General features: G+C 37.2%; 90 protein-coding genes. 76 read left to right on the top strand and 14 right to left on the bottom strand.

The window, feature by feature from the left end:
* The 8 genes from C8E03_RS15650 to C8E03_RS15615 form a co-directional block, all read left to right on the top strand.
* Positions 1–1,702: LPXTG cell wall anchor domain-containing protein (locus tag C8E03_RS15650; protein ID WP_207657811.1), on the top strand; the 1,702-nt coding region annotated here is incomplete at its 5' end.
* A gap of 17 nt (positions 1,703–1,719) precedes the next feature.
* Positions 1,720–2,664, top strand: a complete 945-nt coding sequence (locus C8E03_RS15645) for a class B sortase (protein WP_242993589.1) — start codon at positions 1,720–1,722, stop codon at positions 2,662–2,664.
* A 452-nt stretch (positions 2,665–3,116) separates the two neighbouring features.
* Positions 3,117–4,475: an aldehyde dehydrogenase family protein gene (locus C8E03_RS15640; RefSeq protein WP_110291522.1), complete on the top strand. Its 1,359-nt coding sequence runs from the start codon at positions 3,117–3,119 to the stop codon at positions 4,473–4,475.
* 11 nt (positions 4,476–4,486) lie between these two features.
* The gene (locus C8E03_RS15635; protein WP_094376064.1) at positions 4,487–5,602 is read left to right on the top strand and encodes a 4-hydroxybutyrate dehydrogenase; all 1,116 of its coding nucleotides are present in this window, start codon (positions 4,487–4,489) and stop codon (positions 5,600–5,602) included.
* Between the two features lie 66 nt (positions 5,603–5,668).
* On the top strand, positions 5,669–7,123 hold the full coding sequence (locus C8E03_RS15630) for a 4-hydroxyphenylacetate 3-hydroxylase family protein (RefSeq protein WP_094376065.1): 1,455 nt from the start codon (positions 5,669–5,671) through the stop codon (positions 7,121–7,123).
* Between the two features lie 40 nt (positions 7,124–7,163).
* Entirely contained in the window at positions 7,164–8,480 is a 1,317-nt protein-coding gene (locus C8E03_RS15625) for an acetyl-CoA hydrolase/transferase family protein (RefSeq protein ID WP_110291521.1), read from the top strand.
* Between the two features lie 3 nt (positions 8,481–8,483).
* A complete protein-coding gene (locus C8E03_RS15620; RefSeq protein ID WP_094376067.1) occupies positions 8,484–9,791 on the top strand; it encodes an acetyl-CoA hydrolase/transferase family protein in 1,308 nt (435 codons plus the stop codon).
* 21 nt (positions 9,792–9,812) lie between these two features.
* Positions 9,813–10,136, top strand: a complete 324-nt coding sequence (locus C8E03_RS15615) for a hypothetical protein (protein WP_242993587.1) — start codon at positions 9,813–9,815, stop codon at positions 10,134–10,136.
* Positions 10,137–10,203: 67 nt separating this feature from the next.
* On the opposite strand, the gene C8E03_RS15610 is transcribed toward C8E03_RS15615, so the two are convergent.
* Entirely contained in the window at positions 10,204–10,491 is a 288-nt protein-coding gene (locus C8E03_RS15610) for a NifU family protein (RefSeq protein WP_242993585.1), read from the bottom strand.
* 110 nt (positions 10,492–10,601) lie between these two features.
* On the opposite strand from C8E03_RS15610, the gene C8E03_RS15605 reads away from it, so the two are divergent.
* Genes C8E03_RS15605 through C8E03_RS15565 form a run of 9 tightly spaced genes read left to right on the top strand, consistent with a single transcriptional unit; the run spans position 10,602 to position 18,878 of the window.
* On the top strand, positions 10,602–11,492 hold the full coding sequence (locus C8E03_RS15605) for a LysR family transcriptional regulator (RefSeq protein ID WP_110291520.1): 891 nt from the start codon (positions 10,602–10,604) through the stop codon (positions 11,490–11,492).
* A gap of 11 nt (positions 11,493–11,503) precedes the next feature.
* Positions 11,504–11,818 carry a hypothetical protein gene (locus tag C8E03_RS15600; RefSeq protein ID WP_110291519.1) on the top strand — a complete coding sequence of 105 codons (315 nt, stop codon included), beginning with the start codon at positions 11,504–11,506 and terminating at the stop codon, positions 11,816–11,818.
* Between the two features lie 17 nt (positions 11,819–11,835).
* A complete protein-coding gene (locus C8E03_RS15595; protein ID WP_094376070.1) occupies positions 11,836–12,072 on the top strand; it encodes an acyl carrier protein in 237 nt (78 codons plus the stop codon).
* 54 nt (positions 12,073–12,126) lie between these two features.
* Complete coding sequence (locus C8E03_RS15590; protein ID WP_094376071.1) at positions 12,127–13,200, top strand: LuxE/PaaK family acyltransferase; 1,074 nt, start codon at positions 12,127–12,129, stop codon at positions 13,198–13,200.
* On the top strand, positions 13,190–14,407 hold the full coding sequence (locus tag C8E03_RS15585; RefSeq protein ID WP_110291518.1) for an acyl-CoA reductase: 1,218 nt from the start codon (positions 13,190–13,192) through the stop codon (positions 14,405–14,407). Before C8E03_RS15590 ends, C8E03_RS15585 begins: the two co-directional genes overlap by 11 nt.
* Positions 14,394–15,821 (top strand): AMP-binding protein, encoded by a 1,428-nt coding sequence (locus C8E03_RS15580; protein ID WP_110291517.1) that lies wholly within the window; start codon positions 14,394–14,396, stop codon positions 15,819–15,821. The genes C8E03_RS15585 and C8E03_RS15580 overlap by 14 nt, the downstream gene beginning before the upstream one ends.
* Positions 15,822–15,863: 42 nt before the next feature.
* Positions 15,864–17,015: an acyl-CoA dehydrogenase gene (locus C8E03_RS15575; protein ID WP_094376074.1), complete on the top strand. Its 1,152-nt coding sequence runs from the start codon at positions 15,864–15,866 to the stop codon at positions 17,013–17,015.
* A 12-nt stretch (positions 17,016–17,027) separates the two neighbouring features.
* Complete coding sequence (locus tag C8E03_RS15570) at positions 17,028–17,816, top strand: electron transfer flavoprotein subunit beta/FixA family protein (RefSeq protein ID WP_094376075.1); 789 nt, start codon at positions 17,028–17,030, stop codon at positions 17,814–17,816.
* Between the two features lie 18 nt (positions 17,817–17,834).
* The gene (locus tag C8E03_RS15565) at positions 17,835–18,878 is read left to right on the top strand and encodes an electron transfer flavoprotein subunit alpha/FixB family protein (RefSeq protein WP_110291516.1); all 1,044 of its coding nucleotides are present in this window, start codon (positions 17,835–17,837) and stop codon (positions 18,876–18,878) included.
* A 149-nt stretch (positions 18,879–19,027) separates the two neighbouring features.
* Here the strand turns inward: C8E03_RS15565 and C8E03_RS15560 are convergent, their stop codons facing one another.
* The 3 genes from C8E03_RS15560 to C8E03_RS15550 all read right to left on the bottom strand — a co-directional run bounded on the left by C8E03_RS15560 (position 19,028) and on the right by C8E03_RS15550 (position 22,289).
* Positions 19,028–20,068 (bottom strand): carbohydrate-binding domain-containing protein, encoded by a 1,041-nt coding sequence (locus tag C8E03_RS15560; protein ID WP_170123018.1) that lies wholly within the window; start codon positions 20,066–20,068, stop codon positions 19,028–19,030.
* Positions 20,069–20,259: 191 nt separating this feature from the next.
* A complete protein-coding gene (locus tag C8E03_RS15555) occupies positions 20,260–21,618 on the bottom strand; it encodes a sensor histidine kinase (protein WP_110291514.1) in 1,359 nt (452 codons plus the stop codon).
* Complete coding sequence (locus C8E03_RS15550; protein WP_094376079.1) at positions 21,615–22,289, bottom strand: response regulator transcription factor; 675 nt, start codon at positions 22,287–22,289, stop codon at positions 21,615–21,617. Before C8E03_RS15550 ends, C8E03_RS15555 begins: the two co-directional genes overlap by 4 nt.
* A gap of 329 nt (positions 22,290–22,618) precedes the next feature.
* Between C8E03_RS15550 and C8E03_RS15545 the strand changes: the two genes are divergently transcribed.
* The 3 genes from C8E03_RS15545 to C8E03_RS15535 are packed head-to-tail and all read left to right on the top strand — an operon-like array spanning position 22,619 to position 26,877.
* On the top strand, positions 22,619–23,545 hold the full coding sequence (locus C8E03_RS15545; protein WP_110291513.1) for an AraC family transcriptional regulator: 927 nt from the start codon (positions 22,619–22,621) through the stop codon (positions 23,543–23,545).
* A 30-nt stretch (positions 23,546–23,575) separates the two neighbouring features.
* Complete coding sequence (locus C8E03_RS15540) at positions 23,576–25,867, top strand: excinuclease ABC subunit UvrA (RefSeq protein ID WP_110291512.1); 2,292 nt, start codon at positions 23,576–23,578, stop codon at positions 25,865–25,867.
* Complete coding sequence (locus C8E03_RS15535) at positions 25,864–26,877, top strand: serine hydrolase domain-containing protein (protein WP_330410838.1); 1,014 nt, start codon at positions 25,864–25,866, stop codon at positions 26,875–26,877. Before C8E03_RS15540 ends, C8E03_RS15535 begins: the two co-directional genes overlap by 4 nt.
* 41 nt (positions 26,878–26,918) lie before the next feature.
* Here the strand turns inward: C8E03_RS15535 and C8E03_RS15530 are convergent, their stop codons facing one another.
* On the bottom strand, positions 26,919–27,881 hold the full coding sequence (locus C8E03_RS15530; protein WP_110291511.1) for an alpha/beta hydrolase: 963 nt from the start codon (positions 27,879–27,881) through the stop codon (positions 26,919–26,921).
* A 243-nt stretch (positions 27,882–28,124) separates the two neighbouring features.
* On the opposite strand from C8E03_RS15530, the gene C8E03_RS15525 reads away from it, so the two are divergent.
* From C8E03_RS15525 to queF, 7 genes are all read left to right on the top strand, one after another.
* Entirely contained in the window at positions 28,125–28,595 is a 471-nt protein-coding gene (locus C8E03_RS15525; RefSeq protein ID WP_094376083.1) for a MarR family winged helix-turn-helix transcriptional regulator, read from the top strand.
* Between the two features lie 158 nt (positions 28,596–28,753).
* On the top strand, positions 28,754–29,758 hold the full coding sequence (locus tag C8E03_RS15520; RefSeq protein WP_094376084.1) for an amidohydrolase family protein: 1,005 nt from the start codon (positions 28,754–28,756) through the stop codon (positions 29,756–29,758).
* A 118-nt stretch (positions 29,759–29,876) separates the two neighbouring features.
* Positions 29,877–30,629 (top strand): alpha/beta hydrolase family protein, encoded by a 753-nt coding sequence (locus tag C8E03_RS15515; protein ID WP_094376085.1) that lies wholly within the window; start codon positions 29,877–29,879, stop codon positions 30,627–30,629.
* 276 nt (positions 30,630–30,905) lie between these two features.
* Positions 30,906–31,346 (top strand): 6-carboxytetrahydropterin synthase QueD, encoded by a 441-nt coding sequence (gene queD / locus C8E03_RS15510; protein WP_094376086.1) that lies wholly within the window; start codon positions 30,906–30,908, stop codon positions 31,344–31,346.
* Positions 31,328–31,996: a putative 7-carboxy-7-deazaguanine synthase QueE gene (gene queE, locus C8E03_RS15505; protein WP_094376087.1), complete on the top strand. Its 669-nt coding sequence runs from the start codon at positions 31,328–31,330 to the stop codon at positions 31,994–31,996. Before queD ends, queE begins: the two co-directional genes overlap by 19 nt.
* A 47-nt stretch (positions 31,997–32,043) precedes the next feature.
* On the top strand, positions 32,044–32,724 hold the full coding sequence (gene queC / locus C8E03_RS15500) for a 7-cyano-7-deazaguanine synthase QueC (RefSeq protein WP_094376088.1): 681 nt from the start codon (positions 32,044–32,046) through the stop codon (positions 32,722–32,724).
* A gap of 28 nt (positions 32,725–32,752) precedes the next feature.
* The gene (queF, locus tag C8E03_RS15495) at positions 32,753–33,250 is read left to right on the top strand and encodes a preQ(1) synthase (protein WP_094376089.1); all 498 of its coding nucleotides are present in this window, start codon (positions 32,753–32,755) and stop codon (positions 33,248–33,250) included.
* Between the two features lie 46 nt (positions 33,251–33,296).
* On the opposite strand, the gene C8E03_RS15490 is transcribed toward queF, so the two are convergent.
* Positions 33,297–34,097, bottom strand: a complete 801-nt coding sequence (locus tag C8E03_RS15490; RefSeq protein ID WP_094376090.1) for a helix-turn-helix transcriptional regulator — start codon at positions 34,095–34,097, stop codon at positions 33,297–33,299.
* A 227-nt stretch (positions 34,098–34,324) separates the two neighbouring features.
* Between C8E03_RS15490 and C8E03_RS15485 the strand changes: the two genes are divergently transcribed.
* From C8E03_RS15485 to C8E03_RS15435, 11 genes are all read left to right on the top strand, one after another.
* Complete coding sequence (locus C8E03_RS15485; RefSeq protein WP_110291510.1) at positions 34,325–36,415, top strand: TIM-barrel domain-containing protein; 2,091 nt, start codon at positions 34,325–34,327, stop codon at positions 36,413–36,415.
* A gap of 53 nt (positions 36,416–36,468) precedes the next feature.
* A complete protein-coding gene (locus tag C8E03_RS15480) occupies positions 36,469–37,623 on the top strand; it encodes a glycoside hydrolase family 88 protein (RefSeq protein WP_094376092.1) in 1,155 nt (384 codons plus the stop codon).
* 16 nt (positions 37,624–37,639) lie between these two features.
* Entirely contained in the window at positions 37,640–39,259 is a 1,620-nt protein-coding gene (locus C8E03_RS15475) for a glycoside hydrolase family 43 protein (RefSeq protein ID WP_110291509.1), read from the top strand.
* A 96-nt stretch (positions 39,260–39,355) separates the two neighbouring features.
* Positions 39,356–40,636 (top strand): ABC transporter substrate-binding protein, encoded by a 1,281-nt coding sequence (locus C8E03_RS15470; RefSeq protein WP_094376094.1) that lies wholly within the window; start codon positions 39,356–39,358, stop codon positions 40,634–40,636.
* A 43-nt stretch (positions 40,637–40,679) separates the two neighbouring features.
* Complete coding sequence (locus C8E03_RS15465) at positions 40,680–42,482, top strand: sensor histidine kinase (protein WP_110291508.1); 1,803 nt, start codon at positions 40,680–40,682, stop codon at positions 42,480–42,482.
* An 86-nt stretch (positions 42,483–42,568) separates the two neighbouring features.
* The gene (locus tag C8E03_RS15460) at positions 42,569–44,155 is read left to right on the top strand and encodes a response regulator transcription factor (RefSeq protein ID WP_170123017.1); all 1,587 of its coding nucleotides are present in this window, start codon (positions 42,569–42,571) and stop codon (positions 44,153–44,155) included.
* 200 nt (positions 44,156–44,355) lie between these two features.
* On the top strand, positions 44,356–45,303 hold the full coding sequence (locus C8E03_RS15455) for an ABC transporter permease (protein ID WP_094376097.1): 948 nt from the start codon (positions 44,356–44,358) through the stop codon (positions 45,301–45,303).
* Positions 45,304–45,315: 12 nt separating this feature from the next.
* Positions 45,316–46,224: a carbohydrate ABC transporter permease gene (locus C8E03_RS15450; protein WP_094376098.1), complete on the top strand. Its 909-nt coding sequence runs from the start codon at positions 45,316–45,318 to the stop codon at positions 46,222–46,224.
* Positions 46,225–46,297: 73 nt separating this feature from the next.
* A complete protein-coding gene (locus C8E03_RS15445; protein ID WP_094376099.1) occupies positions 46,298–47,938 on the top strand; it encodes an ABC transporter substrate-binding protein in 1,641 nt (546 codons plus the stop codon).
* Between the two features lie 157 nt (positions 47,939–48,095).
* Positions 48,096–51,587 carry a discoidin domain-containing protein gene (locus C8E03_RS15440; RefSeq protein WP_110291505.1) on the top strand — a complete coding sequence of 1,164 codons (3,492 nt, stop codon included), beginning with the start codon at positions 48,096–48,098 and terminating at the stop codon, positions 51,585–51,587.
* A gap of 96 nt (positions 51,588–51,683) precedes the next feature.
* Positions 51,684–52,532 carry a carbon-nitrogen hydrolase family protein gene (locus C8E03_RS15435; protein WP_094376101.1) on the top strand — a complete coding sequence of 283 codons (849 nt, stop codon included), beginning with the start codon at positions 51,684–51,686 and terminating at the stop codon, positions 52,530–52,532.
* Between the two features lie 101 nt (positions 52,533–52,633).
* Here the strand turns inward: C8E03_RS15435 and C8E03_RS15430 are convergent, their stop codons facing one another.
* Entirely contained in the window at positions 52,634–53,629 is a 996-nt protein-coding gene (locus C8E03_RS15430; protein ID WP_094376102.1) for a LacI family DNA-binding transcriptional regulator, read from the bottom strand.
* A 306-nt stretch (positions 53,630–53,935) separates the two neighbouring features.
* Between C8E03_RS15430 and C8E03_RS15425 the strand changes: the two genes are divergently transcribed.
* The 4 genes from C8E03_RS15425 (at position 53,936) to C8E03_RS15410 (ending at position 59,355) form a co-directional block, all read left to right on the top strand.
* Positions 53,936–54,910 carry a dihydrodipicolinate synthase family protein gene (locus C8E03_RS15425; RefSeq protein ID WP_094376103.1) on the top strand — a complete coding sequence of 325 codons (975 nt, stop codon included), beginning with the start codon at positions 53,936–53,938 and terminating at the stop codon, positions 54,908–54,910.
* Positions 54,911–54,958: 48 nt separating this feature from the next.
* Positions 54,959–56,269: an Nramp family divalent metal transporter gene (locus tag C8E03_RS15420; RefSeq protein ID WP_094376104.1), complete on the top strand. Its 1,311-nt coding sequence runs from the start codon at positions 54,959–54,961 to the stop codon at positions 56,267–56,269.
* A gap of 520 nt (positions 56,270–56,789) precedes the next feature.
* Positions 56,790–57,476: a polysaccharide deacetylase family protein gene (locus C8E03_RS15415; RefSeq protein WP_094376105.1), complete on the top strand. Its 687-nt coding sequence runs from the start codon at positions 56,790–56,792 to the stop codon at positions 57,474–57,476.
* Between the two features lie 82 nt (positions 57,477–57,558).
* Positions 57,559–59,355: a beta propeller repeat protein gene (locus C8E03_RS15410; RefSeq protein WP_094376106.1), complete on the top strand. Its 1,797-nt coding sequence runs from the start codon at positions 57,559–57,561 to the stop codon at positions 59,353–59,355.
* A 135-nt stretch (positions 59,356–59,490) separates the two neighbouring features.
* Here the strand turns inward: C8E03_RS15410 and C8E03_RS15405 are convergent, their stop codons facing one another.
* Positions 59,491–60,468: a response regulator transcription factor gene (locus tag C8E03_RS15405; RefSeq protein WP_094376107.1), complete on the bottom strand. Its 978-nt coding sequence runs from the start codon at positions 60,466–60,468 to the stop codon at positions 59,491–59,493.
* Between the two features lie 346 nt (positions 60,469–60,814).
* On the opposite strand from C8E03_RS15405, the gene C8E03_RS15400 reads away from it, so the two are divergent.
* From C8E03_RS15400 to C8E03_RS15365, 8 genes are all read left to right on the top strand, one after another.
* The gene (locus tag C8E03_RS15400) at positions 60,815–62,188 is read left to right on the top strand and encodes an APC family permease (protein ID WP_242993583.1); all 1,374 of its coding nucleotides are present in this window, start codon (positions 60,815–60,817) and stop codon (positions 62,186–62,188) included.
* A gap of 63 nt (positions 62,189–62,251) precedes the next feature.
* Complete coding sequence (ptcA, locus tag C8E03_RS15395) at positions 62,252–63,274, top strand: putrescine carbamoyltransferase (protein WP_094376108.1); 1,023 nt, start codon at positions 62,252–62,254, stop codon at positions 63,272–63,274.
* 58 nt (positions 63,275–63,332) lie between these two features.
* Entirely contained in the window at positions 63,333–64,433 is a 1,101-nt protein-coding gene (gene aguA, locus C8E03_RS15390) for an agmatine deiminase (protein WP_110291504.1), read from the top strand.
* A gap of 57 nt (positions 64,434–64,490) precedes the next feature.
* Positions 64,491–65,429, top strand: coding sequence for a carbamate kinase (gene arcC, locus C8E03_RS15385; RefSeq protein ID WP_110291502.1), 939 nt, complete (start codon positions 64,491–64,493; stop codon positions 65,427–65,429).
* A gap of 282 nt (positions 65,430–65,711) precedes the next feature.
* Positions 65,712–66,341, top strand: a complete 630-nt coding sequence (locus C8E03_RS15380; RefSeq protein WP_110291501.1) for a TetR/AcrR family transcriptional regulator — start codon at positions 65,712–65,714, stop codon at positions 66,339–66,341.
* An 8-nt stretch (positions 66,342–66,349) separates the two neighbouring features.
* A complete protein-coding gene (locus C8E03_RS15375) occupies positions 66,350–67,657 on the top strand; it encodes an MFS transporter (protein WP_110291499.1) in 1,308 nt (435 codons plus the stop codon).
* A complete protein-coding gene (locus C8E03_RS15370) occupies positions 67,632–69,950 on the top strand; it encodes an ABC transporter permease (protein ID WP_110291498.1) in 2,319 nt (772 codons plus the stop codon). Before C8E03_RS15375 ends, C8E03_RS15370 begins: the two co-directional genes overlap by 26 nt.
* A 1-nt stretch (position 69,951) precedes the next feature.
* On the top strand, positions 69,952–70,710 hold the full coding sequence (locus C8E03_RS15365) for an ABC transporter ATP-binding protein (protein WP_094376114.1): 759 nt from the start codon (positions 69,952–69,954) through the stop codon (positions 70,708–70,710).
* Positions 70,711–70,785: 75 nt separating this feature from the next.
* Here the strand turns inward: C8E03_RS15365 and C8E03_RS15360 are convergent, their stop codons facing one another.
* Positions 70,786–71,103, bottom strand: coding sequence for a helix-turn-helix domain-containing protein (locus tag C8E03_RS15360; RefSeq protein WP_094376115.1), 318 nt, complete (start codon positions 71,101–71,103; stop codon positions 70,786–70,788).
* Between the two features lie 258 nt (positions 71,104–71,361).
* On the opposite strand from C8E03_RS15360, the gene C8E03_RS15355 reads away from it, so the two are divergent.
* From C8E03_RS15355 to C8E03_RS15305, 11 genes are all read left to right on the top strand, one after another.
* Positions 71,362–71,817 (top strand): hypothetical protein, encoded by a 456-nt coding sequence (locus C8E03_RS15355; RefSeq protein WP_094376116.1) that lies wholly within the window; start codon positions 71,362–71,364, stop codon positions 71,815–71,817.
* 245 nt (positions 71,818–72,062) lie between these two features.
* Positions 72,063–73,241, top strand: coding sequence for an ABC transporter substrate-binding protein (locus C8E03_RS15350; protein ID WP_110291496.1), 1,179 nt, complete (start codon positions 72,063–72,065; stop codon positions 73,239–73,241).
* Between the two features lie 188 nt (positions 73,242–73,429).
* Positions 73,430–74,311, top strand: a complete 882-nt coding sequence (locus C8E03_RS15345; RefSeq protein WP_094376166.1) for a branched-chain amino acid ABC transporter permease — start codon at positions 73,430–73,432, stop codon at positions 74,309–74,311.
* Positions 74,312–74,328: 17 nt separating this feature from the next.
* A complete protein-coding gene (locus C8E03_RS15340; protein ID WP_110291495.1) occupies positions 74,329–75,300 on the top strand; it encodes a branched-chain amino acid ABC transporter permease in 972 nt (323 codons plus the stop codon).
* Positions 75,301–75,303: 3 nt separating this feature from the next.
* Entirely contained in the window at positions 75,304–76,062 is a 759-nt protein-coding gene (locus tag C8E03_RS15335; RefSeq protein ID WP_094376119.1) for an ABC transporter ATP-binding protein, read from the top strand.
* Positions 76,063–76,074: 12 nt separating this feature from the next.
* Positions 76,075–76,785, top strand: a complete 711-nt coding sequence (locus C8E03_RS15330) for an ABC transporter ATP-binding protein (RefSeq protein WP_094376120.1) — start codon at positions 76,075–76,077, stop codon at positions 76,783–76,785.
* Between the two features lie 14 nt (positions 76,786–76,799).
* The gene (locus C8E03_RS15325; RefSeq protein ID WP_110291493.1) at positions 76,800–77,429 is read left to right on the top strand and encodes a cytidylate kinase-like family protein; all 630 of its coding nucleotides are present in this window, start codon (positions 76,800–76,802) and stop codon (positions 77,427–77,429) included.
* Positions 77,430–77,519: 90 nt separating this feature from the next.
* Positions 77,520–77,795, top strand: a complete 276-nt coding sequence (locus C8E03_RS15320) for a metal-sensing transcriptional repressor (protein WP_094376122.1) — start codon at positions 77,520–77,522, stop codon at positions 77,793–77,795.
* Between the two features lie 174 nt (positions 77,796–77,969).
* Positions 77,970–79,835: a heavy metal translocating P-type ATPase gene (locus tag C8E03_RS15315; RefSeq protein ID WP_110291492.1), complete on the top strand. Its 1,866-nt coding sequence runs from the start codon at positions 77,970–77,972 to the stop codon at positions 79,833–79,835.
* Between the two features lie 283 nt (positions 79,836–80,118).
* Complete coding sequence (locus C8E03_RS15310) at positions 80,119–81,000, top strand: sialate O-acetylesterase (protein ID WP_242993581.1); 882 nt, start codon at positions 80,119–80,121, stop codon at positions 80,998–81,000.
* A gap of 444 nt (positions 81,001–81,444) precedes the next feature.
* Positions 81,445–82,116, top strand: a complete 672-nt coding sequence (locus C8E03_RS15305; protein WP_094376124.1) for an MgtC/SapB family protein — start codon at positions 81,445–81,447, stop codon at positions 82,114–82,116.
* Between the two features lie 97 nt (positions 82,117–82,213).
* Here C8E03_RS15305 and C8E03_RS15300 read toward each other — a convergent pair whose 3' ends face one another.
* Positions 82,214–83,617, bottom strand: a complete 1,404-nt coding sequence (locus C8E03_RS15300) for a glycoside hydrolase family 5 protein (protein ID WP_110291490.1) — start codon at positions 83,615–83,617, stop codon at positions 82,214–82,216.
* A 290-nt stretch (positions 83,618–83,907) separates the two neighbouring features.
* Between C8E03_RS15300 and C8E03_RS15295 the strand changes: the two genes are divergently transcribed.
* From C8E03_RS15295 to C8E03_RS15245, 11 genes are all read left to right on the top strand, one after another.
* Positions 83,908–85,068: an ROK family protein gene (locus C8E03_RS15295; protein WP_094376126.1), complete on the top strand. Its 1,161-nt coding sequence runs from the start codon at positions 83,908–83,910 to the stop codon at positions 85,066–85,068.
* Positions 85,069–85,659: 591 nt separating this feature from the next.
* The gene (locus C8E03_RS15290; RefSeq protein ID WP_094376168.1) at positions 85,660–86,682 is read left to right on the top strand and encodes a zinc-dependent alcohol dehydrogenase family protein; all 1,023 of its coding nucleotides are present in this window, start codon (positions 85,660–85,662) and stop codon (positions 86,680–86,682) included.
* 403 nt (positions 86,683–87,085) lie between these two features.
* Positions 87,086–87,850: an SDR family oxidoreductase gene (locus C8E03_RS15285; RefSeq protein WP_094376127.1), complete on the top strand. Its 765-nt coding sequence runs from the start codon at positions 87,086–87,088 to the stop codon at positions 87,848–87,850.
* A gap of 79 nt (positions 87,851–87,929) precedes the next feature.
* Positions 87,930–88,994: a sugar ABC transporter substrate-binding protein gene (locus C8E03_RS15280; protein ID WP_110291488.1), complete on the top strand. Its 1,065-nt coding sequence runs from the start codon at positions 87,930–87,932 to the stop codon at positions 88,992–88,994.
* 87 nt (positions 88,995–89,081) lie between these two features.
* Positions 89,082–90,593: a sugar ABC transporter ATP-binding protein gene (locus C8E03_RS15275; RefSeq protein WP_094376129.1), complete on the top strand. Its 1,512-nt coding sequence runs from the start codon at positions 89,082–89,084 to the stop codon at positions 90,591–90,593.
* Positions 90,583–91,530, top strand: coding sequence for an ABC transporter permease (locus tag C8E03_RS15270; protein ID WP_094376130.1), 948 nt, complete (start codon positions 90,583–90,585; stop codon positions 91,528–91,530). Before C8E03_RS15275 ends, C8E03_RS15270 begins: the two co-directional genes overlap by 11 nt.
* A 55-nt stretch (positions 91,531–91,585) precedes the next feature.
* Positions 91,586–92,620 (top strand): zinc-dependent alcohol dehydrogenase, encoded by a 1,035-nt coding sequence (locus C8E03_RS15265; protein ID WP_094376169.1) that lies wholly within the window; start codon positions 91,586–91,588, stop codon positions 92,618–92,620.
* 184 nt (positions 92,621–92,804) lie between these two features.
* Positions 92,805–93,578 (top strand): glucose 1-dehydrogenase, encoded by a 774-nt coding sequence (locus C8E03_RS15260; RefSeq protein WP_094376131.1) that lies wholly within the window; start codon positions 92,805–92,807, stop codon positions 93,576–93,578.
* Positions 93,579–93,595: 17 nt separating this feature from the next.
* A complete protein-coding gene (gene araB, locus C8E03_RS15255; protein WP_110291487.1) occupies positions 93,596–95,266 on the top strand; it encodes a ribulokinase in 1,671 nt (556 codons plus the stop codon).
* 172 nt (positions 95,267–95,438) lie between these two features.
* The gene (locus C8E03_RS15250) at positions 95,439–96,506 is read left to right on the top strand and encodes an ROK family protein (protein ID WP_170123016.1); all 1,068 of its coding nucleotides are present in this window, start codon (positions 95,439–95,441) and stop codon (positions 96,504–96,506) included.
* Between the two features lie 61 nt (positions 96,507–96,567).
* The gene (locus tag C8E03_RS15245; RefSeq protein WP_110291484.1) at positions 96,568–97,050 is read left to right on the top strand and encodes an ureidoglycolate lyase; all 483 of its coding nucleotides are present in this window, start codon (positions 96,568–96,570) and stop codon (positions 97,048–97,050) included.
* A gap of 66 nt (positions 97,051–97,116) precedes the next feature.
* Here C8E03_RS15245 and C8E03_RS15240 read toward each other — a convergent pair whose 3' ends face one another.
* The 4 genes from C8E03_RS15240 to C8E03_RS15225 form a co-directional block, all read right to left on the bottom strand.
* Entirely contained in the window at positions 97,117–98,013 is an 897-nt protein-coding gene (locus tag C8E03_RS15240; RefSeq protein WP_110291483.1) for a GGDEF domain-containing response regulator, read from the bottom strand.
* Between the two features lie 306 nt (positions 98,014–98,319).
* Complete coding sequence (locus C8E03_RS15235) at positions 98,320–100,056, bottom strand: NADH-dependent [FeFe] hydrogenase, group A6 (RefSeq protein ID WP_408609921.1); 1,737 nt, start codon at positions 100,054–100,056, stop codon at positions 98,320–98,322.
* A gap of 19 nt (positions 100,057–100,075) precedes the next feature.
* A complete protein-coding gene (locus C8E03_RS15230) occupies positions 100,076–101,905 on the bottom strand; it encodes an NADH-quinone oxidoreductase subunit NuoF (protein WP_334294030.1) in 1,830 nt (609 codons plus the stop codon).
* Positions 101,906–101,983: 78 nt separating this feature from the next.
* Positions 101,984–102,463 carry an NADH-quinone oxidoreductase subunit NuoE family protein gene (locus tag C8E03_RS15225; RefSeq protein WP_094376138.1) on the bottom strand — a complete coding sequence of 160 codons (480 nt, stop codon included), beginning with the start codon at positions 102,461–102,463 and terminating at the stop codon, positions 101,984–101,986.
* Positions 102,464–102,801: 338 nt separating this feature from the next.
* Here C8E03_RS15225 and C8E03_RS15220 point away from each other — a divergent pair, with 338 nt between their 5' ends.
* From C8E03_RS15220 to C8E03_RS15205, 4 genes are all read left to right on the top strand, one after another.
* Positions 102,802–105,456 (top strand): translation factor GTPase family protein, encoded by a 2,655-nt coding sequence (locus C8E03_RS15220; protein WP_110291481.1) that lies wholly within the window; start codon positions 102,802–102,804, stop codon positions 105,454–105,456.
* Between the two features lie 138 nt (positions 105,457–105,594).
* On the top strand, positions 105,595–108,306 hold the full coding sequence (locus C8E03_RS15215) for a calcium-translocating P-type ATPase, PMCA-type (RefSeq protein ID WP_094376140.1): 2,712 nt from the start codon (positions 105,595–105,597) through the stop codon (positions 108,304–108,306).
* Between the two features lie 290 nt (positions 108,307–108,596).
* On the top strand, positions 108,597–109,100 hold the full coding sequence (locus tag C8E03_RS15210) for a nitroreductase family protein (protein ID WP_110291479.1): 504 nt from the start codon (positions 108,597–108,599) through the stop codon (positions 109,098–109,100).
* 19 nt (positions 109,101–109,119) lie between these two features.
* Entirely contained in the window at positions 109,120–109,410 is a 291-nt protein-coding gene (locus tag C8E03_RS15205; protein ID WP_242993580.1) for a putative quinol monooxygenase, read from the top strand.
* The last annotated feature ends 240 nt before the right edge of the window (positions 109,411–109,650 follow it).

Here is a 109,650-nt window from a genome sequence, read left to right as displayed (position 1 = left end):
TTTAAATTCAACATTTGTGAATTCAATAATGAAAACGCCAGTTGCCACAGCAGGGATTGGCTATGTGGATGCAAGTAATGTGTATTCTGGTGCAACCATAACGTTATATACTTTATCAGGTGATACAGTATCCTCAAGCCCAACTGCAAATGGAAATGAAACGTATCGTTTTAGTGGACTGACGGCTGGAAATACATATTATGTTGGTCAGAGTATGAATGGTGTTATAAGTGCTGGATCTAGCAGCGTTACAGTGCTAGCCCCATCAGCCCCATCAGCACCGACAGTGACAGCAGGACTAGAGAGTATAGAAGTAAGCAATTTCACCTCAGGAGCTAATCTCAAACTCTATTTCACAACGGGAGGTACTGCTCTTGCGACAGCGGCAAATGTAACAGATGCAACGTATACCTTTGAAAATGTTGAACCAAACATCACGCAGTACTATGTGACACAGACAGTGGATGGATTAGAAAGTGTAAATTCAACATTTGTGAATTCAATAATGAAAACGCCAGTTGCCACAGCAGGGATTGGCTATGTGGATGTAAGTAATGTGTATTCTGGTGCAACCATAACGTTATATACTTTATCAGGTGATACAGTATCCTCAAGCCCAACTGCAAATGGAAATGAAACGTATCGTTTTAGTGGACTGACGGCTGGAAATACATATTATGTTGGTCAGAGTATGAATGGTGTTGTAAGTGCTGGATCTAGTACCGTTACAGTGCTAGCCCAATCGGCCCCATCAGCGCCGACAGTGACAGCAGGACTAGAGAGTATAGAAGTAAGCAATTTCACCTCAGGAGCTAATCTAAAACTCTATTTTACAACGGGAGGCACTGCTCTTGCGACAGTGACGAATGTAACAGATGCAACGTATACCTTTGAAAATGTTGAACCAAACATCACGCAGTACTATGTGACACAGACAGTAGGCGGATTAGAAAGTGTAAATTCAACATTTGAAAATTCAATATTGAGAACACCTATTGCCACAGCGGGAATCGGCTATGTGGATGTGAGTAATGTGTATCCTGGTGCAACCATAACGTTATATAATTTAGCAGGTGATGCAGTATCCTCAAGTCCAACTGCAAATGGAGATGGAACGTATTGTTTTAGTGGATTGACGGCTGGAGATGCACATTATGTTGGGCAGAGTATAAATGGTGTTGTAAGTAATGGATCTAGTATCGTTACAGTGCTAGATACATCAGAGCAGACAGAGACTTATATAATCACAGCAGGAGCAAATGGTACACATCAAGTTGACAGTGATGGAACTCTTACCATTACCTGCTCAGGGGCACTGTCTGATCTGACAGGCATTTACGTAGATGGCAATTTAGTGGATCCCTCTCATTATACTTTAAAATCTGGAAGTACGATTCTGACATTACATGCAGATTACCTTAATAGTTTAAGCACAGGAACGCATACATTAAGTTTTCAGTATAGTGAAAAATCCGCTTCAACTACATTTATAATTAAAGCGGCAAGTACGACGGACAGCAGTACGACGGACAGCAACACTACAGATACCAGTACAGAAGCTGCAAGTTCAACTGATACCACTTCAACCAAAGATGATGTACCTAAAACAGGAGAAAGTTCATTTACATGGCTATTTATGATTATTATGATAAGTGGGACAGCGTGTATCTATCTTGGAAAAAAACGTAAACTTTTAAAATAGAAAAAGAGGTTGTATAGATGAATCTTACGAGGATTTTAAAGGAGGTTTATAGAGCAAAGCGTGAGATGGGATATCATTTCGATTTTATGCCCTTGTCAGGTATAGGAAGCAGCAAAAGGGTGATACTACAACGAATCTTTATGTGCATATTTGTGATAAGTATAATAGCAATGGTTGGAGTGCTGACAAAGCAGGCAACGGAGGATAGAAGATTGGCAGATCAGCAAAATTTATTGATGCAAGCGAAAGTTTCTGCTGCAAAAGAATTTGAACTTACAACTGCTGGCGTAACGAATGTGTTGGTTACTACTGATTGGAATAAAAGAGGATTGAAACTTGCGCCAGAGATATTGCCGGAGTACCAGTCACTTTATGAACAAAATAAAGATATGGTCGGTTGGCTCAAGATAGAAGATACGATAATTGATTATCCAGTCATGCAGACACCAGAGGATGAAAATTATTACTTGAATTATGATTTCTATGGAGAAGAGAATCAAAACGGCTGCCTGATAATGGATACCGATTCAAACGTTGGTAGTGGGACATCTCTTTATACCTACGCAAATGGTAGTAAACCCTCTACGAATCTCATTATTCATGGGCATACCATGAAGTCAGGAATGATGTTTGGTAACCTGAAATTCTATGAGGATGAAACGTATGGGAGGAAGCATAACCTCATTCAGTTTGACAGCCTCTATGAGAAGAGAGAATATGAAGTAATATCAATATTTTATTCGCAAGTATATATGAATACGGATGAAGTATTCAAATATTATAAGTTTTTTCAGGCCGACACACGAGAAGAGTTTGAAAATTTTTACAAAAACATAAAGAGTATGTCCTTGTATGATACAGGGGTGAGTGCAGAGTATGGAGATGAGTTCATAACCCTGTCCTGCTGTTCCTATCAGGTAGAAGATGGAAGATTTGTGGTGATCGGGAAAAGAATTAGGTAATAAAGTATTGCAAACAATAGATGGACATATAATGCAGGCCAAACGCACGAAAGAGAATTAAAAAGTTGACGATTAGTTGAGTGATGATTTGTAAAATCATCACTCATTTTTTGCATTATATTAAAAAATGAGCAATATTTACACAATATTAATTAAATATTCTAACTTATTTCTATACAAAAAGTGCAAAATGTTATAAAATAGCCTAAACTGGCATTAAAATTTTTAACTTTTAATTGTTAAGCAAATAACAAAATAAAAAACAGAATATTCGTCATTTTGAAACGCATATCATGATATTTGTCCACTATGATTCGTTAAAGTGCAATAAAATACCATAAAAAAATCATATTGTTTATAATAAGTTATTAGTATTTCTCTTCAAATCACAAAAGCGTTAGAATAATTATAGGAAACAATGTTAAAAAAATAACTAATAAGGAGGAGTCAAAATGAGTAATATTATTCAATCTTTGGTAGAACGTTCTAGAAAAGCACAGCAGGTTTTATGTACCTATGACCAGAAAAAAACAGATGAAATTGTAAAGATGTTTGGAAAGGTGATTTCCGAACATGCAGAGTCATTGGCAAAGCTGGCGGTGGAAGAAAGCAGAATGGGTGTTTATGAAGACAAGGTTGCAAAGAACAAAGCAAAATCCAGAATTATTTGGAATGCCTTAAAAGGAAAGAAATCTATAGGTATCATTGGAAGAGACGAAAAAGCAGGGTTAATTGAGGTGGCTAAGCCAATGGGAGTGATTGCAGCAGCAACACCTTGTACCAATCCGATTGTAACACCAATGTGCAATGCCATGTATGCAGTAAAATGTCAGAACAGTATTATTATTGCGCCCCATCCCCGCAGTAAAAAATGTGCCATAGCGGTAGCGGATTTATATTATAAGGAATTAGACCGCATGGGGGTGCCAAGAGATATTTTTCTGGTAGTTGAAGAACCCAGTATTGAATTGACCAATGAGCTGATGGCCGCTTGCGATGCGGTAATTGCTACTGGTGGAATGGGAGTTGTAAAATCAGCTTATTCCAGCGGAAAACCAAGCTATGGTGTAGGTCCTGGAAATGTTCAGGGACTGATAGATGAGGGGATAGATTATAAGGCGGCAGCAGGACGTATGATAGCCAGCCGTATCTTTGATAATGGGATTATCTGTTCCGGTACCCAGAGTATCATAGCTCCTCAAAAAGATTACGACACTGTAATAAAAGAATTTATTTCTCAGGGTGCTTATTATGTAGACGACCAGACCGTGCTTAACAAGCTGGCAGAAGTGGTATTTCCAAACGGTGTGATTAACAAAAAGGTAGTCGGACAGTCAGTGCAGACGATAGCAAAACTGGCTGAGATCACTGTTCCTGAAAATACAAAGGTTTTGGTAGTAAAACCTGAAATGCACGGTGCAAGTGTGGTATGGAGTAAGGAAAAGATGTGCCCAATTATGGCTGCATACAGCTATAAGACATGGGAGGATGCTGTACAGATTGCATATGAAAATCTTATTTATGAAGGGGAAGGACACACGGCAGATATCCAGTCAGATAATCAGGAGCATATTGAATATGCAGGAGTGAAATTACCGGTAAGCCGTGTGGTAGTCAACCAGACCAGTTCAAGTATGGCAGGAGGAGCCTTTGCAAATTCTCTAAATCCTACCACAACCCTTGGATGTGGCAGCTGGGGCAACAACGCAATCAGTGAAAACTTGTTCTACACCCATCTGATGAACAAAAGCCGGATTGCATTTGTTAAGAAAGATTGGAAGCAGCCATCAGATGAAGAAATATTTGCTTAGGAGGATATGGCATGAATGAAATTATCTTAAAGTCTCAGATTTCATATTTTAATACTTGTTCAGAATTTGCAAAAGAATTTAATCTGGGAAGTCAGGACTTAGTGTTGACGAATGAATACATATATCAGCCATATTTCGGTCATTTGGGTCTGAATATTTCTACCATATTTCAAGAGGAATACGGTGCTGGAGAACCCACGGATATCATGGTGGATGCCATTATAAAAAAAGCAGATAAAATGAACTGTAAAAGAATCATTGCAATTGGCGGAGGTACCGTCATTGATATTGCAAAAGTGCTGGCAGTATCGGCAGGAGAGTCTCTGGATTCTCTTTATGCCAATCCAAAGAATATAAAAAAGAAGTATCAACTGGTCATTCTGCCAACGACCTGCGGGACTGGAAGCGAGGTAACAAATATATCTATTATCAACAGAACCAGGCTTGGTACAAAGGTGGGACTTGTATCTCCACATATGTATGCAGACCATGCCGTACTGGTACCTGAACTTTTGACAGGACTTCCATTTTCAGTATTTGCAACCAGTTCCATTGATGCACTGGTTCATGCAGTAGAATCAAGTCTTTCTCCTAAGGCAACGTCTTATACAAAGCTGTTTGGATATCAGGCAATTGAAATGATTCTAAAAGGGTATCAGGTCATTGCTGCCGATGGAAAAGAAGCAAGGTTACCACTGATGAAAGACTTTTTAATTGCCAGCAATTATGCAGGAATCGCATTTGGAACCGCAGGCTGCGCGGCAGTCCATGCCACCAGCTATCCTTTGGGAGGAACCTACCATGTGGCTCATGGAGAAAGCAATTATGCGATGTTTACCGGTGTACTGAAAAATTATATGGAGATTCGTCAGGATGGTGAGATTGCCGTCTTGAACCAGATATTATCCAGATTGCTAGGCTGTGATATCCATGTGGTTTATGACAAACTGGATGAACTGTTAAGTACAATTATTCCCAAAAAACCACTTCATGAATACGGTGTTAAGCCGGAGGATTTACAGATTTTCACAAAGAGTGTTATGGAACAGCAAAGCAGACTCATGGCAAATAATTTTGTACCGTTAAATGAGAAGAGGGTTTTAAAAATTTATCAGGAACTATATTAATATGAATAGATGCTTGTATTCCAAATCAAAGAAACTGATTTGGAGCAAGCAAAAGGAGAGGAAATCATGGCATTAATGACAGGGGAAGAATTTGTAGAAAGCATGCGTAATATGAAGCTGAATATTTATATGTTTGGAGAAAAGATTGAAAACCCAATCGATCATCCAATTTTAAGACCATCCCTTAATTCAGTAAAAGCAACATACGATTTGGCACAGATGCCAGAATATGAGGATTTAATGACAGTAACTTTGGATGATGGGCGTAAAATCAACCGGTTTACTAACATTCACAAAAGCACCGATGATCTGATTAAAAAGGTTAAAATGCAGAGACTGTGTGGTCAGAAAACTGCTTCTTGTTTCCAACGCTGTGTGGGAATGGATGCTTTTAACGCAGAGTGGTCAACAACTTACGAGATTGATCAAAAGTATGGGACTCATTATCATGATAATTTTAAAAAATATCTTAGCATGGTTCAAGATAAGGATTTAACCGTGGATGGAGCTATGACAGATCCAAAGGGTGACAGAGGATTGGCACCCCATGCACAATCTGATCTGGATCTGTATTTAAGGATAGTAGAACGTCGTGACGATGGAATCGTAGTAAGAGGAGCAAAGGCTCATCAGACTGGAATCATCAATTCTCAGGAAGTGATTGTTATGCCTACCGTTGCTATGGGACCGGATGACAAAGACTTTGCAGTATCCTTTGCAGTTCCCACCGATGCAAAAGGAATTACAATGATTATCGGAAGACAGTCCTGTGATACAAGGAAGCTGGAAGGCTCTCAGATGGATGTTGGAAACAGTGAATTTGGTGGAGTGGAAGCGCTTGTGGTATTTGATGATGTATTTGTTCCCAATGACCGCATCTTTATGAATGGAGAGTTTGAGTTTGCAGGAATGCTGGTTGAGCGTTTCGCAGGATACCATAGACAGTCCTATGGCGGATGTAAGGTAGGTGTGGGAGATGTTTTAATTGGTGCAGCCGCATTGGCAGCAGAATATAATGGAGTTCCAAAGGTTTCTCACATTAAAGATAAATTAATCGAAATGACTCATTTAAATGAAACATTATATTGCTGTGGCATTGCCTGTTCAGCCGAAGGAACACCGACAGAATCAGGAAACTATATCATTGATCTTCTACTTGCCAATGTATGTAAACAAAATGTTACCAGATTTCCATATGAGATTGCCCGTCTGGCAGAGGACATTGCCGGAGGTCTTATGGTAACAGCTCCTTCAGAAAAGGATTTAAACGATCCTGAGATTGGCGGCTATGTGAAGAAGTATTTAAAAGGAATTGACGGAGTGTCTACAGAGAACCGCCTTAGAATTTTGCGTTTGATTGAAAATTTGACACTTGGAACTGCAGCAGTAGGTTATCGGACAGAATCTATGCATGGTGCAGGCTCCCCACAGGCACAGCGCATTATGATATCACGTCAGGGCAACATTGGAAGGAAAAAAGAGCTTGCCAAAGCTATTGCTAAAATAAAAGAACAGGAATAAAGGTCTTTGAAACAAGTTATATGTGGGAGGTTACATAAGTATGGATTGGAGAAAAATATATACATCAAAACTGAAAACCATGGAAGAAGCCGTTAAGACAATAAAATCTGGTGATCATGTAGTAATTGGTCATGCAGTGGGAGAACCAGTTAAATTGGTTGATGCAATGGTGGATTATGCGGTTAAGGCTGATTTACAAGCAATTGAAATTTATCAGCAGGTAGATATGGGGCATTCCCTCTATGCACAGCCAGGAATGGAAAAACATTTTAGAGAAAAAAGCTTTTTTCTAGGGGCAAAAACCAGAGACTGTGTCAACAGCGGACGAGGAGATTTCACACCTTGCTACTTTTACCAGACGCCTGATTTTTATCGGAATATAAAACAGCCGGATGTGGTACTGGCAACGTTGTCTTTGCCCGATGAAGACGGATACTGCAGCTTTGGGGTTTCCTGTGACTATACAAAACCGGCAGCAGAGGTAGAGAGTGCAAAACTGATTGCAGTCTTAAATCCAAATATGCCGCGTACCTTGGGGGATAGTTTTATACATGTAAGCGAGATAGATGTAATTGTAGAAGATGATACACCGATACCAGAGCTAGGACTTCCTAAAATTGGCGAGGTAGAGATGGCGATAGGAGAACATATTGCCTCCTTAGTAAACGATGGAGATTGTTTGCAGCTTGGAATTGGAGGCATTCCGGATGCAGTTTTAAAATCCCTTAAAGATAAAAAGGATCTGGGTATTCATTCGGAGATGATTTCGGATGGTGTGATTGATTTGTATGAGAAAGGGGTTATCAATTGCCGGGCAAAGAATTTCAATCGGGATAAAATGGTGGTTTCATTCCTTATGGGAACGAAACGGCTGTATGATTTCGCAGACGACAATCCAGGCATTTATATGGCACCGGTGGATTATGTCAATCATCCGGTAATTATAGGGAAAAACGATCACCTGGTTTCCATCAATTCCTCTGTTGAAGTAAATCTAATGGGTGAGGCATGTTCGGAAGCTATGGGGTTAAAGCAGTTTTCAGGAATCGGCGGTCAGGTAGACTTTATACGAGGTGCTTCATTCTCAAAAGGAGGAAGATCTATATTAGCCTTTCCTTCCAGCGCAAGAAAAGGCACAATTTCAAAGATTGTTCCGTATCTGACTAAAGGAGGTACCGTAACTACCAGTAGGAATGATGTTGACTATATTGTAACAGAATATGGAATCGCTAAGATGAAGGGAAATACCCTCAGAGAGCGGGCAAGCCAGCTAATTCGAATTGCAGCCCCACAGTTTCGGGATGCGCTTGCAGAAGAATTTGAGAAGCGTTTTGCAGAAAGATATCAGGAGGTGTAATTGATGGACTGGAGAAAAACGTATGCTTCAAAGTTAACATCCCCTCAAGAAGCAGTAAAAATAATAAATTCCGGTGATACAGTGTTAATTGGTCATGCGGCAGCAGAACCGGATTTGCTTGTAAGTGCAATGGTAGATTACGTAGTGGAACAAGATTTAAGGGATATCCACATCGTCCAACAGCACGACTTGGGGATATGCAAATATTTTAAGCCCGGGATGGAAAAACATTTCAGGTATTCCTCGTTATTTATAGGAGCCAGAAGCAGAAGCTATATTGCAGAGGGAAAAGGAGATTATGTGCCAGTTTTCTTTCATCAAATTCCTGATTTCGTGACCAATACAGAATCGGCAGATGTATTTCTTGTAACTTTGTCCCAACCAGATGACCATGGTTACTGTAGTTATGGTTTGTCCTGCGATTTTGGAAAGGAAGTTGGAGAAAGACCTGAAACGAAAGTAATTGGAGTTATAAACCCTAATATGCCAAGAGTCATGGGGGATAATTTTATCCATGTAAATAAACTGGACTCTATTGTTGAAAGTGAGGAACCCATTCATGAACACAGCCGTCCGCCTATTGGGGAAGTAGAAGAGAAAATCGGAGCCAATATTGCCGGTCTTGTGCGTGATGGAGACTGTCTGCAGCTTGGAATCGGTGCAATTCCAGATGCAGTTTTAAAGTTTTTGGGAAATAAAAAAGATCTAGGCATCCATTCAGAGATGATTTCCGATGGAATTATGGATCTATATGAGACAGGCGCAATTACCGGAAAGAAGAAAAATATAGACAAAGGCAGGATGGTAATTACATTCATGATGGGGACAAAAGAGCTGTATAATTTTGTAAATGATAATCCAGCTATCTGCATGAAGCCTGTAAGCTATGTAAATGATCCATATGTTATAAGTCAGAATGATAATGTGGTATCGATAAATTCGGCCTTGCAGATTGATTTGATGGGGCAGGTCTGCGCGGAGTCAATCGGACTGAAACAGTATTCTGCTGTTGGGGGACAAATGGATTTTGTCAGAGGGGCTTCTGCCTCAAAAGGAGGAAGATCGGTCATTGCATTTGGAGCTACCACCAAGGGAGGAACCATTTCAAAGATTGTACCTTTTCTGACAAAAGGAGCTGCAGTAACCACAAGTAGAAATGATGTGGATTATATTGTAACGGAATACGGAATCGCCCACTTAAAGGGAAAATCTCTGAGGGAGAGGGGGAGAGAACTGATAAAAATTGCTGCACCACAATTTCGTGATGAGCTGATGGAAGAATTTGAAAAACGTTTTGGGGAAGCATTCTAATAGTGAATAAGGGGGAATTACATGGACATAACAATGATATCAAATTTATTGGAAACACTTATGATCATCGGATTTGGAATATCTTGGCCATTTTCGATATATAAATCTTATGTATCCAAAACTGCAAAAGGAAAGAGTTTGCATTTTGAATTTTTCATATGGCTGGGGTATATTTTTGGAATTGCCAGAAAAGTTATTTTATTTTATGAGCTGCCATCTGCCTGTGACTGGCTGTTCTTTTTATCCTGGTTTTTCTACTTCTTAAATTTTGTAGAAATATCATATGATATGTGGCTTTACAAAAGAAATGTAAAATTAGATAAAGAAAGAGATGGTGGTATATAAATTATTATGTTACAGACCCGGAATATAGATTCCGGGTTCAGAACATAAAATTTGATACAAACAAAGATTATGACTGATGCCCCAGTATCTTGTGTGCCATGTCAAGCAGTTCTGGATTGATTTCTTCTACCAGAACAACGTCTTGAATGGTGGGAAAAGCGGACTGGACCTCATATGTAATCAGTTCTTCATTTGTACTGTGGGCAGCAGGACATCCAAAACATTTACCGGTTAGTCTTACTTTCAGGATCTGATGTTCCAGACTTTGTATCGTTATATTACCACCATGCTCTTCCAGAATGGGACGCACTTTTTCATCAAGTAATGCTTCGATTTGTTTTACCATAGACTCCATATGAAACCTCCTTTGCATAGTAGTTTATCAGTGTGTGGAGCATTTGTCAATTATGACAGAAATATAATAACTATTAACGCAGACAAAAAATAAAAGAAAGAAGTAATGGTATGACTGCTAATTTTGAACATTATAAAGTTTTTTATTATGTGGCTAAATATAAGAATTTCACCAGAGCAGCCAATGCTTTGGTAACCAGCCAGCCATCCGTAACTTATTGTATGCAAAATTTGGAAAACGTGTTAGGTTGTAAGCTTTTTATCCGATCTAGAAAAGGGGTCAAGTTAACAGAAGAAGGAGAATTGCTTTATAGCTACGTTGCTCCAGCATGCAAACAACTGTTTCAGGGAGAAGAAAAACTGGGGGAACTTCTGGGCGAGCAGCATGAATACATAAATGTAGGAGCCACACAGATCGCCATGTTATCTTATCTAGTGGCAAGGCTGAATCTATTTCAGGAACAATATCCACAGGTAAAGCTTAATATTTTTAATCATAACACGCAACAGACATTAAATGAGTTAAAAGCCGGCAAGATCGATTTGGCTATCATAACAACACCTTTTGACCTGGAACAAACATTAAAGGTGGTAAGGGTTAAGCCCTTTAACAGTATATTAGTGGGAGGGACTAAGTATAAGGAGTATGGACTCGATACGGTGTACCTTTCAGAGCTGACAAAACTTCCGCTGATTACTATGTCCAGTTCCACAACCACGTTTTCTTTCTTTCAGGGATTTTACCGATCCTGTGGGTTAACGATGCAGCCTGCAATTAAAGTAGCGACTATGGATTTGATTCTTCCAATTATAACAAAGAATCTTGGTATTGGTTTTGTTCCGGAAGAGTTTGCCCGTCCTTATATAGATCAGGGAGAGATTGTTGAGATCAAGCTTCATGAACCAATTCCGGAAAGAAATATCTGTATCGTAAGCGATACGAACCGTCCTTTGAGTCCGGCCGCCAAAAAACTTCAATATATGCTTGAATTTCAGGAATAAAGGAGGGTCTAATGGTAATTGGAATCAAGTATTGTGGTGGCTGTAATCCGGTATATGACAGAGTTAAGCGAGTAAGAAGATTTATAGAAGAGAATCCTCTTTATGAATACGTAGGAGCATCTAGTAATCAATCCTGTGATTACTGGATGGTAGTATGTGGATGCAGCAGAAGATGTGCCACAACCTCTAAATTAACAGCAGATAAGAAATTATTTGTTTTATGGGATGAAGAGAGTTTTCTTCGTATGGAACAGGAATTAAAAGTAAACGAGAAGGAAAAACAGTCACCAGATGAGGACGAAAGAGTTGTTTTGTATGAATCATGAAAGGAAGGTAACAGACTATGACAAATTTAGAAAGATATAATCAACTGTTTGTCCGGGATTTGAAAATAAAGGAAGAGGCTTTGTCCGGGCTAAAATACAGAGGAACCCAGTTATGGGATTCACTTGGACATATGGAGTTAATATCTGATTTAGAAGAAGTATTTGATATACATATCAGTACCGCAGATGTGATGGATTTTTCCTCCTATGAAAAGGGAAAAGAGATTATGAAAAAATATGGTGTAGCCATATAACCTTTACCGAAGTTCTGACATACATAATTGCTTTGATACCAGGAGGTGAAAAGATTGGATTATGAAAAAATTCTGAGCAGGAAGCCTTACTCACTTAAAAAAGAGGAAAAAAGTAAGTTGTATGGAGAATGGCTGGCAGAACTGACTGCTTATCATAGACAGCATTGTGAGCTATACAACAAATTCCTAATCATGCTGCAGATACCAGAAGAAGTTCAAAGCAAGGAAGAAAAGATTCCTATGCTTCCGGTTGGATTATTTAAAAATATGGAATTGAAAAGTGTACCTTGCCACATGGTAAACAAAACCGTGACTTCCTCAGGAACAAAGGAACAGAAAGTATCTAAAATTTATCTGGATGCAGATACAGCAACCAACCAGCAGAAAGCACTGGCAAATATAGGTGAGGATTTCTTTGGAGCATCGAGATTGCCACTTTTGATCATTGATCGTCTTGATGTACTGAAAAATCGAGAGTTATTTTCAGCAAGAGGTGCTGGGATTCTTGGATTTTCTATCTTTTCATCAAGAATCGGCTATGCACTGAATCAAGATATGAAATTAGATTTAAATGGGATAGAGAAATTTCTTAATGGCTGCCAAGAAAACAAGATACTAATCTTTGGGTTTACCTATATAATCTGGGAGTATTTTTATGAGGTGCTTAGACAATCTGGAAAAAAGCTTAACCTAAAAAATGCCATACTAGTACATGGAGGCGGTTGGAAGAGGCTTTTGGAAAAGTCAGTATCCTCCGGCGAGTTTAAGAAAAAAATCCGGGAGGTGACAGGTATAGAAAACATACACAATTACTACGGAATGGCAGAACAGACAGGCTGCATCTATATGGAATGCTCCTGTGGCAACTTTCATGCCAGTATTTATTCGGATGTAATCATGAGAAGACCAGAAGATTTTAGTCCTTGTAAAATTGGGGAGAAAGGGATCATTCAGGTTTTGTCACCTCTTCCTTATTCGTATCCTGGACATTCAATTTTAACAGAAGATGAAGGAATCCTACTGGGAGAAGATGATTGTCCCTGCGGCCGCCTGGGAAAATATTTTAAAGTAACAGGCAGAATACGGCAGGCACAGATAAGGGGGTGCAGTGATACCTATGAAAGGTGAGGTTAAGGTTATGGCAGGAGTGGAAAATCTGCTGGCAGAGCCATGGGAGCCTTTTTGTGAACCTGTACTGGAATTTTTAAATCAGTTGTCAGTAATCATTCGAAAAGACTATGGGGTGAATGCATATCAAAGGAAAGAGACAAAAGCCTTTGGGTTCTGGTGCAGAAGAACCCATATGGAGGAATTTAAAAAAAGGTATCAAGATAAGGGAGTACGTCTGGGCAGAGGTATTATTTTTCATATTCCGGCATCCAATGTACCAATATTGTTTGCTTACAGTCTGGCTATGGGACTGCTGGCAGGAAATAGCTGTGCAGTACGGATTTCATTAAGAGCACAAAAACAGGACTTAGAGCTGTGTCAAAGAATGGATTCACTTTTGAAACAGCCAGAGCATGAAAAACTAAAAGAACGAATCATCGTATTCACCTGTGACAGAGAACAGGAATTGATTCACAAATGGATAGAACAGTGTGATGGGTGTGTCATATGGGGAGAAAACAAAACCATAATGTCGCTGCGAAGCATGCCCATGAAACCCGATGCAGTGCAGATGATGTTTCCGAACCGTTATTCAATTTGTATTCTGGATACTAGGAGCATGAGTGTCATTTCGGAGGGTGAACTTGAGGAGCTGGCGCACCGTTTTTATAATGACACGTATGCCGTGGATCAGAATGCCTGTTCAAGTCCAAGGTTTGTTTTGTGGAACCAGAAAAAGGAGACAAAAGCAAACCAAAAAGCACGAAGAAAATGGTGGGAAGCAGTAGTTAGGGCAGCAGCCGGATATGAGATAACAGCTCATAAGGCAACTTTAAAATACGAAGCTTTATGCAAGTTTGCGATGGAATTCGAAGAAGCCATAAAAATCGAACGTTATGACAATCTGCTGTATACCATTATGCTGCAGAAGATACCCAATAATCCATTTCAGATTTTGGGAAACTGCGGAATGTTTTTCCAATGTGTGGGAGAGTGGCAGGATTTTATCCAACCATTGGCGGTCAGGCAGCTTCAGACAGTAACCTATTACGGTATCAGAGGAAAGGATTTGACCGATTATGTGTTAAACAATCATCTCTATGGAGTCAACCGGGTGGTACCTATAGGGCGAGCTATGGATATGGATCTGATTTGGGATGGGCAGGATTTTGTTACGACACTGTCTAGGCAGATTAGCCGGGAGGATTGTGATGCAACTGTTTGAAATGGAAAAATCATATAGTGACCGTGTCCTTGCTCTGGATGAAAAGAACAGGGTGGTTACCTATCAGGAATTGGATTCCTTTGCAGAGGAATTTTATCAAAACATTGGTAAAAAAAGTCTGGTTTTCATTCTGTGCAGCAATACGATAGGTTCACTTCTAGGATATCTTAGCTGTCTGAAAACAGGAGTCGTTCCCCTGATGCTTGCAAGCCACATTCATGAGAAATTATTGACGAGACTGTTAAACGAATATCAACCTGACTTTCTATATGTGCCGGTTTCCTGTTTGGATAAAGTAAGTGAGAGCGAAATCGTGTGGAAAACATGGGGATATTGCTTATGCCGCAGAAAAGTGAAACAATCCATACCTCTTTATGAAGAACTGTCCTTGCTTTTGACAACATCAGGCAGTACGGGAAGTCCTAAGCTGGTGAGGCAGAGTGGAGACAATATTGATGCGAATGCTGCGTCTATTTGTAAGTATCTAAATATTGATAAAAACGAAAGACCCGTTACAACACTTCCTATGAATTATACTTACGGTTTGTCCATCATTAACAGTCATGTTTTAAAGGGCGCTACAATTTTACTTACAAATCAGGGAATGGTAGAACGGGATTTCTGGAATTTTGTAAAAGAAAAGAAAGCCACTTCCTTTGGTGGAGTTCCCTACACATACCAAATTCTAAAACGAATTGGTTTTATGGATATGGACTTACCGAAGTTAAAAACCATGACTCAGGCAGGAGGAAAACTTTCCTTGAACCTTCACAGGGAGTTTGCCTTATATGCAGCAAGGACAGGAAAAGAATTTATAGTCATGTATGGACAGACAGAAGCTACGGCGCGCATGGGATATCTTCCGTCTTTTAAGGCAGTAAAACAATGTGGAAGCATAGGGATTGCGATACCGGGAGGCAGATTCTGGTTGAAAGATGAGGAGGGTAAGGAGATTTTAAAAGCGGATACCGAGGGAGAGTTGGTATATGAAGGAAAAAATGTAGCCTTGGGATATGCAGGCTGTGCAAAGGACCTGAAAAAACAGGATAATTGGAAAGGAATTCTATATACAGGTGACATAGCAAAACGGGATATGTCCGGTTACTACTACATAACAGGCAGGAAAAAGCGGTTTATCAAGTTATTTGGAAACAGAATCAATCTGGATGAAGTAGAGCGTATGTTAAAGGATTCCTTTGAAGAAGTTGACTTTGCGTGTATAGGTGTAGATGATCAATTGATTATTTATACAGACATTACCAAAGAAAATGGAAAGGAACTGATTTTGGATTACTTATTTCAAATGACAGGAATCAATGCAAGGTCAGTCATAGTAAGGTATTTGAATCAGATACCGAAAAATGAAGCAGGAAAGACCCTTTATGGAGAGCTGGATTCCAAATCAAATCTATGAAGGCGATTATAAGGATTGTTAGATAAAATGGAGGAGCAGAACATGGATTTTAATTTATCAAAAAAACATCTTCTCGCACAATCCCTCTACAGAAGTTTTACTGAAAATGAAGTAAAGCCTCTGGCGATAGAGGTTGACGAGACTGAAGAATTTCCCAGAGAAACCGTCAATAAAATGGCAAAGTGTGGTCTGATGGGGATTCCCGTCCCCAAAGAATATGGTGGGCAGGGATGCGATGTGCTTTCTTACATTATGTGTGTAGAAGAATTGGCAAAGGAATGTGGCACAACATCGGTAATCTTATCTGCCCACACATCTCTTTGTATCGATCCTATTCTTACTTACGGTACAAAAGAGCAGAAGCTAAAATACATTCCTGAATTGGCTTCAGGAAGAAAACTTGGTGCCTTCGCATTAACGGAAGCAGGAGCGGGAACCGATGCTCAGGGTCAGCAGACAAAAGCAGTTTTACAAGGAACGCAGTGGATACTAAACGGAACAAAATGTTTTATTACCAATGGAAAAGAAGCAGACATTTATATTGTAATAGCAGTAACCGGTATAGTAGAAAAAAGAGGCACGAAAAAGAAAGAAATATCAGCGTTTATTGTTGAAAAAGGAACACCTGGGTTCAGCTTTGGAACAAAGGAAAGGAAAATGGGGATCAATGGATCATCCACATACGAATTAATATTTAATGACTGTTGTATTCCAAATGAAAATATGTTAGGAGCAAAAGGAAAAGGATTTGGTATCGCAATGCATACCCTGGATGGTGGACGAATCGGAATTGCCGCTCAGGCACTTGGTCTGGCGGAAGGTGCATTTGATCATACGGTAAAATATGTGAAAGAAAGAATGCAGTTTGGCCGTTCCATTGGTCAATTTCAGAATACACAGTTTCAACTGGCGGATATGGCGACTAAGATTGAAGCAGCAAAGTTGCTTGTATACAAGGCAGCGAAAGCAAAAGAAAATAAGGATTCTTATAGCGTTGAGGCGGCAATGGCTAAATTGTATGCTGCAGAAACAGCCATGGAAGTAACCAGGAAAGCAGTACAGCTGCATGGTGGGTACGGATATATCAAGGAATATGAGGTAGAGCGGATGATGCGTGATGCCAAGATTACCGAAATCTATGAGGGTACCTCAGAAGTCCAACGTATGGTGATAGCCGGAAACGTTTTGAAATAAGGAGGATTAAAAGTGAAGATAATTGTTTGTGTCAAACAGGTGCCTGATACAAAAGGCGGAGTAAAATTCAATCCAGATGGGACCTTAAACCGGAGTGGAATGCTGGCAATTATGAACCCGGATGATAAGGCAGGTCTTGAGGCAGCTTTGCGGTTAAAAGATCAGTACAAAGCAGAAGTAACGGTGATTACCATGGGACTTCCCAAGGCGGATGAGGTTTTACGGGAAGCACTGGCTATGGGAGCGGATCATGGGATTTTAGTAACGGATAGAGTATTGGGAGGGGCAGATACATGGGCGACATCATCAACTCTGGCCGGAGCGATCAAAAATCTGGAATATGATTTAATTATTACAGGCCGTCAGGCAATTGACGGGGATACAGCACAGGTTGGTCCCCAAATTTCTGAACATCTGAATATTCCTGTGATTTCTTATGCACAGAATTTGAGGATTGAGGATAAAAGTGTGATAGTAAAACGTCAGTTTGATGACAGATATCATGTAGTGAAAGTTCAAATGCCTTGTCTGATTACTGCACTTTCCGAACTGAATCAGCCTCGTTATATGACACCGGGTGGTATCTTTGATGCCTACGATGTTGAACTTACGGTATGGAAAAGAGAAAATTTAAAGGAAGTAGATGACAGTAATTTGGGGTTAAAAGGCTCGCCTACACAGATTGCAAAGGCATCCGATAAGGTGAGAAAAGGAGCAGGAGAAGTAGTAAAACTTGATGTTTCAGATTCCGTTGCTTATCTTATGGATAAGTTGACTGAAAAACACATTATTTCATTATAAGGAAAAGTGGTGAATAAAATGGATTTACAAGAATACAGAGGGGTATCTATTTACGCGCAGCAGGTTGATGGGCAATTAAGTAGAATATCATTGGAACTTTTGGGAAAAGCTAGGGAACTGGCTGACGAATTAGAGACTGATGTGACAGCGGTTTTAATCGGATCAAATGTGAAGAATTTGGTACAGCCGCTTGCACAATACGGAGCAGATAAAGTAATCATTATTGACAATCCCATACTAAAAGATTATAGGACAGAGCCATATGCTCATGCACTTGCTAGTATGATTAAGACATATCATCCGGAGATTATGCTAGTTGGAGCAACAGCCATCGGAAGAGATCTTGGACCATGTGTCTCCGCTCGTGTAGCTACAGGTCTGACTGCAGACTGTACCAAGCTGGAAATTGGAGATTTTCCTATTAATCCGGTAGCTGGCAAAGAACAAAAACATCATCAGCTTTTAATGACACGTCCAGCTTTCGGTGGGAATACAATTGCAACCATTGCATGCCCCAACCACCGTCCACAGATGGCAACAGTAAGACCTGGGGTTATGCAGGCAATGAAACCGATACGAGAAGCAAAGGCCGTTGTGGTGGAATACGATCCGGTATTTGTTTGCAATCATAAATATGTGGAAATTCTGGATATTGTGAAATCAGTGGCAGAAACAGTAGATATTATGGATGCTAAAATTTTAATATCCGGTGGTCGTGGAGTTGGAGGATCAGATAATTTCAAAATATTGGAAGAACTGGCGGCTGCTATACAAGGCGAGGTAAGTTGTTCACGCGCCGTTGTAGATGCAGGGTGGAAGCCAAAAGAGTTACAAGTGGGGCAGACGGGCAAAACGGTACGGCCCAATGTCTATTTTGCCATTGGTATTTCTGGTGCAATTCAACATGTAGCAGGAATGGAAGATTCAGATATAATAATTGCGATTAACAAAGATGAAAATGCGCCAATTTTTGATGTTGCGGACTATGGAATCGTAGGTGATTACAAAAAAATCGTACCCGAATTAACAAAACAGATTCTAAATTTAAAAATGGCCAAATAAGAGAAATCTTAACTATTACCTGTTTCACAGTTTTAAGTGGAGCAGGTAAATTTTATTACATAGGAATGTTCTACGAATATCCTGCTTATAGGTTTACGATTTAAAAAAGACAAGGCAGATCGCCTTGTCCTATCTTCATATATTAGCGTTTATTCGGAAATTGCTACTCCATTCACGTTTACCACTGCAGTATCGCCAATGGTTTTTTCTGTGAATACCAATCCATCATCATCTGTCTGGATTTCTACGGTTCCGCCAAGAATGTCAATCGTTCCATCAGATTTAATTCCATTGTTTAAGGTAGCAATTGAAATTGAGCCATCAGTAATTTTTACACCGGAAATAGCCGAAATGCCTTCATCAGTAGCTGTGATATTCAGTGTTCCGTTGTTTATTTCAATGTAGCCTAAAGACAATTCCATGTCATTTGTGGCCTTAATCCCATCGCCACCAGCATTAACCGTAATGCTGCCGCCGTTTACCATCAGGTAGTCTTTGCCTTCAATGCCGTGATTGGTTGATGTGACAGAGATATTGCCGCTTTCTATCAACAAAGTGTCTTTGCTGGTAATTCCATCGTTGTAATTGGCATTCACGATAAGGCTTCCTGTACCGTTAATTGTCATATCAGATTTGGAAAACAGGGCAGCATCCGGATCAGTCGCAGGGTCAATCAGGTCATATGCAGTGCCGTCAGTAATTGTGTTGGTGGAACCTTCCGCCAACGTGATTGTCACATTCTCAGCCTCCTTAATATAGAGTGGCGAAGATGTGGAACAGGTGATATTCGTGTTATTTAAAACCAGAGTGACCTCGTCAGCCGTGTCCACTATAATTTGTCCATCATCAAGAGTACCTTTGATTTCATAGGTTCCTGCTGTCACTATTGTGGCGGTTGATCCATCCACATTGACATTGGTCCCGGCAGAGATGGAAGAACCATTAAGTGTTATCACGTTGTCGGTGCTGTCGACACTGCTGTTGTTTTCGGTGTAGTCGACACTGCTGTTGTTTTCGGTGCTGTCGACACTGCTGTTGTTGTTGGTACTGGTGTCATTGCTGATGGTAGTGGTGTTGGTACTGGTGTCGTTGCTGCTAGTTTCTGCATCAGTGTTTGCTTGACAGCCTGTAAGACAAATAGAAAGCAGCGCTATAGCTGTTATTGATGTTAAAATATTTTTATGTTTCATTTTCATTCTCCTTTAGTCATACTTAGTTTCTAGATCATATTACGTAATAATTATAAATACTCCTTTCGATGTTCTGTTTATAGAATAGCATTCCTAAATTAGAGAATCATTAGAATGAAACATTCCTTCTTCTTTATCATAATAAAATCCCATTCCATTATTGATATATTAGAAAAAGTTAAATCGTTATTTTATTTTTCAGCCGGTAATTCTACCGTAAAGACACTGCCCAGATCGGGTATGCTCTCCGCTTGTACCTTGCCACCGTGAAGTTCTGCAATCTGTTTGACCATTGCCAGACCTAGTCCAAGTCCTGTTCCTTTTGCAAAGCTGCGAGATTTATCGGCTCGGTAAAAACGGTTCCAGATTTTTGAAAGTTCATCCGGCGCGATACCAATACCATCGTCTGCTACGGACAGAATAACAGCGTTATCGCTTTCTTTCAGACTAACTGTGATCGTTCCGTTGTCTTTGCCATAACGGAATGCGTTTCGAATCAGATTTTCAAGCATTCGGGAAAACAGTGTTCTATCAACCTTATATATAATATCTGGTTGTATAAATTTGGTCAGTGTTATGCCTTTCTCACCGATTTCCTCATACTCTTTGCAAACATAGGACACAAGCTTGCTTAGTTCAACCGTTTCGAAAGAGATTACCTCTGTTTGCTGCTCCATCCGGGTAAATTGTAACAGGGATTCAATCAGGTGTGAAATACGGTAGCCCTGTTTTTGAATTGCACCAATCGCTTCGTACAATTCCTGTTCACCAGAGGCATTTTCAAATGCATATTCACATTGAGCTAAAATAGTAGCCACTGGTGTTCGCAGCTCGTGGGAGGCATCCGAGGTAAAACTTCGCTCTGCCTCAAAGTTTTTTTCAAGCCGGGCAAACATCCGGTTAAAGGTTTGGGCAAGCTGGTATAATTCATCACCATTGTTATCAATGTCAATTCGCTTTGACAGGTCGCCGCTGCTGCCTATATCTTCCGCTGTCTTACTTATTTTTTTGATAGGATGCAAGGAGCGTCCGGCAAACATATAGCCACCAACAGCAGCCAGAATAATTAATATTGGCAGCATGATCAGTACAGCACGGTATACGGCTGATGAAGTTATGGCATTACCACTTTCCAAAACAACACCGCGGACCCAAAGATCGGCGTGTTTTTTCGAGGTAATTAATTGATCGTAGATAAGATAGGTTTCTTTGCCAATGCTCACCGAACGAATGTTTGCATTCTCAAAGGTTTGACTTTCCAATTCGGTGTAGGGGGCATAACCACTGAACTTTTTACCGGTGCTGTCAAATACAAGGCAGTAAACGCCATTACTGAAAGAAACAAAATCATCATCTATATCAACCTCTCCATCGTCATATTCAACTTCTCTGGTATTGTCTTCCACGAGGGAAATCAACATGCCTCTGGTTTCCTGGGATACGGTAGAATTTGAAATTAGCGCGATAAAGACAAAGACTACTGTCGACAAGATAATCATAAAAACGGTAAACCATATTGTGATTTTCATCTTAATTGTTAACTTTTTCATTCTTCCACCTTCATGCAGTAACCAATTCCGCGAACGGTATGGATGAATTTAATGTCATGCCCTTCATCAATTTTCTTTCGTAAATAGGTGATATAGACATCAACCACATTGGTTCCTCCTTCGTAGTCATAATTCCACACATGATCCTCAATTTTTTGGCGTGATAACACCTTATTTTTATTGCGCATCAAATATTCCAAAAGAGTGTACTCTCTCGCTGTCAAAGTAATTTCCTTATCCGCACGTTTCACAATGTGGGATTCTGCATCAAGGGTCAGGTCGGCGAGGGTATAGATATTAGTAGGATTACCTGTGGCAACACGGGTCATAGCTCGAAGTCTGGCAGCCAGTTCGTCAAAGGAAAAGGGCTTCACAAGATAATCATTTGCGCCGGTATCAAGCCCCTTTACTTTATCGTTAATCGTGTCCCGTGCGGTTAGGAAAATGATGGGTGTCAGGTTCCCTTTGGTACGTAATTTCTGCACGACCTCAAGCCCATCCAACTTCGGCATCATGATGTCCAAAACTGCGGCATCATATTGTACGGCTTCCAAATAGTCAAGGGCGTCCTGACCATTAAAACAGCTATCCACTGCATATTCCTCAGCGCGAAGCTTTTTTACTATGATTTCATTTAAATCTATATCATCTTCCGCAATCAGTATTCTCAAAGTTATCACCTTGTATCATGGAGTTTGTAATTGACTCCATTTCCTTTCTCCCCAATTTGGGGTAATCTGAAAAATGTACTGTAAATTAGTAAAATTTGGGGGTGTTTTTAATCTATGTAGTTAATTTTACAATGCCATTATACCAGATGTATTATTAAAAGAATATTAGAAAATACTCATATATTGCGTTGATAGAGCAGTCTTTTCCTGCTATACTATTAGCAGAAATGGGTGCTAAGGTGAGTGTAGAAAGAAGAAAAATTTAAATATTTACAACATCAGATTTGAAAGTTTGGCTGTGTATATAGATATTGTCAGGAGGAAAACATATGTCAGATCAGAAGTGTCAGGAAGAGTATATTCGAAGAATTCATAAAGTACAAGATTATATTGAGCATCATTTAGAAAAGTCGCTATCCATTGAAGAACTTTCTGGTGCTGCCGGGTTTTCCAAGTATCATTTTTGCCGTATTTTTCAGGGTATGCTGCATGAGCCGTTGGCCCATTATGTGAACCGGATTCGAATGGAAAATGCATTGTTTTTACTGGCACATCGAACAGATAAAAATATGACGGATATTGCTTATGAACTTGGTCTTTCAGATTCAGCCGTATTTTCCAGGGCATTTAAAAATTTCTATGGCGTTAGTCCAAGAGAATATAGAAAGGAATATAGCAAGAATTGCAAAGATTCTTTTTTACTGTCTGAGTACAATAAGGATACAGCAAAGAAAGAATGGGCAGATAATCCTTTTCCCGTGACCGGGCAGATAACCATAGTAAACCTGGAGGAGAAACAAGTCGCTTATGTTAGACATACAGGTACTTATGAGACATTGGCAAAAGAGTATGTGCGCCTGATACAAATCTTATTTGAGCATGCGCAGAAACAACACCTTCTTGTTGAGGGTCAGAACTGGGTGCTTGCCATGTACCATGACAATCCGGAATTCACACAAGAGAGCCAGTTTCGTACCAGTCTGTGTCTGACAGTGCCAAAAGACTTTATGTTTCAGGAAGACGGAATTCTTGGAAAAATGAACTTAGAAAGCGGTTTGTATGCGGTCGGACATTTTCAAATTCAGCAGAACCAGTACAGTGACGCCTGGAATTATATGTATCAGGAGTGGATCTCAGGAAGTGGATACGTTCCAAGAAATTCATATCCATTTGAAGTGTATTGTAATGTGCCTGCGGGTGAGAGTCTTATCCATGAGGTGGACATCTACGTTCCGATTGAGCCCATTCATTTCTAACATGCTGCAAATCGATTCCGAGGTGAGCATATGGAAAAAATCAATATTCTAGGAGCACGAATTCATAATCTAAACAATATCAATCTAACGATTCCCAAGCGTAAACTAGTGATTATTACAGGTATCAGTGGCTCTGGTAAATCCAGTCTTGCATTCGATATCTTGTTTGAAGAAGGCAAGAACCAGTATCTTAGATCAATTGGCATTCTGGCTGGACTTGATAATGAGAACCGATTCGATAAGATAGAAGGTATCGGTCCAACGGTAGCGGTACGTCAGAATATAATAAGGCAGAGCAACCCCCGTTCTACAGTTGGAACAAAAACCGGAATTCTAAACCAGTTGGCTCTTATTTATGCCAGCGATGCAAAAACAATAAAAGAGCATAAGAATCAACATCACTCTCCAGGTTCCTTTCTTTATACAACGGCCGATGGTATGTGTATTAGCTGTCAGGGAAGAGGTTCTTACTATGATATTAATCTTTTACAGTTGATTCCAAACAAAACAACATCCCTTTTTAAGGTCTATCAGAGTCTTAAGGTAACAGATGGCTTCTTACGCATTCTAAAAAAGAAATACGGCATGTATTTTGAGACACCATTTTGGGAACTTCCAGAAGCTATTCAAGGCGAAGTGGTTTATGGAACGTATGACAATGGCAAACAAAGCTACTGTCTTGAGCGGATACTAAGAAATGCTTATGAAAAGGGTGAGGATGTGGAGGAAGTCTATGCAAAGACGACTTGCCCTGTTTGTCAGGGGGAACGAATCGGTGAAGAAGCGCGAGAAGTCTTTCTTCATGGAAAGAGTATTGGTGAGCTGGGACAGATGACATTGTCTGGTATTTTCCTTTTCTTAAGTGAAATATCAGAGGAAGAACTATCTTCGTTTGGTAAGAACATGGTAAAAAATGTGAAAGAGAAAATAAAGTATTTAATCGAGTTTAATTTAGGACATCTGACTCTTTACCGAGAGATGGCTTCCTTAAGCGGCGGCGAGGTACAGCGCATTTTTCTCTATCTCCATTTGGAGTCCAGACTGGATTCCCTAATCTATGTCTTTGACGAGCCAATGGCAGGATTACATCCAGCGGAGAAGGAAAGCATGATTAAAGCGGTAAAGGAATTAAGAGATCTTGGCAATACAGTGATTGTGGTGGAGCATGATAAAGAGATGATTCGTCATGCCGACCATATTATTGAGATTGGTCCTAAGGCAGGTACAGAAGGAGGCAGCGTGGTCTACCAAGGTGATTATAAAGAATACGAGAAAGCGGACACTCTACTTAGTCAGTATCTTTTCGGCAAACGTTTGATGCCCAAACGCATGGTCAGAAAACATCTGTTTGTTAAAACGAACTGTATTACTTTGGAACATGCCAATACCCATTATTTAAAGGATTTAACTGTGGCGTTTCCCCTTCATGCCATGGTAGGGATTGCTGGCTTATCCGGTACTGGTAAAAGTTCTCTGATAGAGGAGACACTGTTGAAACGTCTTGTAAGCGCCAGAAAATATGGTCATGCAACGGGTATAGCAGGAGTAGAACAAATTAGTGGTTTTGTAAAGATATCCCAAGAGCCAATTGGAAGAAATGCCAGTTCTACGCCTGCCTCTTATATTGGTATCTGGGATAAGATTCGAGAACTTTTTGCAAAACAGCCGGAAGCTTTAAAAAGAAATATGAGTGCAGGTCATTTTTCGTTTCATTCGAAAGGAGCATGTAAGGATTGCAAAGGTAGTGGTTATGAAAGGATAGTTCTGACCTCTGATTTTTTTGTAGATAAGCTCTGCCAGACGTGTCATGGTAAGCGGTTTGATGAAGAAAGCCTTTTGGTAGAATATAACAAAAAAACCATTGGAGAGGTATTAGAGATGAGCATTACGGAATCTATTTCTTTCTTTTCAGATCAAAACAGCATTGTGAAGCCACTGTGCATCTTAGAGCAGATGGGCATGGGTTACTTAAAACTAGGTCAGCCCACTTCTTCTTTAAGCGGTGGTGAAGCACAGAGAGTGAAGCTTGCCAAAGAACTGGGCCGTCAGTTAAAGGGTAATATGCTCTATGTATTAGATGAGCCAACAACGGGTCTTAGTTTATATGATACGGCATTGCTGCTAAAGCTATTAGACCAGCTCGTTGCCAATGGTAATTCGGTGATTGTCATTGAACACAATGTAGATGTTTTAAAAAACTGTGATTATATCATTGAACTTGGTCCAGAAGGTGGAGACAAGGGTGGTGAGATTATTGCCCAAGGAACACCAAAGAGCCTGAGAGTCAATTCAAATTCCAAGACAGGGAGGTATTTAGCATGAATTATGAAACGCAGATGACTCAAAGAAAAAAAATATGGTTAGAAAAGATAATAAGCAATAGCTATAGCAATACCGCAGGGATTATTGTACAAAAAGAAGGTAAGTCGTTATATGAAAAATACTTTAATGGATATACTGCTGCTAACGCCGTTCATGTAGCGTCGGTAACAAAAAGTATTTTTTCAGCATTAATCGGTATTGCTATAGAGAATGGGTATATCAAAAGTATAGACCAAAAAGTATTGGATTTTTTCCCTGATTATACTGTTAAATTAGGTGAAAAAACAATACAAAGTATCACGATTAAGGATATGATTACTATGACAGCTCCGTATAAATATAAGTCAGAACCATACGAGAAGTTTTTCAAAAGTGATAATTGGATAAACGCTGCTCTCGATTTATTAGGAGGAAAAGGACAGGTGGGACAGTTTACGTATTCTGCCATCATAGGAACGCATATTCTGTCGGGCATACTTGTAAAAGCAACAGGTCAATCAGTGTCAGATTTTGCAAAAGAAAATTTATTCTCGCCATTAGAAATTCATATTGGTGACAATGTGGTATTGAACAATAAAGAAGAACATATTGCCTTTTTTCAAGATAAAAATGCAAGTGGCTGGGTTGTAGACCCACAAGGAGTAAACACAGCAGGCTGGGGTCTTACCTTGACCCCAAAGGATATGGCAAAAATAGGCCAATTGTACTTAGATGGTGGATTATGGAATGATAAACAAATCATACCTGCATGGTGGATCGATGAGAGTACAAAAGAGCATAGTCGATGCAGTCAATGGGGCAATCTGCCATATGGTTATCTATGGTGGATTATTGATGAAAGAGAACATATCTATGCAGCTTTGGGAGATGGAGGAAATGCCATTTACATTAATAAAAAGAAAAAAATGGTAATTTCAATTGCTTCTTTTTTTGTTCCAAATGCTAAGGATAGAATAAAATTAATTAAAGAGTATATTGAACCAACGTTTGAGAATGATAACTCACAATAAGTGCCTGTTAGTAACATTTTCAAATCAATTTATTTTTAGCTCTATTCGTTCTTACGCGGTATATGGACGTCCTCCCAAAAAGCTTCATTCAATTTTGTGCATACCAAATCAAGCGCATCCCGTGCTTCTTTCACTGTTCTTTGCATATTAAAAAAACCGTGAATCATACCGTCATATCGCTTAAGGCATACATCAGCGCCAGCATCTGATAAGTTTTTTGCATAATGCTCTCCCTCATCTCTTAACGGATCATATTCACATGTAATGATACATGCATCCGGCAGATCATTAAAATTTTCTGCAAGTAATGGGGAAGCCAAGGGATTTTTAGCTTCGCATAAATTGTTTAAATAATTAGGAATAAAAAAATTATTATTGGCTTCTGTTGTAAGTCTGTACCCCTTTGCATTTTCCACTCTTGATAAAGGCTTTGTTTGACCTAGCAAGTCAAACATGGTATTAACCTCCACTTGATAAACGATCGGAAATTCGTTTCGGTCTCTTGAAAGCTGAGCAATTACTGCGGCAATTGTTCCGCCTGCACTGTCACCTCCAATGGCAATTTTAGCTGGAAGTATATTCAATTCTTTTGCATTTTCATATACCCATTTTACAACTTGATAACATTCTTCCACAGGCTCTGGGAATTTATGCTCAGGAGCCAAACCATAATTGATTGAGATCACCGTACAATTAACAGTGTTTGTTATTTTACGGCATATAGAGTCGTAAACTTCGATATCTCCAAAAACAAAACCGCCACCATGTATCCAGATAAATACAGGATGAATTTTTCCATTTTTAGGATTATATATTCTGATTGGAGTTTCTCTTTTGGAAGTCTCAACAATATGATTGGATACAGTTCCTATCTTAATAATATCTCCTTTATAATCATCCCAACTTTTTCTATAATATTCTCTGAGTTGATCCATACTAAGGGATGTATACATACTGTCAAAATCTGTTTCTAATAATTTGTTAAATACTGGATCTAATGGCATGAATAAAACCTTCTTTCACATGATAAATTAGTAATATTTAATGAATGACTTAAGTATAACAAAATTAGTTGAAAATATCAACTAATTTTAAAGCTAAATTTTAAAAGTGTTTGAATAATATTAAAAAATTTATATAAATATGACTAAATACATAAAATTTTGACCCTGATATTATAATATTAGTTGACAAGATGAATTTAAAAAAATATAATATAGTTGAACAAATCAACAAAGGAGATTGGAATGAATGTAAAGCACAATGCAAGATTTTTTGGAATCTTAAACAGACAACTTCAAACTTATATTAATCTTGCTTTTAAAAAGATAGGTTTGAATTATTGGGAATGTATATTCTTAGTAAACTTGTATGATAATGAGGGAATGAATCAAGAGAAGCTCGCTTCCATTCTTCTGATAGACAAATCAATAGCTACAAAAAATATAAACTCGTTGGTCAATAAAGGGTTTATAATAAGAAAAATTAATGAACAAGATAAAAGAGCTAAAAACCTTTATCTTACCGATAAGGGTAAGGACTACAAAGAGCAAATTTATAGCCTGATAGAAAAATGGATTGATTATATTTCAGATGGAATAGATAAAGACACTCAGGATTTTGTAATTAATAAGCTTCATATCATGGCTGAGAAAGCCAGAAATGCAGATTTTAATACATTGATAATGACGAATATAGATGATGAGGATGATAATTAAATCAACAAAAAATGAAACATATCTATAGAGTGAGCAATGATATTACCTCAATATAAGTCATCGGGTATTTGCGTTATATGTTACTATTGATCGATTAAAAATGATATATTGTGGGGTTTTACAAATATCCATAACTTATTAAGAAGAGGGGGAGAAATATGGATAGGAACATGAAAAGTATAAAAAGTAATTACAAGGGAAATGGAATACCAAAAATTGACATGCATGTACATTATTTACCACAAGCCTATCGAGAAGCGCTATTGGCTAGAGGAGAAACAAATCCAGATGGTTATCCAACTCCCGAATGGGATCCACAAGTACATTTAGAAGTTATGAAAAAACTAGATATTTCTACTTCTATGCTATCAATGTCTGCTCCCCATATTAATTTTGGAGATAAAAATGCCACTAAAATATTGGCTAGAAAAGTAAATGAAGATGGCGCGGAACTTGTGAAGAAATACCCTGGTCAATTTGGTTTGCTGGCATCGTTACCAGTACCCGATCGAAAGGATAGTATTGAAGAAATTCAATATGCATTGAATGATTTGCATGCCGATGGTTTTGCTTTACCTACAAATACACAGGGGATTTATCTGGGAGATTCGTGTTTTGACCCTATACTTGATGAGTTAAACGGACACAAATCGGTAGTGGTTCTTCATCCAAATAAACCTGGTTGCGTCCCACAAAATGTTCTGGAATATCTGCCACTTCCAATATTGGAATATTTTTTTGATACCACCCGTACCGTAACCAATATGATCTTAAATGGAACATTAAAACGTTTTCCGGATATTAAATTTGTTATTCCTCATGCCGGTGCATTTTTATCAGTGTTTGCTGATAGACTTGCCAGCGCGATTAAATTTACTCCCTCTTTATTTCGTAATTATACGGAAAGAGAGATTGATGTATATACTGCATTAAAGGGGTTATATTATGATGTCGCAGGGGTTTGCCTGCCAGTGCAATTATCTGCTCTTTTACAAATTGCGGAGGTTGATCATTTATTCTATGGAAGTGATTATTCATATACACCAGAGGCTGGATGTATTGTCTTAGCGGAGGCGTTAGATCAAACTAATTTGATTACTGATGAGCAACGTCGTTTTATTTACCGTGAAAACGCATTAAAACTGTTTCCACGTTTAAAGTAATACAAATTTGCCAGACTGGCAGCAAGGCGGTCAATTTGTATCGCTTGTTACTGTTATATGTATTCTACCAAGCAGCTCATAAAAAAGTTAAGCCAATAAACGAAAGGAGAAATGAAATATGGAACTTGTAAAAATAAAACGCGGAGGATTAAATTTAGTAGGAACACTAGAAAAACCGGAATTAAAAGAAAATGAAACATGCCCTCTTGTAATTCTCATGCATGGTTTTACCGGAAATCGTATGGAGCCTCTTCATGTCAATGTAGCAAAGGAACTGCTCAAGAAAGGGATTGCTTCTGTACGTTTTGATTTCAATGGTCATGGCGAAAGTGAAGGCATATTTGAAGATATGACGGTAATGAATGAAATTGAAGATGGCAGAGAGATTTTGCGCTATGCAAAGAGCCTCCCATTCGCTGAAAACATCAGCATTCTGGGGCATTCACAAGGAGGGGTAGTGGCTGGCATGCTTGCTGGATATTATCCGCACGAGTTTACCTGTCTTGTTCAGATGGCACCTGCTGCAACGTTAAAGGATGATGCAATCAAAGGGACATTAATGGGGACAGAATACGATCCGTCCAATATACCAGAATATATTCAGTTTTGGGATAAACGGTTAAGCAGCCTTTATTTTAGAATTGCACAGAAGCTGCCAATTTATGAAGTATCCGCACAATTTCAAGGACCTGTATGCCTGATTCATGGAACGAAAGATCCCATTGTCAGCTACACGGCATCACAGCGTTATTATGATGTGTATGCAGACAGTAAGCTACATCTAATGGATGGACAGGATCATGGATTTACAAACGCATTAGATGAGGCAACTGCAATAGCCGTGAACTTTATTTTGGAAAAAGTAAAGTAGATTCAATAAATTTATGAAATGATAAGTGAAAGCCATTCAAGCTTGACACGATCATCTTTTCAATGCTATACTCATTAGGAAATTAATAGACAGTTCATTTGTACCATCCTGTCTTTAAACAAAACCAGGGCTGATTTTAATAGAGTTAATTAAAAGGTGAATTAGAAGATTCACTCAATTAATTATGATAACGAGTATTAAAAATAGGCATAGTTTTGTATGCCTATTTTTTTGCGGTGTAGGGAATTTTTATTTCATAGGAAAGGATAAATAATTATGTATTATTTAAAATCGGAACAATGCTTTGATTCTGCACATTTTCTGGCAGATTATGAAGGAAAGTGTAAGAATATACATGGGCATAGATGGCGTGTTGTGGTTGAAGTGATGAGTCTGGTATTGCAAGATGAGAAGCAGTTAAAAGGAATGGTTGTTGACTTTGCAAAGCTGAAGCAGGATATAAAAAAAGAAGTAGATTATTTAGACCATGCATTGCTGATTGAGAAGAATTCGTTGAAAATCACCACTCTTCAGGCACTCAGAGAAGAAGGCTTTCGTATTATTGAGTTGGACTTTCGACCAACAGCAGAGCTGTTTGCAAGATATTTTTATAATAAAATGGTGAAAAAAGGCTATCAAATGAAACGTGCCACCATTTATGAAACACCGAATAATTGTGCTTCTTATGAGGAGGATTCATGTCTAAGTATAAGGTAGTAGAGAAATTTGTCAGCATAAATGGAGAAGGAGTATTGGCAGGGCAATTGGCTGTGTTTATTCGATTTAAGGGATGTAATCTGAATTGCTCTTATTGTGATACTGCTTGGGCAAACCAAAAGGATGCCGCCTATACATTAATGTCAGATCAACAAATTTACAATTATATCAAAGAAACAGGCGTAAAAAATGTTACGCTGACAGGAGGCGAACCTTTACAAAATCCAAACATAATACAACTGATTCAAATGCTAACAAAAGATACTGATTTACAAGTAGAAATTGAAACAAACGGAAGCATAGATTTATCAATGTTTGCAGCAATTGACCATGCTCCTTCTTTCACAATGGATTATAAGCTTGCGTCAAGTATGATGGAATCAGAAATGTTAGTAACTAATTTTAAATTGTTGAAAAAGAAAGATACTGTTAAATTCGTGGTAGGTAATTTACAGGATTTAGATCGTGCAAGAGATATCATTACAGCAAATCAATTAATGAATCAATGTCATGTCTATATCAGTACGGTATATAACAAAATCGATTTAGTAGACGTAGTGAATTATATGATAAAACATTCTATGAATGGAGTAACACTACAGCTACAGATGCACAAAATCATATGGGAACCCAATCAGCGAGGGGTTTAATTTATAGAGCAGATAAGAAATAATTAGGTTAGATGAGGAGATTATTTATGAAAGCATTGGTACTATTAAGCGGCGGAGTAGACAGCTCAACCTGTCTGGGATTGGCGATTGAAAAATATGGAAGAAAAAATGTAGTTACACTTACTGTTTCGTATGGACAAAAACATACAAAGGAAATAGAAGCGGCAAGAAAAATTGCAGATTATTATCAAGTCGAATTGATATACTTAGATTTATCAAAAATATTTGAGTACAGTGATTGCTCATTATTGGAACATTCCAAGCAGGAAATTCCCAAGGAGACTTATGTAAAGCAGTTAGAAAAGCGTTACGGAAAACCAGTATCGACCTACGTACCTTTTCGTAACGGCTTGTTTTTGTCTTCTGCTGCGAGTATTGCTTTGTCAAAGGGATGCGGCATCATATACTATGGAGCTCACAGTGATGACGCAGCAGGCAATGCCTATCCAGATTGCAGCAGTGCTTTCCAAGAAGCAATGAATCAGGCCATTTATATAGGAAGTGGAAATCAACTTAAGATAGAGGCGCCTTTTGTTATGTGGACCAAGAAAAAAATAGTACAAGAAGGCCTTGCATTAAAAGTGCCCTATGAATTAACCTGGAGCTGTTACGAAGGGGATGAGAAGCCATGTGGAAAATGTGGAACTTGCATCGACCGAATTAACGCATTTGCAGAAAATGGCGTATGTGATCCGGCGAATGTCTGATCTAATTAATAAGAGAGGAAAACACGTTATGACAGGAAGAATAAAAGAAGAAACAACAGGAATTACACATTTAGGAAATCAAGGAACCAAATATCAAATGGATTATAATCCGTCTGTATTAGAAACCTTTGTCAATAAGCATCAGGAGAATGACTATTTTGTGAAATTCAATTGTCCAGAATTCACCAGTCTTTGTCCTATTACCGGACAACCTGATTTTGCATCAATTGCGATTTCCTATGTACCCAATGTTAGAATGGTAGAAAGCAAGTCTCTAAAACTTTATCTGTTTAGTTTTAGAAATCATGGAGATTTTCATGAAGACTGCATCAATATTATTATGAAAGATTTGATTGCACTTATGGAACCTAAATATATTGAAGTATGGGGAAGATTCACTCCTCGAGGGGGCATTTCCATTGATCCTTATTGTAATTATGGACAAGCCGCTACAAAATGGGAAGAAATTGCATTCAAACGGCTTGCTTATCATGACCTCAATACAAATAAAACGGATATCATATAATTTCATTCATTACTTCCTATCTTCTCAAGATTAGGCAAGGATTGGCTTATAACAAATCAATTTTTATTTGATAAGCAATTCTGTATTGCGTAGGTGTCAATCCTTCCTTTTTTTTAAACTGGCGAATGAAATGCAGATCGTTTTCATACCCACAAAAATCAGACACAGCCTTGACTGACATATCGGTAGTAGTCAGATAAAACTTTGCCCTTTCAATGCGAGCCAGAATCACTTCCTGCATACAGGAGATGTGGTAAAGTTCCTTGTATAAATGCTGAAAATAGAAAGGACTCATATGAACATAGTCAGCCATATAGTCCACGCTCCATTTTTTATGCGGAGTGTTTAGAATATACATGCGAAGCTGATTCATGATCTGATAATGCTTATGATATTTAACAGCGCTTGGCAGCATTGCAATCTGAGAATCCAGACTGTATAAAAATATGCGCATGATAGAATCTTGAATCTGCTTTTGATGTAAGGAGTGAGTATGATTTTCCTGAACCAGTAAGCGTATATAGAGTGATAAATGATTAATCTGGGGCAGATAGATTGGTTGGTTAAAAGGGATGTTTAAGCAATCAAGCAATGAGGGCTCGTCAATAAAATCAAAGTGAATCCAATCATCATTATAAGAATCTTGTTCACAACCATAATGTATATAGGTATTGCGGTCAAAAAGTATCGCCATATTTGGGCTCGTTTTCTCGATGTTACCGTTCAGCTCGAAAAACGCTTCCGTTTTTACTAATAAAAGAATATAGTTTGGTACACCGGCTTTGCGCGTCATATGAAATTTTGTCTTATGTCTTGAATCATGTCCACAATTCGTAACTACAATCATAGAGTTTCCCCCTTAAAATAAAATAACAGAATAAGTCAGTTAATAACATTATAATACATTGTAGCTTAGAAAGAAAAGCATTATTATAAAATATAAGAAAAACTGAATTTATGCGGTTGCTGCAATATGAAAAAGAATATAAATTTTATATTCATAAGATATAAAAGCAGTTTATGTATATAGCTGATTTTTATTATTAATAGAAAGACGAGGGATGAAAAGAAAGGATGAAAGCAATAGCAAATGGTATTTGGAGAATTACAATCGGAGAACCAGAAACATGGAATCCAACCTCTATTCGTAAGTTTCCGGTAAAAAATGAAGCATTAGAAAAACTTAAGAAAAGAAAAATAAAACCAGAAGTTATGGAACAAATGCAATGGGAAACGAGTATAAGAGGAATTACTATAACACTGCCAATGGAGGCATCGGAAGATATCTATGGCTTTGGATTGCAGCTTAAAAGCATAAATCATGCAGGTAGAAAGAGGATAATAAAAGTGAATTCTGATCCGCCTTCCGATACGGGAGAAAGTCACGCTCCCGTTCCATTTTATATTTCAACAGCAGGATATGGATTATTTGTTGATTCTTTTCGCTATATAAGTTTCTACATGGGGACAGTTGCAGAGAAAGGGAGTTCCAAACATATGCAGCAGGAAAATATTGAGCATAAGGAATTTTCCGAGTCTGCATTGTATGCCCTGAAACGAGCGAAAGAAAAAAGAAAAATTATCATTGAAATACCCAGGGTAAAAGGGGTCGATATTTACTTTTTTACAGGAGACATCAAAGAAGTAGTGCAGCGGTACAATTTGTTTTCAGGAGGCGGATGCCTTCCACCAATGTGGGGACTTGGAATGTGGTATCGCACCTATGGAGGCAGCAGTCAGGACACAGTGCTTGAATTGGCAAGATTATTTCGTGAGGAACATATGCCAATGGATGTTTTGGGATTGGAGCCTGGCTGGCACTCTCATAGCTATTCTTGTTCCTATAAATGGTCTTACCTATTTGAAAAACCACAGCAAATGATACAACAATTGGAGCAGAAGGGATACAAATTAAATCTTTGGGAACATAGTTATGTTTATCCAACAGCACCATTTTATGAGCAAATTATGAAATACAGTGGAGAGTGTGAGGTTTGGAATGGATTAGTACCTGATTTCGCAACCAAAGAAGCTTGTAGTATATTTGCACAGTATCACCAAAAAGAATTTGTAAAGTTAGGTATCAAAGGTTTTAAGCTAGATGAGTGTGACAATTCTGATTATAATCCTTCCGATTGGTCATTTCCTGATTCAACAAAATTTCCTTCCAATATGGATGGTGAGCAGATGCATATGGCAATAGGGATCTTATATCAGAATCTTTTGTACCGTGTTTTTAAAAATGAATTGGTGCGAACCTTTTCTCAGGTGCGTTCTTCCGGAGCTTTAGCCGCACCGCTCCCATTTGTCTTATATTCGGATTTGTATGATCACAAGCAGTTTATCAGGGGAATGGTTACATCCGGATTTTCGGGTTTGCTATGGGCACCGGAAGTAAGAGATTGTTTGAATGAAAACGATTTATTGAGAAGACTCCAGACGATTGTTTTTTCTGAGCAGGCTTTAATTAATAGCTGGAGAATACCCAGTCCCCCCTGGAAGCAAGTAGATATTGAAAAAAATCTTGCAGGTGAGTGGATGGAGGAAGCAACCTATTATACAAATGCTTGTCGGAAATATTTTGAGATTCGTATGCAATTATTACCGTATTTATACAGTGCGTTTGTTGAGTATTATCAAAACGGCACTCCGCCAATCAGAGCTTTGGTCATGGATTATTCGAACGATGAACAGGTTAGAAATATTGATGATGAATATATGTTTGGTAAGAGTCTTTTGGTATGCCCATTGACTATTGAAGATAAAATTACGCGCCAGATATATTTACCTGAAGGTGTCTGGTATCATTTCTTTACAGGGGAAGTCATTCAAGGAGGAAAATCCATTACCATAAAAGCAGATTATGACCAAATTCCAGTTTATGTAAGAGAAAATACAATCATTCCAATTGCCAAACCTGTTTTATATGTTTCTAAGGATACGGTGTTTGAGATCAAGGTAAAGGAATTTGGAACAGGTGAAACGCAGTTTACCTTATACGAGGACGATTATGAGACATTTTCTTATGAGAAAGGAAATATGAATGAAGTAATTCTGCAACGAGATGCAAGAGGTAATATTTCATACATTAGAAAAGGATGCCAAAAAGAAAGATATAAAATACAATGCAGTGTTAAAGAGTCAAGTAAGCGACAGGAAATATAAAAAGAAATACATACTAAAAAATAATAAAATTATTATTGAATGGAGGATTTATAATGTTGCAGGAAAAAGATATAAAATGGGTGGAATCAGTAATAGAAAAAATCAATCGTAAGCTTAATTGGGTTAGCGAAAAATCAAAGGATAAAATTCCATATACCACCATGAATGGAATTCACGATAATTATAACAACAGCGAGCGTGAATTTAGGAGAACAGATGGTCTTAATTGGTGGACGAATGGCTTTTGGGGTGGAATGATGTGGTTGATGTATCATGAAACGAAAGAAGAAAAATATGCTGAAATTGCTAAATTTTCTGAGAAAAAGCTGGATTGGTGTTTTGATGATTATTTGGGTTTGCATCATGATGTTGGTTTTATGTGGCTGCTGACTGCTGTGGCAGATTATCGTATTACCCAAAATCCCGAATCAAAAAAAAGAGGACTGCATGCAGCAAATCTTTTGGCAGGACGATTTAATCCAGTAGGAAAATTTATTCGTGCATGGAACAGTATAGGAAGTGATGACACTACAGGATGGGCTATTATTGATTGTATGATGAATATCCCTTTACTATATTGGGCCTTTGAAGTGACAGGTGATCCCAGATTTCAACATATTGCAACCCAACATGCAAATACTGTTATGGAATATTTTATAAGACCTGATGGCTCATCGGAGCATATCGTTGAATTTGATCCATTGCAAGGCGGATTCGTTAAGACTCACGGTGGCCAAGGCTATGAGAATGGATCTTCTTGGACACGGGGGCAGTCATGGGCACTTTATGGGTTTATTCTCAGTTACATTCATACCGGTCATATTGAATACTTAAATACAGCAAAGCGAGTAGCTCATTATTTCATTTCTAATATACCAGAAAGCGGAATTATTCCGGTGGATTTCCGACAGCCTAAAGAGCCTGCATGGGAGGATTCAACGGCGGCTGCAATTGCATCTTGCGGCTTAATTGAGATTGCGAAGCAAGTCAATACAATGGAAAAAGATTTATATTTAAGTGCTGCTTTAAAACTATTACGGGTTTTGGATGATAGAAGATGCAATTGGTCTAAGGATTGCGACTGTATTCTTGAAAATTGTACAGAAGCATACCATTCCAAAGAACATCATATTAATATTATTTATGGTGACTACTTTTTTATGGAAGCTATCTTTAAATTAAAGGAAAACAATATATTATTGTGGTAATGGAGGGAATTTAGAAATGAAGGAAAAAATAAAAAATCCAATTTTGCGTGGTTTTAATCCTGATCCTTCCATTATTCGGGTAAAAGAGGATTATTACATCGCCACTTCAACCTTTGAATGGTGGCCGGGAGTGCAGATTCATCATTCTAAGGATCTCATTCACTGGGAATTGCTGACCCATCCATTAAATCGGATATCACAGCTTGATTTACGAGGTGTAGGCGCTTCTCAAGGTATTTGGGCGCCTTGTTTGACCTATGCTGATCATCGTTATTTTCTGGTATACACGGTAGTCAACTCTTTCTATTGCAATATGTATGATACGAATAATTATTTGGTAACCGCAACGGATATCATGGGACCATGGTCCGATCCAATTCCCTTGAATAATTTTGGGTTCGATCCGTCACTTTTTCATGATGATGATGGCAGAAAGTATATGGTCAGCATGGTTACGGATCATCGGATTCCGGCGAAGTATAGGGGAAGATTGATTCTTCAGGAATATTCTGATAAAGAAAAGAAAATGATTGGAGAGGTAGGCGAAATATATAAGGGTGATAAGATCTTTTTAGAGGGTCCACATATTTTTAAGAGGGGTGAATATTATTATCTGTTTTCAGCGGATTCAGGTACAGGGGAAAGACATGGACAATCCATACAGCGATCCAAATCAGTCTGGGGGCCTTATGAATGGTATGATAAAAATTCTATACTTACTGCAAGGAATGATCCGAACCTGTTATTGCAAAAAGCAGGTCATTGCGACCTTGTAGAAACCCAAAATGGGGAGTGGTATGCGGTTCATCTATGCGCTCGAGCACTGGAAAACAAAAATCCAGCGGGTACAAAATTCGAAGGATGTCGAAGGTATCCTTTAGGACGTGAAACTGCAATTCAGAAAATGAAATGGACAAATGATAATTGGCTTGTGCTTGATAACGGTACCAATTATCCGCAAGAGGAAGTAGAAGCCCCCAATCTGCCTGAATACTTGTTTGCAAGCAAGCCCGACAGAGATGATTTCGATCAGAAAACGCTGGATCTTGAATTTCAATCCTTGCGTATTCCACTTGATGATACCTATTATTCTCTTTCTGCCCGTAAAGGATATTTACGTCTTTATGGCAGATCGGGACTTTCTTCGAGATTCAGCCAAAGTCTGATCGCCAGAAGATGGACAGAATTTCAATTTGAAGCAAGCACCTGCATGGAATATGAGCCTACGGTTTTTAAAAATATGGCAGGATTAATTTGCCTTTATGACTATGATAATTATTTTTATCTTCATGTTACACATGATGAGGAATTGGGAAAATGTATTTCAATATTAACTGCTGAAAATAAAAAATATGAATACCCAATTGGCTTTTATCCAATAGGGAATGCAACTAAAATCTATCTTAAGGCTGAGGTTGATTATGATAAATTGCAATTTTACTATAGTATATCAAATGAAGCTGAATATGTGAAAATAGGCCCGGTTTTAGACGCCAGTATTTTGTCCGATGAGGCATGTAACGAAGGATGGTTTACCGGAGCAATGGTAGGAATTTGCTGTCAGGATTTAACGGGCTTTAAAACGTATGCTGATTTTGATTATTTTGAATATAAAACGGCAAATACAAAATGTTAAACGCTCGAATTACTATTTTGATTTGTTTTATTTTATGCTATAGTAAGAATAGATTGTTTTATTTATAAAATTTGATTCTTGGAGGAAAAAGGCTGTATGAGAAGATCAAAATACATTCTTTGCATTATGCTATTCGTTTTTTTGTTTAGCTCTTGTCAGAAATCAAATAGTAACGAGAAACAGAATATAAGTAAAGAAGCACAAAAAGAGACTACGATTACACTTACCTTTGCAGGAGGAGATTCTTCTTGGAACCAGGCAATTGATACAGTGGCAAGAGAATTTATGGAACAATACCCCCAAATAACAGTTCAATTATCAACGGGAACTGCCAGTTCTGATATTTATGCCGATTTTCTGAAAAAGCAGGACGCAGTAGGAGAATTGGGTGACATTGTTGAAATGACTGACGTAGAGCAATATGCAGCCAATGGAAGAATCGTTCCATTACCAGATAATATCACATCATTGGTAAATTACTCAGTAAAGTATAAGGATCAGATTTATTCCGTTTCAACGACAAGCTCGACACAAGGTATCATTTATAATAAAAAAATATTTAGGCAGATTGGATTAAAAGAACCGGAAACATTTGAAGAATTTTTGACTATCTGTGAAAAGATTAAGAAATACAGGCTTACACCAATTATTGTAGGGGGAAAAGATTTATGGCATATGGGATTTTGGATCAACCACTTCTTTCGCACGGATGTCTTACTCAAAAATGCTGACTGGGAGGAGGATAGAACAGCGGGTGTTGTTTCATGGACAGATGCTGAGCCAAAACAGATGCTAAAGGATATCTTAGAAGTATTTAGTCAGGGATATGTAAATCAAAATTATCGTAGTACACAGGATAGCTCTACAGCCTCTGCTTTAGCTTATGGGCAGGCTGTAATGCTTTATTCCGGACCGTGGATGTTTTCACAGATACTCAATTTAAATCCGGATGCTGAACTGGGGTGGTTTTATTTGCCTGATGAGAACGGAGATATGATAGCGCTAAATGATATTCCGGCAGGATGGTCCATTACAACAGAATGTGCACAGGATGAAGATAAGTATGAAGCTTCTCTTTTGTTCTTGCAATTTTTTTACAGCAAACAGGTTTATTCAAATGTGTGTGAAATTATGAATGCTATGCCGGTCACAAAAGAAAAGATAATATATCAAACGATACCTGTGAGGGAAAAGCTTTTAAGGGATTATGAGGAATGTGAAACGTTTACAAGCGGAGGAATTGGTGATTATGCAACGCCGGAAGGTTTCTTGAATGACATGTATCAACTGATTCAGGATTTTATCGATGGCAAATATACCATAGACGAAACGGCAGATATTTTGGATAAAAAGTGGGATAAATGTATAGCAAAATAGCGATTAATTATAAAGGATAGCTTTTAGTATGTGGTGAGCCAAAATGAAAAAAAGAGCACAAAAAAATAAAAGTATGTTTTTACACTTAACAATTGCTTTCATGTTAATTGGATTGTTGCCTTTAGTGATTATTGGCAGCATATTTGTGAAACGCTATTCAGATAATATAAAGGATTTGATTATAAGCAATGCATCATCACAATCTCTTTATATAAGCAAAAATATAGAGAGCATGTTAAGCGAACTGGATGAAACATTAAGATATCCATATGATTATAATTCGGATGAGTATACTTATTTTTATCAGCTTTTAAAAGATGAATCTCTTACAAGCGCTCAATTGGCAAACAAAATTGAAACAGTTTTAAATACCATGCTGTACATGGATACTTATATTGAAGGGGTAAGATTTATAGATAACAATAATAAGCTTTATTGCATTTATCGAGATCCCACCAAAAGTATTTATGGAAAAGTGATGCTTATGGATAAATTACAAAGTGATAATACCAATATTTATAAAAAACTTCAATTTTTTGCGACATATGCGGAAAGTAAGTACTATTATCCATCCAAACAGTATGATTTTACGGTTGCAAGATTCTATATGGATACATCAACAGTAGCTGCTGCGAATAATACCGTACTAGGAACAGTTTATCTGGATGTCAATATCAATAAAATACTATCTTTCATAAAAGATATACAATTATATGAAGAGAGTAAATTTTATATAGTAGATAAGAACAGTGGTTCTTATATTTATAGCGCCGATTATGAAGACTATGGAACAACCTTTGATGATAGGAAAGAGATCAATACGAAATCGGATCAAAATTACATTCAAAAGCAGGATTGTTTTATCGTATATCAAGATATCAGCAATAGTCCGTGGATGGTAGTAACAAAAATATATAATAAAGATATTTATAAAATTTATAAAGTAAATATAGTATATTTCTCCATTATTTTAATTTGTACCAGCACATTACTTATTATCATTAATCTATTATCATCCAGAAAGATTAGTAAGCCGGCACGTGAATTAAAAAATGTAATGGTAGAAATAGAAAATGGGAATCTGGATATCAGAGCTCAAAACTGTAGTAAAGATGAGATGGGGTTTTTAGCGGATGGATTAAATAATATGATGGATAATCTGCAAAATTATATTAAAAAAGTGTATGTTGCGGAGCTGCGACAAAAAGAAGCACAGTTGAATGCTTTAAAAACTCAGATTAGTCCTCATTATCTTTATAATACGTTAGATGTGATTCGTATGACTGCATTAGCCAACCACGATGAAAAAACAGCACTTATGTTAGACAGTTTATCCAGTCAGCTTCAATATTTGATTGGACAAAGCAGCGATATGGTTTTACTGTCTAAGGAATTAGAAAACATTAGGGAGTATTTAGTTATTGTTAAAATCCGATATGAGAATCATCTGGATTTAGAAATCAATGTCAATAAGGAGGATATGGAATTATATGTAATGAAATTATTGTTACAGCCAATTGTTGAAAACTCTGTAAAGCATGGTTTTGTTAATAAAAGAGATGTTGGTAAAATCAGCATAAAAGCGATAAGGAAAACAGATTATCTTGAGATCACGGTAATGGATGATGGAATTGGTATGTCAGAAGAAAAACTGCAAGAAATTAACGCCTTGTTGGCAAGTGAAAGGATAGGACATAAAACCGAAGATGGTTGGTCAGGTATAGGCCTAAAAAATGTTTATGACCGAATTAAAAACAATTATGGAGATGCATATGGTTTTGAAATAACAAGTTGTGAAAAGCTTGGAACGATTGTAAGGTACAAATTGCCTATTCGATTAACATGACTGCAACACATCAATTAATAGACTATCATAAGCGGCCAATTGGGTTGATCATTTGTTTTAAGAGACAACAGGCAGAAAGGAATAGTATGCTTAAGGTATTAATTGCAGATGATGAGCCGGTTATCATTAACGGCTTAAAAAATATGATAAAATGGAATGAGCTGGATTGTGAGATTGTCGGTACAGCATATGACGGTATGGAGACATTGGATTGTTTAAGAAAAGAAAATCCAGATATTGCAATATTTGATATCTGTATGCCTGGATTGACCGGAATTGAATTGATTAAAAAAATAAATAAAGAAAATTATAAAACAAAAGTAATTTTCATCAGTGGATATCAGGATTTCTTTTATGCGCAGGAAGCATTAAAAGAAGGCGCTGTAGAATACTTACTAAAGCCTGTAAAAAAAGCAAATCTGGAACAGGCTGTTAAGAAAGCACAAATGTTGATTTGGCAGCAAAATCCAGTAACACTTTTGCAGGAAACGAAAAACGAGATTCGGGAAATATTCAGTGATATCAATAAAAATAATGAATATGCGGAAGAAGAGTTATACAATCAATTTCATGCTCTGGGGTTGGATTTTACGGATAAGTTATTTGTGGGAGTCTGCTTTTCCATCAGTAACGAGGATAAGAAGCAGCTTACTTATCACATGTATGAAAAATATGAATTAATTCGATTTTCAATTTTTAATCGCATTCAGACGTATTTTACCGATAATAGAAATGGTTTTGTCATAAAGAGAGATGACAGCAGTTGCAATATTATGATTCTTTTACCTAAGGAGAAAGTGGAAGATATGATCGCCATTTATATTGAGCCTGTGGTAGCAATGATTTTAAAAGACTATCAAATCCACATGTTTGTTGCAATTGGTGATAAGGTAACAAATATTACTAAGTTAAAATATGCTTATAAAACAGCAAAATTCGCATTTGAGCTTAAATATTTTGAAAATAAAAATCTTATTGTTTATCAAAATATAAAAAAAGAATATGAATGTTCTTTTGACGACTTTCAGCAAGTAGTTGATATAATCATCAAAAAAATCATAGCAGGAGATAAAAATATTGAACATGATTTATTGGTTTGTCTGGATATTATAGAAAATTTGCATTATGGAAATCGTTATGCAGCTATCAATCGGTGCTTTTCATTCATCGTGAATTTTTATCAGACATTAGCAGATTATAATCTGATTGATGAATCATATCGTGACAGACAGGATGATTTTATGAACACAATCAGGCTTTTGGATACATTTGAAGAAGTTAAAAATAAATTTATTGAGTATTATAAGGAATTTACAAATTCAATATTTGATGAAGTAGGAAATAAAGATAAATTAATTGTGGCCAGAATAAAAGATTATATTCAGCAAAATTACGTTGAAAATATAACGCTTTCTCATATGGCAAAACAATTTTATATGAATTCTTTTTATTTCAGTTCTTTTTTTAAGAAAGAGACAGGTAAAAATTTCAAAGCCTATTTGACTGATATTCGAATGAAAGAAGCGTTACGCTTGATTTTAAGTACTGATTTAAAGACCTATGAGATTGCTGAAAAAGTAGGGTACAATAATGTCAGACAATTTACAGATAAATTCAAAGAACTATATGATTCCAGTCCCTCCGAATATAAAAAGTCAAAATTAAATGAATGATAAGAAATATCATAAAAAGTATCACATTGTGCTTAAAAAACTGAGTTTATCGGTTGCGCATAATGTGATATTTTTTATGTATACAAAAAATGCTGTATGAAAATGATAATTTAAAATTATTTTCAGGTTTATTAATCTGGATTTTCAATTATTATCAAACTTGCATGAGTAAAGAAAGACTTGTCTTAAGGAGGAAAAGAATGAACAAAACAGCAGTCAGATCGAAGAAGAAAGGTATCAAAGGAGTAGGGCAGGAATTATTTAAGAACAGACTGCTATATACGATGATGTCTATTGGTATCGTTTGGATTTTAATATTTTCCTATCTGCCCATGGCTGGTCTGGTAGTGGCATTTAAAAAGTTCAGCTATGCTGATGGTATTTTAAAAAGTCCGTGGGCAGGTCTTGATAATTTCAAATTTTTATTTTCAAATAAAGATTTATTTAATATAACGTTTAATACCGTTTATCTCAATCTTTTGTTTATTATTTTCGGTACAATCACCTCTGTCTTTTTGGCACTTTTGTTTGTAGAAATAAGGAACAAAACTTTTAAAAAAACATCGCAGTCAATTGTTATCATTCCCTATTTTATTTCATGGGCAGTGGTAGCTATGTTCTTACAGGGCTTCTTGGGGGATCGGGGACTGGTGAATCAATTGCTGGCACATTTTGGTATGGAAAACATCCAGTTTTATAAGAATCCATCTTCATGGAGAGTGATATTAGTACTGCTTCGCATCTGGCAGGGAGCTGGATTTGGAACCATCATTTACATAGCAACGATTACCGGTTTTGATACACAGATATATGAAGCAGCAAAGATAGATGGTGCGAATCGGTTTCAGCTTATTTTAAAATTGACACTTCCAATGCTTAAAACAACAATAGTAATGCTGACACTGATGAGTATAGGAAATATTTTTAAAGGAGACTTTGGAATGATATATGCGTTGATTGGTGATAACAGCCTGATATACAGCAAGACTGATGTAATTGATACTTATGTGTACCGGGCGTTGAGAAATAATTCCAATCTTGGCTTTAGTACTGCAGTCAGTTTCTATCAATCTATGGTTGGTTTTATGATTGTTTTATTTAGTAATTGGTTAACAAGAAGAGTAGATCCGGATTCGGCTTTATTCTAAAGGAGGATGTATATGACTGAAATTGTTTTAAATAAAAGTAAAATCAAAAAGGGTAAGGACGCAGTAATTTTGGATACAATTGTGGTTGTGGTAATTACATTATTCTGCATGTTTTGTATTTTACCATTTATTATGCTAATTGCGACCAGCTTTGAAACAGAAACTAATATTGTAAGAGATGGATATAAGCTGTGGCCTAGTACGTTTACTACGCAGGCGTATGAAACAGTGTTTAAGACCGGGCAGATATTTAAGGCATATGGAGTTACCGTTTTCATTACAGTAGTAGGTACCATATTAAGTATGGCTGTAACGATAATGCTTTCATATCCATTGTCACTGAGTAAAGTAAAGTATAAAACTCCTATTAGTTTTTTTGTTTATTTCACCATGCTGTTTAATGGAGGGCTTGTTCCATCGTATTTATTAATATCAAAATACATGAATTTCAGAGATAACATATGGGTTTTAATTATTCCGGTCTTATTAAATCCATGGAATATGTTCATGTTGAAGAACTTCTTTAGGTCAATACCGGAAGAGCTATCAGAAGCAGCATACATTGATGGAGCAAATGACATTAAGATTTTAACCAAGGTAATATTACCTGTATCAATTCCAGGTATAGCTACAATTAGTTTGTTTTATGCATTGATGTATTGGAACCAGTGGTATAATGCGATGCTTTATATAGATAGTAAAGACTTGTTTCCATTGCAGTATTATATTATGAATTTAACAAGATCCATGGATGCAATAAAGGAAATGGCGCGTATGACAGGACAGTCATTCTCAAATCTTCCGAGTAATTCAATTCGAATGGCTACTGCTGTTGTAACGATTGGTCCTGTTATATTTGTTTATCCGTTTGTTCAGAAGTATTTTACTTCTGGTATTATGGTTGGTTCCATCAAAGGATGATAAGGAATGAAATTTTCTTTGCATATGAATCTTTCATAGCAAAGTGAATGATAAATAAAAGGAGGATATAGGTATGAAAAGAAAGAAAAAAATGAAAGCAACCTTGTCACTTATAATAGTGATGGCCATGCTTTTAGCCGGCTGCTCTAAATCGGAAAGCAGCAGTACTAAGGACACGGATAACAGCTCAACCTCTGAAACGTCGAATCAGGAAGCTTCTGACGCAGAATCAGAGGATATGACAACAATCAACATACGTGTCATGAATCCCGTAACAAATATAGATAAGGTTTTGGATGTATATTATGAAAAGGTAAAGGATGATCCAGTATTAAGTAAAATCAAGGTGAATATATCTTATGTGGAAGGTGCCGATTATGCTGATAAGCTTACTCTGGCAGTAACAGCGCAGGAAGATTATGACTTAATGTTTGTTGGTTCATGGCAGGGACTAAGTGATAAAATCAATGATGGAGTATTTAAAGATTTGTCGAGTTATTTTAACAATGATGCTTATCCGGGTCTGAAAGCAGCTTTTAGCGAGGACTATTTGGAAGCGAATTCCTTTAATGATAAAATAAATGCAATTCCTCTTGCAGAATCTTATGAAGATTTGAAAGGAATCGTTTATCGCGAGGATCTTCGTGAAAAGTATAATTTGCCTGAAATCACTGATTATGACACCTTGAAGCAATACTTTGAGGGAATCTCATCACATTTGGATGAGGAGGGTCTGACATCCGTATGGAATGTAACCGGATCTCAAGGTATGACAGAGTTTCAAAATCCGAATCTCTCAAACAGAAGAAGTAATATTTATATGTACAATTCGGGTGCAAAATTTTATGTAGCATTAAACAGTGACAGCACGAAAGTTCTGGATGCTGCAGTTGTGGGTGACGATGCATCTCACTTTACGAGCTTTCCAGATGGATATAATAAGGATTATATTGGCGAATGGTATGAGAGTCTGAATGACTGGACTAAGTATATCAATAGTGATGCAGTCTCAAATAGTGACGATACTTCATTTGATACAGGTCTTTGTGCAGCAACACTAGGAACAGCTACAGAATGGATGACACATACAAAAAATATTAAGAATGCTGTTTCAGACGCAAAGCTTGGCTTCTTTATCATGGATGATCAGCAAAGAAACTTTACGCCTCAAGCAACCATCAGCAATGAGCAGGCATGGAATTTCTTGTGCGTTCCCACTTGGTCAGAAAAAACTGATGCGGTTATGGCATTTTTAGACTGGATGTGGTTATCAAAGGAAAACCATGATTTGTTCCAATATGGCATAGAAGGAGAAGACTGGGAGTCAATTGGTGATAATGCGTATCGAACACTAGATGCAGAATCTTATGTAATGCCTGGATATTCCTTTACTTGGAACCCATCTTATATCAGATACGATGAAGAAGTAGTCAGTGATGAAACCGCAAATAAGGTTTATGACTACATGTACAATCAAGACTCTTATACGTTAAGTCCATTAGCTGGTTTTAATTTTGATTCATCTAGTGTAGAGAGTGAAGTCGCAACCATTAGCGCATATACCTCAGATTATAAATTTGAGTGGGCGGCATATGGAACAGATACAGCATCTAAAATAAAAGAATATCATGATGCTTGTGAAAATGCCGGACTGGATAAAATCAGAGCAGAATTAATCAGTCAGATTCAAACATTTTTAGATAGCAAAAAATAAATGAAAGAGTAAATGAAGGTATTTTAAATGCCAGATGAGGGTGTACTCTTGCCGTTATGTGAAGAGGGCAGGAGTACACTTTTTGTAATAGAAGCAAAAAATGGGAGAGTATTCTTATCATGCACGAATGATTGAATTAGAAAGGGTGAAATAGATTATGGGTAAATTTAAAAATATAAAACGAATCGTTTTTAATGCTATATTGCTACAAGCTTTACAAATGTGGGCGCTTCCTGTTTCTGCAGCCGATACAACAGTAGTTTTTACAGATTATCTACCTGCTATTACAGAGGAAACCAATGCGGAAAGTGGATTTCAACATCCAGGAATCGGTTTAAATAAGAAACTGCTTGATAATGTCCGAAATAAGGTACGAAATAAGATAGAGCCATGGAATACTTATTTTAATGCAATGCTAGAGTCATCGGCAGCCTCAGTCAGTGTTACTTCAAGTAATCAAAGCAGTTTAGACACATCCAAGCCTGGGACATACGCATTTAATAGTCAGGGGGTTAATTCAAAGTTTATATCAGATGCTTTAAAAGCATATACACAGGCTATTTTATACTATGTAACAGGAAATGAGACATATAGAAGCAATGCAATGCACATAATTCGCATTTGGTCACAAATGGATCCAGACCAATACGAATATTTTGCTGATGCATGCATACATACAGGGATACCACTTAACCGAATGACTATAGCCGCTGAAATATTAAGATATACTAGCTGTAAGACACAAGCTCTTGAATGGACAAGTGACGATACAGACAATTTTATCAATCACCTTATTAATCCTGTCATAGAAACCTTTCAAAGTGATCAGAATCAATTTATGAACCAACACAATTATACAGTTCTTGGGGCAATGTCTGGTTATCTTTTTGCCGACAACCTAGAGGGATACGAAAAGACAGTAGAGTGGTTTACAGTAAATGCAACCGCTAACGATCAAGGATATAGCGGATCAATTAAACAGTTGTTTCGATATATTGATACAGAAGCAGAGATAGGGCAGAAAGTTTCGGATGGAACTTTGGTTGAGGGACATGTACAGCACGTTGAAATGGGAAGAGATCAGGCACATGCAGGAGGAGATTTGACAAACTCTGTTATCTTGTCTCGTATGTTACTTGCGCAGGGAACGAAAGTTGATCCTGTAAATGGAACAGTATCAACTGCAGCAAATGCGGTAGGTCCTTATGAATTTTTAGAAGACAGAATTTTAGCTGCCGCCGATTATTTCTGGCAATATATGCTTGGATATGATACAGCCTGGACGAAAGTGGCATACTCTATTGCTTCCGATGAAACAGTAAAGGATACATATAACTATATTTCTCCTTCTTACCGAGGAAGATTTAATACAGCCAATTTTTGGGACTTATATTCCTATTATACTTATGTAAAAGGAGAAGATGTTGCAAAGAAAGCGCCGTATTATTACGAAGCGTTTACCAAGAAGCTTCCTTCTAACTTCTATTACGAAGGTTCTTTGAATATAAATTGGAATAATGTGGATGGTGGTGGAGATTTTTGGCTGTATTTACCGGATGAAGCCGAGGAAGATGCTGCTTTGTTTCTGGGTAAAGAACAGACAAGTCCATATATAATCGAGATAGAAGACAGATATACGGCATTTGATGAAAATTCTTGTACAAAAAGTGATGAGGATGGGACCTCTTATGTACGTTTAACAGCTACAAAAGGAGGAAGTAAAATTGCACTCCTGAATGCTTCTACCAGTAATAAAACAGTTGGATTTATGATACGGACCAATGGAACAGCTATGCTGGAGATGAGTCCTGGAATCAATGATACTTTGGTAATTCCAGATACCAGCAATGAGTGGCGCTATGTGGCTTATACAATGGATGATAACCAGTCATTGGGTGATATTTTATATCTAAAAGTAATAGGAAATGCCACGACAGTAGATCTGGATTTTCTTAATGTAAATGCAGGAGCATTATTGACACCACCAACTTTTACAGCAGGAGATACTGAGGTGAAATTAATAGCTTATAAAAATAGTTTGATTCGCTTTGATTTTACTGCTACTGATTCTTCATCATCAGATTCTATCATATATGAAGGCTATGATATACCAGACTCATCAGAGTTAAATACTGATTCAGGCTGCTTTACATGGACACCAACGAAGGCAGGAACGTATTCCTTTGTGATTGCTGCCTCAGATAAAACTACAGTTACGGCTAACAATGTTACAATTACGGTTGCAAATGACCGTTCTCTGGCAGTGCAGGAAGCAACCGCTTTATATGATTCGGATAAAATTTATGTGGAAGCTTCCTTGAAAAATTATCAGACTGAATATTCTAACACAATAGCTCTTATGGAAAGTGACTCGGATGAAGAATTTTCGCAACAACTGCAAAAATTATATACAGCGGCAAATAATCTGGAATTAGTAACTCCTTTATTAGAGAGTGATAAAAGTATTGATTACCCTGATATCGTTGAGAGTTCAACCTTTAGTACGTCAATTACTAATATGGTGGATGGAAATCCTGGCACGGGTGTTTCCTATTTATTTGCGCCGAGTAAATATCATATTCTGGATTTTGGACCTGATTATAAAGTTTCTGCAACGGGGTTTGGTTTTCAAAGCAATATTTTTGCCGATAGATTAGCAGGATCTGCAGTATTTGGTTCAAATGACAAAACAACATGGACAAGGCTGACGCCGGAATTAACTGCATTTACTCAAGACTTTCAAACCCTTGATGTGGCGGATGAATATAAAAATTTAAGTTATCGATATATTAAAATACAGTTGTTAAATAATTACCCTGATGTAATTCATAATTCAACACAAAATTTATTTGAATTGTCAGAATTTAGAATATATGGACAACGCTACGAGATTGGGAACAAAATAGAAAGCGTGTCAATTGGTTCAGATCAAAGCGTTAGCAGTAAGGTATCTTTAGGAGATACGATTAAGCTTACCATCAAAGCGACAGAAGCAATCCAAAATCTTTCCGTACAGATTCAGGGGCAAGATGCAATTGTCAGCTCAGAGGATAACATTCATTGGTTGGCAGAAGCAGTTATGGGAGATGTACCAACAGGAGAGGTCAGTTTTTCAATCGATTATGAAAAAGCGGATGGAAGCAAAGGGAATACGGTATACCAGACAACGGATGATTCTTATTTGTTTCTGGTAGACGGTTCAAAATTACTTGATGTTAATTTGCTGGCAAGTGTAACAGCTTCTGATGTTCAGTGGCCAGGCACTGGATTATCGGCAGATAAAGTTGGATATTTGATTTTTGATGGTGATATTACAACTTATGGTGATCTAAATACATCATCAGGATCGTATTATACAATAGATTTCAAAGAGGGCAAAAGCGTTGATTTAAGTGAAATTGTTCTTATGCCTAGAGCTGGCTATGATACAAGGTTAAATGGATTAATCATACAAGGTTCCAATGATAATGAAACTTGGACAAATTTAACAAATAAAGTTACAGATGCACAGGAAGGCATCTGGTACGATATTCAATATGATGATTTACTAAAACATGAGAGTTATCGGTATATTCGAATTTATAATGATGCCTCTTGGAACGGAAATGTTTCAGAAGTGGAATTTTATGGAGATTATAACAAAGAATAAATAATTATAACAGTAATCTTATGACATTATTTCAAAAAAATATAAAAAGCCTGGCAGACGTTACTGCCAGGCTAAAAAAGTAAGGAAGTATGCGGTATGAAGTTAGGTCTGATACAGACAAAACAAAATGAACTATATGATTTTGGCAATCTTGATTTACGGTTAAGCATAGAACAGGTCGTAGAATTACAAAATGAGATGAAAAATCAGACTTTAGAGCTAATCAGGGAAGCTTGTAAGAAGAAATGTGATTTCATAGTGACGTCAGAAGCAATTAATTTTTGTGGTCCTCCAAATAATATTTGCTGCAATTACACAGAGGTGATTCCATCATTGGAGGATTCCTTTTTTCAAGAGGTAGCTGCAATAGCAAAGGAGGAAAAAAAATATATTGTATTAGGAGCCTATAACAAACGAGAAGGAAAGATGTTTAATTCTACATTGGTATATGATACAAAAGGGGAACAAAAATATCAATATGACAAGGTACATCTTGCAGGTTCTGAAAATGATTGTCTGACAGCAGGTAAGGAGTATCTTGTCATGGATACAAAATTCGGGAAAATAGGTATTGCAATCTGTTGGGATATGCAGTTTCCAGAAGTATGCAGGGAATTGGTCCTAGGTGGAGCTGATTTGATCGTTTGCCCTACTTGGGGATGGGAGCAGATTTATGGTCATGCAAGAGCTTATGAAAACGGAATTTATGTAGCGAGTGCTATGTCGGTACCCTTTCAGGATAATATCAAAGGGATACGAAACCCAAGTGAAGTTGTATCCCCAATGGGTGAAATACTTGCAAGCGGTTCTAGAAATAAAGCAGAAGTGGTGACATGTGAACTTGACATCAGAGATTGTCACGAATATAAACAGTTAAGGATTTCTTGCAGACATCCAAATACATATAAACATATCAGTATGAATTATGACAATAATAACGTGTAAGCGAAATATAGATGCCATTGTTTTTCTTAGTCAAAGATACAGCACAGGGTTTTGAAAAAGTCCCCTGTGCTGCTTTGCTGTCTTTCGTGTTTTTTTACATTTTAGCTGCTTTCCCGCTCGACAAGTGAAGAGGTAAATACGAGGTGCTGAGGGGGAGTTTTTGGCTCTGTTGGAGATTCAATATCTCTAATCGTCATAAGTGCAGCTTTTAATCCCATTTCATGTGCAGGCATTTCCATCGAGGTCATTGTTGTTTCAAGCATTCCGCCGATAATATGCCCTGTAAGACTTATTAACCGTATTTGTTCAGGGACTTTTATACCTTGTTCCTTTAGTGCACGCATGGCACCAATACCCTGAACATCAACAGCAGCCATAATAGCATCCAGATTAGGATTTTGTTCTAAGAGATCCAGTGCGCATTGGTAGCCATACTCCAGGCTGTTTACAGGTGATGAAGAGATCGCGCTTGTTTCAGAAAGTCCTAGTTCTTTAAGGGCACGATGATAACCGTTATATCGTTCTTGATAAGGAGCAATCTTCATCGTTCCATTAATAAGACCTATTTCCCGGCAACCCCTGGATTCCAGATATTTCGTAGCTTCATAACCACAATTCTCATAGTTTACAATTACACTGCTTAGTGTTGTGTCTTGTTGGCGCAGGATTTGCGTGATAGTTAAGCCGCTGGAACGTATATCACGAAGCAGACGTCCGTTGTGCCCGGTTCCGGCAATAATAATTCCATCCACGAAACCATTGCGAAGGCGTGTCAGGCATTCTCTCTCCGTTTTAGAGTCATCTTCTGTGTTACAGATCAATGTGGCATATCCTAATCTTCGAGCTTCCTCTTCTATACCCTGCATAATTTCTGCAAATACGGTCATATGCAGACGGGGAACTACAACGCCAATGGTATGGCGTTTGCCCTGTCTCAGACTCTGAGCAATCACATTTGGCTGATAACCAAGTTCTTTTACCGATGCAAGAATGCGGGCTTTTGTATCAGGGTGCACATAGGATGTATTGTTAATTGCGCGAGATACGGTACTTACATCTACATTAGCCATACGCGCAACATCTTTTAAAGTCGCCATAATTCACACTCCTTGTATTACATAATATACAAACGTTAGCATATAAGCAGTATAATAAAATTATTATGAAAATTCAAGGTATAAATAAGTAAAAATAACTAATGAAAAAAAATATTAAACAAATTTATGCAAAAAATTGCATATGATATGCAATTTTTTGCAGGCTATTTGTAAAACATTGACTCCATAATTTAATCATGATATAAAATAATCACAAGATATACAAACGTTTGTATAAAAATAATATAAGCATGTGCACAATGCTGAAACAAACAAATAAATGTTGATATAAAGGAGAATAATATTATGGCAAAAGTAAAAAATTTTAAAACAATTTTTCCAGCAGTTTCTGTTCCGTTAAAGGATGATTATACAATCGACGAAAAAGAGTTTCGCACATATCTTCGTTGGATTAAAAGTTTTTATGATAAAGGTATTGAGGGACTGGTTTGCAATGGACATACAGGCGAGGTTACAGGTCTTACACGCGCTGAACGTAAACGTGTGGTTGAAATTTGCAGCGAGGAGTGCGGAGATGTAATGACTATTATTTCCGGTATTAACTGTGAGAACACTCTGGAGTCTATTGAAATGGCAAAAGAAGCAAAGGAAGTGGGTGCAGATGGAATTTTATTAATGCCTCCTCACATGTGGCTGCGTTTTGGAATGAATGAGGATGCACCATTTCAATACATAAAAGATGTAGCAGAAGGTGCTGATATTGACATTATTATCCACTTATATCCGGCTACAAGCAAAGCAAATTATCCTGTGGAGTCCCTGATTAAAATGTGTAAGGAAATCGATCACGTAAAAAGTATTAAAATGGGAACCCGTGTTACTTCTATTTATGAGCATGATGTACGTTTACTTCGTCAGGAGTGTCCGGATATCTCACTTATTACTTGCCATGATGAGACTTTATGTGTGAGTTGGTTCCCGGGAATGGATGGTGCTTTAATTGGATTTGCAGGTTGTGTTCCGGAATTGATTTGTCCGGCATGGGAAGTATTTAAAAATCCTGACAAGCATACTCTTAAGGAAGCTCAGGAATGGTCTGATCGTATTTATCATATTTCTCAGGGAATTTATGGTGGAGGACAGCCTTCAGGTGAAGCACATGCACGTCTGAAAGAAGCACTTGTACAGCGTGGTGTATTCACTTCTGGATTAATGCGCAAACCAGTATTGCCATTGGGTCAGGAAGAGAAGGATTGGGTAGCACAAGGACTGAAACGTAGTGAACTTCCGAAAGTTGATATGAGCAAATATCAGAAATAATGCCGCAGTGAACTTTGATGAGTTTACAAATTGTGAGAAGGTGGGGCTATGGAAAATTCAAAAACTATAAATTCAATTTCAACGGGTCAGGAAACTTTTGACCCGTCAAAGGTAAAGAAACTAACATTTCTTCAAATATTAAAACGAATTGGGCCTGGAATTATTTTAACGGGTGTTGTAATAGGACCCGGGAATATTACTACCTCTGCGATGCTGGGGGCAGATTATGGATATCGCATGATTTGGCTTATTATTCCTATTTTCTTTATGGGTATTACCTTTATGCTCACTACGTATCGAATTTCGATGTTGACTGGAATGCCAATACTCCATGCAATCCGCCATTATTATGGAAAAGCAGCATCTGGTTTTGTTGGAGTTGCGTTATTTTTAGCTTGTTTATTTTTTACCTTGGGAAATGTGACAGGGACAGGAGCTGGAATGAACCTGATCTTTGGAATTGACTGGAAGATTGGTGCACTTGTTATGCTGGTAATCTTATTTTACTGTTACTTTTCAAAAGGTGTTTATTCGAAAGTAGAAAAAGGTATTCTGGTGTGTATCTTGGGTATGATACTCGCTTTTTATGCAACATTAGTAGCATCAGGAGGACCTGATTTTGGAGAAATTGGTAAAGGCCTTACTCACTGGACATTACCGGAGGGAAGCCTGACTGCGGCACTGGCATATATTAGTACAAATGCAGCCGTAACCGCGGGGATTTATGGAACATATCTTGGTGCTGAGAAAAAGTGGAAAAAGGAAGATCTATTTAATGGTGCTATGTTAGCGGATGCCATTGCACATATAATTACAGTTATTTTAATTTCAGGATCAATTATTCTAGTGGGAGCGATCGTTTTACATCCACAAGGAATCTCAATTAAGGCACCTGCGCAATTAGGTGAGCTGCTTGTTCCGTTTTTGGGAAATGCTGCAAAATATGTAATGGGTGTAGCACTTCTGGGAGCAGGTTTCTCTTCTCTTCTGGGTAATACGCAAAGAGGTATGGTATTGCTGAGTGCCGGCTTTAATAAGGAAGTGGGTCTTGAATCAAAAACTATCCGATGGGGTTGTGTAGTTTGCTTGGTGGCAGCATGTGCAATTTGTTTTTCTTATGGAGGTTCTCCAACACAACTGATTTTTCTGGCCAATGTAGCAACAGCAATTGCAACACCAGTTGCAGGATTATTTATAGTACTTATGATTTGGAAGTCGGAAGTCAATGATGGGATGAAACCCCCAAGACTGTTACAAATTTGCATGACTGTCAGTTATTTATTTGCATTAGTAATGACAGCATCGGCCTTGTCAAATTATGTTCCTAAATTGATAACCTCAATTACTTCTTTGTTCTAAATGTAATGATATATAGTAAAATTTAATCTTATGAAGCAAGCTTATATTCCCACTTTTTAAAGCGGGAATATAGGCTTGCTTTGTTTAGCGTTCATGTTCCTAAAAACACCACGAAGCAGTAATAAGGTTATAAGCAGACAGCAAAATAAATAACGAAATTTTGCTTTAACTGATTCAAAAATTATATTAAAGTCAGTTAGTATAGGAGAAACCATATTTGATTATCTGTTAGATTATGATAATAGTTTGCTATTACAAAAAACCTAATATTATTAAAAATTTATATTAAATTAGGAATTATAGAGTGAAAAATATATAAATTATTAATTAATAATAAAAACTTGTACAAATTATCAATTAATGATACAATATAAACGTGAAAAATCACAAAAAATACATTGATAATGTTAAATGTCAAAATATTCGAGGGGGGACTATCATTAGAAATGCATATTATCGTGATGTAAAAACTCTTAGATACGATGTGTAACGTTATTCAATAAGAAGGGGGGGATATTGAATGAAACGTAAACTGAGTATGATACCAGCTTTTTTATTAGGCTTAACACTTGCAATTTCTGGATTTTCTACTGTCAATGCTCAAGAAGCAACAACGATTGGTGTACAGGAGGCAACAAATATAAGTGCAACTACTGCATCCAGTGGTAATGTTTACCTTACCTTTGATGATGGACCCAATAATGCTACTTCCCAAACTTTGATTAATAATCTAAAAAACGCAGGTTGCTACAAAGCAACGATGTTTGTTTGGGGAAGCAAAATTGCGAGTAATCAGACTGCATGGAAAGCCTATGTAAATTCAGGATTTAGCTTGCAAAATCATAGTTGGTCACATGCGTATATGAGCAGCTGGAGTTATCAGCAAGTCTATAATGACTTTCAACAATGCAATCAGGCAATTCAAAATGCAGGGAAAGCAAGACCTACGAAAGTAAGACTTCCGTATCTTTACAGTAACAATACGATTACGCAGGCTTGTTCTGCGTTGGGATTGTCTATTGTCACACCAACAGCTTACACAAATGACTGGAATGGCGCAAGTACGCAGAATATTATCAATGCCTGCAATAACTTGCAAGCTGGTGGCAATCCTTTGATGCATGATTCATATCAAACGACTGTTTCTGCAGTTCCTAGCATTGTAAATAACTTAAAATATCGTGGCTTTGGATTTGCACAGTATTAATAACACAAAATAATATAAAACGCTGCCTTTTCTATGGCAGCGTTTTTACTGAAATATATATAAACACTAAGGAGGATAAAACATGAGAAAGAAGCTCTGTATGATTGTACTTGTGTCTTTTCTAATGCTTGCTTTTTTATTAATGATTACGAAGAAATCCACATCAGAAGCTTGGGTACAAACAAGTGGTCCCTATGGTGGTTATGTGCATTGTTTTGCAATTGAGGGAACACATATTTATGCGGGAACCGAAGGCGGTGGTATTTTTATGTCTAGCGACAATGGAACAAACTGGAGAGAGGTAAATTTGGGTTTGATTAGCAAAAATGTCTATGCTCTTGCAATAAGCGGCACGACTATCTATGCAGGAACGAATGGCGGTGTTTTTGTCTCTGATATAAACGACATAAGCTGGAATTCAGTTGATTCTGCATTAACCAATACAATTGTGCTCTCACTTGCCGTTAATAATAAAACAATCTATGCGGGCACCAGCAGTGGCATCTTTTGCTCATTAGACAATGGTACAAGTTGGCAAACAGCAAATAGAGGATTGACCTCCATAAACGTTAATTCACTTGCAGTAAGTGGCGAAAATATCTATGCAGGAACTGAAGATGGTGGTGTTTTTTTATCAAATGACAATGGCACAAATTGGAGTCAGATTAATTCAGGATTGACTATGATGCAAATTAATACCATTGCAGTTAGCGGTACGAATATATATGCGGGAACTTATGGTGGTGGCATGTTTTTATCCATCGATGGTGGAGCTAGCTGGGAAGCCATAAATACGGGGTTGACCAGTAAAGAGATTTATTCCCTTGCAATAAGCGGCAGCTATATCTTTGCGGGAACCGAAAAAGGAATATTTCTATCCTCTAACAATGGAGAAAGCTGGAAGTCAGTTAACTCAGGTCTGACCAATCAATTTATTTATGCACTAATTGTTCATGATTCAAAAGTTTATGCAGGAACGAATGGTGGTGGAGTTTTCTTGTCCTCAGACAATGGTGCCAGTTGGAATACAGCTAATACGGGACTTTCCAATACCCATATCAGCTCTTTTGCAATAAATGAAACTACAATTTATGCAGGATCAAACGGCGCAGGTGTATTTATTTCTGATGATAATGGTACAAGCTGGAGAGAAGCTAACACAGGTCTGACAAATCCCTATATATTTTCTCTGGCAATAAGCGGCTCTAATATCTATGCAGGGACAAACGGTGGTGGCATTTTTCTATCGAGCGATAGCGGAGCAAGCTGGAAAGAAGTTAATGCAGGTCTGACAAACCATAATATTTATTCTCTTGCAGTGAGTGGTACAAATCTTTTTGCCGGAACGTTTGGAGGAGGAGTATTTGTATCAGATGATCAAGGGAACAACTGGAGAGAGGTTAATGATGGGCTGAAAAATTTAAATATAGGGTCTTTGGCAGTAAGTGGTACGAATCTCTTTGCCGGAACGTTTGGAGGAGGTGTATTTTTAACATCTGATAATGGGATAAGCTGGGATGCAGTTAACAATGGACTTTCAAACACTCAGATTTTTTCGCTTGCGGCAAGTGACACATTGGTTATAGCTGCTACGCCTGGTGATGGAGTGTTTTTATCAAACAATGATGGGACAGGCTGGCGGTCTGTAAATTCTGGTTTGACCAATACAAATATTGATGTGTTAGCTTTAAGAGAATCAACAATCCTTGCGGGTACTTATGGCGGAGGACTTTTTCTTTCCACAGATAATGCCAAAAGTTGGAATGAGGTCGGTCTAGGTCTAGAAAACCTTGATGTTTACTCCATTTGCATAAGTGATAACAATGTTTTTGCCGGAACTAGCGGCAGGGGTGTTTGGAAATGGAAGTTACCAAAATAGAATAATCCAATCAGTAATTCAAAAGCAAAAAAGGCGTCTTGTATGATTCAAGCGCCTTTTTTGTTCATTTATAATTTTAAAATAAAAAACCGGATCAGATAGTGTATATTTTTAATAACGAACTGATTTATAAGTTTAATTTTTTTCACTCCAGTCCTGATACAAGCGGATTAACTGGTCTTTTTTTGCAACATTGATTTTATGGTAAATATTATGAACATGTGTTTTGACTGTTCCAAGTGAAATATAAAGAATATCACTGATTTCTTGATTATTCTTATCCTCCAAAATATATTTAAGAATATCTTGTTCCCTTGTAGTCAAGCTGTACAATTTTACAAATTGATAGAAATGGCTATTATTTATTGCAGTAGACAGTTGAGCTGACTTTTGATTTTCAGTTGCAATTGGCAACTGTGCAATAGCATTAAGCTGTAAATCCTTAGAAAAATGATAGATAAAAAATATAGAAAAAATGATACTTAAAATGTCCTCAGTTACACTTCTGTTGTTAATCTTAACCAAAAGACTCTTATAACTATCAAAATTAAATATGACAATGGTATCCTCTAATACGATGAGGAAAGAAAACACAAGCGTACACACCAGTATTTTTTTATACTTCTTTAAAAAAGGAATCTCTTGTGTTATTTTTTTGTCCTTTTTTATAACGATGAGCCCCTTCATACTAAAATAAAAAGTAAAAAGCTGATATGGCAAGTAATAAAGCCATACCATAAGGGCGCTGTCTGGCAGTAAAGGTACAAATAAATCCCATAATCCCAAAAGGATCAAAACAAGATTATCGATTCTAGATAAGGATTTTTCAAATATAAGATTATTTGCATTTATCAAACAATAGGAAGTGACAATGATTATAACTGTTTTAAAGGCTGGTACGGACATAAAAGAAGCATCATATTTTACAGAAAAATCATAAAGAAATTCTGTCATATAGATAACAGTATTATCAAAAATATAAAACAAAAAAAGTATAGTCAGATATAGGCAGTAAGAATACTTTTTCATTCGAAAAGCAATGAAACTGTATATCATAGCGATACCATACAATAAAAGCAATGCAATGTTATATAAAAATATTAAAATGTCCATAAAATACAACCCTCACTTTTCATTTTATGAGTCAAGTATAGCTAAAAAAAATAGAGATTGCAAGGTTGTTTTAGTAAAAAAAGCAACAATTTCATGTGGAAAATATACAAAAGATTAGAAAAGATTATATTAAAAACATACAAAAGATATAAAAAAATCATCCTTTTCAACTCCCCTAAACAGAGATATGTTCAAAGTGTCAGATGACAATGATTTGAAATTTCAATGAGGAAATAATAGCGCTTGAAAAATCCAAATCAAATATTATGAAAAAGAAAGGGAGGAAAAAAGATAGAGCAGAACATATCGGAAGATGCTTTAACACATAAAAAGGGAGAGATAACAAATGTCAGAAATGGATGGTAAGAAAAAATTTAAATTATTTGACGCTATATTAGCTGTTATATGTGTTGTATTTGTTGCAGAAGCTGCTGCTCCGGTTGCAGCTATAGGAAATTCGCAATATTTTTGGTGGATATTTTTAATACTTACCTTTCTATTGCCATATGGCCTAATCGCCTCCGAACTTGGAACTACCTATTCAGGTGAAGGTGGATTATATGATTGGATAAGGAAAGCATTTGGAGCAAAATGGGGCTCAAGAGCATCATGGTACTATTGGATTAATTTCCCGCTTTGGATGGCTTCACTCGCAGTTATGTTTCCTGAAATCATAGGAATGTTGTTGGGAAAGGAAATAGGGGTTGTGCCCAGTCTTTTGATTGAGCTTGCCTTTATCTGGATTATTGTATTGATTAGTTTTTTCCCAATTTGCGATAGTGTTTGGATTTTGAATGGTGCAGCCTTGATTAAGGTGCTGTTAGCCTTAGTAGTGGGCGGCCTTGGAATATATGGAGCAATTACCAAAGGAGTTGCAAATGAGTATACACTGACCTCTTTATTGCCCTCTTTCGATATAAACAGCCTATCCTATATTTCAGTCATTTTGTTTAACTGCTTAGGTTTTGAAGTTATATGTACGTTCACTGATACGATGGAAAATCCAAAGAAGCAGATACCGCAATCCATAATAGCAGGCGGAATCATCATAGCTGCAATTTATATTTTTTCAGCTTTTGGAATCGGAGTTGCGATTCCTACGAGTGAAGTAAGTACGAGCAGTGGTTTAATTGACAGTCTACAGATGTTAACTGGCAAAACAACAGGTTTATTTATCAGCATCATGGCAGTTTTGTTTTTGATAACATTGTTTGGAAACATGATTTCCTGGTCTTTGGGAGTAAATAACGTAGCAATGTATGCTGCAGCCAATGGAGATATGCCAGCAGTTTTTGCAAAGAAAAGCAAGAAAAACGGCATGCCTACAGGGGCGGCTATTATGAATGGATGTGCCGCATCCTTTGTAGTAATTATTGCACCGTTTTTACCTAATCAAGATTTGTTTTGGAGCTTTTTTGCACTAAACTTAGTTATGTTTTTAATGGCATATTTACCGATTTTCCCAGCCTTTTTAAAGCTGAGAAAGGTAGATCCGGATACAGAAAGACCCTTTAAGGTTACAGGAGGTAAGACATTTTTAAAACTACTGGCCTATACACCTATGATGTTAATTATCATTTCATTAATCTTTTTGGCAATACCACTAAGCTTTGACAAAGAAACACTGGAAGCAACACTCCCAATCACTATTGGTTCCATAATATTCATAATGATCGGAGAACTAATAATTAAAATTAAAAAAGTTGGAAAAGAGCATTAATTTAAATTCCTAAACACAATTCAATTATTACTTAAAATGCAGATAAAAAAGGAGAGTAAAATTATGAAAGCAAATGGAGTAACACATTTTATCGACACAAATGACTTTACAAAAGGAGAACTACTAGATATTATCGATCTTTCACTCGCTATTAAGAATTGCATTAAGGTAGGATATTATCCTCCATTACTAAAGAATAAAACCTTGGGGATGATTTTTCAACAGTCATCTACTCGTACCCGTGTTTCCTTTGAAACTGCGATGGAGCAGTTGGGAGGACATGCTCAATACCTTGGCCCAGGTATGATACAGTTGGGCGGTCATGAGACAATCAGTGATACAGGTAAGGTTTTATCTCAGCTCATTGATGTTGTAATGGCACGCGTTATTGATCATAAGAGTGTAGTAGAGCTTGCTAATGCATGCAGCATTCCAGTTTTAAACGCTATGTCCGATTATAATCATCCAACGCAGGAAATCGGTGATATGTGCACAATTGTTGAGAATTTGCCAAGAGGAAAGAAACTTGAGGATTGTAAGGTAGTATTTGTAGGTGACGGAACGCAGGTATGTGCATCGTTAGGATTTATAACAACAAAGCTTGGAATGCATTTTGTACACTACGGACCAAAGACGCATCAGCTAGGTGAAGAGCATAAAAAAGTATTGGAAGAAAATTGTAACGTATCGGGTGGAACATGGGATGTGACAGATGACAGAAATGCTGTAAAAGGAGCTGACTTTATCTATACCGACGTATGGTATGGCTTATATGAAAACGAAATGCCAAAAGAAGAAAGAGTTAGGGTGTTTCATGACTATCAAGTGAATCGAGAATTAATGCAGCTTGGTAATATTGGTTGTAAATTTATGCATTGTCTGCCGGCAACCAGAGGAGAAGACGTAACAGATGAAGTAGCTGACAGCGATTCTTCCCTGTGCTGGGAGGAAGCAGGCAACCGTCTGACTGCTATGAGAGGATTACTTGTATACTTTACAAGATATCAGCGGTCAGGATCAGAGCTTGAAAAAGCTGCAGCGAAAGAGATGCTTGATAACTTTATGGATGAAAGATTGCACAAATAATTTGTTATTTGTTCATTTACATTGAATAAATATATTTTTCTAAGGAGGATGATTGATTATGGCAAAACGTATAGAAGGAACAACACCAAAACAAGATGGGTATCGTATGCCTGGAGAATTTGAACCACAGGAGAAAACTTGGATGCTTTGGCCGGTAAGGCCAGACAACTGGAGAAATGGCGCAAAGCCAGCGCAAAAGGCTTTTGCCGAGGTAGCAAAGGCGATAAGTCAGTTTGAGCCTCTGGTTATGTGTGTGAATCAAGAACAATATACAAACTGTCGTGAGCAGCTTCCACCACAAATAAAGGTGGTGGAAATTGCAAGCAATGATGCGTGGATTCGTGATTGTGGACCAACCTTTGTCATCAATGATAAAGGAGGTATCAGAGGATGTGACTGGACTTTTAATGCGTGGGGAGGTCTGGTAGATGGGCTGTATTTCCCTTGGGATCAGGATGATTTGATTGCCAGAAAGGTATGCGAAATAGAAGAAATTGATTCTTACCGTACAAATCAGTTTATCTTGGAAGGTGGCTCTTTTCATGTTGATGGAGAAGGAACCGTCATGACAACAAAGATGTGTTTACTCAGTGAAGGCCGTAATTCTCATATGAGTCAAAAACAAATTGAGGATAAGCTATGTGAATATTTAAATTGCGAGAAAGTAATTTGGATTGAAGATGGAATTGATCCGGACGAAACCAATGGACACGTTGATGATGTAGCTTGTTTTATCAGACCAGGTGAGGTAGCTTGCATTTATACGGAAGAGGAAGAAAATCCTTTTTATCAGGAAGCAAAGGATGCTTATGAAACTCTAATCAATACAACAGATGCAAAAGGACGTAAATTGAAAGTACATAAGCTTTGCTTACCTAAAAATCCGGTTACGATTATGGGTGATTTTGCTATTGATGCTATCGAAGGAACAAAACCACGAGAAGATGGGGATATCTGTATCGCATCTTACATGAATTTTTTGATTGTAAATGATGGCGTTATTGTACCTCAGTATGGGGATGAAAACGATGCATTGGCATTGAAGCAAATCCAGGAGATGTTTCCAAATCGAAAGGCAGTTGGTGTCAATACAAGAGAAATTGTATACGGTGGTGGAAATATTCACTGTATTACACAGCAACAGCCAAAGGTAAAATAAAAATAGAGAATATGTAATTAAGCTAGGAAAAACAATAACTGTAGGAGGAAATCATTCATGTCAAGAATTGTTATTGCATTGGGCGGCAATGCATTAGGAAAAACAGCAGCGCAGCAACAGGAAATGATACAAAATGCAACACCATCCTTAATTGGTTTAATCGAAAATGGAAATGAAATCATTATCAGTCATGGAAACGGACCACAGGTGGGTATGATTAGCCTGGCATTTGCAGTTGCTTCGCAGCATTCTGGTAATGTATCAAATTTTGAATTTCCGGAATGCACAGCAATGAGTCAAGGATACATTGGTTATCATTTGCAGAAAGGAATCCTTAGAGAGCTAAAGCAGAAAGGAATGCCTTGGCATGTGGCTACGGTTATCACACAAATTGAGGTAGAGAAAGATGATCCTGCTTTCCACAATCCGACAAAGCCTGTAGGAGGCTTCTATACAAAGGAACAAGCACAAGAAATTATGAAAGAAAATCCGAATTTATTATTTAAAGAGGACTCAGGACGAGGTTACCGTCAATTGGTAGCATCGCCAAAGCCAATTGATATTGTGGAAAAGGATTCTATATTGAATCTTCTTGATCAGGAATTTATTGTGATTGCTTGCGGCGGGGGCGGAATTCCGGTTATCAGGGATGAAGAGGGTGATTATCACGGGGTATCTGCAGTGATAGATAAAGATTTTGCATCCTCTAAGCTTGCCGAACTGGTAAGTGCAGATTATCTTTTTATTTTAACGGCAGTAGATCAGGTTGCCATTGACTTTGGAAAACCTAATCAGAAAAATTTAACAGATATTACAGTAGAAGAAGCCAGAAAATACATCGAAGAGGGACAATTCGCACCGGGAAGTATGCTTCCTAAGGTAGAAGCCGCGATTACTTTTGCACAATCTAAACAGGGAAGGGTGGCAGTAATAGGTTCCTTGGAAAAGGCAGTACAGGCTATGGATGGAAGCAGCGGAACAAGAATACATTTATAGCAATAAAAAGAGACTAGTGACAGACAAAATTGCCACTAGTCTTTTTTTATGTAATAGGAAATTGCATCCTATTACATAAAAATGCTCCGCAGGATGCGCACGAATGCAAGTGGAACATGTCGCAGCGTGACTGTATTCGGCGCTGGAAAGCGGAAGTCTCTCATGAGTGAGGAAGGTGTAGATAAAATAAGATTGACAATGGAGTAGAAGCATGTTAATATTTTACCGACAGACAGTCGGTCTATAAAACGTTAAAAACAATAGTTAGCTTAGGAGGCAGTAATGCGAATCGTAAAGGATGCAAAGGAAAGAAGAAATGAAATACTAGATGCGGCAGAAGAATTATTTGGACAGAAAGGTTTTGACAAAACCAGTACAAATGATATTTTAGACAAGGTAAAGATTGCAAGAGGTACTCTTTATTATCATTTTAAATCAAAAGAAGAGATTATGGATGCTTTGATTGAGCGATACAACGATCTATTATTAAGTGCTGCCAAAATGGCAGCAGAGGATAAGCAACTTTCGATAAATGAGCGTATCGCAAGAGTTGTTATGTCGCTTAATATAAATGAGGGAAATGGTAGAGAAATTATTGAGCATATCCACAAGCCCCAAAATGCACTTATGCATCAAAAGATACAGCGTGTCATAATAAATGGAGTTCCTGAAATTCTTACAGGCATTATTTTGGAAGGAATTGATAAGGGAGAATTTAATACGCCATATCCTTATGAATGTATGGAGATGCTTGTTATCTATTTAAATACCCTATTAGACCAGGATATGATTGAGCTTAATGAGACTGATAGGAAAAAACGCTTGAAAGCTTTTTTCTTTCACGTCGAGCGTCTGCTTGGGGTAGAGCAAGGCAGTTTAAAATCTATTGTTCAATTATTTGAACACAAATAGGAGGAGCTATGAAACAATCAGATAAGTCATATGATAAATTTTTAGTTCTTTGGCTGGGTGAATTGATATCGGCAATTGGAAGTGGACTTACTTCCTTTGGTCTTGGAGTGTATGTATATGAGCAGACAGGCCGGGCATCCGCTATGACTTTGGTAACCTTACTTGCATTTTTACCTTCTCTTTTATTAAGTGTACCTGCGGGAGTATTGGCGGATCGGTATGATCGGAGAATATTGATGGTACTTGGAGACAGTTTGTCGGTAATCGGTCTTTTGTACATTTTATATTGTATGAGCTATGGAGAAGCTAAGTTATGGCAGATTTACATCGGAGTTACGATCAGTTCGGTTTTTTCCTCCTTACTAGAGCCTGCATTTAAGGCGACAATTACCGATTTACTTACAAAGGAGGAATATAGCAAGGCAAGTGGACTCGTTCAAATTGCAAATTCTGCGAAGTATTTGATTTCTCCGATACTAGCAGGATTTCTTTTAAGCATTTCAGACATTAAGCTTTTACTTGTCGTAGATATCAGTACATTTTTTGTAACAGTTTACGCTACCTTAATGGTACGAAGCTGCATAGCAACAAGAAAAATCAAGAAATCAACTTCTTTTGTTGCTGCTTTTAGAGAGGGGTGGGACGTTTTATCAAGTAAAAAAGGCATTAAGGTACTTATATTTACAGGTTCACTTATTACCTTTTGTATTGCGTTCATTCAAACGCTGTCAGCTCCGATGATACTTGCTTTCTCAAACAGTGCAGCTCTTGGCACAATGGAGACGGTTTCGGCATGTGGCATACTTGTATCCAGCATTATCATAGGATTTCTTACAATACGAGGCGGCTATACAAAGTTTTTGTCGTTTTCACTATTTGGTGCAGGAATTTGTATGGCAGGTTTTGGATTTTGTGAAAATATTATTGTGATTACGTGCTTTGGATTTTTGTTTTTTGCTTCGCTTCCTTTTGCCAACATGAGTCTTGACTATTTGATTCGAAGTAATATTGATAATTCACTTCAAGGAAGAGCATGGGGATTAATCAGCCTTATTTCACAGCTAGGCTACGTGGTCGCTTACGCTACACTGGGACTGCTAGCAGACTATGTTTTTACACCTTTGCTACGGGATGGGGGAGCACTAGCAGGCAGTATAGGTGCTATTATTGGTATAGGAGACGGAAGAGGGTCAGCATTTCTAATTTTGCTTGCAGGAATTCTATTATGTATAATTTCCATTCTACTATATCAGGTAAAAGCAGTTCATAGTTTGGATAAGGAGGATTCTTATGTATTTCAGAATCATACGCAATGATTTAAAAAAGAGCAAATTGATTTCCACCACAATGCTTTTGTTCGTTAGCATTTCAGCTATGTTGTTATCACTTGCAATGATACTGATTGTTAATTTATTTGGTTCCATTAATATGATGATGACAAAGGCAAAGACACCCCATTTTATGCAGATGCATGATGGAAGCATTGACCTTGAACGGCTTAGTACGTTTGCTGAGGGAATTGATTATGTTGAAGATTTTCAGGTCGCTTCTTTTTTGAATATTGACGGCTCTGATATGATATTTGGGGAGAATTTATTGACAGACAGTGCACAAGACAATGGAGTCACGACTCAAAACAGCTCCTTTGATTATCTGCTTGATTTAGATGAAAATGTAATTGAGGTATCGGATGGAGAGGTCTATGTACCAATTTGCTATTGGAAAGATGGAACGATTAAGCTTAATGATGTGGCAGTCATTGCAGGAAAAAGCTTTGTTGTAGCAGGATTTCTCCGTGATTCCCAGATGAATTCTACCTTATCCTCTTCAAAACGCTTTCTAGTCAGTCAGAATGACTATGCGTCCATGCAGACGAATGCAGGCCTGGAATATTTGATTGAGTTTCGCTTAAATGATATATCAAAGCTCTCAGCATTTGAAGAAGCTTATACCACTGCGGGATTGGAAGCAAATGGACCTACGATTACCTACCCATTAATAAGAATTCTAAATGCTATATCAGATGGTATGGTAATCGGAATTCTTTTACTTATCAGCGTATTAACCGTGATTATTTCTCTTCTATGTCTGCGTTTTACACTGCTTGCAAAAATGGAGGAAGATTATCGTGAGATAGGTGTTATGAAAGCAATTGGACTTTCAATCTCGGATATGAAAAGAATTTATCTTGCTAAATATGTGCTTATTACTTTCTTAGGCTGCATGCTAGGTTTTTTGCTTTCTATGGCAGAAAAAGGTTATGTACTTGAAAATATTAGACTTTATATGGGAGGAAGTGGAATAGAAGAGTTAAGTATTTTACTTGGTGCCATAGGAATTTTACTTATATTTGTCATTATGACACTTTATGTGAATCACATACTGTCACGTTTTCGTGAGATATCTGCGGTTAAAGCCATTCGCTTTGAACTTGAAACGCAGCAAACAAATGCAGGGAAACGCTTCATATTAAGCAGATTTTATACTATGCCGTCTTGCCTGTTTTTAGCGATAAAGGATATACTGGCAAAAAAAAAGCTCTATCGTACAATGTTTTTGGTGATAATATTTGCAACGTTTGTTTTCGTTGTACCTCAAAATATATATTACACTATTTCACAAAAAAGCTTTATTTCGTATATGGGAATCGGAGACAGTGATGTGCGCATCGACCTTCAGCAGGTATCTGAAATTTCCAAGAAAGCTTTGGAAATACAAAAAGTAATTGACAAGGATCCAAATATTTCTAACTATGCCGTACTTACAACTAAGAATTTCACAGTAAAGCTTTTAGATCAAACCCAAAAAAGTATAAAGGTAGAGCTAGGCAACCACTTGATTTTCCCAATTCAATATCAAGAAGGAAAAGCACCGGAAAGTGAAAACGAAATAGCACTCTCTGTTTTAAATTCCGATGACCTTGGTGTCAAGCTTGGGGATACAATGAGCTTAATTGTGGATAATAAAGAGAAAAGCATGCAAATATGTGGAATCTATTCAGACATTACAAATGGAGGCAAAACGGCTAAAGCAGCGTTTAGCGATGATAGTGCAAAAACGATGTGGTGTGTCATTGTAACCAAGCTTATTGAAACCTCTCTGATTGATAATAAGGTGGCTGAATTGAAAGAAGCCTTTCCTTATGCTAAGGTTACAGGAATGGAGGCCTATATAAAAGATACTTTTGGTCAAACAAGAAAAGCAATGAAAACAGCCGGTATTGGTTCTGCGCTGATTGCAGTCATAATTATATTTTTCATTACACTCTTATTTATGAAAATGCTGGTTTCTAAGGATCAGTATTCCATAGCACTTAAAAAATCAATTGGATTTACAAATCAAGACATGATAAAGGAGTATTTTATTTGCTCATTCCTTATCGCTATGTTTGGTATTATAGCTGGAATTCTTCTTTCTAACACACTCGGAGAGGAATTAGCCCGCCAAGCAATTTCCGCTTTTGGAGCGTCAACTTTTCGGTTTGCAAGAAATAAAGTGATGACCTATTTGATTTCACCTCTAATTATGCTAATGGCTGCAATGGGAGCATCATGGTTGGGAACATGCAAAGTCAGTGAAATAAAAATAGCAGAAAGGATAAAGGAATAGTATGAAAAAAATAATAGTCGCTCAAAATGTAATAAAAACGTTCGAGGAAGAACAGGAAAAAAACAGAGTGCTAAATGATGTGTCTCTTTTCATAGAAGAGGGTGAATTTGTGTCGGTTATGGGACCATCGGGATCGGGAAAGTCAACACTTTTGTATGCTCTTAGCGGAATGGACAGGGTAGACGAAGGCCAGATTTACTTTGGTGATATGGAACTTTCAAAAATGACTGAAAAGGAGCTTTCAAGGCTTAGATTAACGAAAATGGGATTTGTCTTTCAACAGGCAGCAATGCTAAAAAATTTAAATTTATTGGATAATATCATATTGCCTTCAATTCATGAAAATAAAAAAAATGCAAAGCATATTCTTGAGAAAGCAAGGAGTCTGATGGAACAGTTGGGAATAGGTGAGCTTATTAACCGTGATATTACGAAAGTTTCGGGGGGGCAATTGCAACGAGCAGGGATATGTCGTGCTCTTTTGAATCATCCGCAAATTATTTTCGGTGATGAACCAACGGGTGCTTTAAACTCGCAATCGGCAGAGGAAATTATGAATATTTTCAAAATAATTAACGAAGATGGTACTACGATTATGCTGGTAACACATGATGCAAAGGTAGCAGCAAGGACAAAAAGAGTTCTATATATGCAAGATGGAATGATTGTAGCAGAGCAAAAGCTTTCTAAATATAATGGAAAGAATCTTAAGGAGAGGGTCAGCGCTGTAACAAATAAGTTAAGAGAAATTGGAATCTAGTTATTTCTACAAGAATGGAATACTGCAACGACCTAGAGCAAGTCGTTAAACGGCTCTTTTTGTAGTTATTTTCTTTTATAATACCTTTGCAATCCGAAGAAGCTGTTCTTTTTTCATATTATCAAAATTTTGTATTTCATTTATAATCTCACGCTCAATTGCAGAGGAAGAATTCTTAAGCTCGCTTTCTAGGATGTAGTCAACAGAAACATCTAAAGCATTACAAATAAGAACAAGAGTACTAAGTGATACTTTTGTTTTATTTGTTTCAATATTTGAAACATGACTGGTATTAATGCCGACTTCATCTGCAACATTTTCCTGAGTAAGATTTCTTGCCATTCTGGCTTCTTTAATTTTCAAACCAATTTTATCAAAATGTATTCTTTCCACAATATTTCCCCCTAAAGATCTGATACTTTAATTGTAATATTTGTATAGTTACAGTATAATAAGTTATTGATATATAAATTATAGTTACAGAATATATTCTGTATGATTGGGGGGAATTTATGAGTACAATTGTTAACAAAGTATTTTATATAATGTTAATTCAAGAATTGAACTATATTGACAGTGCATTATATAATATAAAATGAGGCAATCAATCAGCAACGAATAACAATTCATCAAAACTATGGGAGATATAACATGATTATTATTAAAAATAGGGAAGTGGCAAATCATTTTACGAGAACTTTTATGGAGATGAAAGAAAATATTGTATTTGAAGATATATGTTTGATATCAGACAATAAATTTTTCATTTTTGAACATGATATGACAAAAATGGTGGAGATAGATTTAGAAACCTCCAGCGTAAAAATATTACCGGCCATTCAGGACAAGCTTAAAAACTGCGAAAAATACGAAGCTAAGGATGGAGATTTGGCGAGCAGTATGTGTAATGTTGTTAATGTAGCGGTTACTTATTGGAAGAATTTTATCCCATTTAAAAGTAAGCGAGATTGTAAGAACTTGAGCATGGCAGTAACAAGAGCCCTAAGACCATTTGAAATGTCATTTGAATTAACCTTAAACTGTATTCGGATATTTCATAATAAAAAACCCATATCTTTCGAACAAGCTGTGAATATCTTGCTATAGATTACAAATAATATAAATACGTTCTTTAAATGCTTTTAGGTAAAGTTAGAAAGATGAATGCAAAATATAAACGATAATATTCTACATTTTATCCTAGTAATTGACAAAATATACAATTTAATACTTTGTAACTCTAAAGCATTGACATTTTAAAGCATTTAAGGTATATTGATTTATATTATTTTGTGTGTGAAGGGCAAACAAATGTATGCACTCAATACACAGTTAGAAGCAGGAGGATTATTATGAAAAAAGTGAAAAAGATAATGGCATTGGGCTTAGCAGCAACCTTAACGTTTGCATCTATGACAGGCTGCTCAAGCAAATCGGATACTAATTCCGGCTCAAATTCCGATTCTGGCACAGCTTCCGGTACAAGTGACGAGACATTTGTTATCGGCGGAATAGGACCTCTTACCGGTGATGCTGCATCTTATGGTATTTCTGTTAAACAGGGAGCAGAAATTGCTGTAAAGGAAATAAACGAAGCAGGTGGAGTTAAAGTTGGAGATAAGACTATGCAGCTTGAGCTTAAGTTTGAAGATGATCAGGCAACTGCCGATAAGGCTGTAACTGCATACAATACTTTAATGGATGGTGGAATGAATGTTTTATTAGGCTGTGTAACAACGGGTTCTTGTTTAGCTGTTGTTGACTTGGCTAAGGAGGATAATATCTTAATGCTTACACCATCAGGCTCAGCAGCAGAAATTACAAAAAATGACAATGTATTCCGTTTGTGTTTTACTGATCCTCTACAAGGTGAAACTATGGCAGAGCATATGATTACTGATTTACACTATAAGAACATAGCCGTTATTTATAAAAATTCAGATGAGTACAGTACGGGAGTGTATGAAGCTTTTGCTGCAAAGGTAGCAGAACTTGGCGGTACCATTACGACTGCAGAAGCATTTGCAGACGGTGAGGATTTTAATACACAGCTTACTTCAATTAAAGGAACGGATGCGGAAGCAATATTTGCACCAATTTATTATAATGATGCTGCTCACGTTGTAACACAGGCAGCGGATTTATCTATAACGCTTCCTTTCTTTGGAAGTGATGGTTGGGATGGAATACTTGATACCGTAACAGATAAAGCAACAGTAGAAGGTGCAACTTTCTTAAGCCCATTCTTCTCAGGTGAAGAAACAGCAGCTGATTTTGTAGCAAATTATGAAAAGGCATATAATACAACACCGGATCAGTTTGCCGCAGACGGATATGATGGTGTTTATGTATTCAAATCAGCTTTAGAGCAGGCAAAAACCACTGAAAGTGCAGATTTGATCAGTGCAATGACACAGATTAAGGTAGATGGCCTGACAGGAACCGGGATAAGCTTTTCAGCAACCGGTGAACCACAAAAAGCAGCTAAATTCATCAAAATTGAAAATGGAGAATATGCAGCAGCAAAATAAGTGATAAATGAAGAATAGGAAATAGTTAGTAAAAAGATTGATAGATTAGGGGGCAGTGACTCCTGCTATCAATCTTTTACAGATTTCAGTTGATAAATACAACTTTTATCACATAATATTAAAGGTAAAAGCTGTATTTATCAGTTGAGATGATAAGGCTTAAAAAGCAGGAGGGTATCAGAATGGGAATTCTTCAAAATATTTTAGAGCAAGTGATAAATGGGCTTCGAAGCGGAAGCATCTACGCATTAATTGCGCTTGGTTATACAATGGTTTATGGTATTGCAAAAATGATTAACTTTGCTCATGGTGACATAATCATGGTGGGAGCTTATGCGCTTTATGTTGGGCTTGCTATTTTTCATTTACCGGCAGTGGGAGCCGTACTTTTATCCATTGCAATATGTACAATTCTTGGTGTAGGGATTGAACGGATTGCTTATAAGCCACTTCGTTCAGCACAACCATTAGCAGTTTTGATTACTGCAATTGGCGTTAGCTTTTTATTACAAAGCTTATCCTTGCTTATTTTTGGGGCAACTCCGATTCCGCAGGCATCAATTGTAGGTTTTGATGGAATTAAAATTGGCGGAATTTCAATTTCAGGTATTACAATTGTTACATTAATTGTGACAACAATTTGTATGGCATCCCTTACCTGGTTTATCAATAAGACAAAGCTTGGCAGCGCAATGCGCGCCGTTTCAGAGGATAAGGGGGCGGCAGAGCTTATGGGAATAGATGTGAATAAAACAATTTCACTCACCTTTGCAATTGGTTCTGCACTTGCGGCTATTGCAGGTATTCTTTATGTTTGTCAGTATCAGTCCTTAAAACCTACGCTTGGAGCAATGCCTGGAATTAAAGCATTTGTGGCAGCGGTACTTGGTGGTATTGGTAGTGTGCCGGGAGCAATGCTTGGCGGAATTATTCTTGGATTAATTGAAAGTTTATCAAAGGCATATATATCAACTGAACTTTCTGATGCAATTGTATTTGGTATTCTTGTTCTTGTTTTGCTGATTAAGCCGTCGGGACTTCTTGGTAAAATCAGAAAAGAGAAAGTATAATTTGGAGGAAATAAGTGATGAAAAATAGACAAACTGATAAGCAGCTCATCAAAAACATAGCAATTACTATAATTATATTTATCATTGTAGAATCACTTTTATATGGTGGGTTATTAAGCCGCCAATTCAGAAGCCTTTTAATTCCGGTGTGTATCAATGTGATTTTGGCAGTTTCACTTAACTTAACAACGGGGTTTCTTGGAGAATTAACGTTAGGACATGCAGGATTTATGTCAGTAGGAGCTTACACAGGTGCACTGGTAACTTTAAATATGAATCTCCCTATGGCCATAGAATTTCCAGTTGCTTTGTTTGCAGGAGGTATCGCAGCCGCAATATTCGGTGTTATCATTGGTGTGCCGGTACTTCGACTGCGCGGAGATTATTTGGCAATTGTGACACTTGCGTTTGGTGAAATTATCAAATCAATTATTAATTCAATGAAGATAACAAACGGAGCAATGGGATTGTCAGGAATCGAACTTCATGCAAATTATAAACACTTTGCATACGTTTTTGCTTTAACGGTTATTACAATTTTTGCGATAAAAAATATGGTCCACTCAAGACAAGGCAGAGCGGTATGTGCGATTCGAGATAATTATATTGCGGCTGAAGCAGTTGGTATTTCAGTGAGTAGATTTAAAGTTATGGCATTTGTCGTTGCCGCCTTTTTTGCAGGAATTGCTGGTGTTATCTATAGCCATAACGTAGGAACATTAAAGCCGACTACCTTTGACTATAACAAATCAATTGAGATATTAGTTATTGTAGTACTTGGAGGGATGGGAAGTATTCGTGGCTCTGTTATTGCAGCCATAATACTGACTGTTTTGCCGGAATTACTTCGAAGTGCAGATGAATTCAGAATGCTTTTATATGCAATCGTATTAATTGTAATGATGATTTTTAACTCATCGCAAATAAAACAGCGTATTTTATCAAGTGAAATCTTATCTAGGCTTAGAAGAGTGAAAAAGGAGGCGTAAATCATGGCATTATTAGAGGTTAAGAATTTAGGAATTTCGTTTGGTGGTTTACGCGCAGTTGATGATTTTAACATATCAATTGAAAAAGGTTGTCTCTATGGGTTGATTGGCCCAAACGGAGCAGGTAAGACAACGGTTTTTAATATGTTGACTGGAGTATATCTTCCAACCGATGGAAGCATTATATTGGATGGCAATAATGTAGTAGGAAAGAATCCTGCTCAGATTTGCCAGAGCGGAATAGCAAGAACTTTTCAAAATATTCGATTATTCGGGAAAATGTCTGTTCTTGATAATGTTAAGGTTGCTTTGCATAATGAATACAGCTATTCGTTGGGAAGTGGAATACTTCATTTAAACAAATATAAAAAAACAGAAACAGCTATGAACGAGCGTGCACTTGAGATTTTGAAGGTTTTTGATATGAACGAACAGGCACATATTCTATCCTCTAATCTTCCGTATGGTAAGCAAAGAAAGCTGGAAATTGCAAGAGCTCTTGCAACAAATCCAAAGCTGTTGCTGCTAGATGAGCCGGCAGCAGGAATGAATCCAAATGAAACAGCAGAACTTATGGATACAATTAGTCTGATTCGTGATAAATTTGATATTACCATTTTGCTAATTGAACATGATATGAAGCTTGTTTCTGGTATTTGTGAACAGCTTACGGTACTTAATTTCGGTATGGTGCTAACAACGGGCACGCCTGAGGCAGTATTAAATGATCCGGAAGTAGTGACAGCATATCTTGGAGAATAGGAGGGACGAAGTATGGCTATGTTACAGGTAACAGATTTGGAAGTAAGCTATGGAATGATTCAGGCGATTAAGGGAATCAGCTTTGATGTAAAACAAGGTGAAGTAATTGCCTTAATTGGAGCCAATGGAGCTGGAAAAACGACAATACTGCATACAGTCACCGGATTATTGAAAAGCAAATCAGGCAAGATAGAATTTGAGGGAAAAGACATCACCAAATTGGCGGGAAATAAAATTGTCTCACTTGGGATGGCACATGTGCCGGAAGGAAGAAGGGTATTTGCTGATTTATCGGTACTTGAGAACCTGCGACTGGGTGCGTATACAAGAAAGGATAAGCAAGAAATTGAGGATACACTTCAAATGATTTATAAACGTTTTCCAAGACTGGAGGAGAGAAAATCACAGCTTGCTGGCACATTAAGCGGCGGTGAACAGCAAATGTTAGCTATGGGGCGGGCACTCATGTCACATCCTAAGATTATTTTGATGGATGAACCGTCTATGGGACTCTCTCCAATTTTTGTTTCGGAAATTTTTGATATTATCAAAGAAATAAGTGCGGGTGGTACAACCGTACTGGTGGTAGAGCAAAATGCAAAAAAGGCATTATCGATAGCGAATCGTGCCTATGTATTAGAGACAGGCAAAATCGTATTAAACGGAGCCGCAAAGGAGCTGCTTGAAAACGATTCCGTAAAAAAAGCATATTTAGGAGAATAAACTGGAGGGATATTATGAGTAAATATGTAATTACAATCGCCAGAGGGTATGGAAGCGGCGGAAGAACCATAGGAAAAATGCTTTCAGAAGAGCTTGGGATTCACTATTACGATAGAGAATTACTTCGTCTTGCCTCCGATGAAAGTGGAATAAATGAAGAATTGTTTGGAAAAGCAGATGAGAAAATAAAGGATAGCTTTCTTTACAAAATAATGAGAAAATCCTATTCCGGAGAAATTATTACTCCAGATAGTGATGACTTTGTTTCTAATGATAATCTTTTTAATTTCCAGGCTAAAGTAATACGCCAGTTAGCTAAGGAGGAGGACAAGTCCTGTATTGTTGTTGGTAGATGTGCTGACTATATATTAAAGGATTGTAAGAATGTGATTCGTCTGTTTGTTCATGCACCATTAGAACATTGCATTGATAGGATAGAGCCAATGTCCAATGTATCAAGAAGAGAATTGCAGAAGAAAATTGAAAGAATAGATAAGCACAGAGCTGACTATTATGAATATTATACACACAGAGCCTGGGACAATGCGGCAAACTATGATTTGTGTATTAATACGAGTGAGCTGACCCTTCAAGAGGCTGTAATTCTAATTATGGAATATATTAAGCTACGTATAAAAGAATGAAATATCAACTCATTAAAATACTTGACAAAATGTAGCATTCGAACGATAATATACAAATACCCCTTAAGGTATATTTGTGGAGGTGTTTTTATGAAGAAGTGTATGGATGCGGATAACCTGCATCGTCGTTTGAAAAAAATTATCGGACAGGTACAGGCAATTGATCGTATGGTAGATGAAGATGTTCCTTGTGAGGATGTTTTATCCCAAATTAATGCAGCAAAATCAGCTCTTCATAAAGTTGGGCAGGTTGTATTAGAAGGTCACATTCAGCATTGTGTAAAAGATGGCATTGAACATGGAGATGCAGATAAGACGATTGAGAGCTTTACAAAAGCGGTAGAACGTTTTTCAAATATGGTATGAATATGAAAAACCAGCTAATTATTTGGCTGGTTTTTTTGTATCTATAAGCAAATACTACCCCAATTTCAATAGTACAAAAAGTAATGCCGTAGGCACCTGTTAGTAATATACTTGACAGCTAGTACCCCTATTGGTATAATTTACTTATACCCCTATGGGTATAAAGGAGGGATTATGATAGAATTAGAAAAGTTATTAAAATTGGGTGGGACAAAAAGGGATATCATTTTTTTAGCTGTTTCTGCAATTGCCCTAGTGATAAGCATCCTTGATCTTGTTCCGCTTCCAGTTGATGCGGCATGGGTGGCTATTATATTATGTGGGATTCCAATTATTTTTGAAGCTATGATTGGTCTAGTTACTTCTTTTGATATAAAAGCTGATGTGCTGGTTTCTATAGCATTAATTGCGTCTGTTATGATAGGGGAGGACTTTGCAGCAGGTGAAGTAGCGTTTATTATGCAGCTTGGAGCCTTGCTTGAGAATTTAACTGTGTCAAAGGCAAGAGCCGGAATCGATAAACTGATTCATCTAACTCCGCAGACAGCTAGGAGGATAATAGGTGAAACTCAACAAATAATACCTGCTAAAGACGTAAAGGTTGGCAATTTGCTTCGTGTACTTCCGGGTGAGACAATTCCTGTAGACGGAATTATAACGGTGGGACAGACTTCTATTAATCAAGCAGTAATGACAGGAGAATCACTACCGGTTGATAAAGCAGCAGGAGATGAAGTATCAAGCGGTACGGTGAACCAGTTTGGCTCTTTTGATATGAAAGCAGTTAAGGTTGGAGAGGACAGCTCAATACAGCGTATGGTTCGGCTGGTTCAGTCTGCGGATGCAGGAAAAGCCAAAATAGTAGGTGTTGCAGACAGATGGGCTACTTGGATTGTTTTCTTTGCTCTAAGTTCAGCGGCTCTTACTTGGTTGATTAGCGGAGAAATGATTCGTGCCGTTACCATTTTGGTAGTATTCTGCCCTTGTGCATTAGTACTTGCCACACCTACTGCAATTATGGCATCCATAGGTAATGCTACAAAATATGGATTCTTGGTAAAAGAAGGAGATGCGCTAGAACGGCTTAGCAAGGTAAATACGATTACTTTTGACAAGACTGGAACAGTAACCTATGGATCACCTAAGGTAACTGCCATTTATAGCTTCTTGCCGGAAATTTCATTGGATGAAATATATGCCTATACTGCCAGCGCGGAGGCACGTTCTGAGCATCCTCTGGGGAAAGCGGTTGTTCGCTGCTATCGAAGCGAGAAAAAGAGTGAGCCAAAGACAACAGAGAAATTTCAGATGTTGCCGGGACGTGGAGTCAGAGCAGAAACTTACAATAAGGAAATTGTGGCAGGAAATCTGGAATTGATGTCTGATTTAAACATTATAATAGATAAACAGCAGATTGCTAAGGCAACGGATCATATAGAGATAGGTTGTACAATTATATATTTAGCGATAGACCGTAAAATGGCAGGATTCCTTGCCTTGGCAGATACCTTACGCAAAGAAGCACCCGAAATGATTGAGCAGGTTATGAAAGCTGGAGTGAAAACAGTCTTACTGACGGGTGATCACGAAAGTGCAGCAAAGCATATTGCAAGTCAACTTCATATTCAAGAAGTATATGCAAACTGTCTTCCTGAGGATAAACTAAAATTTATTGATAATTGCCAACGCCAGAATGAACCGGTTTGTATGATTGGAGATGGAATCAACGATGCGCCTGCATTAAAAAAGTCTTTTGTCGGCATAGCAATGGGAGGAATTGGAAGCGATGCTGCAGTGAATGCAGCAGATATAGCGTTGGTTAACGATGATATTAAGGAAATACCACATCTACTGAACTTGTCGAAGAAAATGATGGTAACGATTCATTATAATTTGACTTTTTCGATGATATTGAACTTTTTTGCAATTATACTTGCCATGACTGGAATATTAAATCCAGTTGTGGGGGCATTGGTTCATAATGCAGGTTCCGTCTTTGTTATTATCAATTCGGCATTGCTTCTAAAATGGAGGAAATAAAAATTAGTTGCTTTGCAACTCACGTGGGTGTGAGAGTTCTTTCATAGGAAAGACCTTGTTGTGTTGTACTTTTAGGTTAAACATATACACAATTTAAGTTTATTTATTAAAATAATTGAACAATATTGACAATTATCTAATAATTTGATATTCTAGTGATGTCAAAAGATTCTAAAAATATAGTTGAATTATTAGATAAAAGGGGGAAGTGAGTATGTTATTTAGTAATGGGTTATGAAACGATAGCAACTGTTTATGAAAAATTTGAAGGGAACGGTGTTTTATGGAAAATATTAAAAAAATTTACAAATTGAAAACAGTTTTATGTCTTGCAATCTCGCTAGTGCTGTTTTTACTACCTAGTATCAGCACGAATGCGCAGGCGGATACTTCCAAATTAGTAAAGCTTTCTGATCGGATAAGCCAAACAAAAACATTGTCTGCCGACTCTAAGACAACTAATAAATTTCATGTTTTCTTACTGTTAGGTCAATCTAATATGGCTGGATATGCAAAATCGCAAGCTTCTGACAAAGTCACAAATTCTAGGATTCTTGTATTAGGGTACGATAACAATGCTGCTCTGGGAAGGGTAAAGGATCAGTGGAGTGTAGCTTGTCCTCCTTTACATGCAGCTTGGCTAGATGCAATAGGTCCTGGCGACTGGTTTGCTAAAACACTGATAGAGAAGGTGCCAAGCGGTGATACCATTGGTCTTGTACCATGCGCTATTAGCGGCGAGAAGATTGAAACATTTATGAAATCTGGCGGAAGTAAATACAATTGGATTGTCAATCGTGCAAAGATTGCACAACAAAGCGGCGGTGTGATTGACGGAATCATTTTTCTTCAAGGAGAATCCAATAATGGGGATACTAGCTGGCCTGGTAAAGTAAAAACATTGGTAAATGATCTTAAAACAGATTTACAACTTGGCGATGTTCCATTTATTGCAGGAGAGTTGCTTTACAGCAGCAGTTGTGCAGGTCATAATAAGCTTGTAAATCAGCTTCCATCACAGATTAAAAATTGCTATGTGGTTTCTGCAAGTGGTTTGGTGGTAGACCCTTCCGATACCTATTGGAAATTGCATTTTAGTCATGATTCTCAAGTGATTCTTGGTAAAAGATTTGCTGAAAAAATGATCCAGGCTCTTGGTTGGTAAATTTTTAAAATGTGACACAATCGTTAAATAAAATAATTAATTTCAATATTTTTTATAGGAGCTGTTACAAATAACTGATTTTTAGTGATTTGTGACAGTTTCTTTTTGAGTCTATGAAAAATCCACTTATTCAAAACGTTATCATAAGTGTCAAACTAATGATAGAGCAAAAAGTGCAATAAAAAATAATAAATTCATAAAAAATGAGTAGAATTTATGAGTAATTGTTGGTAAACTTTATATATATAATAGAAGTATCAAAAATTCTATCTCAATATTCTATCAGCAATAGTAACTAATCTAGAAAAAGGGCTATATATTAAAATATAGAAAGAGCTGGAATTTTTTATCATACAACATATGAATCAATGGAAGAAAGAGATTCTAAAAGTGGAAAGTAAATAGTTTTTATATTCTTAGTAAAATCAAGAAGAGGGGTAGGGTATGCTACAGGAAATTAATATTGTGTCGGTTTGTATCAGGGTTTTGCTTTCCGTGTTAATTGGTGGATTTCTCGGGATGGAAAGGGGAAGAAAAAACAGACCAGCAGGATTTCGCACATATATATTAGTGTGCTTGGGTTCAACATTGGTAATGATGACTAACCAATATGTTTATCAGAAATACCATATTTCTGATCCGGTTCGTATGGGCGCTCAGGTTGTGAGTGGAATTGGTTTCTTGGGAGCAGGTTCTATTATTGTAACAGGTCGTCATCAGATCAGAGGAATTACTACAGCAGCGGGTCTTTGGTCAGCCGCTTGCTGTGGTCTGGCAATTGGAATAGGATTTTATGAAGGTGCCATTGTTGGTGGTATTGCGATTTTAATTGTTATGGCAGCAATGGAAAGTGTGGACGATATGATACGAAGCCGGTCTACTGTAATGGAGTTATATTTGGAATTTAACAGTAAAAAGCCATTTAGTGTTTTTATTGAATATGCAAGAGACAATAAATTAGAAATTAAAGAGATGGAGATTAGTAAGAGCAAGCTGGCAAAAAACATGGATTTGTGCGCCGTTATTACTATTAACAGTCAGATCCGTAGAAATAGAGAGTCAATTCTAGAAATTATCAGTAGCTTTCCGGGAATCAATTATATAGAGGAACTGTAGATTTTGTAATACTATGATTGAATTATAACTAATACAATACCAAATTCGATACGGCTCTGCCTATGTATAGGAAGAGCCGTAAAATTATAATACAGTACTATTTATTATTATAATACTCATTTAAAGACATTCCGTTTGAACCAAGAGGTATCTGATGGTCAAGACCGATGAATTTTTCACCTGACTGCCATAGAGCTGGTTTTAAAAGTTCGTATTTGGCTTCATCCCAAGTTGACCAGTCATAGCCTAAAAGTCCGCCAGTATCCCCTGAATTAGGATTCAAACACCAGAAAGTGTGGTTAATATGGTTGTCAACAATGTAGTCTCTTAACAAGGTCATCCATTTTTGAGTATCTCCTCCATCCATGAATCCGCCCCATTCTCCGATTAAAAGGGGAGCTATATTTTGGTCATTAATATAGGCCCAAGTATCATACCAATAATCATCCAATAAAGTCTGAGAAGTAAAATCTTTATTAAACCATTCCTGACTGCTGACAGTAGGACCATAATCATGAGGAGAATATACAATCTGGCTATTTAATTGGCCTAAATCAATTGGATAATCTTTTACTCCTCGTAAATTAGCACCCCACCAAGCTCCATACCAAGGAGATTGTTTTGCAGAAGCTCCCCAGATATCTGGTGTTTCATAAGTATATCCCAACTCAGTTTTCGGATACTGTTCCACACCTTCAATCATAATAAGTAAATTCGGATTTGCTTCAAGAACCTTTGCGGCACACATTTGTGAAGCATATTTCCAGTTGTTTTCATCTGTTGAATTATCCCATTTTGCCATATCTGTCGGTACAGTTTCTGAATATCCTCTTTTGCCGTGTGGCTCGTTTTCTAAGTCGAATGCTAAAATGGTATCATCATTTTTATATTTGTCAGCTAACCAGACTATGGTATCCATCCATTTATCGGTCGTAATTTCACCGGCTGTAGATGTGCTCAGTCCATACCATAGCGGATAGACATGCCCTGAATTATTTGAATCAGGACTATGCACATCGATCATTACCTTAATACCAAGTTCCTTACAATATCCCATAATAATGTCAAATATATCCATACTGCTTTTCGTTTTCTTTGTTGCTGCATCATAAAAATCTGGATTGCAAACATAATAAGGTGGATCATTTGCAGCCGTTACACTTGAAACAGCATTAGGTGTACCTGCCATCCAACTGTACAAAAGCTCAGAAGAAATTGGAATTCTTAAAAGTCCGATACCTCGGTTTGCAATTTCAGTCAGTATACTTTCAATATCATACCAGGCACCATGCAGCACATTTTCTCCACAGTTAAAACCAAACCAGTTTGCACCTGTCAGCCACACCTCATTATTGTTGCTGTCGTAAATCTTATTCCCTTCACAATGTAGCCAGTCATCTTGATTCGTATCGGCAGCATATATCGTTTGTGTGTTACTGATACAGCAAGTTGTTAACATTAAAGCACTTAAGAATGAAGCTATTTTTTTTATTTTTCTCATTCAATTTCCCCCTATCATAATGATTGTTTATGTTCATTCAGATGCTTTATCTTATAGATATAAAGATATAGTCTTTATAAGAATTTTAATAAAGTATCCTGAAAGAATTATACTACAAAGTTAGACAAAATAAAATAATTATTTTGATCTATCTAACTTTTTTCCTATATAAAAAATTAATATAAAAAAAATAATAGTTTTTTTGCTTGTATGTTTGATACAGCAAGGTTATACTAACTAATATAAATACTTTAATAAAGAATATTAGAAAAGAGTTAGGAGATTGTAAGATGCCAAGCAAGAGGGCAAGTAACATAGAAGTAAAAAAAATTAACAGGAATCGTATTTTTCGATATGTTAATAAGTATGAACGAGTATCAAGGCCGGATATAGCGTCGGCACTTGGAATAAGTACGCCGACTGTTCTACAAAATATCAATGAACTGTTACTGGAAGGTCTGGTTTTAGAGGTAGGTGAATTTCAGTCAACCGGTGGACGTAAGGCAACAGCCATAGCGCCGGTTCAAGATGTATTTTACGCTATGGGTATTGATATCACACAAAATCACGTTGGACTTGTGCTGACTAATCTATCCGGTGAAATATTAAGACATAAGCGCGTAAGCAAAATCTACCGTAATAAAAGAGATTATTATAAAGAAATGGCAGATATAGCAAAAACCTTTTTAGCGGAAGGGGCTGGGACGGATTTTAATATTGGCGGTGTAGGAATATCAATCCCGGGTATTATTAATTTACTCAGCAACAAAATTATTTACAGTCATGCCTTGAATATTACTAATGTTGATTGCAGTGTGTTTACAGAATTTATTCCTTATCCATGTACTTTTATTAATGATGCAAATGCTGCTGGAATTGCTGAAATATATCATATCGAAGATAAATTTAATGCTGCATATCTATCACTGAGCAATTATGTAGGTGGAGCAATTATACAAGAGCATGATTCATTCGGTGAACACGATATGATTAACAGTCTGCTTTATTTGGGAGATAATCTGCGTGCTGGAGAGTTTGGACATATGACTTTAGTGCCGGGTGGAAATCACTGCTATTGCGGGAAAAATGGTTGCGTTGATACGTATTGCTCTGCTAAGGTTCTTGCCAGACATGCAGATGAAAGCTTGGAGAAATTCTTTGAAGAGCTTAAAGACGGAAATGACTCTTATGCTGCAATATGGGAGGAATATCTGAATTATTTGGCAATTGAAGTAAACAATCTGAGAATGGTATTTGATTGCAGAGTTATCATTGGAGGTTATGTTGGCAGCTTTATTGAGCCGTATATAGCAAGATTGAGAGAAAAGGCAGAAAGCCGTAATACGTTTGAAACTGACGGTACTTATATTTTACCTTGTCGCTATAAGGTAGAGGCATCAGCCTTGGGAGCTGCGCTACAGTGTGTAGAGTCTTTCATCTGTAAAATTTAAAATAAAAAGTATAAAATATAAGCGCACAGGAGCACTAGAGTAAATTACTCTGCTCCTGTGTATTTTTATATAAATAAGAATTTCCTCCCAAATTCTTATTGTATCGATAGTAATCCAAGCGGGATGTGCAAGGAAGATATCACTACGTATATTCGACTTGTGAAGTATCGGTGGTTCTCATAAATGAGTAGTGAGAGTTTTATTTGGAACTGGTTCAAAATTCATAATAAAAGTAAGTTCAATTTAATATTTTTTAAAATTAAAAATATTAATGTTGACAGGAAAAAAAAGAGGTGATAATATGAACTAAATACTTAATTAAATAGTTTAATAAAGAATATAATAAACAGACGGATTATACAGTGAAAAAAGTAAAATATAAAAAACTATAATCAATATATATAAAAATAATAATACAAAAATAGAATTATACAATGATTTATACAAAGATATTGACAATGTAATAGAATATGATAGTATATCGATTAAGTTAATATGTTTTATAAAATGTAATTATAAAATATATTTACCAATGGTGATAAGAAACTGAATATGAACCCAATATAGAAATTAGGAGGTATTAAGGTGAAAATGAAAGCATTGGTGTATAAAGGAGCAAGAGATCTTTGTATTGAGGAGATTGAGATTCCTCAAATCGGCGAAACAGATGTCTTGATTAAGGTAAAGTATTGTGGTGTATGCGGTACAGATATACATATATACAATGGAGATGGAGGTGCATTTGAAGTGATGCCGCCTCTTGTCATGGGACATGAGTTTTCTGGTATTGTAGAAAAAATAGGATCTAAAGTGACAAAAGTTAAGATTGGAGATCTTGTTACAGTAGATCCAAATGATATGTGTGGAGAATGCTATTATTGTAAAAATGCAATGGAGCAATTTTGCGAAAATGTAGTTGGAATTGGAACTACGGTAAACGGAGGATTTGCAGAATATTGCGTGGTATGTGAAAAGCAGGTCTTTCCTTTTAAAGATGGTATGGATGCCTTAACCGCATCTATGACAGAGCCGGTTTCTTGCTGCATTCATGGAATTGATTTGTGTAATATAAAGCTTGGTGACGAGGTTCTTATTATTGGTGGCGGACCAATTGGTCTTATCTTGCTTCAATTGGCCAAAATGGCAGGTGCCAGCAAGGTAATTTTGTCTGAGCCGGTTGCTGTAAAAAGAGAGCTTGCCTTAAAGCTTGGGGCGGATTTAACTATTAATCCGCTAACAGAAGATACAACAGCAATATTAAAGTCTGAATGTAACAATATCAATACTGTAATAGAATGCGTAGGAAATATTAATACAATTAGCAATGCAATTGAGTGGGCGGGTAAGGGTGCAACTGTTATGATGTACGGATTGACAGGTCCAAAAGCACAGCTAACCATAAAGCCCGATGTTGTATTTAAGAAAGAATTAAAGCTGACTTCTTCCTTTATTAATCCTTACACAGCACAAAGAACAATTGCACTTTTGGAATCCGGGAAATTAAATGTAAAAGAGCTAATCAGTGATATTGTTGAGCTTGAGGACTGTGTAAAGGTATTTGAAGATGAGGAATATAGAAGAAAGGGCAAAGTTGTAATTAAAATTGGCAATTAAAGCATTTTAAACATAATGGCTGTAAAATGGGAAAGAATAGTGAAGGAGACATGGAAAGGAAGGAACGCTTGTGATGTCAAAAGAATGTTAAAATGTGCAGATGGGCAAAAGCAGCCTATTTGTTAAAACTTAAACAAAATATGCTGATAAAATATGGAATGAACTAGACGAAATACACAAAAATAGTCATACGATTTCTATAACATTGTTAAAAGTTGGTCAAAGTGCATATGAAAAATAATTTTTTTAAATAAATTATTGACATTATAAACAATGTGTAGTAAAGTAAATTAAAGAGTTAAACAAAGTAATTTTACAAAACTATTTTAAAAAATAATTTCAAGTATATTTAACTATAGGTATACAAGTCTTGCTATTCATAATAAAAAGAGAGGGATAAGATATGAAACATGACATTTTTTCATTGAAAGGAAAAGTATGTATTGTAACTGGTGGAAATCAGGGCATCGGAGAAGTTGTAGCATCTTATATCGCAGATGCAGGAGCTGATATCGCAATATTTGATATGGCAGATGCCACAGCGGTAGCAGAGAAGATAGCAAAAGAATATGGAGTACGCGCAAAAGCGTATATCTGTGATGTAACAAAACCAGACAGTGTTTCGGATTGTATCAATCAGGCGGCCGAGGATATGGGAACACTTGACTTACTATTTAATAATGCAGGAATCTGCGTGCACAAGCCTGCACTGGAATGTGAACCAGGCGACTGGTTAAAGGTAATTGATGTAAATCTTAACGGAGCCTTTTATGTAGCACAAAAGTTTGGTAAGTATTTAGTTGAGAATAACAAGACAGGAAATATTGTAAATACGGCTTCCATGTCAGCAACCATTGTTAATATTCCACAGGGACAAGCGTCTTATAATGCTTCCAAGGCGGCTGTTGCTCATATGACAAAATCTCTTGCAGTAGAGTGGGTTAAGAAAGGAATACGAGTTAACTCAATCAGTCCTGGATATATAAAAACCGCCATTACTGGAAATTCTAATCCTGAATGGCAGAAGCTATGGATTGAATCCATACCGTATAAGAGAATGGGAACGCCAGAAGAATTAGCAGGAGCGGTCATTTATTTACTTTCAGATGCTGCCACCTACACATCCGGTTGTGACATGATTATAGATGGCTGCTTTACCGTAGTGTAACTATAATTTATACAAGCATTCGTATTCGAAATAAATAGCATAGTGCTGTTTATACATAATGAAATAGGAGGATACAATTATGAGAAAGAAAATTATGGCATTATTACTTGCTACCGCAATGGTGGCGACATTATTGGCAGGCTGTAGCTCAAGCAAACAGGAGACTGCCAGTGAAGATACTACAAAAACAGAAGATACAAAAACAACAGACTCCACACAGACAACCACGGATACTGCAAAAGATCAGGACGCAGAAAAGACATTTAAGGTTGGTATTACAATTCAATCTCTGGAAAACAGCTATTGGGCAGGTGTATTTGGAGTGGTTGAGACATTAATGAAAGAAAAAGGCTGGGATTATACAGTTCTTGCTTGTAATGATAGCTCAGCAACTCAGATTCAGCAGATTGAGAATTTCATAACAGATCAAGTAGATTTAATCATGGTTCACCCATCTGATCCAAACGCAATTGAGGATTATTTAAAAGAAGCAAGGGATGCCGGAATCAAGGTTATGTGTTGGGATGATAAGATGACAAATACAGATCTTAACTGGATTCTTGACAATACGAAGTTAGGTTATTCAATTGGTCAGGAAGCTGCAAATTTCATTAACGATCACTATTCAGCAGATAATAAGGCTCAGGTAGCAATTATGAATTATCCTCAAACACCAATTTTGTTAGAAAGAGAAAATGGTATTTTAGCAGCGTTGGAAGAAATCTGTAAGGATAACTATGAAGTAGTTGCACAGCAGCCAGCACTTGATGCGCAGACAGCATTGTCAAATATGGAAACAATTCTTCAAGCTAATCCGGATGTAAAGGTGGTATGCTCTATTGGAGCAGGCGGTGATATTGGAGCAAATGAAGCTTTTATGACAGCTACTGGTGGAAAAATTCCAGAGGATATGGGTATATTCTCAGCAGACGCAACACAGCAACAGTTAGAAGCAATTGTAAACGGCGAAGCAAGCAGAGCTTCCGTTGGATTTGAAGGCTCTAACAAAAAGACTGCAGAAGCAGTTGTAGACTTATATGAGAGATTGTTAAACGGAGAAACCTTTGAAGACCAGAATCTTGTAAGACCGCTTCTTGTTATTGACTCAGAAAATGCAGCAGAATATTTAGCAGATTATAAATAATACGCGGTAATTGACTAAATTGTTAATGTGGAGCTGTCATGATAAACAGCTCCACATTTTATCAAAGAGGAATGGTGTGGTAAAAGTATGAATGATGAATATGTATTAGAGTTGCAGCATATTAGAAAAGAATATCCGGGTGTGATTGCCTTAAAGGATGTTTCACTTGAGGTTAAAAAAGGTGAAATTCTGGCATTAATCGGAGAAAATGGTGCGGGAAAATCAACTTTAATTAAAACTTGCTCCGGTGCTGTTATTCCAACATCAGGCAAAATTGTGATTAATGGAAAAGAATTCACCAGCATGACACCTCAGCTTGCCGCAGAGAACGGAATAGCAATCATTTATCAGGAATTTAATAATGTAAAAGGTCTTTCAGCCGCAGAGAATCTTTTTCTTGGCAATCCGATCAAAAAGGGATTTATTGTCGATACGAAAGCAATGGAAAAGGAAGCAGAAAAGGCGTTTGCACAGTTGAATATTAAAATTAATCCCAAAACCTTAGTAGGTGATTTGACAGTGGGCTATCAGCAAATGATTGAAATTGCAAAAGCTATTAAGCAGGATGCGAAAGTACTGATTATGGATGAACCATCGGCACCACTTACCAGTGCAGAAGTAGAAAGCATGTTTAAGGTCTGTGAATTACTAAGAGCAAAGGGTGTATCGATTATTTACATTTCTCACAGGCTAGAAGAAATTTACCGCTTATCTGATCGTATTGTAGTATTACGTGATGGTGAATATATTAAAACTCTTATTACAAAAGATTCTCATGTGGATGAATTGATTCAATTAATGGTAGGACGTGCATTAACAGAATCTTTTCCCCTCAGAAAAAATTGTATCAAGGATGATGAAATTGTTCTTGAACTTTATAATGTATGTGGAAATGGTGACAGTGATATTAATTTGAAGATTAAAAAGGGAGAAGTTTTGGGGTTAGGCGGTTTAGTTGGAGCAGGGCGTACGGAACTAGCACAGATGGTATTTGGCTCCGTAAGAAAAACTTCAGGAAAGATAATATTTAAAGGAAAAGAGATTGATCCAAAGAGTCCTCGTGAGGCGATCGATTATGGAATCGCTTTGGTGCCGGAAGATCGAAAGCGTCATGGTGCATTGCTTGGAGTTTCGATTAAGAATAACATCAATATGCCAATCTACAAGAAAATATCCAAGGCTTGCGTCATTAGCTCAAAGCAAGAAACAGAGATTGCCAATCAATATAAAGATGAATTAATGATAAAAACTCCGACATTAAATCAGCTGGTAAAGAATTTAAGTGGTGGAAACCAACAAAAGGTAATACTTGGGAAATGGCTTGCTGCAAATTCTGAACTAATTATATTTGACGAACCTACCCGCGGGATTGATGTAGGTGCTAAATTTGAAATTTACAAGTTAATGAATAACTTGGTAGAGAAAGGCAAAACCATTCTGCTGATTTCTTCAGAAATGGAAGAATTAATGGGTATGTCAGATAGAATTTTAGTCTTGGCAGAAGGACATATAACAGGAGAATTAAAAAAAGAAGAATTTAAGCAGGATTCGATAATGAGAATGGCATCTGCCGTTAAGGAGGTACAACATGAAGAATAATGTTCTCAATCAATTAAAAAGTAAAGCAATTTGGGTTGTATTTGCAGTTCTATTTATAGGATTTGCTTTAGCAAATCACAGATTCCTTTCCTCATCCAATCTCTTTACCATAGCCAGACAGGTATCCATGTATGGCATTGCATCAATTGGAATGACCTTTGTTATACTGATAGCAGGCATTGACCTTTCAACCGGTTCTATTATAACGATTGTAAATATTGTATGTGCTTATTTAATGGTAAACAGTGGCTTTAGCATGACAGCAGCCGTAATTTGCGCTTTACTGATGGCTACTATGATAGGTGTGATTAATGGATTTTTAGTATCTTCTATTGGAATGCCGGCATTGATAGCCACCTTTGCAACACAAATAATATTTGAAGGTGCTGCCTATCTTCTCTCCGGCGGAACTCCGGTATATGGTTTTGATGAAAGATTTAAGTTTATTGGCCAAGGATATATTGGACCTATTCCGGTTCCTGTTATTATTATGATAGCCTGTTTTGCAATTGGATCGTTCATTTTGAACAAAACCTATTTTGGACGCTATTTCTACGCAGTGGGAGGAAATGAGGAAGCTGCAAGGCTTTCCGGTATTCGAGTAGGATTTATCAAATATTTAATCTATGCATTATCTGGCCTATTTGCAGGGCTTGCAGGTATTGTAATGCTTTCTCGTACTAATTCTGCGCAGCCAACCGCAGGAAAAGGCTATGAGTTTGACGTAATTACTTGCGTTGTACTTGGTGGTGTTTCTGTATCAGGTGGTTATGGAAAAATGTCAAATGTAGTTGCCGGTGTTTTAATTATTGGCATATTGACAAATGGTATGGTTCTCTTAAACGTAAGTACGTATATGCAAATGGTAGTAAAAGGACTTGTACTAGCACTTGCTGTAGGCTTTGACTGCTTACAAAGAAAACGTGTAGTAGCATAGTAGATAAAGTTACAACTATAAATTGAATCAGAGGAGAAAACTTATGAAAACGACAATGACACAGGAAGTAATGATTGCGCCACATGAGATTACCTTTCAAGAGATTCCGATTCCAACGGTAAGTGCCAAAGAGGTATTGGTAAAAATAAAAAGAATAGGTGTGTGCGGAAGTGATATTCATGTATATCACGGAAGACATCCTTATGTTACCTATCCATTGACTCAGGGGCACGAAGTATCGGCAAGAATAGAGGCATTAGGTGAGGGAGTAACAGAATTTAAAATCGGACAAAAGGTCACTATAGAGCCACAGGTATATTGCAAGAAATGTTATCCATGTACACACGGAAAATACAACTTGTGTGAAAACTTAAAGGTTATGGGATTTCAAACAACCGGAACGGCAAGTGAGTATTTTGTTGTTGATGCATCTAAGGTAACACCACTTTCAGACGGTATGACCTATGATGAAGGTGCTATGATAGAGCCTCTTGCAGTGACAGTTCATGCATGCAAGCGTGCTGGAAATGTAGCAGGAATGAAAGTAGCAGTTCTTGGTGCAGGCCCTATAGGTATTATGCTAAGCCAATCATTGAAAGCTATGGGAGCTGAAATTGTTATGGTAACTGACATTTCTGATTATCGGCTTGAGCTTGCAAAAAAGTGTGGAGCAGATTTTGTTTATAACACTAAAAAGGTTGATTTTGCCAAAGCTTTTGTGGAATGCTTTGGAGAAGACAAAGCAGATATTATTTATGATTGTGCAGGCAATGATATTACAATGGAGCAGGCAATTCAGAATGCCAGAAAGGGCAGTAAGATAATCCTTGTTGCTGTATATGCAGGTATGGCCAATGTTGATCTTGCAAAGCTAAACGATTCCGAATTAGAGCTAAATACATCAATGATGTACAGGCATGAAGACTATGTGGATGCAATTCGCTTGGTTGAGGAAGGTAAGATACAACTAAAACCTCTTATGAGTAAGCATTTCTCGTTTAAGGAGTATCAGTCGGCATATGAATACATAGATAAGAATGCTGAAACCACAATGAAAGTTTTAATTGATGTCGATCCCAGCGACGATTAAGTAATAGTAGAGGTTATCCCAAAAGTCATGAAACGACATTAGGGACAACCTCTTTGTGTTATATATTAGAAAATACGCTAAAACAAATTGACAAGGGTAAATATCAAGTATATAATTAAAGATAGATTTATAAAATAGATTTATAAAATATATTTAAAAAATATTTTAAAAGGAGGAAATCGTAATGGGAATTATTGAGAGAATGAGATTGGATGGAAAAGTGTCCTTTATAACAGGAGGAGCCAGAGGAATTGGAAAAGCAATCGCAACAGCAATTGCTGAGGCAGGCAGTGATGTGGCAATTATTGATTTGGACATGGAAGAGGCTGAAAAAACTGCAAAAGAAATTGAAATGCTTGGTGTAAAGGCTATTGCCATTCAAGCTGATGTAACGAAAGAGGAGGAGGTAGACCATATGATGCAAATCATCTTGGATACCTTTGGTAAATTAGATGTGGCTTTTTGCAATGCAGGTATTTGCATGAATATTCCTGCTGATGAAATGACCTATGAGCAGTGGAAAAAGGTCATTGATATTAATTTAAATGGAATATTTCTTAGCTCACAGGCGGCTGCAAAAGTTATGTTAAAGCAGAAAAAAGGCTCCATTATTAATACTGCATCCATGTCTGGACATATTGTAAATGTCCCACAGCCGCAATGCTCTTATAATGCATCAAAGGCAGGCGTTATTATGCTGACAAAATCAATGGCAGTTGAATTTGCGAAAAAGGGTGTACGCGTCAACTCAATTAGTCCTGGTTATATTGGAACCGAGCTCACATTGCAATCTCCGACTTTGAAGCCTTTAATCGAACAATGGAATGAAATGGCACCACTTGGACGAATGGGAAGACCTGATGAGCTTCAGGCTATTGCAGTATATCTTGCAGGTGATACAAGTGATTTTACAACAGGTTCGGATTTCGTAATTGATGGAGCATTTACCTGCTTCTAAAACATAGGAGGTATGAGATGAAAAAATATACAATAGGGATTGATTATGGCAGCCTTTCAGGGAGAATTTTGCTGGCTGATGTAGAAAATGGTGAAGAAGTTGTTTGCATTGAATCTTTGTATAAACATGCAGTGATGGATGAGGTTTTGCCTGATGGTATTACAAGGCTTGCACCGGAAACAGCTTTACAGCATCCACAGGATTACCTTGATGTATTGATGACAATTCCAGATGCGCTTCGACAAGCTAAAATTACCAAAGAGCAGGTAATTGGAATTGGTGTTGATTTTACCTCATGTACCGTGCTTCCGATTGATAAGGATGGCACCCCTCTATGCTTTCATAAGGAATATGAAAACCGTCCTCACGCATATTCAAAGCTTTGGAAACATCATGCGGCTCAATACGAGGCTGATAGATTTAATCAAGTTGTAAAAGAAAGACAGGAGGAGTTTATCAAACGCTATGGTGGAAAGATGTCTTCAGAGTGGGTAGTTCCAAAGGCGATGCAGATTCTTCATGAAGATGAAGAACTCTATCATGCAATGGATCGTTTTATCGAGGGAGGAGACTGGATCGTACTTTCATTGACCGGTTCTGAGAGAAGAAGTCTTTGTCAAGCGGGTTACAAGGCAGTATGGTCTAAGAGAAATGGATATCCTTCAGATGAATTTTTTAAAGCATTAGATCCTAAGTTAGAGCATTTTGTGGATGATAAATTAAGCCGTGAAATTTATCAAACTACAGACACGGCAGGATATTTGACAAAGGAAGCAGCAAAGCTCACGGGGCTTATGGAAGGAACTGCGGTTGCAGTTGCCAATGTAGATGCCCATGTTGCACTTCCAGCGGTAAAGATTACAGAACCGGGTAAAATGCTTATGATTATGGGAACATCAACTTGTCATATTATGATGGGAATGGAAGAAAAATTTATTCCCGGAGTTGGCGGTGTGGTAGAGGATGGAGTTGTTCCTGGATATTTTGCTTATGAAGCCGGTCAGGCATGCGTAGGAGATCATTTCGATTGGATGGTTCACAATGCGGTACCGACACTCTACGAGCAGGAGGCAAACGAAAGAAAAATAGGAATTCATCAGTTGCTCACAGAAAAAGCTTCCAGATTAAAGCCAGGAGAAAGCGGGTTGCTTGCGCTTGACTGGTGGAATGGTAACCGAAGTATTCTTACTGACGCAGACCTCACAGGAATGCTTCTTGGCTGTACACTTCTGACTAAACCAGAGGAAATATATCGCACGCTAATTGAAGCCACCGCCTTTGGAACCAGAGTGATTATAGAAGCTTTTGAAGAAGGTGGCGTGCCAATTAAGGAGTTATTTGCTGCGGGTGGTATTGCAAGAAAAAATGAGATGTTGATGCAAATTTATGCTGATATTACAAAACGTGAAATTAGAATATCATCCTCTGCACAGGCTCCGGCTTTGGGTGCTGCACTTTTTGGGGCAGTGGCGGCCGGCAGCAGAAACGGTGGCTATGACACGATTGAGGAGGCATCAGAAAAAATGTCTCGTCTTGAGGATCGAATGTATTCGCCGATACAGGAAAATGCAGTAATCTATGATGAATTATATAAGGAATATAAAATGATGCACGATTATTTTGGCAAAGAAAATAATATAATGAAGCGCTTAAAGAAGCTTCGCAACCAAGCCAAAGGCTCAAATTAGCATTTCAATATCGATTGATTGGATATTAAGGCTTTCAGTGGCTTTACAAGCTGGGAGAATTTTTATATAATAATAGACAAATACCTATGAAATGATGGTGAGCTGAATGAATATTTTTGATATTAAACAAAAAAATAGAGATAAAATATATTTTTATATAAGAAAGAAAAAAATGGCCACAAAACAGGACATAGCTTATGATTTACAACTAAGTCTTCCTACTGTTACACAAAATCTGGAATATCTGGTTGAACAGGGGATGATTGGCGCGGAGTGCAAGGTTGCCAATAAAGCAGGTGGTAGAAATCCTGTAGCCTATTCCTATATTTCTGATGCAAAGGTTGCAATTGGTTTGGATATTACAAGACATCATATTAAAAGCATTATTGTGGATTTGGATGGAAATGTTATTAAGTATATTTACAAACGGCAGAACTATCGTCGTGATGATGAATACCTCAAGCTTTTAGGTGAAGCGGTAGAAGAGATTATAGAAAGTGTTAAATTAAACCGCAGCAAAATTTTGGGTGTCAGTATTGCAGTGCCAGGACTTGTAAACCATGAAGAAGGATATGTAATACAAGGTAGAGTAATTGATAATGATGGCATGAGTTGTGAAGAATTTTCTAAGTATATATCATATCCTACAAGACTCATTCATGATTCATATGCTTCCGGTTTTTCGGAAATATGGATGTCTACAGAAATACATAATGCATTTTATTTTAGCTTGTGTGATAGCGTAGGCGGATGTGTATTATTAAATGATAACGTTTATCTGGGCGATGGTCTGTATAGTGGAGAAGTAGGACATCTGAATCTGATCCCGGATGGCGGGCAATGTTACTGTGGACAAAAAGGCTGTTTAGATGTTTACTGCAATGCAGAAGTTCTATCCAGTCATACGGACTGTGACTTGAATCTTTTTTTTAGTAAGCTTGAGCAGGGTGATGAAGAGATGCAAAAGGTGTGGGATCAGTATTTAGAACATCTGGCTATGGCAGTGACGGATATCAGAATGCTATTTGGCTGCACTGTTATTCTTGGAGGCTATGTTGGAGCACACATGAAAGCTTATATGCCATTGCTTTGTGAAAAAGTAGATGCAAGAGGTCCTTTTGGGGAGTCCTCAAAAAGTTTTCTGATTCCTTGCAAAAATGAGATAGAATCAGTGGCTACAGGTGCTGCCTTGTTTTTTGTAGATGAATTTCTAAATGACATAAGTAAAGAAGTACTGTAGTCTAGAGATACATTAGAATTGAAAATAGTGAGAAATTTTTAGAAAGAGAAGGCGAATACTTATGAGAATAATTAAAGCAAATCCGTTGACGAAAGAAAGTTTTGCCCCTTATGGAGAGTATGCCAGCATTCAAAAACCAACGGGCAATCATATAGGCTCGTTTTATCCCGATCAGGTTCACTTGTCTGTTTCAGGAGATTTACCGGTGGCTTTTTCACCGCTCGTTTGTGAGAAGTCTGATAAAATGATTATAACAACTGCTGAATTTCATAACACAACAGCAGAAGGACTTCTTGTACTTGATGATGATGTAGTGTTGCATGTTGCACCACCATCTAAGGATCCGGTGCCGGAATTGACAGAAGCTTTTATTGTACCACAAGGTACCATGATAAAATTAAACATAGGCGTGTGGCATTTTGCAGCAATGCCGATTAATAAGGATAAAGCTCATGTATTAATCGTCTTGCCAGAGAGAATCTATGTAAATGATTGTACGGTAGTTGAATACGATGAAAAAGATCATATGGAAGTTCAGATATAATATTAAAAATGATCAATGCAATAGTAAAGCACAGCTTTCGTTTTAATGTGGAAGCTGTGCTCTTATTTACACCAGCAGTTGACATTCCACTCTGTTTCTTCCGTTTTTTTTGGCTTCATAGAGCTTTTGATCAGCAATTATAATTAATTCATTGTGTGAAATATTCGAAAGTGGTTCTTTATAGGCTACACCAATACTAATCGTAATGTGCATAGAATTGTTTCCCGCTTCAAAAACATAATGATCAATCGTAGCTCGAATTCGTTCGCTTAATTGAAGTACGGATTCAAAGGATTGATTGGATACAATTATGCAAAATTCTTCACCTCCATAACGCCCCACAAAATCACATGTTCTTAAAGAAGCTTTTAAAACATTGGCAATGTTTTTAAGAACACAGTCACCAATTTTATGACCATAGGTGTCATTCACTTTTTTAAAAAGATCAATATCAAACATCATAAAGGCGATTGAATATTGCTGACGTATTGCTTTGTTAAATTCTTTTTCAAAAAGTTCCATGATCATTCTATGATTATAAAGATTAGTTAAGCCATCTTTCATTGCAAGTGATTCAAGCTTTTTTTGCTGATCATAATATCGGATTGCTGATTTTAAGCGAGCTACAATTTCAATTTGGTCATAAGGCTTTTTAATATAATCAAATGCACCAATATCAAAGGCTTGCCTTAGCACCTTGCCTTCTGTAACAGCAGTGACCATTATAACTGGTATACTGCTCGTTTCCTCTGTATTTTTTAATGATGTACACACATCAATTCCATCGATAGATGGCATAATAATATCAAGTAGAATGGCATCAGGCTGAATATTTAATACGGCTTCTATTACGTTTATTCCATCTAAGAGAGTATAAACATCGTAGTCTTCTTCCATCAGTATATCTGAAAGTATTTTTAAATTCATTTTACTGTCATCGATTGCTAAAATTTTTCTTTTCATTGTAATCTTGTATGAGTGCAAATTAGTTGGTTCCCATACGTTCCTTTCACAATTTTTAAAATTTTGCTATATATAGAAATAGAAATGAGAATGTGTAAATGTGTGTATATTAATAATAGTACATTTATATGTTGTTTCGGTCAAGTGTTTTAATAGCCAAAATAGGTAAATATTTAGTATTATAAAAAAATGGATTTATACTGATACCAAAAAAAGAGATAGCTAAAAATTCGCTATCTCCTTTTGGGTTAATCTATAATGAGTGAAACATTTATATCATCAGCTGTTCATTCAAACTTAATATAATTAATCACATTCTCTGCATGTATAGTGTGTATGAAGCAGTTTATGTGCAATTTCACTGTTTGGTTTATCCAGAAACTCATCGTAAAGCTGTATGATTGCCGGATTTTGATGTGACTTACGAAGAGGTTTGTTACGATCCTCTTGATAAAGTGCATTTGCTCTCTTCTCAAGCTTTTCATAATGACCATGTAAATATGGCTGTCCGCCTCCATCAATACATCCGCCTGGGCAAGCCATAATCTCAATAATCTGATAATCTGCTTCACCGGAACGAATCTTTTCCAATAGCTTTCTTGCATTTCCTAAACCGCTTGCAATCGCAGCCTTAACCTGCATATCTTTAATCTGAATGGTAGCCTCACGGATTCCGTCCATACCTCGAAGCATAGAGAACTCCACATCATCTAAGGTTTCATTTGTAATCCATTCGTACGCAGTACGAAGTGCTGCTTCCATAACTCCACCGGTTACACCGAATATAACGCCAGCTCCGGTTGACTCGCCAAGGAAGCTGTCAAATTCTTCGTCATGAAGGGAATTAAAATGAATTCCTGCTTCTTTGACCATCTTAGCAAGTTCTCTTGTACTGATTACGATATCTACGTCATTGCCCATTTCTTCTCTTGCTGCTTCATATTTTTTTGCCAAACAAGGCATTACAGATACAACAATCATATTCTTTGGATCAATGTTCATTTTCTTTGCATAATAGCTTTTTGCAATAGCACCGAACATCTGCTGTGGTGATTTACAACTGGAAGGAACATCTAATAAATCAGTAAACTCACGTTCAAAAAAGTTAATCCATCCAGGGCAACAGCTTGTAAGCATTGGAAGTCTGCCACCGTTTTGAATACGATCCATTAATTCGGTTGCTTCCTCCATAATCGTTAAGTCCGCAGCAAAGTCGGTATCCAATACTCTGTCAAAGCCTAAAGATCTAAGTGCTGCTACCATTTTTCCGGTAACCGGTGTTCCGCATTCGTTGCCGAATTCTTCACCTAATGCAGCACGTACAGCAGGAGCTGTCTGAACAATAACAAATTTACTATCGTCATTTAATGCATTCCATACTTTAGAAGTATTATTTACTTCTGTTAATGCACCTGTCGGACATACAGATACACACTGACCGCAGAAAGTACAATTGGTATCAACCATTGGCATTCCAAAAGCAGGAGATATAACAGTATCAAAACCTCTGTTTACTGCTGATAATACGGATACTGTCTGAACTTCATTACAAACAGTAACACATTTTCTACATAAGATACACTTGTCTAAGTTTCTTACGATAGAAGCACTGGAAACATCCTTTGGAAATGTTGACATTTCACCTTTGTATTTAATTTCTCGAATTCCCATATCTGCTGCAAGTGACTGAAGTTCACAATTTGTACTCTTTTCACATAACAGACAATCCTGGGGATGATCCGATAATAAAAGCTCGACAACGTTTCTTCTTGCTGTAATAGCCTTAATGGAATTAGTCTTAACAACCATTCCCTCAGAAACAGGAGTATTACAAGAAGGTGCAAGATTTCTGCGTCCTTCTACCTCAACCATACAGACACGGCAAGAACCTGGATTGTGTTCTGAACCATCATGAAGGTTCATGTGACATAATGTTGGAATATTTATTTCAAGTAATTTGGCAGCGTTTAAAATCGTAGTACCTTGTTCAACCTGCACTTTTTTACCATTAATAGTAAGTGTAACTAAACTCAAAATGTCCACCTCTTTCTTTAATATGATATTAACCTTTGACTATTGCATTAACAGGACAGCTAGAGAAGCATGCTCCACATTTAATACATTTATCTTGCTGGATTACATGATGCTCCTTAACCTTACCTGAAATACAGGAAACAGGACAATTTCTGGCACATTTGGTACATCCAATACATTTATCCGTAATTTCATAGCGTACCAGATTCTTACAGACACCTGCAGGACAGGTACGATCTTTTACGTGAGCAACATATTCATCCCCAAAATATTTCATCGTACTTAATACTGGATTTGGAGCTGTTTGTCCAAGACCACATAAAGAGGTATCTTTTATTGTTTGAGCAAGTTCTTTTAGGGTTTCAAGATCTTCTTCGCTGCCTTCACCGTTTGTAATCTTGGTTAAGATTTCAAGAAGTCGCTTATTACCAATTCGGCATGGTGTACATTTACCACAAGATTCTTCTACCGTAAATTCAAGGTAGAATTTGGCAATATCTACCATACAGTTATCTTCGTCCATTACGATCATACCGCCTGAGCCCATCATTGAGCCAATTGCAGTTAAGGATTCATAATCAATCGGAAGATCTAAATTATCAGCAGGGATACATCCGCCGGAAGGTCCGCCCGTTTGTACAGCTTTAAACTTTCTGTCATTTTTAATTCCGCCGCCAATATCATAGATAATCTCTCGTAAGGTTGTTCCCATTGGAACCTCTACTAAACCTACGTTATTGATTTTACCAGCAAGCGCAAATACTTTGGTTCCCTTTGAGCCGGCAGTTCCGATTGAGCTGTACCACTCAGCACCATTGTTAATAATGGCAGGAATATTAGCAAGTGTTTCAACATTGTTTACACAGGTTGGCTTATTCCAAAGGCCACTCTCAGCCGGGAAAGGAGGTTTATTAGTAGGTTCTCCACGCTTTCCTTCGATGGAATGAATCAATGCAGTCTCTTCACCGCAAACAAAAGCACCAGCACCGTATTTTATTTCAATATCAAAGCTAAAGTTGGTTCCAAGGATATTATCACCAAGAAGTCCAAGTTCCTTAGCCTGTCTTAATGCGATATAAAGACGATTAACAGCCAATGGATATTCCGCACGGATATAGATAAATCCTTTGGATGCTCCAATTGCGTAGCCGGCGATCGCCATTGCCTCTAAAACGCTGTTTGGATCACCTTCCAGAATAGAACGATCCATAAATGCGCCCGGATCACCTTCGTCTGCGTTACAGATAATATACTTTTGGTCAGCATCATAAGCCTTTGCAAAAGACCATTTCTTACCTGTTGGGAAGCCACCGCCTCCTCGTCCACGAAGACCAGAATCTATCATTAGTTTGATCAAATCATCCGGAGTCATAGTAGAGATGACCTTACCAAGTGCCAGATAACCCTGTGCACCGATTGCCTGAGTAATATCTTCTGGATTAATCAACCCACAGTTTCTTAAAGCAATTCTTTTTTGTTTCTTATAGAAAGACATTTCGTCTTGTCTTTTTACTTTATCTTTGATGGTAGGCTCTTCATAAAGAAGTCTTGCTACCGATCGGCCATTTAACAAATGCTCTGTTACAATTTCTTTCGCATCCTCTGGCGTAACATGAATATAAAAGGTATTATCCGGTTGAATTTTAACAATAGGACCTTTTTCACAGAATCCAAAACATCCGGTAATTGCTACCGTTACTTCATCAGAAAGACCGGCTGCATCTACCTCTTTTTGAAGATTCTCAAGGATTTTTGTACTATCAGCAGATTGACATCCGGTACCTCCACAGATACTAACATAACGATTACATCTTTTATTTTCAGCTGCTAATTCTTCTTCCAGGGAAGGTGATAGCATTTCTAACTGTTTAGAGAAATCTTTTGCTAAATTTTGAAGCTCTTCATAAGAATTAATTCTATTCAATGCTGGTACCCCCTATTCATTATATTCATTTAAGATTTTGCCAACCATATCTTTAGTAAAATGACCATATACTTTGTCATTTACGGTTACAACAGGAGCAAGACCACATGCCCCAACGCATCTTAAAACCTGAAGAGTATATTTATCATCAGATGTGGTTTGTCCTACTTTAATCTTAAGCTGACGCTCAAATTCTTCTAAAACGTCTCCTGAACCTTTAACAAAACAGGCGGTGCCCATACAGACATTAATGACATATTTTCCAGTAGGTTCCTCTGTAAAGTAGGAATAGAAAGTAACAACTCCATTTACTTCTGAAACCGGAATATTTAGTTTTTTTGCTACGAATTTCTGCACGTCTTCTGGTAAGTATCCAAATATTTCCTGAGCTTTGTGAAGGACTGCAATTAATGAGCCTTTTTTATCAGGTAGATCTTCAATAAACTTCTCTAGCTTATTAAAATCCTGTTCAATTTGTGGATTAGAACACATGAAAAAATACCTCCTTTTATTTTTAGTGTATTTGCCACACTAATTATAACAGATTCAAGTAAAAAAAAGTAGTATCATTTGTTAAAAAATTAATTATCTTGTTGAAAATTGTAACTTGACTTTTTTTATTGCTAATAGAATAGATAAATACTTAATTTTATACTTTATAGAAGACAAGTATACATAGCAATGTGAAAAGCTTATAAGCGATAATTAAGGAAAATAGTAAGATAAAATTGTCAAAATGTTAACTTATTGTTATTATATTATAAAGAATTGATTTTTGACTATAGTTGAAATAAGGATATATAAGAAAGAAAAGGAATTTAAGACAAAATATGAATAAAATAGTGATCGGAATATTGGCACACGTAGATGCAGGAAAGACGACTTTATCAGAAAGCATGCTGTATCTAACCGGCAATATCAAAAAATTAGGTAGAGTGGATAATAAGGACGCATATTTAGATAACTATGAACTGGAAAGATCAAGAGGAATTACTATATTTTCTAAGCAGGCGATGCTTGAAATAGGACAAACGCAGATCACTTTGCTGGATACCCCTGGACATGTAGATTTTTCAGCCGAAATGGAAAGAACGCTTCAAGTACTTGATTATGCCATTTTGGTAATAAACGGTGCGGATGGTGTGCAAGGTCATACGATAACTCTATGGCGGCTGCTTGATATGTATGAGATACCAGTTTTTTTGTTTATCAATAAAATGGATCAAAATGGTACTGATCAGAATAAAATAATGAAAGACATAAAAAATCAGTTGGATGACAGTTGTATAGATTTTGGGAGTGAGGGGTCAGAAAAGTTTAATGAGCAGCTCGCTATGTGTGAGGAGGGAATGCTCGAAGATTTTTTGAAAATGGGACATGTTAAAAAAGAAAAGATTCGTGAAGCGATTAAAGAACGTAAATTATTTTCATGTTTTTTCGGTTCGGCTTTAAAACTGATAGGTATTGAGAAATTTATGGAAAGTTTACTTAGGTATATGATAATACCAGACTATCCACCTGAGTTTGGGGCAAAAATATTTAAAATAGCTAGAGATGAGCAAGGTAACCGCCTCACCTATATGAAGATTACAGGTGGAGGGTTGAAAGTAAGAGATGCTTTGACTAATAACGTTTGGGAGGAGAAAGTAAACCAGATACGCATTTACTCTGGTCAGAAATACGATGTTGTAAATGATATTGAGGCAGGCTCTGTGTGCGCAGTCACAGGGCTTTTGCACACAAGACCGGGAGAGGGCTTGGGAATTGAAAAGGATTCAGATACACCGGTGCTGGAACCAGTTTTATCCTATCAAATTCTTTTACCGCAAGGGCAAGATCCCAGGCAGATGCTTCCAAAGCTTCGACAAATTGAAGAAGAAGAACCAGAGCTTCATATTATATGGAATGAGCAGTTGCAGGAAATTCAGGCTCAGTTGATGGGTGAGGTACAGATAGAGATTATTAAAAGTCTGGTTCAAAGCCGTTTTGGAGTAAATGTTTCCTTTGGAGCGGGAAAAATTGTTTATAAGGAAACGATTACTGAAATGACAGAGGGGGTAGGTCACTTTGAGCCACTGCGTCACTATGCGGAGGTTCATCTGCTCTTAGAGCCTGGTGAGCTTGGAAGCGGACTTTTATTCGAAACAAAATGTAGCGAGGATATATTAGGTAAAAGCTGGCAAAAATTGGTTCTGACTCATTTACAGGAGAAGGAGCATAAAGGGGTTTTGACAGGCTCAGCTATTACGGATATGAAAATAACATTGGTATCCGGCCGTGCGCATATGAAGCATACGCAAGGCGGTGATTTTAGAGAAGCGACCTACCGTGCAGTGCGGCAGGGGCTGATGGAGGCCAATTCTATATTGCTTGAGCCTTACTATGATTATGTGCTTGAGGTACCAAAGGACATGGTTGGACGGGCAATGACTGATATTGAAAAAAGGAAAGGAACGAGCGAAATTACACATACCAATGGATTGATGACTGTTCTTTGCGGAAGTGTGCCTGTTAGTACAATGAGAAATTATCAGCAGGAGGTTATAACTTATACGAAAGGAACAGGCAGACTGTTTTGCAGTTTAAAGGGGTATGCACCATGCCATAATGAAGCAGAGATGATAGAGAGCATGGGATATGATGCAAAAAGAGATTTGGAAAATCCAACTGGATCTGTGTTCTGCGCACATGGCACAGGTTTTCTGGCTTCCTGGGATGAAGTAAAAACACATATGCATGTAGAAAGTTATCTTCAAAGCAAGGAGGATATACCACAGGAGGTATACCAGAACCAGATATCAGAGGAGCAGGAACGCTTTGTCAGTCAGGAGGAAATAGAGCAAATTATCAGCAGTACTTACCGTGCCAATCAGGGGAAGAAATCAGTTTGGAAAAGGAGCAAATCAGTTCGTGAAAGCTATTTTGAATCATACTCTAATGTAAGTAAAACAAAAGAATGTAAGGAAGAGTATCTTTTGGTAGACGGATATAATGTTATCTTTGCCTGGCCAGAGCTTAGTATTCTTGCAACTGATAACATGGACGCAGCTCGAACAAAATTACTTGATATACTAAGTAATTATGAAGGAATACGAAAATGTAATATTATTGTGGTATTTGATGCCTATCGTGTTCAGGGACACACAGAGGAAGTCATTACTTATCATAATATTCATATGGTTTTTACAAGAGAGGCTCAAACCGCAGACCAGTATATAGAAAGATTTGCTCATGATAATCAGAATAAATATAGAATAGTGGTTGCAACTTCAGATGGCTTGCAGCAAATCATTATCAGGGGAGCAGGAGCAGAGCTTTTATCAGCAAGAGAGCTAAAGGAAGAGATTGAAAGGGCAAATGAAAAAATAAAACAGGAATACAAAGAAAAGCAAGAGAGGGAACATAACTTTGTATTGGATGCAATGACTTTGGAAACCAGACAGCAGGTGGAGGAAATAAATAATAAAGAAAAAACAAAGCTTTAAAGATATTATGATACCAGAATATTGATTGGTGAGTAATAGAAAATAGATGAGTACGGATTATGTCAGTAAAAAATTCCAAAAATAAATTCTAATCTTGTCCCTATCATCATAAGATATGCCAAGGAGGTTGATACGTATATGGATAATCAATTGGCATTTGAAGAAACTTATTCAGAACAGGATATAAATAAAGAATGGGATGGATTGACCAAGGATGAAGTTAAAAAGTCTAGGGAACAATACGGAGTAAATCGCTTGAGCAAGCAAAAAAGAAAAGGAATTTTATTAAGCTATCTGGAAAGCTTTGGAGATCCGATGATTAAGATTTTGCTAATTGCTTTGGCAATCAACGTAATCTTTTTGTTTCATGAATCAAATTGGTTTGAGTCAGTAGGAATAGCCGTTGCTATTTTATTAGCGACCTGTGTTTCCACACTATCAGAATATGGCAGTGAATCCGCCTTTGAGAAAATGCAGGAGGAGGCTGCTAAGATTAATTGCCGTGTAAAGAGAGTTGAGGGCATCATGCAGCTTCCCATGGATGAAATAGTAGTTGGCGATGTTGTCTTATTACAGGCAGGAGATCGAATTCCGGCAGACGGATATTTAGTGCAAGGTGCTCTTGACGTAGACCAGTCTTCCCTTAATGGGGAGAGTAAGGAAGCAAAAAAGTTCCCTAAGTATTTAAGTAAAGGAGTCTCTCACAAAGAGAGTGATTTTCTGAATCCGACACTGTTGTATTCAGGAACCGTCGTTTGCTTTGGAGAAGGACTTATGAAGATATCAGAGGTAGGGGACAATACCTTTTATGGAAAAATCGGTGCTGAAATTCAAGAAGAAACAAGAGAGAGTCCGTTAAGTGTCCGCTTACATAAGCTTGCAGGTTCAATCGGAAGACTTGGTTATGCTGCTGCAATCTTTTCGGCAGTTGCTTATTTGTTTAATCATATTGTGTTAGACAATCATTTTGAAACGAGGCTTATACTTGAAACAATTACCTCATGGAAGGCAATGTTTTCCTGTCTGCTGCAAGCTTGCACGTTAGCTGTTACAGTAATTGTTATGGCAGTCCCAGAGGGTCTTCCGATGATGATAACAGTTGTACTGTCTTCTAATATGAAACGAATGCTAAAGGATAATGTTTTAGTCAGGAAGTTGGTAGGGATTGAAACTGCAGGAAGCCTTAATATATTATTTTCGGACAAGACTGGTACGCTAACAGGTGGTAAGCTAAAGGTGACTCATTTTATTACAGCTTCCGGTAAAATATATGAAGGAGAGGGCTTCTTTAACAATCATTTTAAATTAGGGGATATTGTAAGAGATTCTATTATTTACAATTGCCAGGCATATTTAAGCGAAGAAGCAGTGGTGGGAGGAAATGCTACGGATCGTGCATTGCTGCAATTTGCAGCAGGCTCCCATGTTCCTAAGAAAAATATTCATAAACGAAGCACGATACCTTTTACCAGTGAGCAAAAATATATGGCTACTACAATTACAGGGGATTGGAATAAAACACTAATAAAGGGTGCTCCTGAGAAAATTCTTTCACATTGCACAAGATTTTATGATGAATCAGGAGCTGTTTTTCCTTTAGCAAGCCGTACTAAAATTGAGAGTCAGCTAAAAAAGATGACTCAAAAAGCAGTTCGCATTCTTGCCATAGCTACCTCTGACAGTACAATGGACAGTATGGAAATCAAGCGAAGAGGTTTTTCTAATCTGACGCTGGTAGGATTTATAGGGATTCGTGATGATATACGCAGTGAGGCCAAGGAGGGAATACGTCGGGTGCAGACTGCCGGTATCCAGACTGTTATGATTACCGGCGATTCTAGAGAGACTGCTTATGCAATAGCAAAGGAAATTGGTCTGATTCAATCTGAAAAGGAGTTGGTTCTGACTTCAAGAGAGTTAGCTTCTCTGTCTGACTCAGTATTAACAGAGCAATTATCTGAGCTTCGAGTGGTGGCACGGGCACTTCCAACAGATAAGAGCAGACTGGTTCGTGTCGCGCAAGCAAAGGGGCTGGTGGTTGGTATGACTGGTGATGGTGTCAATGATGCTCCTGCTTTAAAGCAGGCTGATATTGGATTTTCGATGGGAAGCGGAACGGAAGTGTCAAAAGAAGCAGGAGATATTGTCATACTGGATGATAATTTTTTATCTATTGCTAAAGCCATTTGCTATGGCAGAACGATTTTTAAAAGTATTCGTAAATTTATAATTTATCAGTTAAGCATCTGTATGTGTGCAGTAGGAGTTACGGTAATAGGACCTTTGGTTGGTGTTGATTTTCCGATTACGGTAATACAAATGCTTTGGATTAATATTGTAATGGATACGCTGGCAGGCCTTGCATTCAGTGGAGAAAAGGCTCGTTTAAAATACATGGATGAGCCGCCAAAGTCAAGAGATGAACCTATTATGAATTCTTATATGTTGAATCAGATAACGGTAAACAGTGTTTATGCAACTCTTTTGTGTTTGTTTTTCCTGAAAGGTGATATGATACAAAGAATATTTATGAACCGGGAAGAAATTTATAAGATGACAGCATTCTTTGGTCTGTTTATGTTCTCAGCAATATTTACAAGTTTTTGTGCGCGTACACATGAAGTAAATATTTTTGATTGTTTGTCTGCGAACAAGCCTTTTTTATGGATAATGGGCATGGTAACAGTGATACAGATCACTATATTATATTTTGGTGGTAGTGTATTTCGAACCGTGAAGCTAGAAGCTAAGGATTTAATACTTGTTGTAATATTGGCCTTTACGGTGATACCCGTTGATATTTTAAGAAAATCAATATTAAGCAGATATTCTGACATTCAGGGTACATAAGAGGCTATGATGTGAACTAAAGTAAAAAAGATATTATAAAATGAATTGTTTTACAATAAATGCGGGATAACTAAGAAAAGGTAAAGTACATTTTGCATGCGGCTATGGGTGAAGATGAGTTTATAATAATTTCCAGGATATTAATAGCTTAGAGTAGTGAGTAATAATTAAGAATAGAAAATTGACAATATAAAATAAAAGTGGTATATTTAATTGTCCACAATATAGTAGCATGCTATGTAATCAGAACAAAAAGGATATATTTAACATGGAAAAGGAGGTACATTCTATTGAAAGAGATATTTACAAGAAGAAGTATACGTAAATTTAAGGATCAAATGGTTGAACCGGAAAAGATTGACCGTTTACTGAGAGCGGCTATGCAGGCACCGTCTGCCAATAATCAGCAGCCATGGGAATTTATTGTTATAAAAGAAAAAGAGATGTTAGAGCAGGTTTCACAAACATCTCCTTATGCAAAACCAGCAGCAGATTCGGCGGTTACATTTATTATTCTTGCCAATGAAAAAGAGCTTCACATTCCAACAGCATGGGAGCAAGACTTGAGTTCAGCAGCACAAAATATGCTTTTAGAAGCAGTTCATCTTGGACTTGGCGGGGTATGGTTTGGAGTTGCCACAGCAGATACAGTAGCAGAAAATGTTAAAAACTTATTTCAACTGCCCGACTATATTAGACCATTTGCTATGATTTCAGTGGGCTATCCGGATGGACAAAAAAATGAGTTTGTAGATCGTTATCAGGTAGATAAGGTACATTATGATAAATGGTAATAGAAAAGGAGATTATACAATGATTAAAGTAGTAGCAAAACAAGTGATAAAGGCAGACAAGATAGAAGAATTTCTTCAAGCAGCAAAGCAACTGGTTCAGGATACAAATCAAAAAGATGCAGGTTGCATCAGCTATGATTTATATCAGGATGTGTCAAACTCGCAGGTTCTAACCATAATTGAAGAATGGGAGAATAAAGAGTCTCTTGATCAACATATGAAAGCAGAACATTTCCAGAAAGCGATGGTGGTTTTTAAGGATTTCACAGAAGGAGAAGGCGAGATAAATCTTTACCAAAAGTTGTCTTAAATAGTTGATTTATCATTAATTAGCAAAATTAAATTTTTATATACATGAACGTTCATAAATACTAGATTTTTGTATTTATGAGCGTTTTTTATTTTATAGAGGCGTGTCCAGCGAAGCTGGACCACACCAGTCGGTGCAAGTCCGGTTATGGTAATCGCCAGTGAGCCATATAGTCAAACTCGGTGCGTTGTAGTAATGCAGGGTGCTAAGCGAGTGGGTAATGTAACTTCGAAAGAGGTG

The sequence above is a fragment of the Lachnotalea glycerini genome, from assembly GCF_003201285.1.
GTDB classification, from domain to species: Bacteria; Bacillota; Clostridia; order Lachnospirales; family Lachnospiraceae; genus Lachnotalea; species Lachnotalea glycerini.
The sequence above is the reverse complement of the archived record's forward strand: the minus strand, read 5'-3'. Positions and strand labels throughout refer to the sequence as shown.

Bases quoted from the DNA above. Each gene is read 5' to 3' on its own strand.
- C8E03_RS15645 (WP_242993589.1), top strand. From the start codon at position 1,720: ATGAATCTTACGAGGATTTTAAAGGAGGTTTATAGAGCAAAGCGTGAG.
- C8E03_RS15640 (WP_110291522.1), top strand. From the start codon at position 3,117: ATGAGTAATATTATTCAATCTTTGGTAGAACGTTCTAGAAAAGCACAG.
- C8E03_RS15635 (WP_094376064.1), top strand. From the start codon at position 4,487: ATGAATGAAATTATCTTAAAGTCTCAGATTTCATATTTTAATACTTGT.
- C8E03_RS15630 (WP_094376065.1), top strand. From the start codon at position 5,669: ATGGCATTAATGACAGGGGAAGAATTTGTAGAAAGCATGCGTAATATG.
- C8E03_RS15625 (WP_110291521.1), top strand. From the start codon at position 7,164: ATGGATTGGAGAAAAATATATACATCAAAACTGAAAACCATGGAAGAA.
- C8E03_RS15620 (WP_094376067.1), top strand. From the start codon at position 8,484: ATGGACTGGAGAAAAACGTATGCTTCAAAGTTAACATCCCCTCAAGAA.
- C8E03_RS15615 (WP_242993587.1), top strand. From the start codon at position 9,813: ATGGACATAACAATGATATCAAATTTATTGGAAACACTTATGATCATC.
- C8E03_RS15610 (WP_242993585.1), bottom strand. From the start codon at position 10,491: ATGGAGTCTATGGTAAAACAAATCGAAGCATTACTTGATGAAAAAGTG.
- C8E03_RS15605 (WP_110291520.1), top strand. From the start codon at position 10,602: ATGACTGCTAATTTTGAACATTATAAAGTTTTTTATTATGTGGCTAAA.
- C8E03_RS15600 (WP_110291519.1), top strand. From the start codon at position 11,504: ATGGTAATTGGAATCAAGTATTGTGGTGGCTGTAATCCGGTATATGAC.
- C8E03_RS15595 (WP_094376070.1), top strand. From the start codon at position 11,836: ATGACAAATTTAGAAAGATATAATCAACTGTTTGTCCGGGATTTGAAA.
- C8E03_RS15585 (WP_110291518.1), top strand. From the start codon at position 13,190: ATGAAAGGTGAGGTTAAGGTTATGGCAGGAGTGGAAAATCTGCTGGCA.
- C8E03_RS15580 (WP_110291517.1), top strand. From the start codon at position 14,394: ATGCAACTGTTTGAAATGGAAAAATCATATAGTGACCGTGTCCTTGCT.
- C8E03_RS15575 (WP_094376074.1), top strand. From the start codon at position 15,864: ATGGATTTTAATTTATCAAAAAAACATCTTCTCGCACAATCCCTCTAC.
- C8E03_RS15565 (WP_110291516.1), top strand. From the start codon at position 17,835: ATGGATTTACAAGAATACAGAGGGGTATCTATTTACGCGCAGCAGGTT.
- C8E03_RS15560 (WP_170123018.1), bottom strand. From the start codon at position 20,068: ATGAAACATAAAAATATTTTAACATCAATAACAGCTATAGCGCTGCTT.
- C8E03_RS15555 (WP_110291514.1), bottom strand. From the start codon at position 21,618: ATGAAAAAGTTAACAATTAAGATGAAAATCACAATATGGTTTACCGTT.
- C8E03_RS15545 (WP_110291513.1), top strand. From the start codon at position 22,619: ATGTCAGATCAGAAGTGTCAGGAAGAGTATATTCGAAGAATTCATAAA.
- C8E03_RS15540 (WP_110291512.1), top strand. From the start codon at position 23,576: ATGGAAAAAATCAATATTCTAGGAGCACGAATTCATAATCTAAACAAT.
- C8E03_RS15535 (WP_330410838.1), top strand. From the start codon at position 25,864: ATGAATTATGAAACGCAGATGACTCAAAGAAAAAAAATATGGTTAGAA.
- C8E03_RS15530 (WP_110291511.1), bottom strand. From the start codon at position 27,881: ATGCCATTAGATCCAGTATTTAACAAATTATTAGAAACAGATTTTGAC.
- C8E03_RS15525 (WP_094376083.1), top strand. From the start codon at position 28,125: ATGAATGTAAAGCACAATGCAAGATTTTTTGGAATCTTAAACAGACAA.
- C8E03_RS15520 (WP_094376084.1), top strand. From the start codon at position 28,754: ATGGATAGGAACATGAAAAGTATAAAAAGTAATTACAAGGGAAATGGA.
- C8E03_RS15515 (WP_094376085.1), top strand. From the start codon at position 29,877: ATGGAACTTGTAAAAATAAAACGCGGAGGATTAAATTTAGTAGGAACA.
- queD (WP_094376086.1), top strand. From the start codon at position 30,906: ATGTATTATTTAAAATCGGAACAATGCTTTGATTCTGCACATTTTCTG.
- queE (WP_094376087.1), top strand. From the start codon at position 31,328: ATGTCTAAGTATAAGGTAGTAGAGAAATTTGTCAGCATAAATGGAGAA.
- queC (WP_094376088.1), top strand. From the start codon at position 32,044: ATGAAAGCATTGGTACTATTAAGCGGCGGAGTAGACAGCTCAACCTGT.
- queF (WP_094376089.1), top strand. From the start codon at position 32,753: ATGACAGGAAGAATAAAAGAAGAAACAACAGGAATTACACATTTAGGA.
- C8E03_RS15490 (WP_094376090.1), bottom strand. From the start codon at position 34,097: ATGATTGTAGTTACGAATTGTGGACATGATTCAAGACATAAGACAAAA.
- C8E03_RS15485 (WP_110291510.1), top strand. From the start codon at position 34,325: ATGAAAGCAATAGCAAATGGTATTTGGAGAATTACAATCGGAGAACCA.
- C8E03_RS15480 (WP_094376092.1), top strand. From the start codon at position 36,469: ATGTTGCAGGAAAAAGATATAAAATGGGTGGAATCAGTAATAGAAAAA.
- C8E03_RS15475 (WP_110291509.1), top strand. From the start codon at position 37,640: ATGAAGGAAAAAATAAAAAATCCAATTTTGCGTGGTTTTAATCCTGAT.
- C8E03_RS15470 (WP_094376094.1), top strand. From the start codon at position 39,356: ATGAGAAGATCAAAATACATTCTTTGCATTATGCTATTCGTTTTTTTG.
- C8E03_RS15465 (WP_110291508.1), top strand. From the start codon at position 40,680: ATGAAAAAAAGAGCACAAAAAAATAAAAGTATGTTTTTACACTTAACA.
- C8E03_RS15460 (WP_170123017.1), top strand. From the start codon at position 42,569: ATGCTTAAGGTATTAATTGCAGATGATGAGCCGGTTATCATTAACGGC.
- C8E03_RS15455 (WP_094376097.1), top strand. From the start codon at position 44,356: ATGAACAAAACAGCAGTCAGATCGAAGAAGAAAGGTATCAAAGGAGTA.
- C8E03_RS15450 (WP_094376098.1), top strand. From the start codon at position 45,316: ATGACTGAAATTGTTTTAAATAAAAGTAAAATCAAAAAGGGTAAGGAC.
- C8E03_RS15445 (WP_094376099.1), top strand. From the start codon at position 46,298: ATGAAAAGAAAGAAAAAAATGAAAGCAACCTTGTCACTTATAATAGTG.
- C8E03_RS15440 (WP_110291505.1), top strand. From the start codon at position 48,096: ATGGGTAAATTTAAAAATATAAAACGAATCGTTTTTAATGCTATATTG.
- C8E03_RS15435 (WP_094376101.1), top strand. From the start codon at position 51,684: ATGAAGTTAGGTCTGATACAGACAAAACAAAATGAACTATATGATTTT.
- C8E03_RS15430 (WP_094376102.1), bottom strand. From the start codon at position 53,629: ATGGCGACTTTAAAAGATGTTGCGCGTATGGCTAATGTAGATGTAAGT.
- C8E03_RS15425 (WP_094376103.1), top strand. From the start codon at position 53,936: ATGGCAAAAGTAAAAAATTTTAAAACAATTTTTCCAGCAGTTTCTGTT.
- C8E03_RS15420 (WP_094376104.1), top strand. From the start codon at position 54,959: ATGGAAAATTCAAAAACTATAAATTCAATTTCAACGGGTCAGGAAACT.
- C8E03_RS15415 (WP_094376105.1), top strand. From the start codon at position 56,790: ATGAAACGTAAACTGAGTATGATACCAGCTTTTTTATTAGGCTTAACA.
- C8E03_RS15410 (WP_094376106.1), top strand. From the start codon at position 57,559: ATGAGAAAGAAGCTCTGTATGATTGTACTTGTGTCTTTTCTAATGCTT.
- C8E03_RS15405 (WP_094376107.1), bottom strand. From the start codon at position 60,468: ATGGACATTTTAATATTTTTATATAACATTGCATTGCTTTTATTGTAT.
- C8E03_RS15400 (WP_242993583.1), top strand. From the start codon at position 60,815: ATGTCAGAAATGGATGGTAAGAAAAAATTTAAATTATTTGACGCTATA.
- ptcA (WP_094376108.1), top strand. From the start codon at position 62,252: ATGAAAGCAAATGGAGTAACACATTTTATCGACACAAATGACTTTACA.
- aguA (WP_110291504.1), top strand. From the start codon at position 63,333: ATGGCAAAACGTATAGAAGGAACAACACCAAAACAAGATGGGTATCGT.
- arcC (WP_110291502.1), top strand. From the start codon at position 64,491: ATGTCAAGAATTGTTATTGCATTGGGCGGCAATGCATTAGGAAAAACA.
- C8E03_RS15380 (WP_110291501.1), top strand. From the start codon at position 65,712: ATGCGAATCGTAAAGGATGCAAAGGAAAGAAGAAATGAAATACTAGAT.
- C8E03_RS15375 (WP_110291499.1), top strand. From the start codon at position 66,350: ATGAAACAATCAGATAAGTCATATGATAAATTTTTAGTTCTTTGGCTG.
- C8E03_RS15370 (WP_110291498.1), top strand. From the start codon at position 67,632: ATGTATTTCAGAATCATACGCAATGATTTAAAAAAGAGCAAATTGATT.
- C8E03_RS15365 (WP_094376114.1), top strand. From the start codon at position 69,952: ATGAAAAAAATAATAGTCGCTCAAAATGTAATAAAAACGTTCGAGGAA.
- C8E03_RS15355 (WP_094376116.1), top strand. From the start codon at position 71,362: ATGATTATTATTAAAAATAGGGAAGTGGCAAATCATTTTACGAGAACT.
- C8E03_RS15350 (WP_110291496.1), top strand. From the start codon at position 72,063: ATGAAAAAAGTGAAAAAGATAATGGCATTGGGCTTAGCAGCAACCTTA.
- C8E03_RS15340 (WP_110291495.1), top strand. From the start codon at position 74,329: ATGAAAAATAGACAAACTGATAAGCAGCTCATCAAAAACATAGCAATT.
- C8E03_RS15335 (WP_094376119.1), top strand. From the start codon at position 75,304: ATGGCATTATTAGAGGTTAAGAATTTAGGAATTTCGTTTGGTGGTTTA.
- C8E03_RS15330 (WP_094376120.1), top strand. From the start codon at position 76,075: ATGGCTATGTTACAGGTAACAGATTTGGAAGTAAGCTATGGAATGATT.
- C8E03_RS15325 (WP_110291493.1), top strand. From the start codon at position 76,800: ATGAGTAAATATGTAATTACAATCGCCAGAGGGTATGGAAGCGGCGGA.
- C8E03_RS15320 (WP_094376122.1), top strand. From the start codon at position 77,520: ATGAAGAAGTGTATGGATGCGGATAACCTGCATCGTCGTTTGAAAAAA.
- C8E03_RS15315 (WP_110291492.1), top strand. From the start codon at position 77,970: ATGATAGAATTAGAAAAGTTATTAAAATTGGGTGGGACAAAAAGGGAT.
- C8E03_RS15310 (WP_242993581.1), top strand. From the start codon at position 80,119: ATGGAAAATATTAAAAAAATTTACAAATTGAAAACAGTTTTATGTCTT.
- C8E03_RS15305 (WP_094376124.1), top strand. From the start codon at position 81,445: ATGCTACAGGAAATTAATATTGTGTCGGTTTGTATCAGGGTTTTGCTT.
- C8E03_RS15300 (WP_110291490.1), bottom strand. From the start codon at position 83,617: ATGAGAAAAATAAAAAAAATAGCTTCATTCTTAAGTGCTTTAATGTTA.
- C8E03_RS15295 (WP_094376126.1), top strand. From the start codon at position 83,908: ATGCCAAGCAAGAGGGCAAGTAACATAGAAGTAAAAAAAATTAACAGG.
- C8E03_RS15290 (WP_094376168.1), top strand. From the start codon at position 85,660: ATGAAAGCATTGGTGTATAAAGGAGCAAGAGATCTTTGTATTGAGGAG.
- C8E03_RS15285 (WP_094376127.1), top strand. From the start codon at position 87,086: ATGAAACATGACATTTTTTCATTGAAAGGAAAAGTATGTATTGTAACT.
- C8E03_RS15280 (WP_110291488.1), top strand. From the start codon at position 87,930: ATGAGAAAGAAAATTATGGCATTATTACTTGCTACCGCAATGGTGGCG.
- C8E03_RS15275 (WP_094376129.1), top strand. From the start codon at position 89,082: ATGAATGATGAATATGTATTAGAGTTGCAGCATATTAGAAAAGAATAT.
- C8E03_RS15270 (WP_094376130.1), top strand. From the start codon at position 90,583: ATGAAGAATAATGTTCTCAATCAATTAAAAAGTAAAGCAATTTGGGTT.
- C8E03_RS15265 (WP_094376169.1), top strand. From the start codon at position 91,586: ATGACACAGGAAGTAATGATTGCGCCACATGAGATTACCTTTCAAGAG.
- C8E03_RS15260 (WP_094376131.1), top strand. From the start codon at position 92,805: ATGGGAATTATTGAGAGAATGAGATTGGATGGAAAAGTGTCCTTTATA.
- araB (WP_110291487.1), top strand. From the start codon at position 93,596: ATGAAAAAATATACAATAGGGATTGATTATGGCAGCCTTTCAGGGAGA.
- C8E03_RS15250 (WP_170123016.1), top strand. From the start codon at position 95,439: ATGGCCACAAAACAGGACATAGCTTATGATTTACAACTAAGTCTTCCT.
- C8E03_RS15245 (WP_110291484.1), top strand. From the start codon at position 96,568: ATGAGAATAATTAAAGCAAATCCGTTGACGAAAGAAAGTTTTGCCCCT.
- C8E03_RS15240 (WP_110291483.1), bottom strand. From the start codon at position 98,013: ATGAAAAGAAAAATTTTAGCAATCGATGACAGTAAAATGAATTTAAAA.
- C8E03_RS15230 (WP_334294030.1), bottom strand. From the start codon at position 101,905: ATGCTATCACCTTCCCTGGAAGAAGAATTAGCAGCTGAAAATAAAAGA.
- C8E03_RS15225 (WP_094376138.1), bottom strand. From the start codon at position 102,463: ATGTGTTCTAATCCACAAATTGAACAGGATTTTAATAAGCTAGAGAAG.
- C8E03_RS15220 (WP_110291481.1), top strand. From the start codon at position 102,802: ATGAATAAAATAGTGATCGGAATATTGGCACACGTAGATGCAGGAAAG.
- C8E03_RS15215 (WP_094376140.1), top strand. From the start codon at position 105,595: ATGGATAATCAATTGGCATTTGAAGAAACTTATTCAGAACAGGATATA.
- C8E03_RS15205 (WP_242993580.1), top strand. From the start codon at position 109,120: ATGATTAAAGTAGTAGCAAAACAAGTGATAAAGGCAGACAAGATAGAA.